Origin of the sequence: Enterococcus sp. AZ091, assembly GCF_051714805.1 — a bacterium.
Classification (GTDB): domain Bacteria; phylum Bacillota; class Bacilli; order Lactobacillales; family Enterococcaceae; genus Enterococcus_D; species Enterococcus_D gallinarum.
Map to the genome: position 1 here is coordinate 1,152,188 of NZ_JBIOSO010000001.1, position 115,343 is coordinate 1,267,530.

The 115,343-nt window shown below is 41.0% G+C and carries 108 protein-coding genes, 1 tRNA gene and 2 pseudogenes (2 of these 111 running past the window's edge); 81 read left to right on the top strand and 30 right to left on the bottom strand.

Annotated features, from left to right (window positions below; genetic code table 11):
* From hflX to IGJ28_RS05970, 9 genes are all read left to right on the top strand, one after another.
* Positions 1–1,009, top strand: partial view of a GTPase HflX gene (hflX, locus tag IGJ28_RS05930; RefSeq protein WP_081132081.1) — the 3' portion only. It extends 230 nt beyond the left edge of the window; the window shows 1,009 of its 1,239 coding nt (coding positions 231–1,239); its start codon lies off the left edge, out of view; the stop codon is at positions 1,007–1,009.
* A 258-nt stretch (positions 1,010–1,267) separates the two neighbouring features.
* Positions 1,268–1,648 (top strand): MerR family transcriptional regulator, encoded by a 381-nt coding sequence (locus tag IGJ28_RS05935; RefSeq protein ID WP_003127364.1) that lies wholly within the window; start codon positions 1,268–1,270, stop codon positions 1,646–1,648.
* Positions 1,649–1,694: 46 nt separating this feature from the next.
* The gene (glnA, locus tag IGJ28_RS05940) at positions 1,695–3,035 is read left to right on the top strand and encodes a type I glutamate--ammonia ligase (protein ID WP_005471630.1); all 1,341 of its coding nucleotides are present in this window, start codon (positions 1,695–1,697) and stop codon (positions 3,033–3,035) included.
* 558 nt (positions 3,036–3,593) lie between these two features.
* Positions 3,594–5,198, top strand: coding sequence for a CTP synthase (locus IGJ28_RS05945; RefSeq protein ID WP_003127367.1), 1,605 nt, complete (start codon positions 3,594–3,596; stop codon positions 5,196–5,198).
* A 397-nt stretch (positions 5,199–5,595) separates the two neighbouring features.
* Positions 5,596–7,473: a BglG family transcription antiterminator gene (locus IGJ28_RS05950; RefSeq protein ID WP_252712085.1), complete on the top strand. Its 1,878-nt coding sequence runs from the start codon at positions 5,596–5,598 to the stop codon at positions 7,471–7,473.
* Between the two features lie 3 nt (positions 7,474–7,476).
* Positions 7,477–8,262 (top strand): tyrosine-protein phosphatase, encoded by a 786-nt coding sequence (locus IGJ28_RS05955; RefSeq protein WP_081132079.1) that lies wholly within the window; start codon positions 7,477–7,479, stop codon positions 8,260–8,262.
* Positions 8,263–8,277: 15 nt separating this feature from the next.
* A complete protein-coding gene (locus tag IGJ28_RS05960; protein ID WP_438845289.1) occupies positions 8,278–9,528 on the top strand; it encodes a PTS sugar transporter subunit IIC in 1,251 nt (416 codons plus the stop codon).
* Between the two features lie 45 nt (positions 9,529–9,573).
* Positions 9,574–9,873 (top strand): PTS sugar transporter subunit IIB, encoded by a 300-nt coding sequence (locus tag IGJ28_RS05965; RefSeq protein WP_081132077.1) that lies wholly within the window; start codon positions 9,574–9,576, stop codon positions 9,871–9,873.
* A 1-nt stretch (position 9,874) separates the two neighbouring features.
* Positions 9,875–10,234 carry a PTS lactose/cellobiose transporter subunit IIA gene (locus tag IGJ28_RS05970; protein WP_003127372.1) on the top strand — a complete coding sequence of 120 codons (360 nt, stop codon included), beginning with the start codon at positions 9,875–9,877 and terminating at the stop codon, positions 10,232–10,234.
* Between the two features lie 368 nt (positions 10,235–10,602).
* On the opposite strand, the gene IGJ28_RS05975 is transcribed toward IGJ28_RS05970, so the two are convergent.
* Entirely contained in the window at positions 10,603–11,061 is a 459-nt protein-coding gene (locus tag IGJ28_RS05975) for a YehR family lipoprotein (RefSeq protein WP_003127373.1), read from the bottom strand.
* 388 nt (positions 11,062–11,449) lie between these two features.
* On the opposite strand from IGJ28_RS05975, the gene IGJ28_RS05980 reads away from it, so the two are divergent.
* The 4 genes from IGJ28_RS05980 (at position 11,450) to IGJ28_RS05995 (ending at position 15,370) form a co-directional block, all read left to right on the top strand.
* Positions 11,450–12,319 carry a class II fructose-bisphosphate aldolase gene (locus IGJ28_RS05980; protein WP_003127374.1) on the top strand — a complete coding sequence of 290 codons (870 nt, stop codon included), beginning with the start codon at positions 11,450–11,452 and terminating at the stop codon, positions 12,317–12,319.
* Positions 12,320–12,449: 130 nt separating this feature from the next.
* Entirely contained in the window at positions 12,450–13,709 is a 1,260-nt protein-coding gene (locus IGJ28_RS05985) for a UDP-N-acetylglucosamine 1-carboxyvinyltransferase (RefSeq protein ID WP_003127375.1), read from the top strand.
* 2 nt (positions 13,710–13,711) lie between these two features.
* Entirely contained in the window at positions 13,712–15,007 is a 1,296-nt protein-coding gene (gene rho, locus IGJ28_RS05990; protein WP_003127377.1) for a transcription termination factor Rho, read from the top strand.
* Positions 15,008–15,106: 99 nt separating this feature from the next.
* On the top strand, positions 15,107–15,370 hold the full coding sequence (locus IGJ28_RS05995) for a type B 50S ribosomal protein L31 (RefSeq protein WP_005228304.1): 264 nt from the start codon (positions 15,107–15,109) through the stop codon (positions 15,368–15,370).
* Between the two features lie 111 nt (positions 15,371–15,481).
* Here IGJ28_RS05995 and IGJ28_RS06000 read toward each other — a convergent pair whose 3' ends face one another.
* The 5 genes and pseudogenes from IGJ28_RS06000 to IGJ28_RS06020 form a co-directional block, all read right to left on the bottom strand.
* The gene (locus IGJ28_RS06000; RefSeq protein WP_252712087.1) at positions 15,482–16,633 is read right to left on the bottom strand and encodes a tyrosine-type recombinase/integrase; all 1,152 of its coding nucleotides are present in this window, start codon (positions 16,631–16,633) and stop codon (positions 15,482–15,484) included.
* 146 nt (positions 16,634–16,779) lie between these two features.
* Complete coding sequence (locus IGJ28_RS06005; protein ID WP_050762665.1) at positions 16,780–17,349, bottom strand: hypothetical protein; 570 nt, start codon at positions 17,347–17,349, stop codon at positions 16,780–16,782.
* A 588-nt stretch (positions 17,350–17,937) separates the two neighbouring features.
* Entirely contained in the window at positions 17,938–18,120 is a 183-nt protein-coding gene (locus IGJ28_RS06010) for a hypothetical protein (protein ID WP_029487242.1), read from the bottom strand.
* A gap of 438 nt (positions 18,121–18,558) precedes the next feature.
* Positions 18,559–18,929 (bottom strand): annotated as a pseudogene (locus IGJ28_RS06015) (hypothetical protein).
* A 352-nt stretch (positions 18,930–19,281) separates the two neighbouring features.
* A complete protein-coding gene (locus tag IGJ28_RS06020; protein WP_003127394.1) occupies positions 19,282–19,668 on the bottom strand; it encodes a YxeA family protein in 387 nt (128 codons plus the stop codon).
* Between the two features lie 242 nt (positions 19,669–19,910).
* On the opposite strand from IGJ28_RS06020, the gene IGJ28_RS06025 reads away from it, so the two are divergent.
* The 3 genes from IGJ28_RS06025 (at position 19,911) to IGJ28_RS06035 (ending at position 22,287) form a co-directional block, all read left to right on the top strand.
* Positions 19,911–20,525, top strand: coding sequence for a LysM peptidoglycan-binding domain-containing protein (locus IGJ28_RS06025; RefSeq protein ID WP_156248213.1), 615 nt, complete (start codon positions 19,911–19,913; stop codon positions 20,523–20,525).
* A 122-nt stretch (positions 20,526–20,647) separates the two neighbouring features.
* Positions 20,648–21,349 (top strand): glucosamine-6-phosphate deaminase, encoded by a 702-nt coding sequence (gene nagB / locus IGJ28_RS06030; protein ID WP_156248212.1) that lies wholly within the window; start codon positions 20,648–20,650, stop codon positions 21,347–21,349.
* Between the two features lie 227 nt (positions 21,350–21,576).
* Positions 21,577–22,287 (top strand): MgtC/SapB family protein, encoded by a 711-nt coding sequence (locus IGJ28_RS06035; protein WP_005471648.1) that lies wholly within the window; start codon positions 21,577–21,579, stop codon positions 22,285–22,287.
* A gap of 39 nt (positions 22,288–22,326) precedes the next feature.
* Here the strand turns inward: IGJ28_RS06035 and IGJ28_RS06040 are convergent, their stop codons facing one another.
* Positions 22,327–23,124: a DUF92 domain-containing protein gene (locus IGJ28_RS06040; RefSeq protein ID WP_242387468.1), complete on the bottom strand. Its 798-nt coding sequence runs from the start codon at positions 23,122–23,124 to the stop codon at positions 22,327–22,329.
* A gap of 129 nt (positions 23,125–23,253) precedes the next feature.
* Here IGJ28_RS06040 and IGJ28_RS06045 point away from each other — a divergent pair, with 129 nt between their 5' ends.
* The 6 genes from IGJ28_RS06045 to IGJ28_RS06070 all read left to right on the top strand — a co-directional run bounded on the left by IGJ28_RS06045 (position 23,254) and on the right by IGJ28_RS06070 (position 31,368).
* Positions 23,254–24,564, top strand: a complete 1,311-nt coding sequence (locus IGJ28_RS06045) for an FAD-dependent oxidoreductase (protein WP_438845290.1) — start codon at positions 23,254–23,256, stop codon at positions 24,562–24,564.
* Positions 24,554–25,993: a helix-turn-helix domain-containing protein gene (locus tag IGJ28_RS06050; RefSeq protein ID WP_252712088.1), complete on the top strand. Its 1,440-nt coding sequence runs from the start codon at positions 24,554–24,556 to the stop codon at positions 25,991–25,993. Before IGJ28_RS06045 ends, IGJ28_RS06050 begins: the two co-directional genes overlap by 11 nt.
* 138 nt (positions 25,994–26,131) lie before the next feature.
* A complete protein-coding gene (gene glpK, locus IGJ28_RS06055; protein ID WP_003127402.1) occupies positions 26,132–27,652 on the top strand; it encodes a glycerol kinase GlpK in 1,521 nt (506 codons plus the stop codon).
* 3 nt (positions 27,653–27,655) lie between these two features.
* Positions 27,656–29,476, top strand: a complete 1,821-nt coding sequence (gene glpO, locus IGJ28_RS06060) for a type 1 glycerol-3-phosphate oxidase (RefSeq protein WP_138371578.1) — start codon at positions 27,656–27,658, stop codon at positions 29,474–29,476.
* 1 nt (position 29,477) lies between these two features.
* A complete protein-coding gene (locus IGJ28_RS06065; protein WP_003127404.1) occupies positions 29,478–30,194 on the top strand; it encodes an MIP/aquaporin family protein in 717 nt (238 codons plus the stop codon).
* Between the two features lie 157 nt (positions 30,195–30,351).
* Positions 30,352–31,368 (top strand): alpha/beta hydrolase, encoded by a 1,017-nt coding sequence (locus tag IGJ28_RS06070; protein WP_252712089.1) that lies wholly within the window; start codon positions 30,352–30,354, stop codon positions 31,366–31,368.
* A gap of 49 nt (positions 31,369–31,417) precedes the next feature.
* On the opposite strand, the gene nrdF is transcribed toward IGJ28_RS06070, so the two are convergent.
* From nrdF to nrdH, 3 genes are all read right to left on the bottom strand, one after another.
* Positions 31,418–32,386, bottom strand: coding sequence for a class 1b ribonucleoside-diphosphate reductase subunit beta (gene nrdF / locus IGJ28_RS06075; protein ID WP_003127406.1), 969 nt, complete (start codon positions 32,384–32,386; stop codon positions 31,418–31,420).
* 190 nt (positions 32,387–32,576) lie between these two features.
* Positions 32,577–34,736: a class 1b ribonucleoside-diphosphate reductase subunit alpha gene (gene nrdE / locus IGJ28_RS06080; RefSeq protein ID WP_103300584.1), complete on the bottom strand. Its 2,160-nt coding sequence runs from the start codon at positions 34,734–34,736 to the stop codon at positions 32,577–32,579.
* A 98-nt stretch (positions 34,737–34,834) separates the two neighbouring features.
* A complete protein-coding gene (nrdH, locus tag IGJ28_RS06085) occupies positions 34,835–35,059 on the bottom strand; it encodes a glutaredoxin-like protein NrdH (RefSeq protein ID WP_003127409.1) in 225 nt (74 codons plus the stop codon).
* A 357-nt stretch (positions 35,060–35,416) separates the two neighbouring features.
* Here nrdH and IGJ28_RS06090 point away from each other — a divergent pair, with 357 nt between their 5' ends.
* The 16 genes from IGJ28_RS06090 to IGJ28_RS06165 all read left to right on the top strand — a co-directional run bounded on the left by IGJ28_RS06090 (position 35,417) and on the right by IGJ28_RS06165 (position 52,861).
* Positions 35,417–35,884, top strand: coding sequence for a ferrous iron transport protein A (locus IGJ28_RS06090; protein ID WP_138371580.1), 468 nt, complete (start codon positions 35,417–35,419; stop codon positions 35,882–35,884).
* Positions 35,881–38,028: a ferrous iron transport protein B gene (gene feoB, locus IGJ28_RS06095; RefSeq protein ID WP_171917645.1), complete on the top strand. Its 2,148-nt coding sequence runs from the start codon at positions 35,881–35,883 to the stop codon at positions 38,026–38,028. The genes IGJ28_RS06090 and feoB overlap by 4 nt, the downstream gene beginning before the upstream one ends.
* Positions 38,025–38,168 carry a FeoB-associated Cys-rich membrane protein gene (locus IGJ28_RS06100; protein ID WP_252712090.1) on the top strand — a complete coding sequence of 48 codons (144 nt, stop codon included), beginning with the start codon at positions 38,025–38,027 and terminating at the stop codon, positions 38,166–38,168. Before feoB ends, IGJ28_RS06100 begins: the two co-directional genes overlap by 4 nt.
* A 287-nt stretch (positions 38,169–38,455) precedes the next feature.
* The gene (locus IGJ28_RS06105; RefSeq protein WP_252712091.1) at positions 38,456–39,712 is read left to right on the top strand and encodes a CapA family protein; all 1,257 of its coding nucleotides are present in this window, start codon (positions 38,456–38,458) and stop codon (positions 39,710–39,712) included.
* 367 nt (positions 39,713–40,079) lie between these two features.
* The gene (locus tag IGJ28_RS06110; protein WP_060815089.1) at positions 40,080–40,544 is read left to right on the top strand and encodes a PTS sugar transporter subunit IIA; all 465 of its coding nucleotides are present in this window, start codon (positions 40,080–40,082) and stop codon (positions 40,542–40,544) included.
* Positions 40,537–40,812 (top strand): PTS sugar transporter subunit IIB, encoded by a 276-nt coding sequence (locus tag IGJ28_RS06115; RefSeq protein WP_005471675.1) that lies wholly within the window; start codon positions 40,537–40,539, stop codon positions 40,810–40,812. Before IGJ28_RS06110 ends, IGJ28_RS06115 begins: the two co-directional genes overlap by 8 nt.
* A 23-nt stretch (positions 40,813–40,835) precedes the next feature.
* Positions 40,836–42,098: a PTS ascorbate transporter subunit IIC gene (locus IGJ28_RS06120; RefSeq protein ID WP_156248206.1), complete on the top strand. Its 1,263-nt coding sequence runs from the start codon at positions 40,836–40,838 to the stop codon at positions 42,096–42,098.
* A 116-nt stretch (positions 42,099–42,214) separates the two neighbouring features.
* The gene (locus IGJ28_RS06125; RefSeq protein ID WP_003127416.1) at positions 42,215–42,829 is read left to right on the top strand and encodes an SIS domain-containing protein; all 615 of its coding nucleotides are present in this window, start codon (positions 42,215–42,217) and stop codon (positions 42,827–42,829) included.
* The gene (locus IGJ28_RS06130; protein WP_438845291.1) at positions 42,826–43,719 is read left to right on the top strand and encodes a dihydrodipicolinate synthase family protein; all 894 of its coding nucleotides are present in this window, start codon (positions 42,826–42,828) and stop codon (positions 43,717–43,719) included. Before IGJ28_RS06125 ends, IGJ28_RS06130 begins: the two co-directional genes overlap by 4 nt.
* Positions 43,712–44,344 (top strand): ketohydroxyglutarate aldolase, encoded by a 633-nt coding sequence (locus tag IGJ28_RS06135; RefSeq protein ID WP_060815092.1) that lies wholly within the window; start codon positions 43,712–43,714, stop codon positions 44,342–44,344. Before IGJ28_RS06130 ends, IGJ28_RS06135 begins: the two co-directional genes overlap by 8 nt.
* Before the next feature lie 20 nt (positions 44,345–44,364).
* On the top strand, positions 44,365–46,461 hold the full coding sequence (locus tag IGJ28_RS06140) for a BglG family transcription antiterminator (protein ID WP_103300591.1): 2,097 nt from the start codon (positions 44,365–44,367) through the stop codon (positions 46,459–46,461).
* Positions 46,462–46,979: 518 nt separating this feature from the next.
* A complete protein-coding gene (locus IGJ28_RS06145) occupies positions 46,980–48,023 on the top strand; it encodes a DUF916 and DUF3324 domain-containing protein (RefSeq protein WP_252712093.1) in 1,044 nt (347 codons plus the stop codon).
* Between the two features lie 142 nt (positions 48,024–48,165).
* Positions 48,166–48,906 (top strand): WxL domain-containing protein, encoded by a 741-nt coding sequence (locus tag IGJ28_RS06150; RefSeq protein ID WP_156248204.1) that lies wholly within the window; start codon positions 48,166–48,168, stop codon positions 48,904–48,906.
* 48 nt (positions 48,907–48,954) lie between these two features.
* Positions 48,955–50,712 carry a WxL domain-containing protein gene (locus tag IGJ28_RS06155; protein ID WP_252712094.1) on the top strand — a complete coding sequence of 586 codons (1,758 nt, stop codon included), beginning with the start codon at positions 48,955–48,957 and terminating at the stop codon, positions 50,710–50,712.
* Positions 50,709–50,984 carry an LPXTG cell wall anchor domain-containing protein gene (locus IGJ28_RS06160; protein WP_060815096.1) on the top strand — a complete coding sequence of 92 codons (276 nt, stop codon included), beginning with the start codon at positions 50,709–50,711 and terminating at the stop codon, positions 50,982–50,984. Before IGJ28_RS06155 ends, IGJ28_RS06160 begins: the two co-directional genes overlap by 4 nt.
* A gap of 761 nt (positions 50,985–51,745) precedes the next feature.
* Positions 51,746–52,861 carry an AI-2E family transporter gene (locus IGJ28_RS06165; RefSeq protein ID WP_252712095.1) on the top strand — a complete coding sequence of 372 codons (1,116 nt, stop codon included), beginning with the start codon at positions 51,746–51,748 and terminating at the stop codon, positions 52,859–52,861.
* 586 nt (positions 52,862–53,447) lie between these two features.
* Here IGJ28_RS06165 and IGJ28_RS06170 read toward each other — a convergent pair.
* Positions 53,448–53,520, bottom strand: a tRNA-Lys gene (locus IGJ28_RS06170).
* A 281-nt stretch (positions 53,521–53,801) separates the two neighbouring features.
* Between IGJ28_RS06170 and IGJ28_RS06175 the strand changes: the two genes are divergently transcribed.
* The 8 genes from IGJ28_RS06175 (at position 53,802) to IGJ28_RS06210 (ending at position 61,619) form a co-directional block, all read left to right on the top strand.
* A complete protein-coding gene (locus IGJ28_RS06175; RefSeq protein ID WP_005471696.1) occupies positions 53,802–54,368 on the top strand; it encodes a DUF1836 domain-containing protein in 567 nt (188 codons plus the stop codon).
* Positions 54,361–55,230, top strand: a complete 870-nt coding sequence (locus tag IGJ28_RS06180; RefSeq protein WP_252712096.1) for a DegV family protein — start codon at positions 54,361–54,363, stop codon at positions 55,228–55,230. The genes IGJ28_RS06175 and IGJ28_RS06180 overlap by 8 nt, the downstream gene beginning before the upstream one ends.
* A 379-nt stretch (positions 55,231–55,609) precedes the next feature.
* Positions 55,610–55,897, top strand: coding sequence for a DUF1905 domain-containing protein (locus IGJ28_RS06185; RefSeq protein ID WP_003127432.1), 288 nt, complete (start codon positions 55,610–55,612; stop codon positions 55,895–55,897).
* Positions 55,898–56,053: 156 nt separating this feature from the next.
* Complete coding sequence (gene yycF / locus IGJ28_RS06190) at positions 56,054–56,758, top strand: response regulator YycF (RefSeq protein WP_005471699.1); 705 nt, start codon at positions 56,054–56,056, stop codon at positions 56,756–56,758.
* Positions 56,759–56,761: 3 nt separating this feature from the next.
* Positions 56,762–58,603, top strand: a complete 1,842-nt coding sequence (gene walK / locus IGJ28_RS06195; RefSeq protein ID WP_003127434.1) for a cell wall metabolism sensor histidine kinase WalK — start codon at positions 56,762–56,764, stop codon at positions 58,601–58,603.
* The gene (locus IGJ28_RS06200; RefSeq protein WP_252712097.1) at positions 58,600–59,904 is read left to right on the top strand and encodes a YycH family regulatory protein; all 1,305 of its coding nucleotides are present in this window, start codon (positions 58,600–58,602) and stop codon (positions 59,902–59,904) included. The genes walK and IGJ28_RS06200 overlap by 4 nt, the downstream gene beginning before the upstream one ends.
* The gene (locus IGJ28_RS06205) at positions 59,905–60,759 is read left to right on the top strand and encodes a two-component system regulatory protein YycI (RefSeq protein ID WP_060813631.1); all 855 of its coding nucleotides are present in this window, start codon (positions 59,905–59,907) and stop codon (positions 60,757–60,759) included.
* Positions 60,760–60,812: 53 nt separating this feature from the next.
* The gene (locus tag IGJ28_RS06210) at positions 60,813–61,619 is read left to right on the top strand and encodes an MBL fold metallo-hydrolase (RefSeq protein ID WP_003127437.1); all 807 of its coding nucleotides are present in this window, start codon (positions 60,813–60,815) and stop codon (positions 61,617–61,619) included.
* A gap of 132 nt (positions 61,620–61,751) precedes the next feature.
* Here the strand turns inward: IGJ28_RS06210 and IGJ28_RS06215 are convergent, their stop codons facing one another.
* Positions 61,752–62,396, bottom strand: coding sequence for a CPBP family intramembrane glutamic endopeptidase (locus IGJ28_RS06215; RefSeq protein WP_252712125.1), 645 nt, complete (start codon positions 62,394–62,396; stop codon positions 61,752–61,754).
* A gap of 232 nt (positions 62,397–62,628) precedes the next feature.
* On the opposite strand from IGJ28_RS06215, the gene groES reads away from it, so the two are divergent.
* Positions 62,629–62,913 carry a co-chaperone GroES gene (gene groES, locus IGJ28_RS06220; RefSeq protein WP_003127440.1) on the top strand — a complete coding sequence of 95 codons (285 nt, stop codon included), beginning with the start codon at positions 62,629–62,631 and terminating at the stop codon, positions 62,911–62,913.
* A 28-nt stretch (positions 62,914–62,941) separates the two neighbouring features.
* Positions 62,942–64,570: a chaperonin GroEL gene (gene groL / locus IGJ28_RS06225; protein ID WP_060813629.1), complete on the top strand. Its 1,629-nt coding sequence runs from the start codon at positions 62,942–62,944 to the stop codon at positions 64,568–64,570.
* Between the two features lie 415 nt (positions 64,571–64,985).
* On the opposite strand, the gene IGJ28_RS06230 is transcribed toward groL, so the two are convergent.
* Positions 64,986–65,237: a helix-turn-helix domain-containing protein gene (locus IGJ28_RS06230; RefSeq protein WP_060813628.1), complete on the bottom strand. Its 252-nt coding sequence runs from the start codon at positions 65,235–65,237 to the stop codon at positions 64,986–64,988.
* Positions 65,238–65,424: 187 nt separating this feature from the next.
* On the opposite strand from IGJ28_RS06230, the gene IGJ28_RS06235 reads away from it, so the two are divergent.
* Together IGJ28_RS06235 and IGJ28_RS06240 are read left to right on the top strand one after the other, a co-directional pair.
* On the top strand, positions 65,425–65,697 hold the full coding sequence (locus tag IGJ28_RS06235; RefSeq protein WP_003127443.1) for a hypothetical protein: 273 nt from the start codon (positions 65,425–65,427) through the stop codon (positions 65,695–65,697).
* Positions 65,698–65,707: 10 nt separating this feature from the next.
* Positions 65,708–66,643 (top strand): LacI family DNA-binding transcriptional regulator, encoded by a 936-nt coding sequence (locus IGJ28_RS06240; protein ID WP_005471706.1) that lies wholly within the window; start codon positions 65,708–65,710, stop codon positions 66,641–66,643.
* Between the two features lie 27 nt (positions 66,644–66,670).
* Here the strand turns inward: IGJ28_RS06240 and IGJ28_RS06245 are convergent, their stop codons facing one another.
* Positions 66,671–67,432: a MerR family transcriptional regulator gene (locus IGJ28_RS06245; RefSeq protein WP_003127445.1), complete on the bottom strand. Its 762-nt coding sequence runs from the start codon at positions 67,430–67,432 to the stop codon at positions 66,671–66,673.
* A 112-nt stretch (positions 67,433–67,544) separates the two neighbouring features.
* Here IGJ28_RS06245 and IGJ28_RS06250 point away from each other — a divergent pair, with 112 nt between their 5' ends.
* The 5 genes from IGJ28_RS06250 (at position 67,545) to IGJ28_RS06270 (ending at position 73,411) form a co-directional block, all read left to right on the top strand.
* The gene (locus IGJ28_RS06250) at positions 67,545–68,423 is read left to right on the top strand and encodes an HAD-IIB family hydrolase (protein WP_252712098.1); all 879 of its coding nucleotides are present in this window, start codon (positions 67,545–67,547) and stop codon (positions 68,421–68,423) included.
* Positions 68,410–68,760, top strand: coding sequence for a DUF1827 family protein (locus IGJ28_RS06255; RefSeq protein WP_005471710.1), 351 nt, complete (start codon positions 68,410–68,412; stop codon positions 68,758–68,760). Before IGJ28_RS06250 ends, IGJ28_RS06255 begins: the two co-directional genes overlap by 14 nt.
* Before the next feature lie 200 nt (positions 68,761–68,960).
* Positions 68,961–70,427, top strand: a complete 1,467-nt coding sequence (locus IGJ28_RS06260) for a nicotinate phosphoribosyltransferase (protein ID WP_003127448.1) — start codon at positions 68,961–68,963, stop codon at positions 70,425–70,427.
* 51 nt (positions 70,428–70,478) lie between these two features.
* The gene (gene nadE, locus IGJ28_RS06265; protein ID WP_060813626.1) at positions 70,479–71,303 is read left to right on the top strand and encodes an ammonia-dependent NAD(+) synthetase; all 825 of its coding nucleotides are present in this window, start codon (positions 70,479–70,481) and stop codon (positions 71,301–71,303) included.
* Positions 71,304–71,581: 278 nt separating this feature from the next.
* Positions 71,582–73,411 (top strand): LTA synthase family protein, encoded by a 1,830-nt coding sequence (locus IGJ28_RS06270; RefSeq protein ID WP_252712099.1) that lies wholly within the window; start codon positions 71,582–71,584, stop codon positions 73,409–73,411.
* A gap of 191 nt (positions 73,412–73,602) precedes the next feature.
* Here IGJ28_RS06270 and IGJ28_RS06275 read toward each other — a convergent pair whose 3' ends face one another.
* Positions 73,603–75,249: a MutS-related protein gene (locus IGJ28_RS06275; protein ID WP_081131199.1), complete on the bottom strand. Its 1,647-nt coding sequence runs from the start codon at positions 75,247–75,249 to the stop codon at positions 73,603–73,605.
* A 54-nt stretch (positions 75,250–75,303) separates the two neighbouring features.
* Positions 75,304–75,741: a class Ib ribonucleoside-diphosphate reductase assembly flavoprotein NrdI gene (gene nrdI / locus IGJ28_RS06280; protein WP_005471716.1), complete on the bottom strand. Its 438-nt coding sequence runs from the start codon at positions 75,739–75,741 to the stop codon at positions 75,304–75,306.
* 112 nt (positions 75,742–75,853) lie between these two features.
* On the opposite strand from nrdI, the gene gloA2 reads away from it, so the two are divergent.
* Positions 75,854–76,231, top strand: a complete 378-nt coding sequence (gene gloA2 / locus IGJ28_RS06285) for an SMU1112c/YaeR family gloxylase I-like metalloprotein (RefSeq protein WP_060813623.1) — start codon at positions 75,854–75,856, stop codon at positions 76,229–76,231.
* A 94-nt stretch (positions 76,232–76,325) separates the two neighbouring features.
* A complete protein-coding gene (locus tag IGJ28_RS06290; RefSeq protein ID WP_005471718.1) occupies positions 76,326–76,892 on the top strand; it encodes a GNAT family N-acetyltransferase in 567 nt (188 codons plus the stop codon).
* 5 nt (positions 76,893–76,897) lie between these two features.
* Here IGJ28_RS06290 and IGJ28_RS06295 read toward each other — a convergent pair whose 3' ends face one another.
* Positions 76,898–77,419, bottom strand: coding sequence for an LURP-one-related/scramblase family protein (locus tag IGJ28_RS06295; RefSeq protein WP_003127456.1), 522 nt, complete (start codon positions 77,417–77,419; stop codon positions 76,898–76,900).
* A 38-nt stretch (positions 77,420–77,457) separates the two neighbouring features.
* A complete protein-coding gene (locus tag IGJ28_RS06300; RefSeq protein ID WP_005471720.1) occupies positions 77,458–78,327 on the bottom strand; it encodes a Cof-type HAD-IIB family hydrolase in 870 nt (289 codons plus the stop codon).
* 128 nt (positions 78,328–78,455) lie between these two features.
* On the opposite strand from IGJ28_RS06300, the gene IGJ28_RS06305 reads away from it, so the two are divergent.
* The 5 genes from IGJ28_RS06305 (at position 78,456) to IGJ28_RS06325 (ending at position 82,562) form a co-directional block, all read left to right on the top strand.
* The gene (locus IGJ28_RS06305; RefSeq protein ID WP_242387462.1) at positions 78,456–79,145 is read left to right on the top strand and encodes a uracil-DNA glycosylase; all 690 of its coding nucleotides are present in this window, start codon (positions 78,456–78,458) and stop codon (positions 79,143–79,145) included.
* A gap of 141 nt (positions 79,146–79,286) precedes the next feature.
* Complete coding sequence (gene pta / locus IGJ28_RS06310; RefSeq protein ID WP_003127459.1) at positions 79,287–80,270, top strand: phosphate acetyltransferase; 984 nt, start codon at positions 79,287–79,289, stop codon at positions 80,268–80,270.
* Positions 80,271–81,041: 771 nt separating this feature from the next.
* The gene (gene tsaE / locus IGJ28_RS06315; RefSeq protein WP_003127460.1) at positions 81,042–81,515 is read left to right on the top strand and encodes a tRNA (adenosine(37)-N6)-threonylcarbamoyltransferase complex ATPase subunit type 1 TsaE; all 474 of its coding nucleotides are present in this window, start codon (positions 81,042–81,044) and stop codon (positions 81,513–81,515) included.
* On the top strand, positions 81,508–82,035 hold the full coding sequence (locus IGJ28_RS06320) for a GNAT family N-acetyltransferase (protein WP_003127461.1): 528 nt from the start codon (positions 81,508–81,510) through the stop codon (positions 82,033–82,035). The genes tsaE and IGJ28_RS06320 overlap by 8 nt, the downstream gene beginning before the upstream one ends.
* Before the next feature lie 5 nt (positions 82,036–82,040).
* Entirely contained in the window at positions 82,041–82,562 is a 522-nt protein-coding gene (locus tag IGJ28_RS06325; RefSeq protein ID WP_103300608.1) for a GNAT family N-acetyltransferase, read from the top strand.
* A gap of 46 nt (positions 82,563–82,608) precedes the next feature.
* Here the strand turns inward: IGJ28_RS06325 and IGJ28_RS06330 are convergent, their stop codons facing one another.
* Together IGJ28_RS06330 and IGJ28_RS06335 are read right to left on the bottom strand one after the other, a co-directional pair.
* Entirely contained in the window at positions 82,609–83,142 is a 534-nt protein-coding gene (locus IGJ28_RS06330) for a 3'-5' exonuclease (protein ID WP_005471732.1), read from the bottom strand.
* Between the two features lie 106 nt (positions 83,143–83,248).
* Positions 83,249–84,001, bottom strand: a complete 753-nt coding sequence (locus tag IGJ28_RS06335) for an exodeoxyribonuclease III (RefSeq protein WP_138371595.1) — start codon at positions 83,999–84,001, stop codon at positions 83,249–83,251.
* Between the two features lie 90 nt (positions 84,002–84,091).
* Here IGJ28_RS06335 and IGJ28_RS06340 point away from each other — a divergent pair, with 90 nt between their 5' ends.
* The 3 genes from IGJ28_RS06340 (at position 84,092) to IGJ28_RS06350 (ending at position 87,384) form a co-directional block, all read left to right on the top strand.
* On the top strand, positions 84,092–85,021 hold the full coding sequence (locus tag IGJ28_RS06340; RefSeq protein ID WP_252712100.1) for a Gfo/Idh/MocA family protein: 930 nt from the start codon (positions 84,092–84,094) through the stop codon (positions 85,019–85,021).
* 75 nt (positions 85,022–85,096) lie between these two features.
* Complete coding sequence (gene murB / locus IGJ28_RS06345) at positions 85,097–85,987, top strand: UDP-N-acetylmuramate dehydrogenase (RefSeq protein ID WP_438845432.1); 891 nt, start codon at positions 85,097–85,099, stop codon at positions 85,985–85,987.
* A gap of 251 nt (positions 85,988–86,238) precedes the next feature.
* Positions 86,239–87,384: a hypothetical protein gene (locus IGJ28_RS06350; RefSeq protein WP_438845292.1), complete on the top strand. Its 1,146-nt coding sequence runs from the start codon at positions 86,239–86,241 to the stop codon at positions 87,382–87,384.
* Between the two features lie 91 nt (positions 87,385–87,475).
* On the opposite strand, the gene IGJ28_RS06355 is transcribed toward IGJ28_RS06350, so the two are convergent.
* Genes IGJ28_RS06355 through IGJ28_RS06370 form a run of 4 tightly spaced genes read right to left on the bottom strand, consistent with a single transcriptional unit; the run spans position 87,476 to position 90,421 of the window.
* Complete coding sequence (locus tag IGJ28_RS06355; RefSeq protein WP_003127470.1) at positions 87,476–88,111, bottom strand: ECF transporter S component; 636 nt, start codon at positions 88,109–88,111, stop codon at positions 87,476–87,478.
* Position 88,112: 1 nt separating this feature from the next.
* Complete coding sequence (coaC, locus tag IGJ28_RS06360) at positions 88,113–88,670, bottom strand: phosphopantothenoylcysteine decarboxylase (RefSeq protein ID WP_252712102.1); 558 nt, start codon at positions 88,668–88,670, stop codon at positions 88,113–88,115.
* 12 nt (positions 88,671–88,682) lie between these two features.
* Positions 88,683–89,435 (bottom strand): phosphopantothenate--cysteine ligase, encoded by a 753-nt coding sequence (locus IGJ28_RS06365; protein ID WP_252712103.1) that lies wholly within the window; start codon positions 89,433–89,435, stop codon positions 88,683–88,685.
* Positions 89,432–90,421 carry an acrylyl-CoA reductase family protein gene (locus tag IGJ28_RS06370; RefSeq protein ID WP_003127474.1) on the bottom strand — a complete coding sequence of 330 codons (990 nt, stop codon included), beginning with the start codon at positions 90,419–90,421 and terminating at the stop codon, positions 89,432–89,434. Before IGJ28_RS06370 ends, IGJ28_RS06365 begins: the two co-directional genes overlap by 4 nt.
* 361 nt (positions 90,422–90,782) lie before the next feature.
* On the opposite strand from IGJ28_RS06370, the gene IGJ28_RS06375 reads away from it, so the two are divergent.
* The 8 genes from IGJ28_RS06375 (at position 90,783) to IGJ28_RS06410 (ending at position 98,177) form a co-directional block, all read left to right on the top strand.
* The gene (locus IGJ28_RS06375) at positions 90,783–91,325 is read left to right on the top strand and encodes a helix-turn-helix domain-containing protein (RefSeq protein ID WP_003127476.1); all 543 of its coding nucleotides are present in this window, start codon (positions 90,783–90,785) and stop codon (positions 91,323–91,325) included.
* A 16-nt stretch (positions 91,326–91,341) separates the two neighbouring features.
* Entirely contained in the window at positions 91,342–92,430 is a 1,089-nt protein-coding gene (locus tag IGJ28_RS06380) for an ABC transporter ATP-binding protein (protein WP_003127477.1), read from the top strand.
* Between the two features lie 10 nt (positions 92,431–92,440).
* Positions 92,441–93,250, top strand: a complete 810-nt coding sequence (locus IGJ28_RS06385) for an ABC transporter permease (RefSeq protein WP_003127478.1) — start codon at positions 92,441–92,443, stop codon at positions 93,248–93,250.
* A complete protein-coding gene (locus tag IGJ28_RS06390; RefSeq protein ID WP_003127479.1) occupies positions 93,247–94,083 on the top strand; it encodes an ABC transporter permease in 837 nt (278 codons plus the stop codon). The genes IGJ28_RS06385 and IGJ28_RS06390 overlap by 4 nt, the downstream gene beginning before the upstream one ends.
* Entirely contained in the window at positions 94,080–95,153 is a 1,074-nt protein-coding gene (locus tag IGJ28_RS06395) for an ABC transporter substrate-binding protein (RefSeq protein WP_103300614.1), read from the top strand. The genes IGJ28_RS06390 and IGJ28_RS06395 overlap by 4 nt, the downstream gene beginning before the upstream one ends.
* A gap of 684 nt (positions 95,154–95,837) precedes the next feature.
* Entirely contained in the window at positions 95,838–96,131 is a 294-nt protein-coding gene (locus IGJ28_RS06400; RefSeq protein WP_176333205.1) for a hypothetical protein, read from the top strand.
* Between the two features lie 335 nt (positions 96,132–96,466).
* Positions 96,467–97,276, top strand: coding sequence for a restriction endonuclease (locus IGJ28_RS06405; RefSeq protein ID WP_029487211.1), 810 nt, complete (start codon positions 96,467–96,469; stop codon positions 97,274–97,276).
* Positions 97,277–97,346: 70 nt separating this feature from the next.
* On the top strand, positions 97,347–98,177 hold the full coding sequence (locus IGJ28_RS06410; protein ID WP_219645069.1) for a sugar phosphate isomerase/epimerase family protein: 831 nt from the start codon (positions 97,347–97,349) through the stop codon (positions 98,175–98,177).
* A 263-nt stretch (positions 98,178–98,440) separates the two neighbouring features.
* Here IGJ28_RS06410 and add read toward each other — a convergent pair whose 3' ends face one another.
* From add to IGJ28_RS06430, 4 genes are all read right to left on the bottom strand, one after another.
* Positions 98,441–99,457, bottom strand: a complete 1,017-nt coding sequence (gene add / locus IGJ28_RS06415) for an adenosine deaminase (protein WP_252712114.1) — start codon at positions 99,455–99,457, stop codon at positions 98,441–98,443.
* A gap of 251 nt (positions 99,458–99,708) precedes the next feature.
* Positions 99,709–100,818, bottom strand: coding sequence for an alanine dehydrogenase (gene ald / locus IGJ28_RS06420; RefSeq protein WP_252712115.1), 1,110 nt, complete (start codon positions 100,816–100,818; stop codon positions 99,709–99,711).
* Between the two features lie 208 nt (positions 100,819–101,026).
* On the bottom strand, positions 101,027–101,743 hold the full coding sequence (locus tag IGJ28_RS06425; RefSeq protein WP_252712116.1) for a C39 family peptidase: 717 nt from the start codon (positions 101,741–101,743) through the stop codon (positions 101,027–101,029).
* Positions 101,744–101,810: 67 nt separating this feature from the next.
* Positions 101,811–103,769: an ABC-F family ATP-binding cassette domain-containing protein gene (locus IGJ28_RS06430; protein WP_252712117.1), complete on the bottom strand. Its 1,959-nt coding sequence runs from the start codon at positions 103,767–103,769 to the stop codon at positions 101,811–101,813.
* A gap of 215 nt (positions 103,770–103,984) precedes the next feature.
* On the opposite strand from IGJ28_RS06430, the gene IGJ28_RS06435 reads away from it, so the two are divergent.
* Positions 103,985–104,662 carry a redox-sensing transcriptional repressor Rex gene (locus IGJ28_RS06435; RefSeq protein ID WP_060813607.1) on the top strand — a complete coding sequence of 226 codons (678 nt, stop codon included), beginning with the start codon at positions 103,985–103,987 and terminating at the stop codon, positions 104,660–104,662.
* A 65-nt stretch (positions 104,663–104,727) separates the two neighbouring features.
* Here the strand turns inward: IGJ28_RS06435 and IGJ28_RS06440 are convergent, their stop codons facing one another.
* Positions 104,728–105,096, bottom strand: a complete 369-nt coding sequence (locus IGJ28_RS06440; protein ID WP_086269477.1) for a thioredoxin family protein — start codon at positions 105,094–105,096, stop codon at positions 104,728–104,730.
* A gap of 195 nt (positions 105,097–105,291) precedes the next feature.
* Between IGJ28_RS06440 and IGJ28_RS06445 the strand changes: the two genes are divergently transcribed.
* The 5 genes from IGJ28_RS06445 to IGJ28_RS06465 all read left to right on the top strand — a co-directional run bounded on the left by IGJ28_RS06445 (position 105,292) and on the right by IGJ28_RS06465 (position 108,261).
* On the top strand, positions 105,292–106,218 hold the full coding sequence (locus IGJ28_RS06445; RefSeq protein WP_003127494.1) for a permease: 927 nt from the start codon (positions 105,292–105,294) through the stop codon (positions 106,216–106,218).
* A gap of 3 nt (positions 106,219–106,221) precedes the next feature.
* Complete coding sequence (locus IGJ28_RS06450) at positions 106,222–107,049, top strand: TIGR03943 family putative permease subunit (protein ID WP_208774687.1); 828 nt, start codon at positions 106,222–106,224, stop codon at positions 107,047–107,049.
* 165 nt (positions 107,050–107,214) lie between these two features.
* On the top strand, positions 107,215–107,481 hold the full coding sequence (locus IGJ28_RS06455) for an IreB family regulatory phosphoprotein (protein ID WP_003127496.1): 267 nt from the start codon (positions 107,215–107,217) through the stop codon (positions 107,479–107,481).
* A complete protein-coding gene (gene ruvX / locus IGJ28_RS06460; protein ID WP_005471772.1) occupies positions 107,481–107,912 on the top strand; it encodes a Holliday junction resolvase RuvX in 432 nt (143 codons plus the stop codon). Before IGJ28_RS06455 ends, ruvX begins: the two co-directional genes overlap by 1 nt.
* 22 nt (positions 107,913–107,934) lie before the next feature.
* Positions 107,935–108,261 carry a DUF1292 domain-containing protein gene (locus tag IGJ28_RS06465; protein ID WP_003127498.1) on the top strand — a complete coding sequence of 109 codons (327 nt, stop codon included), beginning with the start codon at positions 107,935–107,937 and terminating at the stop codon, positions 108,259–108,261.
* A gap of 128 nt (positions 108,262–108,389) precedes the next feature.
* Here IGJ28_RS06465 and IGJ28_RS06470 read toward each other — a convergent pair whose 3' ends face one another.
* Positions 108,390–109,886 carry a helix-turn-helix domain-containing protein gene (locus IGJ28_RS06470; RefSeq protein WP_438845293.1) on the bottom strand — a complete coding sequence of 499 codons (1,497 nt, stop codon included), beginning with the start codon at positions 109,884–109,886 and terminating at the stop codon, positions 108,390–108,392.
* 354 nt (positions 109,887–110,240) lie between these two features.
* On the opposite strand from IGJ28_RS06470, the gene IGJ28_RS06475 reads away from it, so the two are divergent.
* On the top strand, positions 110,241–113,693 hold the full coding sequence (locus tag IGJ28_RS06475; protein WP_438845294.1) for a SpaA isopeptide-forming pilin-related protein: 3,453 nt from the start codon (positions 110,241–110,243) through the stop codon (positions 113,691–113,693).
* A 129-nt stretch (positions 113,694–113,822) separates the two neighbouring features.
* A pseudogene (locus IGJ28_RS06480) lies at positions 113,823–115,343 on the top strand (pilin N-terminal domain-containing protein) (it continues 342 nt past the right edge of the window).

Here is a 115,343-nt window from a genome sequence, read left to right on the forward strand (position 1 = left end):
CAATCATGAATTGACACCCCGACAAAGCCAGTTGATTGGTGAAGAATTAGGGGCGCCCGTTATTGATCGTGTCCAATTGATTTTAGATATCTTTGCTATGCGCGCTCGTTCAAAAGAAGGAAAACTGCAAGTAGAGCTGGCACAATTAGATTATTTGCTGCCTCGATTGATCGGACAAGGGAAAAATATGTCCCGTCTGGGGGGCGGTATTGGAACGAGAGGACCAGGAGAAACCAAACTGGAGACGGATCGACGCCATATCCGTAATCGGATCACGATCATTAAACGAGAGTTGAAGGAAGTCGCTGCTCATCGTGATCGTACCCGTCAGAAACGCCGCGACAGTCAAGTCTTTCAGATCGGTTTGATCGGGTATACCAATGCTGGGAAATCAACGATTTTGAATTTATTGACTAGCGCGGATACCTATGAGCAAGACCAACTGTTTGCGACGTTAGATCCTTTGACAAAGCGTTGGCGGTTGCCGGAAGGATTGGAAGTGACCGTTACCGATACTGTCGGCTTTATTCAAGAACTGCCGACACAATTGATCGATGCCTTTCATTCTACATTAGAAGAGAGTCAAAATATGGATCTGCTGCTGCATGTGGTTGATGCTGGTTCTCATGATCGGCAACAGCAAGAAAAAACAGTTTTAGCATTGATGGAAGAACTATCATTGACGCAAGTCCCAGTTCTGACGATCTATAATAAAGCTGATCGCATTGATCCAGAACAATTTGTGCCGACGCTGTTCCCCAATGTTTTGATTTCTGCCAAGAGCAGTAAAGGGAAAGAACAACTGATCCAAGCAATTAAAATGGAACTCATGCAAATCATGCAGCCTTATCAAACCGTTTTAGCTGCCAATGAAGGCAAGCGATTGAACCGTTTGAAGCGGGAAACACTCTTGCTTACCAATGACTTTGACGAGGAAGATCAAACCTATCACCTAAAAGGTTTTGCATTGCCAGGTTCTGCCGGGATCTATCCAACAATTGAAGAGTAACGCTCAGGAAATGAAGTGGTCGAGCTGTGTGTAGGGAATTCTAATACCTTCACGCAGTTTTTTTTCAGTTATTCCCATTGGAAATTTTTTTCATTCAACCAGTAAAAGGATGGTTTTCTAGTGATTGTTCTGCCAAACAGAAAAAAAATAAATGTCTATGTCACTTTTTCTTACATGAAGGGTTGACAGTGGAAAAAACAATTGGTATAGTTTCAATTAAGTTATGCAGGATCATCTAAATGAGGGAGGCGCCACGTTATGCGGGAAAAAGAGTTGCGGCGTTCGATGTCTGTCTTTCCGATTGGAACAGTGATGAAACTAACGGATCTGACGGCTCGTCAAATTCGTTACTATGAAGAACAAGAACTGATCCATCCAGAACGCAGTGATGGTAATCGACGCATGTATTCATTAAATGATATCGATACGCTATTAGAAATCAAAGACTATCTGTCAGATGGTTTGAATATGGCTGGGATCAAACGTGTGTACGAGATGAAAATTGCCAAAGAACAAGAAGCAAAGAACAAACCGCCACTGACTGACGAAGATGTTCGTCGAATCTTTTATGACGAACTCCTAGCGCAAGGTGGTCTGAATCAACAACAGCCATTCCAACAAAAAGGTCCGCTAATGTAGATCAATGTTGTGGCACGAAAGAATAAAGGTCAAAGGAAGGGATATTATGCCGAAAATTGAAAGAACAGCCGAAGATATCAAACAAATCGTTAAAGACGAGAATGTACGTTTCTTGCGCTTGATGTTTACTGACATCTTGGGAACGATCAAAAATGTAGAAGTACCAGTTAGCCAATTGGAAAAAGTACTTGAGAACAAAATGATGTTCGATGGCTCCTCCATTGAAGGATTCGTACGGATTGAAGAAAGTGATATGTACCTTTACCCAGATTTATCTACTTGGATGATTTTCCCATGGGAAAGTGAGCATGGCAAAGTCGCTCGTTTGATTTGTGATATCTACAACCCTGATGGCACGCCATTTGCTGGCGATCCTCGCGGCAATTTAAAACGGGCACTATCAGATATGGAATCTCTAGGTTTTACTTCTTTCAATCTTGGGCCTGAACCGGAATTTTTCCTTTTCAAATTAGATGAAGATGGCGAAATCACAACAGACCTAAATGACAAAGGCGGCTATTTTGATTTTGCACCGACTGACTTAGGTGAGAACTGCCGCCGCGATATCGTATTAGAATTAGAAAGCCTTGGTTTTGAAGTGGAAGCCTCCCACCACGAAGTAGCACCAGGCCAGCACGAAATCGACTTTAAATATGCCGATGCGGTAGAAGCGTGCGATAACATCCAAACTTTCAAATTAGTTGTCAAAACGATTGCCCGCAAACACGGATTGCATGCGACATTTATGCCAAAACCATTATATGGCATCAATGGGTCAGGTATGCACTGCAATATGTCCTTGTTCAATGGAAAAGAAAATGTCTTCTTTGATGAAGAAGGACCAATGCAGTTGAGCCAAACGGCGTATCATTTCCTAGCCGGTTTGATTGAACATGCCCGTGCTTATACAGCAGTCTGCAACCCAACAGTCAATTCTTACAAACGTCTGGTCCCAGGTTACGAAGCACCGGTTTATGTTGCTTGGTCAGGACGCAACCGTTCACCACTGATTCGTGTTCCTGAATCTCGCGGCTTGTCCACCCGGTTAGAATTGCGCTCCGTTGATCCATCCGCTAATCCGTATTTGGCAATGGCTGTCTTGCTGCAAGCCGGTTTAGATGGTATCCGTCGTGAGTTGACACCGCCGCCTGCAGTGGACCGCAACATTTATGTGATGAATGAAGAAGAACGTGCAGAAGCACAAATCGAAGACCTGCCATCAACGATCCACAATGCGATCAAAGAATTGCGTAAAGATGACGTGATGATCGATGCATTGGGCAAACACATTTTTGCGAACTTTGTGGAAGCCAAACGTTTGGAATGGGCCGCTTTCCGTCAAACAGTTTCTGAGTGGGAACGCGAGCAGTACCTTGAATTGTACTAATCAATTACTAGTCGTTCGATCTGCAGAGGCAACAAACGAATAAGTCATTGGAAGATGGTCCTTAGAATCTATTGAAGCGTCTGTGACAACCGATACAAAAAAAGAAACCGCTAGAGAAAACCAATCTAGCGGTTTTGTTCTGTTATCTATTCAAAGTAGAAGACAGGAATCGAACCTGCACCTTGTTTTCGCAAAAATGATAAGAAAACGATTTCTGATCATTTGTAACAAAACAAGTAAAGCACCGAGCTTCCTCTACAAGAATCATTATGACAAGCAGACCCAAAGAATCCATTAAGAAAGTAAGAAAGAAGTTTAGCGATTTGTGAATGTTCATCGAAATCAGCGATTTTTCGATGTATCCGCATCCAGAAAGGATTCGAGAAAAGTTTGCTTGACTTTTGCTAGGCAAGATTGTATCATTCTGTTTGGGCACTCTTGAAAAAGAGTCAGAAAGTGATTTAGAATTTTCGCTCCCTATTCATTTATGGATAGGGAGCTTTTCTTATTTTCTAAGTGCTTTTCCTGCAAAATAGTTTAAAAGGAGTTTTTCAGTTTATGACAAAATATATTTTTGTAACCGGCGGTGTGGTTTCTTCGATCGGTAAAGGTATTGTGGCAGCATCACTAGGACGCTTATTGAAGAATCGTGGCTTAAAAGTAACGATCCAAAAGTTTGATCCTTACATCAATGTTGATCCAGGAACGATGAGCCCATACCAACATGGTGAGGTATTCGTGACCGATGATGGTGCAGAAACAGATTTGGACTTAGGCCATTATGAACGTTTCATCGACATCAACTTGAACAAATACTCAAATGTAACGACTGGAAAAATCTATTCAGAAGTTTTGCGCAAAGAACGTAAAGGGGAATACTTAGGAGCAACTGTCCAAGTAATTCCGCACATCACCAATGAAATCAAAGAAAAAATCATGCGGGCAGCAAAAATGACCGATTCAGATGTCATCATCACTGAGGTCGGCGGAACCGTTGGCGACATCGAGTCGTTGCCGTTTCTAGAAGCGTTGCGCCAAATGAAAGCTGACGTTGGTTCGGACAATGTGATGTACATTCATACAACGTTGATTCCTTACTTAAAGGCAGCGGGTGAAATGAAAACCAAACCAACGCAACACAGTGTAAAAGAGTTGCGAGGATTGGGTATCCAACCAAATATCCTAGTGGTTCGGACTGAACAACCTGTGTCCCAATCAACAAAAAACAAATTGGCCCAATTTTGTGATGTTGCACCTGAAGCGGTTATCGAATCCCGAGACGTAGAAACACTCTATTCGATCCCATTGGCTTTACAAGCACAAGGAATGGATCAAATCGTTTGTGATCACTTGAAATTGAATGCGCCAGTAGCTGATATGACAGAATGGCAAGCATTAGAGGAAAAAGTATTGAACTTGAAAAAGAAAGTCCGCATTGCATTGGTAGGGAAATATGTGGAATTGCCAGATGCGTATCTGTCTGTTGTTGAAGCATTGAAACATTCTGGTTTTGCTTATGATGCCGACATTACGATCGATTGGATCAAAGCCCATGAGTTAACGAAAGACAATGTTGCCGAATACTTACAGGATGCAGACGGTATCTTAGTTCCCGGCGGTTTTGGCGATCGTGGAATCGAAGGCAAGATCGAAGCGATTCGGTATGCTCGTGAAAATGATGTCCCATTCCTAGGGATTTGTCTGGGAATGCAAATGGCCTGCGTGGAATTTGCCCGCAATGTCGTTGGGTTAGAAAATGCGAATTCGGCAGAAACTGATCCCGATACAGCAAACAACATCATTGATTTGATGGCAGATCAAGAAAATATTGAAAACTTAGGCGGTACGCTACGTTTAGGCTTGTATCCATGTAAAGTCAAAAAAGGAACGAAAACAGCTGCAGCCTATGAAGGAGAAGAAGTCGTACAAGAACGTCATCGTCACCGTTATGAATTCAATAATAAATACCGCGAAATCTTTGAAGCAGAAGGTATGGTCTTCTCAGGTGTCTCACCAGACAATCGCTTAGTTGAAATCGTTGAGATTCCAGAAAATAAATTCTTTGTTGGTTGCCAATTCCATCCCGAATTGATTTCACGACCAACACGTCCACAACGATTGATCAAAGCATTTGTTGGTGCATCATTAGACAATCGTGGGTAACACATATAGTACCAGATTAAAAACCAGCTGTTGAGCTGGTTTCAGGCTGTAGGCAATGTCCCGGAAAAGGGAGGCCTACAGCCTTTTTTTAAGCATAAGAGTACGCTCTAAATAAATGTGGGGGAAATATAGTCAGGATCACTCGACCCATTTATAAAGGAACGTTCTCATAAAACACCCTTCAAAAGTTAGTTTTTTGGGTTAACTTTTGAAGGGCGTTTCCGTTCTAGCCAGTGCTAGTGCTTTTTTTAGTAGCATCCGAAGTGATACGCCTTTTCAGCTACTCCTAACTATTAAAGATAAAACTTCTTGTAGAAATTGACCCTAATAAAAGGGACCATATACCTATGGAGGTTGACTACAATAGACTCTAAACTAATTAATGAGGGAGAGAAAGATGGAAAAAATAAGCTTATTGTTGATCAGGGCTCTTTCAGAGCAAGACGGGTTTATGACAACCAAAGAGATCGCTGCAAAAGTAGGTGTCAGTACGAAAACAGTTCGTAGATATGTGGAGAAAATCAATCAAAGCCAATCATTTTATGGCTGTGTGATACAAGGGAAGAAAGGAAGTGGCTTGTTTTTACAAATAATCAATCATGAATTATTTCAACGTAGCTTAGAAAACACACCTCAAGAAGATTTTGTGACACAAATCATTGAGTACTTCGTCCAAGAAGACGAATACATCAAGTCAGAATTATTATGTGAACGCTTATTTATCTCACAAAGCAAGTTATCTCAAGAACTCAAAAAACTGCGACGGATTTTAAGCCATTATAATTTATCCATCCAAACAAAGCCTTACTACGGCATGAAGCTTTGCGGCAGTGAATTCGACTTACGTCGCTTTATGGCAAGCAATTATCTGCAAAAGACACACCTTAAACAACTGCACCAATTACCTTCTAGTGAAGGGACGCCATCGCAGTTGCATCGACAGATTCAAGCAATCATTTTAGCTGAGTTTTCTCAAAAAGCTTATCCGATTTCAGAAGCTATAGTGACGAACTTAGTCAATCACCTAGCAATCGCTGTAATGCGAATGCAAAGCGGCCGCTACTTGGATCGCAATCTGCCTATTGGAGGAAGAACCAATGCTGAACAATCATTATTAGGCAAGCGAATCGTCAAGCGGATCGAAGAAGAATGCGGTGTTCTTTTTACAGAATGTGAGCGAAACTATGTGCTTGGTCAGATCGTGGGGAAACGGGTCATTCCCAAAAATGAAAAAAACGTTGTCTCAGAGGAAGTTTCGGACTTAGTGAGGCAAGTTCTAAAAAGAGTCAAAAACCGAAGACAAATTGACTTCAGTCAAGATTTGGACTTACAGACGATGCTGATGCTTCACTTTGTTCCTTTGATTGATCGAATCGAATTAGGAATTGAGCTGAAAAACCCGCTGTTAGATGACGTAAAAGTCCATTGCAATGTAGGGTACGACTTAGCTATTATTGCTGGACAAGTAATCGTTGCGCATTTCAATAAGCGTATCAGCGATCATGAACTTAGCTATTTAGCCATGCACTTTGATGTCGCCCTGAATAAGAAGAGTTCACAAACGCAGCGTAAGTATATTTTAGTTGTAAACGATCTGGGGAGAGCAGCCAATGCATTTTTAAAAGAAAAGTTTGAATTCTATTTCCGAAATTACATTAAAGAAGTAACGGTTTGTAATCAATATGAATTTGCTCAGTTCCTAAAAGAACAAGACTTTGATTTTATCTTTTCATCGATCGATCTACCTTATGAAGGAACCATTCCTGTAATGAGTTTTGACTATTTTATGCGGCCTGAAATGATCAAAAAAATAGCTGATGCACTGTCGACTGTTTTTACCGTTGAAAAACTTTTGACCTTCTTTAAGGAACCGCTGTTTATTTGTGACCAAGACTTTGAAACAAAAGAAGAAGTGCTGCATTTTTTATGTCATTGCATTAACGAACAATATCAGATGCCAAATAATTTTGAAGCTTTGGTATTTGAACGAGAAGCTTTTTTTGGAACCGATTTCTTGCCGATGGTTGCTTTTCCACACCCCAATGTATTGATTGGATCGGAAACAGTGATTGCTGTTGCCCATTTGAAGAAACCAATATTTTGGTATAAACAATCGGTTCGTTTGGTCTTCTTACTAGTCATTGCTGAGCAAGACCATTTAAAGGCTAAGTCGCTAAACGATCATTTGATCAAAATATGTACATCATCTGAGAAAGTGAACGAACTGATTGCAACGAATGACTTCATCACATTTATCCATCACTTAAAGGAGTAGATTATGACAGACAAAAAAATCAAACTATCAGGAGCATACAATTTTCGCGATTTTGGCGGCTACCGTAACAAAGAAGGAAAGCGTCTCATACGTGGGCGACTCTATCGTTCTGATGAATTAAGCAAGATTACAGCTGCAGATCAAGAAAAGTTAGTACAACTTGGAATCAGTAAGATCATTGATTATCGAAATAAAAAGGAAAGACTGAATAATGAAGATCGACCGATCGGTAATGCAGAGATTCTTTATTTGACACCCATTGCGGATATTGCTGCCCTAGCTTCTTCTGAACATGATGAAGAAAGTGCACTTTCTCCCCAAAAAATGACGGCGGCTCTGGCAAAAGAATTAATGATCCGTCAGAATGAAGAATTTGTTGAAAATAAACAGTGTCAAGACGTTTATAGAGAAGTCTTAGAAATTCACTTAGCTGAAGAGGGGGCAATCGTCCAACATTGCCGTGGAGGGAAAGATCGCACTGGTTATGGCGTCGCTCTCATTCAATTACTACTTGGCGTCAGTGAAGCAGATGTGATGCATGACTATCTCTTAACCAATGTATACAAAAAAGAAAAAAATGAGAAAAGCCTGCAGCGGTTGCTTCAAGAGACCGATAATCCCGATTTTGTTCAGGCGATGCGCTATTTTAAAGAAGCTGATCGTCATTTTTTGCAGAATGCATTGGCGCGAATCGGTGCTTATGGTGGAGTTGAGGACTATGTGGTCAACAAACTTGGTTTTTCCCAACAAAAAATCCGCCTGTTAAGAGAAAAATACTTACAAAATTAAGGATAGGAGGATATTATGAATACGTTTAAGAATAAGGTGTTGGCGGGAGCAATTAAGGTGCAAAATAATGTTTATATGAAAGCGATCTCTAATGCCATGATGGGGTTAATGCCGATTATGATGATCAGTTCGATTGCTTCTTTAATCAATGCTATCGATATTGGCAATACACAACAAATAATGGATCAAATAGGTCTTAAATCATTGTTGACACAAATCAATGCGATGACCATCGATGTCATTTCCGTCTATGTTGCCTTCTTAGTTGGCTATAAACTGGCGGAACATTTGAATGCAGATCAATTAAACGCTGGCATTATGAGTTTAGTTTCATTCTTGATTTTAAGTCCCATCGCAACATTCGAAGAGACCAAAGTGATCGAGTTTTCGACGCTGGGTTCTAGCGGAATGTTCGTTGCAATGTTCGGCGGGATACTAGGTGCAAGGATTTATATTCTATGTGTGGAAAAGAATCTGACAATCAAAATGCCAGACTCAGTCCCACCAATTGTCAATAAGTCCTTTGCTGCAATCGTTCCTGGAGTGATTGTTTCCACGATCATGGGGATTATTTATGTTGCAATAGCAGCTACTCCATATGGAACGTTAACAGATATGATCTACACGTGGGTTCAAGCACCGCTAACCTTGTTGGGTGCCAATGTGTTTGCTTGCATGATTATTGTGGCATTTATTGAATTCCTATGGTTTTTCGGTATCCATGGTGTATTGGCAGTCTATCCAGTGTTGATGCTGGTCTTTTATCAACCTATGCTAGACAACTTGGCTGTCTATAGTGCTGGTCAACCATTGCCACATTTGTTTACCATTGGTTTTATACTCAACAATCGCGGCGCTCGTTCCTTTGCAGTAGCTTTATTAGCCATTTTCAGTTGCAAATCAGAACAGCTCAAAGCTGTTGGGAAAATTGGATTGATTCCTTCTATGTTTGGGATCTCAGAGCCAATCAAATTTGGGATTCCGCAGGTGATGAACATAAGGATGTTGATACCACTTATGGTAACACCAGCTGTTTCTGTTTTATCAGCTTATTTATTAACGATTGTTGGCTTTATGCCTTATCATAATGGCGTTAATATCCCAACAGGATTTCCAATCATTTTTGGCGGTTTCTTAACGAATGGCTGGCAAGGGATTATCGCTCAGCTGATCCAATTTGTGTTATGTGTGCTGATTTATATTCCTTTCATGCGCTGGCAAGATAAAGCAGCACTGGCAGAAGAAGGAAAAATTGCGCAAGCATAACAAGTACTGACAGCCTATAAATTAAAATTAAGTGGGGGATTTAAGATGAAAAAGATTGTTTTAGTTTGTGCTGGTGGAATGTCTACTGGTGTCTTAGTAAATAATATGAAACAAGCAGCTCAAAAAAAAGCTATTCCAGTATCGATTGACGCATTTTCAATCGAATCGGTAGCTAGTGTGGCTAAAGGTGCAGATTGTGTGTTATTAGGTCCACAGGTTTCTTATCGTTTAGCAGAAGTTCAAGGGTTAGTGGCTTGCCCAACAGCTTCTATTGATATGCGAACTTACGGTATGATGGACGGACAAAAAGCACTAGAACAAGCGCTGGAATTGATAGGAGAGTAAGATGGAAGAAAAAGAACAAATTTGTTTTCAAATTATTTCCGAAGCTGGGATGGCAAGAAGTTGCTTTTTCGAAAGTATTCAACAAATGCGAAAAGAGCAAACAAAAGAGGCACTATCTGCGATTGAAAGCGGCAAGAGTCATTATCACAAAGCGCATATTGCTCATCGGCAATTGGTACAGCAAGAAGCACAAGGTGATAAAGTTTGGATGTCGTTGTTATTGAGTCACGCCGAGGACTTGTTAATGAGTGCAGATATTATGAGTGAGTTGGCCAAAGAGTTCAATTTACTTTATGAAGAAGTAAATGGGCTAAAGCAGATGATTGATCAGCATATTTCTTCATTGAACACAAAAGAATAACAATCAAAGAAGAAAGACGTCTACGATGAGACGATTCGAGTGAAATCGTGGACGTCTTTTCTTGGTCTATGGCAGGTGGAACATTTTTCTAGGAAAAAAGATAAAAAAAGCTGGTCTCAAAACGGAGCAGGCAAGAAAAGTGGATTACCAAAGCAAATGGCACTATCCCTTTGAGAGTATGGGATGCATGGACTCGTTCAAAGAAATAAAAAAGCAAAAGAAACATACGAAGAACAGCTCCCCCATTTCTTCCGTTAAGAAGAAATGGGGGAAAACTGGTTTTCATTAAAAAAGCCCCTTTTTCAGGGGCCAGTAGGGATGATCTTTCTAGGACCATTCCACATTCGCTCGTTTCTCAAAGGAATAGTTTATTTTTTCAAGGTATACCCTTGGTCTAGTAACATTTTTTCCGTTCGTTCCATGCTGATGCCATTTGAAGTATCACCTTCAAATGTGACCCCTGGCAATTGCTTTGCCGCATCGTAGTCTAAATTACTGTAATCGATCGTCAATGATTCGGTTGCTGCATCTTCTCCGTAATCAAGCGAATAATCGATACCCTTGATTGCCTGATACTGTTTGGCGATCGGATCCAATAATTGTTTTGCTTCCTCTTTCGTAGATACGCCAACAGAAGAATAAGGCATGATATTGTTGGCGGTTTGCTTTTTCACTTCGTCACCTTCGTAATTGAAGACCAACTCCATTTGAACTCCGTTTTGTTCATTCGTGAATGTCTTGGTTTTTTGACTCGCTCCATTTGCTCCGCAACTTGCTAAAAAGAATATACCCAACAACGCTATAAATCCCACTACTGTTTTTTTCATTCTATCCCTCCTTTTTTTCATGATAGTATACTCCACCTGCCAGAGCTATTCATATGCTCAAAAACAAATAGTCTTTTTTTGTCCGATAGGCAATCCATATCGTCAGCGGGAAAATGATAAATTGTTGAAAAAGTTCGTGAATTTTTTCTCGAATTTTCAGAAGTATTCTTGTTATTGTATGCAAACAAATGTAAGACGAGAGGCTAGTTTCACAAAGTTTTTTCAGAAAAGAAAATGAAAAGCAAAGAATTTTTAATTTGTGCAATCTTTTATTGAAAAGAGAATTACATCTTTTAGTAGCAAATACTGCAAATGTTTGCTAAAATAGCAGTGTCGGTTAAGCATTGCTTAACAAATAAAGTTTTTTAAAACTTAGGAGGAATTTTTTATGCCAGTAGTATCAGGAGCTGAATTCTTAAAAGCTGCTCGTCAAGGTGGATATGCAGTAGGTGGATTCAATACAAATAACTTAGAATGGACTCAAGCGATTTTAGAAGCTGCTGAAGCGAAAAAAGCGCCAGTTCTTATTCAAACTTCTATGGGTGCTGCAAAATACATGGGCGGATACAAACTTGCTAAAGATCTTATCTGTGATCTAGTTGAATCAATGAACATCACTGTTCCAGTTGCGATTCACTTAGACCATGGTGACTACGATGCAGCAATGGAATGTATCGAAGTTGGCTATACTTCAGTTATGTTCGATGGTTCTCATTTACCATTCGAAGAAAACTTGAAATTGGCTAAAGAAGTTGTTGAAAAAGCACATGCTAAAGGCGTTTCTGTTGAATGTGAAGTTGGTTCAATCGGTGGTGAAGAAGATGGCATCATCGGAGCTGGTGAATTAGCAGACATCGAAGAATGTAAACAAATGGTTGCAACTGGTATTGATTACCTAGCTTGCGGAATTGGTAACATTCATGGACAATACCCAGAAAACTGGCAAGGACTTGCTTTTGACCACTTACAAGCAATCGCTGATGCTGTAGGTTCTGATGTTCCTTTAGTATTACACGGTGGTTCTGGTATTCCTCAAGAACAAATCGAAAAAGCAATTTCAATGGGTGTTTCTAAAGTAAACGTAAATACTGAATTCCAATTGTCATTCGCAAAAGCAACACGTGAATACATCGAAGCTGGTAAAGACCAAGAAGGTAAAGGTTTTGACCCTCGTAAACTATTGGCACCAGGTAAAGCTGCAATCATCAAAGATGCAGAAGAACACATTGACTGGTTCGGTTCAGCTGGTAAAGCTTAATTCTTTCAGTTCAAAAGAACGATCACAAGTGATCGTTCTTTTTTTGTGGGGAAATCCTGCTTTTTTCTTTGTCTGTTCTATGCTAAAATTGGCATGATACACACAAACTCTAAAGTATAGGTGGATATAGATGAAAAAAATTGTCATTCAAGGCAATCGTCCCTTAAAAGGAGAAGTGACGATCAGCGGGGCAAAAAATAGTGCAGTAGCGTTGATTCCTGCGGCGATTTTGGCTGATTCTCCTGTCGTATTAGAAGGGGTGCCGGATATTCAAGACGTGCACTCATTGATTGAAATTTTAGAAATTATGGGTGTTCAAACGCACTTTGAAGAAAACACACTGACGATCGATCCAACCGAGATCGTTTCGATTCCGATGCCAAGCGGCAAAATCAATAGTTTACGCGCTTCTTATTATTTCATGGGCGCATTGTTAGGCAAGTTCGGTGAAGGAGTCGTGGGCTTACCTGGCGGCTGTTTCCTAGGTCCTCGTCCGATCGATCTGCATATCAAGGGATTCGAGGCGTTAGGGGCTACGGTTACGAATGAGCATGGCGCGATGTATTTGCGTACAAGTGAAGCGGGGCTTGCCGGAGAACGGATTTTCTTGGATATGGTATCTATCGGAGCGACGATCAATGTCATGTTGGCAGCTGTCAAAGCTAAAGGCAAGACGATCATCGAAAATGCCGCTCGCGAACCTGAGATCATTGATGTGGCAACTTTGCTGAACAACATGGGAGCCAAGATCCGTGGGGCAGGCACCAACGAGATCCGCATTGAAGGCGTCCAAGAATTACACGGTTGCCGCCATTCGATCATTCCCGATCGGATTGAAGCAGGCACTTATCTTTCTTTGGCGGCAGCAGCCGGTGAAGGAATCACCATCAAAAATGTCATTTATGAGCATCTTGAAAGCTACATCGCTAAATTAGAAGAAATTGGTGTGCGCATGGATATCAGTGAAGATGAAATCTATGTTTATCCATCGAAAGATTTAAAGCCAGCCAATGTAAAAACATACCCATACCCTGGTTTTGCTACCGACTTGCAACAACCGATCACTCCCTTACTTTTGAAAGCAAATGGCACGTCAGAAATTTTGGATACAATCTATGCAAAACGTGTCAATCACATACCAGAACTTGCACGGATGGGTGCGCAAGCAACAACGGAAGGCAATTTGATCTTGCTCAACGGACCGAGCCAGCTTCATGGCGCAGAAGTCGTTGCATCAGACTTGCGAGCAGGAGCTTGTTTAGTAATTGCTGGACTGATGGCTACGGGAACCACCACAGTCTTCAATGTCGAATATATTTTACGGGGATATGATCATATAATCGATAAACTTACAGCCTTAGGGGCTGACATTCAAATGGTAGAGGAGTAACTATGAGCGACTATCTAACAATGGCAGAACTGGAGAACAAAACGCTAAAAGAAATCTACACGTTTGCCAAAGAATTTCGAATTCCTTATTACAGCCAAATGAACAAAAAAGAATTATCACTGGCTGTTATTCGGGCCCAAGCAGAAAAACAGGGTTTCTTTTATATGGAAGGTATCCTTGATATCGTTGGACAGGAAGGTTATGGCTTTTTGCGTCCAATCAATTATGGCCCCAGTGCAGAAGATATCTATATTTCTTCTTCTCAGATTCGCCGCTTCAGTTTGCGAAATGGCGACAAAGTAGCGGGGAAAGCGAGACCGCCAAAAGAGTCAGAACGTTATTATGGTTTGATGCATGTAGAATCTGTGAATGGCAAAGATCCGGAAGAAGCAAAAGAACGGCCGCACTTCCCTGCATTGACGCCGCTTTATCCGAATCGTCATTTGAAATTGGAAACTACCCCTGGTCGTCTGTCAACACGGATGATCGACATGCTGGCGCCGGTTGGCTTTGGTCAACGGGGATTGATCGTTGCCCCGCCGAAAGCCGGGAAGACCAGTATCTTGAAAGAAATCGCTAACGGGATCACTGACAATCACCCGGATGTAGAGTTGATCGTCTTATTGATTGATGAACGCCCGGAAGAAGTGACGGATTTGGAACGAAGTGTCAAAGGAGATGTTGTTTCTTCGACCTTTGATCTGCAGCCTAGCAACCATACTCGGGTCTCTGAATTGGTTTTGGAGCGTGCCATGCGTTTAGTTGAAGACAAGCGTGATGTTGTGATACTGATGGATAGTATCACGCGTTTAGCGCGTGCCTATAACTTAGTCGTGCCACCAAGCGGCCGTACATTGAGTGGCGGGATCGATCCAGCCGCATTATACAAACCGAAGAAATTTTTCGGAGCTGCTCGGAATATCGAAGAAGGTGGCAGTCTGACGATTTTAGCCACTGCGTTAGTTGATACCGGCAGCCGAATGGATGATGTCATCTACGAAGAGTTCAAAGGAACTGGAAACATGGAACTGCAGCTCTCTCGCAGTTTAGCCGAGCGTCGTATTTTCCCAGCCATCGATATCAAGAAATCCGGTACCAGAAAAGAAGAGCTCTTGATGAGCAGCGAACAATTAGAAGAGACTTGGCGCTTGCGCAATAATATGACTGGTGACTCATTAGAATTCACGGAACAATTCCTACAGTTTTTAAGAAAAACAAAAACCAATGCGGATTTCTTGTCTGCTTTTCATGACGTACATTTTGGTGATAAACGGCCAAAAAGAAATCTAAAAAGATAATTGCATCGAAAAACGAAACATGGTAAGATAGTCATGTTGTAAAATCGACAAATCAACTCTGGTACAGCAAATGGACCAGGGCAAAGGAGAGAAGAAGAAATGAAACAAGATATCCATCCAGATTATCATCCAGTTGTATTCATGGACTCAACTACTGGTTTCAAATTCTTATCAGGTTCAACAAAGAATTCACAAGAAACTGTTGAGTGGGAAGATGGCAACACGTATCCATTGATCCGTGTCGAAGTAACATCTGATTCACATCCATTCTACACTGGACGTCAAAAATTCACACAAGCAGATGGACGTGTGGACCGTTTCAACAAAAAATACGGTCTCAAAGACGCGAACGCTGCGGAATAATTCTAACAAGGTTAGAACGTTGGTTTACCAACGATTTAGAGATGTTTTCCTTAGTCGGGGGCATCTCTTTTTTTGTGCATGTTGCGTTTCTTGTTGCGATATTATTTAAACTTAATTCGTCATGAATTGTGCAAAGCGATTACCAGTCTCTTCCCGCTTTTTATCAGTTACATGAGCATACACATTCATTGTTGTTTTTATATCTGTATGACCCATTCGCTCTTGAACTTCTTTGATAGGTACACCAGATTCAAGTAGGAGACTGCAATGAGTGTGACGAAATCCATGAACTGTCATATATTCTAAGTTATTATCTTTAAGAATTTTCGTTAGTCGATGATTTAAAAAATCAAGATATAAAACTTTGTTTTCTTCTGAGGTAAAAAGTAATTGTTCTTCATTATCATGTTTTATCCCTAGTTTGAAGAAAAGCTCTTTTTGCTGTAATTTCCAACGTTTCAAAAGTTTGAGTGTCTCATCATCTAAAGATAACTCTCTGACACTTTTTCTTGTCTTAGGGGTTTGAAAAATTAATTTCCAACCATCAGCAGTAGCAACCGTCTGTTTAACAGACAAGGTTCCTCGACCAAAACTTATATCTTTCCAACGTAAGACATGTAGCTCACCTTTCCTAAGTCCGGTAAATGCTAGAATTCTAAACATCAGGAATTCAGAAAAAGGCAACTGTTCTTTTGCTTTATCTAGAAAAGTAATCAATTGTTTTTGGCTGTAGTAGGGTGCTGCATAATCCTCTTGATCAATGTCCATTTGTCTTTTGGGTCGAATTACACCATTCATTGGGTTATTAGTAAGCAAGCGTACACTAATAGCATACTGAAAGATTTGAGAAGTAATCATAATCAAATTATTGAACTTTTTGTAATAGCTGAACCAATGATTTACTTTAGCCTGACAATAAGGGATAGTTATCTTGTTGATCGGAATTTTTCCGAAATGAGGTATGATATGCTTCTTTAGAGCAACTTTTTGAGCAGTAAGTGTACTTGCTTTCACAGTATTCTTATACTGTTCTAACCACATTTCTGCTACTTTTTCAAAGTGAAGGTTACTATCAAAAATAAAATCAGCGCTTTTTGATTTTAGAAGCAATCGAGATAAAGCAAGATTTGCCGCTTGTCTTGTTTTAAAACCACTACGATTAGTTTTTATTTCTTTACCAGTTAATGGGTCTTTACCAAGGTAAACATGAAATTTATAGGCAATTTCACCATTCTTCTTTTTATATTTCTTTATTTTCGCCATAAATATATTATCGTCCTTTCTTGCCCGCCAGCATGTCGAACGAGTGGCATCACTCCTTTCAATTTGGTATAATTGGGTATAGCAAATAAGCATTAGGTTTATTTGGTTTTAGCACGCTCTCGCTTTGGTCGGTGGGGCGTGTTTTTTTATTGTGCAGAAGTCATATATGCATCAGTAATTAATTCTGCTTGCTCCATATAGACATCGGTCAATTTCGTAGCCCAATCTTCGTAATCTTCATATTTCCCAGATCCGCTAGTCAAATGAACATTTGCCATTTCCTGTATTCCTTCATTGGAAATTTCAGCCAACTCACTTATTTTGTCGTTTGACAATTCTGCTAAACCTTCTACTCCGTTTTGATTATTAGGATATTCAGCATTGTATTCATCAACTAACTTCGGTGCTGCTTCTTTAATTTTTTGAGTGTATTCGTCTAGAATAGCTTGATATTGTTCATCAGCGCTTTTGCTCTCTTCTTTTGGAGCTTGGCTTTCTGATGAAGCTTTTTCTGATGTTTTATCTGATGTCGAAGTTGCTTCTTTTGAGCTGGTAGATGTTTTCTCAGCAGAGTTTTTATCTTTAGAATTACCCCCAAGAGATCCGCCAACTGCAGCAACTAGAATTACCACTAAAATCCAGAACCATACCTTTTTGTAAAAGGGTTTTTTTACCTTATACAATTTACCATCTTCGCCTCTAACTCTTTTTGCCATTTTTATTTCCTCGATTCTTTGATATAATATATTTGTACTGTCTCAGAAATGAGGTTAGGGCTTTTAGAAGTTGGAGCTTCTAAGAGCTTTCTTTTTTTAGCAAAATATTTTCATGGGTTCAACGAAAATAGATTCGCTGTCAAAAGTAAAAATATAATTATGATGAAAGTGTTTTGTTCCGTATTTATTATTCCATACGTTCAACGCACATTCTAGAAGATATGGTATAGAGATACAAGTATCTCTATACCATATCTTCGTGCTTTCATTCTTCTTTCCACACACTAGGAACTGTAGGAATAAATAACGTCCTTACTAAAAGAAATCGCTCTTTTAGTAAGGATTATGGGCGGATCAAAGTTATTACATGTGTACAAAAAATAAAGAAAAGACCATTTTTGCAATAAAGGAACCAGCAAAAAAAGCGAGAACAATCAACATAATTTTCCAAGGTTTTAACCAAGCACTATTCTTTTTCATCTAATCACCTCTATAAAAAGAATACTATGATAAATAAATAATATCAAAAAAAATTGATACTTAATCAGTTATTCACCAAATCAGGCAACTAACGAGATGAAATCAGAATCAGTTTTGCTTTTCAGATTTTTTAAGTTTAATTGCTCGTATTAGGTGGACACAAAAGCTCGCAAAAAATAAAAGCCCTGCAATTTTTGGAATGGCACCAATTGAAGCTAAAAATAAAAAAGCTGCTATAAAGTTTACACAAGCGGCTAGCAGGTAAAGGTAGAAACTAGTTTTTCTTTTCAAAGTGCTCACTCCTTTTGAACAGCATATCATACTTTATTTTCAATGTGAAAAAATAATGCCAAAGAAAGTCGAAATAAATAATTTCACTATCCGACGAAATAAAAAAGAAATAGAAAGAACTTCTATTTCTTCGAGCGATTTTTATTCGAATACAGGGCAATGATTATAGCTACGGCTATGCAAAAGACTAATACTTTTAACATATTCACACATCCTTTTTAGATTAGTTTAAATTATAACTTTCTAAAAATATATAGGGCTTTAGGCCTATTAGTAAAAGATAATTCAGTCCCACAAGTTATCGAACTCTTTTTTTCGATTATTCCTCGGCAATCAAGAAGGCCAATTTTTTCAAACAACTGTTAAAACAAAAAAGTGAAGAAACTACTGGAACTAAAAGTTTCTTCACTACTCATCAAGTAATCAATAAACCTTTGTTTATCCAAATATGTAACATCTAAATTTTTTGAAGCAAGGAAAAACAAACATGCAGAACAATAGAAAGAGTTGAAAAAGTAAGATAATCGTTAAATTGACCGTTCCGTAACGCTGGTAAAGGTAGATATGTACGAGTAATTCACCAAGATTCATGAGAATCAAGATAAGATAACTACTCGCTTTTACTTGGCATCTTTTTAGTAGGTGATAGCTGATGTAATAATCGAGTAGGACAAAAAAAAGTAATGATAGTTTGTTTAAAGCAGTGATGGTATCATGTTGTTCGGCAAGCTGTTGAAAGAACAAAAGTGCTGTGGGAAAAGGGATATAAATGATTAATAAAGAAAGAAAAAATATACAACAAAAGGCATGTTCACACTCCTAAAAAAAATTACCAAAAGGCAGAAAATAATTTAGCAAATTTTTATTCAGAGGTCAACAGTAGGATTTGTTATTTCAATGGTTCGATCATTAGGCATGATTGTTTTTGCTTAAGAAATGAAATCTTGGTTTACAGACTGAGGAAAATTGCGGTGATTTTCTGTCACGGAGGAATGCACCTTGATAAACCCCGTCACAATAAGGTTATAAGAGGGATTGAATATTATTATTAAAACAATGTATAAATAAAAAAACTCCTGAAAGCAGAGTGGAGAAGACAGTTACTCTTGAGTTCAGAAGTTTTTGGTTTTTGAAAAAAATCAATTTTATCAATGAAAAATGTTATTTTTGTGCATTTAATTTTTTTAATACATCAGCTGGCACATCTTTTTCAGCGACCTCATTCGGTCCGGAGATGATACGTTTTTGACTGATCTCTGCTTTAACTAGTGTGTTAGGAGCATAAGGCTGGATATCTTCACCAGACAATTCATAGGTCATTTCTTGTCTTTCGCCATTTTCTTTAACAAATTCAAACGTATATTTATAAGAAGAATAGCCTTCGATTTTTTTTCCTGAACCGTCTACTGTTTGTTTCCTTTCAGGTGTTTCTTTTGGTGTGCGTGCATAGGCAGTGACTCCTTGATAGGTCTCAGAATAGTATTTATAACTAAAATAGCCTCCTACACCAAGTGCGACTACAAGAAGAGCAAGCATCATTTTTTTCATAATTAACCCTCATTTCTTTTTTGCTGAGACGACTATAACACGGACTAGCTTAAAAAATTCATTGAAAAAGATAACACTATTGTAAGTTTTTGATTATTTACATGAAAATATAGCTGTAATTTTCTGTCGAGGAATTGTGATAGAAGAAAATAGAATTGAAATCATTTTGCAATATTGTAATGTTAATCTTTTATTTGTGCCTGGGGAGAGGTACAAATACACAAAAAGAGAGGTTTTTTCATTTGAAAAAATTTGTATTCACAGCTGTTGCAGGACTAGGTTTATTTATCGGAGGCACTGTTGCATCTGCAGAGGAACAAACCCATGTGGTTGCTCCAGGAGACACACTGTCAGGATTAGCAACTGAATATGGTACGACAGTGGATGACCTTTTAGCATTGAATGAATCCATTCAAGACCCTAATTTGATTTTTGATGGCGAAACATTGCTGATTTTTAGTGATGCACAACCGATGACACGCGCGCAAGAAACGACAGAAACAGCGCAAACGCAAACTGAAACAGCGCCGGCAGCTACACAATCAAACGCTGCTAGCACTAGCGCTGCAAGTACACCAAGTACTGGTTCAGGAGTCTTGAACCCAGTGGACGGTATCAATTACTATAATGGTGTCAGAGAATCTTATTATTCACAAAAAGTATTAGCTGGTGGCGGCTTAAATATTCCTGGCCGACATGTTGCCGCTGACGGAACGATCCGTGATGCAGATGGTTATATCGTTGTAGCTAGTGACAATCAAGCCAAAGGCTCAACAGGGCAATCTTCTTTGGGTGCCTACAAAGTCTATGATACAGGCGTTGGTCACAGCGGAATCGACGTTTACACAAACTGGTAATCAGCAAAAACAGTTGCATGAAATATGCAGCTGTTTTTTTGTTATGGTCTAGACTAATTCTTGTCAAAAAAATGAGAGTGTGGTATCATTGGACTATACCAAAACGAAATGAGGAGCGTATCATGGAAATTATTCGCGTGAAAGATGCAGCTGAAGGTGGGAAAAAGGCATTTGAATTGATTCAGCAAGGCGTTGAAAACGGCGCTAAAGTTCTTGGATTGGCGACAGGCAGTACGCCAGAAACATTGTATGGAGAGATGACAGCTAGCGATGTCGATTTTTCAAACATGACTTCTGTTAATTTAGATGAATATGTCGGACTTGGCGGCGAAGATGATCAAAGTTATCGCCACTTTATGAATGCTCATTTATTTGACAAAAAACCATTCAAGGAAACCTTTGTACCGAATGGAAAAGCCGAAGATTTGCAAGCGGAATGCAAACGATACGATGAAGTGATCGCGGAACATCCAGTTGACATCCAAATCTTAGGAATTGGTCAGAACGGTCACATTGGCTTCAATGAACCTGGGGCATCTTTTGATGGCACAACATCAGTCGTTGATTTGACTGAATCAACGATCAATGCCAACAAACGCTATTTTGACAAGGTAGAAGATGTACCCACTACTGCAATCTCAATGGGCATCGGTTCAATTTTGAAAGGTAAAAAAATTATTTTGATGGCCTTTGGACCAGCTAAAGCGGACGCAATCCAAGGGATGATTGAAGGTCCGGTAACGACGGATCTGCCTGCATCTGCTTTGCAAAATCATCCAGATGTCACAGTCATCGTGGATGAAGCAGCGGCAGCCAATCTCTAACATCAATTAGTTGGCAGAGCGTCCAATCTAATCGACAAAATCCGAATGAACATCGGAAAAACCAGCTACTTCCCCATTTCATCCAGTCGGATGAAAAGTTGGTATTTTCGATGATTCTTCGGTTTTTTTATTTTTCATGGAATACAGCTTAAAGATGGGTTGCGGAATTTGGACCTTCCTTTTTTCATTTTTAAAAATAGATGGTATAGTTGAAAAGGGGTGTTTCAATGGTTGATATGGTCTTATCGATTCCAGAAATTATTCTTAGACTCGTTTTAGCAATGGTCATGGGAGGCGCTATCGGTTTTGAGCGACAGTACAAAAGTCGACCAGCGGGATTACGGACCCATATTTTAGTCTGTATGGGGGCATGTGTCATTGCATTGATCCAAGTAGAGATCGCTAGTGGGGCGATGCGTGATGCGTTGAATCATCCAGATCTCGCAGGGGTCATTCGTTCAGATGAAGCTCGATTGATCGCACAAGTGGTAAGTGGGGTTGGTTTTTTGGGTGCCGGGACGATTATCGTGACAAAACGCTCGGTAACTGGATTGACGACAGCTGCTTCATTATGGGCGATTGCTGGCTTAGGGATTGCGATCGGCATGGGATTTTATGCGATTTCGATTACTAGTTTTGCCGGGATCTTTTTTGCACTGACGGTGATCAAGCGAATTGTGCGAGTCCCGACAGCCAAAAAATTGGAGATTCAATACATTCATCGTGCGGAAACAAAGGAATTTTTGACAGAGTATTTTCTTGATCGAAAAATCGTGATCGAAGATGTCAACTTTGATGTGAAGTTCATGGAAGACTATCGGATCTATACCAATATTTATACGATCAACTTACCGTGGGGGCTGAGTTTCTCTGATGTTATCGAAGAATTATCTGTTTATAAAAATATCACTAAGCTGCGGTTGGTTGATGTTAGTTAAAAAAGTACTGCCAAAGGTCACACCTTTGGCAGTACTTTTTTAGTTAGGAAAGAAACATGCGATCCCGACAATCGCTAGATTGCTAAGAAAGTTGACTGCTTCATTTGTGATCAAAGCATAGCCATGCACTTTTTTCGTTGGCTGCTGGTGATGGTTTTTTTGTTCGGTAAATTGATGACAAACCGTGCATTGGTAACGTACTTGAATCGTTGCTCCCAATAAACTATCGATTATACTACCGCTAAATCCTAACAAGAGTACCCAAATCAATGCTGTCAAAGAGAGCGGTTGGCCGCTGAGCCAGAGACAGATCGCCAGAAGTAAAACGATACCGCCGCTGCCCGCAAAAGAAGCAATGGTACCTAGGAGGCTGACACCGCCAGAAAGACCCGCAGGTAATTTTTTTCCCGTTAAGAGATTCCGGGGTGCCTTTTTGCTCAAAACACCGATCTCTGATCCCCAAGTGTCGGCGGTACAGCTAGCGATCCCGACAATAAATGCCCAGAGATAATTCTCATTGTTGAAAGAGGCGTAACCGATCAATGCCAATAAACTAGGCGATAAATTAGCCAGCACTTGGATGGCATCGCGGCGCGCACCTTTGATCACCAGATCATCGGCTGAGTTTTTTTTCTTTAAGTGATTGATGATCCCAGAGCTGGCAAAAAAGAAACCAACTAAAAAGATACTGAACCAAGGTCCCAAAGCAATGATGATCGTCCCACTTAAGGCAGCTGCTAAAGCACCGGATAAAGACAACCACTGCAAAATAAAAGCGGATCCTGCTACAAATGCACTACAGATCAGTCCCAGTAAAAATTGATAGAAAAAGACCACAGCTTCCACCTCGCTTTTTTCATCAGTTTAGCATAAAGCAAACTTGTATGTAGCTTTTTTTCGTTGCTGACAGCATTTTACTCGTCAAATGAGAGCGTTTCATTTAAGCTTAGACTAAGAGGTGAGTGTATGAAAATCGTGATCATCGGCGGTTCATTCGGAGGGATCAGCTGCGCCATCGAAGCACGCAAAATCTATCCAGAATCTGAAATCGTATTGATTGAAAAAAAAGCCCATATCGGGTTTATTCCCAGCGGGATGCTCCTGTATTTAGAAGGCAAGATTCCTTCGTTGCAAGACGCATTCTTTTGCTCCAAGGAACAGCTTGAGCAGCTGGACATTCAAGTAGCATTGCAAGAAACAATGTTGAAACTTGATCCTAAGAACCATTTCGTTCAAACAGATCAACGCAGAATCGCTTATGATCGGTTGATCTTAGCAGCAGGATCTGCACAAGAATCAGAAATTCTCTTACCGATGAATGAAGCCGCATTGACCTATAAAGATTACGGCGCTGCCAAGCAATTTATTCAGGAATTAGATCAGGCAGAAACGATTACGATCGTTGGGGCTGGACAAGCAGGTATGGAAGCAGCCAACACATTAACGGCGCTAGGAAAACAAGTCCAACTAGTGGAATCAATGACGTATCCTTTATTCAAATATTTTGATCAATCGTTTCTGGCTCCTTTTTTAGATGAATTAGCACAAATAAAAAATCTGCAGCTTTATCTGGCAGAACCTACCATTGCCATTGAATCCACGGAAACAGGCTTCCGAGTGGAGACCGCCAATCGGACATTGCTCAGCGCGCTTGCATTGACGACCGTCAATGTCCGACCGCGGCCGCACCCAGCATTTCAGCAGCTGCGCTTGCACAGTGATCATACGATTTGGACGGATGCTTATTTGGAAACTTCCGAAAAGGGTATTTTTGCTGTCGGTGACTTGATTCAGATCTACAGTCCAATTACACGGGATACGGCTTATATGCCATTGGTAAACAATGCAGTTCGTTCCGGAATCGCTGCTGCGCATAATTTGCAAGAAAAAAAAGAACCTTTTCGCGGCGGCTTACGGACAGTGGGAACCCATCTGTTTGGCTGGTATCTGGCTAGTACAGGAATGACTGAATCAGATCGCTTCTTTTATGAACAAGAAATTACCGTCAAAAAATTTACCGCTAAAGCTTCATTAGTAGATGACACACTGATCCACGGGAAACTGATCATTGCCAAGACAAGCGGGCAAGTATTGGGCGCTCAGTTACTGTCAAAGTACAATCTCTTAGAAAAAATCAACCTGCTGGCATTTGCCATTGAAAAGGAGAGCACATTGTCAGAGTTAGCGCAAAAAGATTTCTTTTTTCATCCTCATTTTACTGATGTCTTTGAACTGTCCAATGCGATTGCTTTAGGAAGTGCTGCCAATGAAATTTGAACAATTATTAGAAAAAAAAGAAGCCAAGCAATTACAGCTACTGAAAAAGCTGCTTCTAGTTGGAGGTGAACTAGAGCTTCATGAGATGGCTGCTTACCTTAGGATCAGCAAACCATCCTTAGAAAAATATGTTGATGAGTTATTTCTATATTTAGCTCCTTATTCTGATCAATGCCATCTTTTTTATCAAGGTTCATCATTAGTTCTAGAAACGGGCCCAGAGTTCTCGTTGAATCAGATTGAATATGTGTTCTACCACTCGTCGATCAAATTTCAAGTGCTGGAACATGTATTGATCAATCAAGAAATCGCCACGATTCCGTTAGCGCAAAAATTAATGATTAGTGAATCCTCCCTGTTTCGCAAAATCAAAGAATTGAATCAAGTGTTGGCAGAATTTGGATTAGAGATTTGGCAGGGGAAACTCATGGGAGAAGAAGCTCAGATTCGCTATTTTTATTTTCAGCTGCTTTGGTACTTAAATTCTTTCAAGAGTCAGCCATTACCGATTGATACAAAATTTGTGGGACTGATCGCTCGTGGGCTCAATCTGACCTTTACCGAGGAAGCACAGCAACGGGTCAGTTTGTGGCTGAAGATCATGAAGTATCGTTTGAAAGCGCCCGGACAATCGTTTCAAAGACTACGGGAAAACATGGCGTTTTATGAGAAAGATCCATTGTATCAGCAACTGCGGGAACTTGTCTTTCGCAGTTTTGGGCATTATGCACTGGAAGTTCGTGAAGAAGAGGCGATGCTCCATTTTGTTTTCTTGCTTTCCTTTTCCGTTTTCTCTGAACAAGATTTTCGCCAGTACATGCTGCAACGCTCCCGATTTACGCCGACAGCACTTACCGATACGCTGATCTTGGAACATATCTTGCATTTGTATCGACCGGCTGTCCCGCAAGAAATCGAAGCCAATTGTTATTTTCATCTTTCTCAGATCCATAGTCGTTTGTATTTTTTTAAAGGAGATGTCGAAGTTTTTGATCGAGAAAATATTTGGCAATTAGAAGCAAAACTCTCAAGTCGTAATATTCGCCAGATCAGTGAACGTTTATTGAATACTGCTGTACAAGAAATGAAGCTGGAAGCATCAGAAGAAAATACATTGTATATGATGACCATGGTCAAATATTTGAGTGTCCTGACGATCATTGATTACCAAATCAATCGGGAATTTCGGGTAGGCATCGCGTTGAATATGGATGCACTTTTCAAAGAGGCAGTCTTTTATATGTGGCTGCTGTACTTAAAAAATTTGAATGGGGTCGTCGTTGAGCGCTATGCTAAAGAACAAGACTATGATCTGATCTTGACGAATTATCCGATTGAAACATCGATTCCTACATATCGGATCAGTGAGTTAGGGACGACTTACGATCGAGAAAAAATCAAAAAGATGATTCGCGAACGCTTCAACTAATGGCGTTTTTCCAGATTTCGTCAATTTCTTAGAAAATCTCTAAAAAGTTGACGAGATCACTACAGGTAATTCGAGTAAGATAAATGTAAGAAAACGGTATCAAAAGAATAAATCAACCATTTAAAAGGAGAGAGAAACATGGCAGAGAAAAACTATATTATGGCAATCGATCAAGGAACTACAAGCTCAAGAGCAATTATTTTTGACCGCAACGGACAAAATGTCGGTAGTTCGCAAAAGGAATTTCCCCAATATTTTCCAAAATCTGGTTGGGTAGAACACAATGCCAATGAAATCTGGAACTCTGTTCAATCGGTTATCGCGGGAGCCTTTATCGAATCTGGGATTCGACCTGAAGCAATCGCCGGAATCGGGATTACCAACCAACGGGAAACAACAGTTGTTTGGGATAAAAATACCGGTCAACCGATCGCCAATGCGATCGTTTGGCAATCGCGCCAATCTTCTCCGATTGCTGACCAATTGAAAGCCGACGGACATACAGACATGATCCATGAAAAGACAGGGTTAGTGATCGATGCTTACTTCTCTGCTACGAAAATCCGCTGGCTGCTTGATAATGTGGAAGGTGCACAAGAAAAAGCAGAGAATGGAGATCTACTATTCGGTACCATTGATTCGTGGCTTGTCTGGAAACTGACAGATGGGCAAGTCCACGTGACGGATTACTCCAATGCGAGTCGGACCATGCTTTATAACATCCATCGTTTAGAATGGGATCAAGAAATTTTGGATTTGTTAAATATTCCAGCATCCATGTTGCCGGAAGTCAAAAGCAACTCCGAAGTTTACGGCCATACTCGCAGCTATCATTTTTATGGCAGTGAAGTACCGATTGCTGGGATGGCAGGGGACCAACAGGCTGCTCTCTTTGGGCAAATGGCTTTTGAAAAAGGCATGATCAAAAATACGTACGGTACAGGGGCGTTTATCGTTATGAATACCGGAGAGGAACCACAATTATCCGACAATGATCTGTTGACCACGATCGGCTATGGAATCAATGGTAAAGTATACTACGCATTGGAAGGTAGTATTTTTGTTGCCGGCTCAGCGATCCAATGGTTGCGGGATGGCTTACGTATGATCGAGACGTCTCCGCAATCTGAAGAATTAGCGGCAAAAGCGACTGGCGACAATGAAGTCTATGTCGTACCAGCCTTTACGGGATTAGGTGCACCTTATTGGGATTCTGATGCTCGGGGAGCAGTTTTTGGCTTGACCCGCGGGACAACGAAAGAAGACTTCGTGCGGGCGACCTTGCAGGCTGTCGCTTATCAATCGAAGGATGTCATCGATACCATGAAAAAAGATTCAGGGATCGATATCCCATTGTTGAAAGTGGATGGCGGGGCTGCTAAAAATGATCTTTTGATGCAATTCCAAGCAGATATCTTAGATATTGAAGTGCAACGGGCAGCCAATCTTGAAACGACAGCACTGGGGGCGGCTTATTTAGCTGGCTTGGCCGTCGGCTTCTGGAAAGACCTCGACGAATTGAAAGCAATGGCAGAAGATGGTCAACTCTTTACACCAGAAATGCCAGCTGATGAACGTGAGAACCTTTATGAAGGATGGAAACAAGCAGTGGCAGCGACTCAGATGTTTAAATTCAAAGTGAAGAAAGAAGGCGAGTAAGCCATGACTTTTTCTTATAAAGATCGGCAACAAGCCCTAGCAGAAGCAAAAAATACGACCTATGATGTATTGATCATTGGTGGCGGAATCACTGGTGCTGGAGTCGCCGTGCAAACGGCAGCTGCCGGCATGAAAACGATTTTGGTAGAAATGCAGGATTTTGCTGAAGGAACCTCCTCTCGTTCGACGAAACTGGTTCATGGGGGCATCCGCTATTTGAAAACATTTGATGTCGAAGTTGTGGCAGATACAGTGAGGGAACGAGCGATCGTGCAACAGATCGCTCCCCATATTCCTAAACCAGATCCCATGCTTTTACCTATCTACGATGAGCCCGGTGCAACCTTCAATCTTTTTTCTGTCAAGATTGCCATGGATTTGTATGATCGTCTGGCAAATGTAACAGATAGTAAATATGCCAATTATACGTTGACGAAAGAAGAAGTATTGGAACGAGAACCGCAACTGCAACATGAGAACTTGACCGGAGGCGGAGTCTATCTGGATTTCCGCAACAACGATGCCCGTTTAGTGATCGAAAATATCAAACGGGCCCATCAAGATGGTGCTGCAATGATCAGCAAAGCCAAAGTTGTCGGTATGCTTCATGATGAACAAGGAAAAATCAATGGTGTTCAAGTAGAAGATCAATTAACGAAAGAACAATTCGCCATCCATGCGAAAGTTGTGATCAATACCACTGGACCATGGTCTGATATCGTTCGAGAATTAGATAGCAATGATAACTTACCGCCGCAAATGCGCCCAACCAAAGGTGTCCATTTAGTGGTGGATCGTGAAAAGCTGAAAGTACCTCAGCCAACTTATTTTGATACTGGCAAGAATGATGGTCGGATGGTTTTTGTGGTTCCTAGGGAGAACAAGACGTATTTTGGTACGACAGATACGGATTACACGGGCGATTTTGCCCATCCGACTGTTACGCAAGAAGACGTCGATTATCTTTTAGAGATCATCAACCATCGCTTTCCAGAAGCTGCGATCCAACTGGATGATATTGAAGCTAGCTGGGCGGGGTTACGCCCGCTGATTACGGCTAATGGCGGTTCTGATTACAACGGCGGAGCTAAGAGCAAACTTTCGGATGAAAGCTTTGATCAAATCGTGCAAACTGTAGAAGCGTATTTGGACGATCACCGCAAACGCCCGCAAGTCGAAAAGGCGATCAAACAAGCAGAGGAACGTCTAGAAGCCAGCAGTGTGGATCCTTCACAAGTTTCTCGGGGCAGCAGCTTGGAAATGTCTCAAGACGGACTGTTGACACTGGCCGGAGGCAAGATTACAGATTATCGGTTAATGGCTGAAGGCGCCGTCAAACGAATCAATGAATTACTGGCTGCAAAAGGGCAGCAGTTTGAATTAGTGGATTCCACGCGTTATCCGGTATCTGGCGGCGAAATTGATCCGACCAATGTCGAGGACGAACTGGCGCAATTGGCGAAAACCGCCGAAGCTGCCGGTTTTTCCCCAGAAGATGCGCGATACTTGGCCGATCTTTACGGTTCAAACTTACCGATAGTCCTTACCTATAAAACCACGTTTGCGGGGCTGGATGAAAAAGAAAGCACGGCATTGAATTATGCCTTGCAAGAAGAACTGGTTCTGACCCCTGTGGATTATTTATTGCGACGAACCAATCATGTTCTCTTTATGCGAGATACGTTGGATCAGATCAAAGTTGGTGTGATCGATGCAATGGCGGATTATTTTGAATGGACAGCTGCAGACAAGCAAATGTATGCCGAAGAATTGGATCAAGTAATTGCGGAATCAGATTTGAGTGCCTTAAAAGGAGGAGAATGATATGAGTGATGCAACACAAATCTTTAGTGAATTTCTGGGAACGGCAATTTTAGTTTTACTGGGGGATGGTGTTTGTGCGGCAGTCAACCTTAAAAAGAGTAAAGCAGAAGCTTCCGGCTGGATCGTGATCGCGACAGGCTGGGCAACAGCTGTGACGATTGCTGTTTATGCCTCTGGCTTCATGGGACCTGCCCATTTGAACCCTGCTGTAACGTTGGGAATGGCAATGACGGGTAATTTTTCTTGGGGATTGGCGGTACCTTTCATGTTGGCACAGTTAGCAGGCGGGATCGTCGGTGCAATTCTTGTTTGGCTCAATTACTTGCCGTTATGGGATGAAACAGAAGATCAAGGCGCTATTTTAGGGACATTTGCCACTGGACCTGCCGTTCGTAACTTAGCCGCGAATACGATGACCGAAGTGATCGGTACGTTTGTTTTAGTATTTGGCTTGTTGGCATTTGGTGCAAATACCTTTACGGATGGCTTGAACCCAATCGTAGTCGGAATCTTGATTTTGGCGATCGGTCTTTCTTTAGGCGGACCGACAGGATATGCCATCAACCCAGCTCGAGATTTAGGTCCGCGGATCGCCCATCAAATTTTGCCCATCAAAAATAAAGGAACATCTGACTGGGGATATGCGTTTGTACCAATCATTGGACCTTTTATCGGTGCAGCATTGGCAGCCGGACTATTCATGATTTTACCGCTCTAATTGACTCATTGATCTTTTAAACGATAGCGATCTGCTAGATGGCTATCGTTTCTTTTTTTTGATAAATTCCTTCGTTTGATTGAATTCTTCCAGCGTTTGATTGAATTCTTCCAGCAAAAGTGGTTAAATAAAGAAGCTGAAAAAAGAGCAAAGGAGCATGTATGTGAAAAAAATTTTGCGTGTTTGTTTATGGCTTGTCGGTATTCTAGTAATACTAGCATTAGTTGTACTGATTGCTTTTCAAGTGTCACCTCGTCCAGGGGCCTATCTGATTGGAAAAATGTTTAATGACGAGGTGAAGATCACAGATGAAACCGCGTATCAAAAAAGTTTGCTTCATGTGACGGTAAAAAATGATCTGACCTATACTTCTGACTATGATCGTAGTACATTTGACCTCTATTATCCCCAAGGTGCTTCGAAAGTACCAGTTGTTTTCTGGGTGCATGGTGGTGGTTACGTCGGTGGTGATAAGGAAGGGGCCAAAGAATTTGCGACCTACTTAGCAGATCGCGGACAAGTGGCAGTGGTTTCATTGAACTATGAGTGGGCTCCTAGTCTAGAATACCCAGGGCAAGTCAAACAAATCAATCAAGCCTATCAATCGATCAAGAAAGAGGCAGCGCAATATCCAATGTTAGACTTTAAAAAAGTCATTTTTGGTGGAGACTCTGCCGGCTCACAGATTGCTGGGCAATTCTTAGCGATCCAAACCAATTCGGATTACGCCAAAGATATGAAGATGACGCAAGTGATCCCATCAGGAGATATAAAAGGATTCATTTCTTATTGCGGACCTGTTGACTTGAAGCAAATGGCTCATCAAACTTCTGATGATCGCTTCATGAAATTCTTTGTTAAAACAGTCGCGTGGTCTTTATTAGGAACCAAAGATTGGAAAAACAGTAAAGAATTGCAGCAAGTGTCATTAGTCAATAAATTGACCAAAGAATTTCCGCCAACCTATATCACGGATGGCAATGCCTATTCTTTCCAGGATCAAGGAATCGCTTTTGATCAGAAGCTTCAAGAGCTAGATGTGCCAGTTAAATCTCTCTTTTACAAAGATGTTCCTGAGGCAGTCAATCATGAATACCAATTTGATTATTCGCTAGAAGAATCAAAGAAATGTTTGGATGAAACTCTCGACTTCCTTAAAAATGTGATGCTGTAAGGCTTCAAAACGCGAAAAAAAGTTGACCCTAATAAAAGGTCAACTTTTTTTAATCTCCTAGACCGATGAAATAGTCATCATCTTTCATTGCTTCTACCGTTCCTAATAGATAGCCATTCCCCACTTGAGAGAAGAAATCGTGATTGCTGGTTCCGGTAGAGATACCATTCATTACGATCGGATTGACATCATTGGCCGTATCTGGAAACAGGGGATCTTGGCCTAAGTTCATCAATGCTTTGTTTGCATTGTAGCGCAAGAAGGTTTTGACTTCTTCCGTCCAGCCGATCGCGTCATACAATTCTTCGGTGTACCGTTCTTCATTTTCATACAATTCATACAACAAATCGTACATCCAGTCCTTCAAACGCTGTTGTTCTTCTTCAGGAAGCTCATTGAAACCTAATTGGAATTTGTAGCCGATATACGTTCCATGTACCGATTCATCACGGATAATCAGTTTAATGATCTCTGCAACGTTAGCCAATTTATTATTGCCTAAATAATAGAGCGGTGTATAAAAACCGGAATAAAAAAGAAACGTTTCTAGAAAAACACTCGCAATTTTCTTTTCAAGGGGAGTACCGTTCTTATAGATCTCATTGATACGTTCTGCTTTTTTTTGCAGATAGGGATTCGTATTGGTCCATTCAAAGATTTCATCGATCTCGGCTTTTGTATTCAATGTGCTAAAGATAGAAGAATAACTTTTGGCATGGACGGATTCCATGAATTGAATATTGTTCAAAACAGCTTCTTCATGGGGCGTGCGTACGTCTTTACGCAGCTGATCCATTCCGCTTTCTGATTGAACCGTATCGAGCAGTGTTAGCCCGCCGAATACATAACCAACCGTTGTTTTTTCTAGATCTGAAAGTGTCCGCCAATCATCTAAATCATTGGATAATGGAATACGCGTATCTAGCCAGAATTGTTCTGTCAGCTTTTCCCAAGTTGATTTATCGATGATGTCTTCAATCGCATTCCAGTTGATTGCTTCATAATAAGTTTTGCCCATCTTAGGTTCCTCCAATAGTAGTCTTGATACCAGAGACAAGAACAAAAGGAGCCTACCTGATTGTCAGTCGCAAATGCCTTCAACCTTTCGGGAGGATCTCTAATCCATCTCGATCATGCTTTGGTGAAGACATTTGATTCAATCAGGTAGTTTTTTTGTTCTTAGTCAGTGCTTAGCTTAGCGTGCGTGATTAAATCACACAGCTTTCGCATTGATTGCTGCCGATTTCTTCTGCGTCATCCGTAAAGGTCCGTACATAATAAATCGATTTGATCCCTTTATGGAACGCATAATGACGCAGAATGTTCAAGTCACGGGTTGTCTGTTTACTGGTTTCTTTCCATTCATAGAGCCCTTCTGGAATATCTGAGCGCATGAAGAGGGTCATACTCATTCCTTGATCCACGTGTTTTTGTGCAGTTGCATAAACATCGATAACTTTACGCATATCCATATCATAGGCTGAGCGATAGTAACCAATCGTATCATTGCTCAAGTAAGGTGCAGGATAGTAAATCTTCCCAATTTTCTTTTCTTGCCGTTCTTCGATCATTCGTGTGATTGGATGGATACTCGCACTTGTATCATTGATATAAGAGATAGAACCATTTGGCGCAACGGCTAAACGGTTTTGGTGGTACAAGCCGTCTTTTTTGACTGCTTCTGCCAATGCGGCCCAATCTTCTCCAGAAGGAATAAAGACACCGTCGAATAACGCTTTGATTTTGTCTGATTTTGGTTGGTAATCCCCTGTGATATAGTCTGTGAAATAGCTGCCATCCGCATAAGCTGATTTCTCAAAGTTATGGAACACTTCGCCCCGTTCTTTGGCGATGTTATTGCTTTCTACAAGTGTCCAGTAGTTGAGCAACATAAAGTATAAGTCTGTGAATTCTAATGATTCAGGAGAACCATATTCCATTTGATTCTTCGCAAAATAGGTATGCAAGCCCATTGCACCTAAACCAATCGTATGGTTCAACGCATTTCCATTTTGAATAGAAGGAACAACGTCGATGTCAGAAGCATCTGTAACAAAAGTCAACGCGCGAGTCATGGCACGGACGGATTTTCCAAAATCAGGACTGTCCATCAAATTGACGATGTTTGTTGAACCAAGATTACAACTAATGTCGGTACCAAGTACTTCATATTCTTGCTTGCCGTTGATCACAGAAGGTTCTTGCACTTGGAGGATCTCGGAACAAAGGTTACTCATAATGATCTTGCCGTCGATTGGGTTGGAACGATTGGCCGTATCAATATTGATGATATAAGGATAGCCGGATTCTTGTTGCAATTTCGAAATTTCGTTTTCAAGATCCCGGGCTTTGATTTTGGTTTTACGAATTTTAGGATTCATGACTAAATTGTCGTATTCTTTGGTGATGTCGATATAAGAGAACGGGATACCGTATTCTTTTTCGACACTATATGGGCTGAATAAATACATATCTTCATTTTTACGGGTCAATTCATAGAATTTATCAGGAACGATCACACCAAGAGAAAGAGTCTTGACCCGGATTTTTTCATCCGCATTTTCTTTTTTGGCAGATAAGAAACTGATGATATCTGGATGGAACACGTTGAGATAGACGACACCAGCACCTTGACGCTGTCCTAGTTGATTGGAGTAGCTAAAGCTATCTTCGAACAATTTCATGACTGGCATCACACCGCTAGCAGCTCCTTCGTAACCTTTGATAGGCGCGCCAGCTTCCCGCAAGTTAGACAACGTGATCCCTACGCCGCCGCCGATCCGAGAAAGTTGCAATGCGGAATTGATCCCCCGACCGATTGCGTTCATATCGTCGGTCAACTGGATCAAGAAACAAGAGACCAATTCACCTCGGCGTTTGCGGCCAGCATTCAAGAAAGAAGGCGTTGCCGGTTGATAACGCTGATAGATCATTTCATCAGCCAAAGCCAAAGCTAATTCTTCATCGCCATCTGCAAAATAGAGAGCATTGAATGCCACACGGTCTTCATAACTTTCCAAATAGGCTGTTCCGTCATTGGTTTTCAATGCATATTGAGAATAAAATTTGTACGCTGCCATGAAGGACTTGAAGGTAAAATGCTGTTCAGATAGAAACTGATAAAGTTCTTCGATAAACGCAGGACGATACTTACGAATGAAAGCTTCTTCTAAGTAGTCATGTTCAATCAAGTAATTGATTTTGTCAGTAACTGTATCGAAAGTCATCGTATTTGGCTCAACATTTTCTTTGAAAAAAGCCGCTAGTGCTTCTTTATCTTTGTGTAGAGGGATCTGTCCATCAACGGGGCGGTTGATTTCATTATTCAATTTAAAGTAGCTTACATCCTTGATTTCTTTTAAGCTCATAAAAGGCAACCTCTTTCCTTGTTTTGATCGTATAAAAAAGGATCTGCAGGTCTTGACGACTGACAAATCCTCCAAAAACACATTGGTTAAGTTACTGCTTAGCTGGCCAATTGACGTAATTGATCCGGACGGAAGCCAATGATTGTTTGTGCATCAGAAGTGATGATCGGAACGCTTTGGAATCCTTGTTCTTTCAAAAACTCAATTGCTTCAGGCTGGTTGTCAATATTGATTTCTTCAAAAGAAATATGATTATCGCTTAAAAAGCGTTTTGCCATTTTACATTGCATACAGTTGTTTTTTGAAAATAGTTTAATATTCATAATGATTTCCTCCGAGTCAGTAGTAGTTATAAATCTAGTATAAATAAGTCTAGGAGAAAGTCAACGAAAAAACACTATATCTAGTGCTTGTGAAAATTACATACACTATTTATAGTGTTTATCTGGTTTTTATACAACCGAAAAAAGCCGATTTTTCCTAGGAAATCGCGATTTTTAGCCAAAAAGATCCGAGAATATGCAATGGATGTGAGTAAAAAAAATTCGAATTGTGAACGAACTTTCAAGTTCATCTGTGAAACAGATTGACTTTAGTCCTAAATCGCTCTATTATAATGATAATCATTCTCAATTGAACGGATAAATAATAGGAATCTTTCACAAGAGGAGGAAGAAATCATGAAAATGGCGCAAACAGAGGCTTCCAAAATATACCAAATCGAAGCGATCGCGACACCAAAGAACGTCACGGCGCATTTAAATGATTTGGGTCTTCGGGTAGGCGTTGACATTCTCATGGTTCAAAAAAACCGCAAAAGCGGCATCATCTTGCATCGGGACAACCGGATCGCATTGGATGCCAGCGTCATGGAGCAGATTGACGTGTCCGAAAGACAACAGCAGACGGTTTTGACTTCTCTGGATCAATTACATGTAGGAGAGCAGGGCAAGGTGGTAAAAATTGCAACGACTGGTGCTTTGCGGCGGCGATTGATGGATATGGGGATCACCAAGAATGTGCCGATTCATATCGTGAAACTAGCGCCACTAGGTGATCCGATCGAGATTCGCTTAAGAGGGTATGAATTGTCGCTGAGAAAACAAGAAGCAGCTTTCGTCTTTGTTGAAAAAGGAGTAGAGGAATGACCTATCAATTCGCATTAGTCGGCAATCCCAATAGCGGCAAAACTAGCACCTTCAACCAACTGACGGGGGCCAAGCAAACCGTTGGGAACTGGCCGGGAGTGACAGTCGAACGAAAATCAGGAAAGCTCCGTAAAGCCAAAGAAATCACGATCCAGGATTTGCCGGGTATCTATTCATTGTCTCCTTATACTCCTGAAGAAGTGATCTCGAGAAATTATTTGGCAGAAGCCCCCATCGATGCTGTCTTAGATATCGTTGATGGAACGAACTTGGAGCGGAATCTCTACCTCACTTTACAATTGTTGGAAATGGGTCTGCCTACAATAGTGGGAATCAATATGATCGATCTTTTAAAGCGCAAAGGGATCCAGATCAACTTTGAGAAGCTGTCCTATGGTCTAGGCGTACCTGTCGTTGGCTTCAGTGCTTTAAAACAACATGGATTGAATAAGCTGATTGATGCCGCAAAGAAAAAAGCTGGGAATGGCGACTCAGTGGTTGTCTATGATTCCCGTTTGGAGGCTGCCTTAGCAGAGATCAAGGCCCTTTTGCCCGAAGAGATTTCTGAAAGCAAACGACGTTGGATTGCCATCAAACTGTTTGAAGGCGATGAATTGATTCGTCAACAAGTCACTTTGACGCCGAGCAATGAAAAAGAATTAGCGGAAATTATCAAAATCACGGAAATGATTTTTGACGAGCACAGTGATGCGATTATAGTAAATGAACGGTATGAATTCATTCAGCAGTTGTTGGCTTTAGCAACGATCAAGGAAGAGGAATACCGCTTGTCCTTAAGTGATAAAATCGACCGTGTGTTGACCCACCGCCTACTGGCACTACCGATTTTTGCCTTTTTCATGTGGGGAATCTACTTCTTATCCATCCAAACGATTGGCACGATGGGCACAGACTGGGTCAATGATGTGTTATTTGGCAGTTGGGTTCCGGATATTCTGCAGCAGCTGATGAACCAATGGCAGGTGGCACAATGGCTGCAGGAATTGATCCAAGATGGGATCGTGGCAGGTGTCGGGGCTGTCCTTGGATTTGTCCCTCAAATTTTTGTGCTCTTTTTTTGTTTGGCTTTATTAGAAGATTGTGGCTACATGGCACGAATCGCTTTTGTGATGGATCGTTTGTTCCGGAAGTTTGGCTTATCTGGGAAATCCTTCATTCCGATGCTGATCGCTACTGGCTGTGGGGTTCCAGGAGTCATGGCGAGCCGAACCATCGAAAATGAAAAAGATCGCCGTTTGACCGTTATGGTCACGACTTTTATGCCTTGTTCTGCCAAACTGCCAATCATTGCACTGATTTCCGGGGCGTTCTTTCCCGAAAGCTCATGGGTCGCACCATCGGCTTACTTCATTGGGATGGGAGCCATTGTTTTATCAGGCATTGCATTGAAAAAGACCGCTCTCTTTGCCGGCGATCCAGCGCCTTTTATCATGGAATTGCCTGCCTATCATTTGCCGCAACTAGGAACCGTGTTGAAAAGTGCGATTGATCGAGCCGTAGCTTTCATCAAAAAAGCCGGAACAATCATCTTCGTTGCATGTATCTTTATCTGGTTTACTTCTAGCTACAACTTTACCTTTGATCGAGTGGGGGAAGAAGAAAGCATCTTAGCCTTTTTCGGCCGTTTGTTAGCACCGATTTTTGCGCCACTAGGCTGGGGCACTTGGCGAGGTGCCGTGGCGACCATTACAGGATTGGTGGCAAAAGAAAATGTCATCGGGACTTTTGGGATTTTGTACGGCCAAAGTGGGGTTTCTGAAACCGGTACAGAGATCTGGCAAGTGCTGCGAGGCGATTACACCCCAGTAGCCGCCTACTCCTTTTTGATTTTTAACTTATTGTGTGCCCCTTGTTTTGCGGCCATCGGCGCGATCCATCGTGAAATGGGGGATAGCAAGTGGACTTGGTTGGCTATTAGTTACCAGTGTGGACTGGCTTATTGTGCAAGTCTGATTGTTTACCAATTCGGGCATATCTTCTTTGAAGGAGGGCAACTGACAGTAGGAACCTTGGCAGCGTTGATTGTTCTTGGTTTGTTGCTGTTTGCTCTGATAAAGAGACCCCAACAAAAAAATTCACCACTATTACAAGTAGTCGGAGAAGTAATAGGAGGCGAAAAATGATTGCAACGATTCTTTTAAGTCTAGTGATCTTTGGCTATGCAGGAAAAGTGCTTTATCGAATGGTCAAAAAAGGCAGTTGTTCTGATTGCCACCAAAGCTGTCCGGTAAAGCATGAAGAGAAAATCTTAAATCATTCATGAATCTTACGCCAGTTTTATTAGGTAACTAGCGAGTATGAGTAAAGCAGTTAGGCAGAAATGCCTAGCTGCTCTTTTTATGAGAAAGGGCTATCAAAAGAACTGTTTCTTTAGTATGATTAATTATATATATAATATTTATTTGCTATATATAGTTCTTTTATCGAAAAGAAATTAGCGATTTTAGCCCATTCAAAGCAGAAAAGCAAGAAACCGTGCAATGCATAACGTGATAGGTAATGAGAAAATGTTGACAAAGAAGGCTAATATTGGGAAGGCGGAGAGCAGCAATGAGGCAACAACGAAGGATTGAACAACGGAAAAGACAGCTTCTATGGGCATTGGGCATAAGTTTACTGCTTGTTACGATTGCCGTTAGTTATTGGCTGATTCACACCATGCGTACTGGGACTGATTCGTCAACAAGCTCCCCAGATAACCAAGTGTCACTTTCTACTTCCAGCCAAGAAACAACAACAGCCTCTCAATCGTCGAAAATTACTCTGACAGCAAGTGGCGATATGCTCTATCACAGACCAGTTTATATGAGTGCATTTGATGGGAAACGCTATGATTTTGACAATGACTTTGAGCAGGTGCAACCGTTGATCGCTTCTGCCGATATTGCTTTTGGTGACTTTGAAGGCACCATCAATCCCAACAAAGAACTAGGCGGTTATCCTACCTTTAATGCGCCTCCGAATGTAGTAGAAAGTATCAAAGCAGCTGGTTTTGATGTGATTGATCTAGCCCATAATCATATTTTGGATACTGGAATCGAAGGGCTTAAAACGACTGCTAATGCTTTTCAGGAGATTGGATTGGAGCCGATTGGTGTCAATGTAAATGATCAAGGGATATTCGTCAAAGAAGCCAATGGCATCAAAGTAGCGATGCTGGCTTATGCTTACGGATTCAATGGCAATGAAGCTAGCTTGGCACCGGAAGAATATACGACCTATTTAAAAGATTTATCCATGGAAAAAGTAGCAGCTGAAATCAAAGAGGCAGAGAAAGTAGCCGACATCACCGTTGTTATGCCGCAACTCGGTGTAGAATATTCCTTAGAACCTACAGAAGAACAGCAGAAGATTTATCGACAAATGATCGACCTCGGAGCGGACATCATTTTTGGCGGTCATCCACATGTCGCTGAACCAACAGAAATCATCGAAAAAGACGGCGAGAAAAAATTTATTCTCTATTCAATGGGAAATTTGCTATCCAATCAACGCTACGAAACAGTCAACAACTATTGGACCGAGCGAGGGGTCATTCCAGAAGTCGAGCTCACAAAAGAAGGTGATCGTACATTTTTGAGTGATATCAAGCTGCATCCAACATGGGTCTCTAAAGAGCCGATCCCTGATCGTAGATATGACGATCCAGAGTTTGGCACTACCGAAGCCTATGATTTTCAAGTTGTACTGGCAGAAGAATATCTTCCTGGGGGGAAGTATGCGGATAAAGTACCCGAAGACAAACGCCAGCGAATCGAAACCGCGTATCATGAAATGATGGAGCTGCTAAATTTAAAATGGAAATAAGCAGCTGAATCTGTCTCACTAACCTATGACATGTATTAAGCAGACATCTTTTGAATCAAGATGTCTGCTTTTTTCTGTTTTATTCAGTGTTTAGATCAATGTGCAGCAGATCTTAAGAAGCATTTAGTCCAATTTTTCTAGTAATGGCACCTATAAGTTGAACAGAATGACAAAAACTGAGAGAGGGATAGCTGTTGTAAGTTGGTAAAACAGCAAAATTCAGCAAATTTCATTGGCTACAGTTCAGTTTTTCAAGCTTTTTTCTAGAAGAGATGAACGCAATCACTATTGCCGGTACCAGTGATATTGCTTATAGTAAACGCATACAAGAAGACTCGAGAATTCTTTGTACGAGAGGTGGTTAACTTTGTTAAGCGAATTATTAAAAGAAGACTATATCCAATTGGATATCTCAGTAGAAAATTTTGACGAAGCAATCAAAGCATCCGCACAGCCGCTATTGACTGCCGATGTCATCGAGAATGAATACATTTCATCCATCCTTTCCATTTATCATGAGATTGGGCCTTACATTGTTATTACGAAACAAATTGCGCTGCCTCATGCACCCATAGAGAAGGGTGCAAAGAAATTAGCATTAGGATTCACTCGATTAGAACGACCCGTCATTTCTGGTCATGAATCAAATGACCCCGTCAAGTTTTTGTTTCCTCTTAGCGCACCAGACAATGAATCCCATATTTCATTGTTATCCGAACTGGCTGAGTTGCTGGGCAACAAAGACTTTCTGGAATTATTAGGAAGGATGACCGAAAAAAAAGAGCTAATCGCATTTCTAAAAAAATTTGAAGGAGAGAATAACTATGCATAAAGCATTGATTGCCTGTCGAGCAGGCGTAGGCTCAAGTCTGATGTTAAAAATCAAAGTGAATGAAGTCATCCGGGAAAACGACTTTCCAATCGAGGTGGAACATGCGTCTTTAGATGCTGTCTCCGGCTTTACGGGAGATTTGATCATTACTTTGACAGATGTTGCCAATGAATTAAGAGAAAAAAATTTACAGCAAACCATTATTGGGATCAACAACATCGTTGATAAGAAAGAAATCAAAGAAAAAATCGCAGCCGCATTAGTCTAAAAATCAATGAAGGAGAAACGCTCATGGATTTAATTATCAGTTTTCTTAGTACGCCAGCCGTACTTTTAGGTTTAGTTGCAATGATTGGGTTATTGGCCCAAAAAAAATCAATGACCGAAGTGTTGACTGGAACCTTTAAAACCATCATCGGTTTCTTAGTATTCAGTTCCGGCGGTTCGATCATGACTGGCGCACTACAGAATTTCAATACCCTATTCCAAAAAGGGTTCAACATCGTAGGGGTCGTTGCATCGCCAGAGGCCGCCACTGCACTAGCCCAAACAGAATTTGCATTTGTGACCAGTTGTACATTGATTCTCGGCTTTTTGATGAACTTAGTCATTGCTCGAATCACGCCATTTAAAAATATTTTCTTTACCACAGGACATAGTTTGTTTTTCGCTTGTGTGTTGTCATTGATTCTAAAGGCTCATCAGTTTGCTGATATTCCAGCGATATTAATTGGCGGAACATTACTCGGCTTTTTCTCTGCTGCGTTACCTCAGCTGTGCCAACCATTTATGCGGCGCATTACTGGCAGTGATGAGACCGCCATTGGACACTTTAACATGGTGGGTTATGCATTGTCTGGTTACATTGGGATGCTATTTGGTAAACACAAAGATAAAACAACGGAACACATCAATTTTCCTAAATGGTTATCCTTTTTTAGAGACTTCTTGATGGGCGTTGCGGCAGTTATGCTAGTGCTATTCTATATCTCCGCATTAAAAGCGGGACGAGATGTCACTCAAGAATTAGCAGGAACGACTCATTGGCTGGTCTTTCCTTTCGTGCAGGCATTTACCTTTACTGCGGGGATGTCGATCTTGATGACTGGTGTTCGCATGTTCTTGTCCGAAATTACGGCGGCATTTGTTTCGATCTCGGAAAAATTCATTCCAAATTCTCGTCCGGCATTGGATGTGCCAACTGTTTTCCCGTTTGCACCAACAGCAGTCATTGTAGGGTTCTTATCCTCTTATGTCGCTGGCTTATTGGGGGTGCTGATTATGGTAGTCTTCAAGTTTCCAGTCGTGATCATTCCAGCAGCCCATATTTGTTTTTTCTCCGGAGGAACAGCCGGCGTTTTTGGAAACTCTACTGGCGGTTGGCGGGGAGCGATTGCAGGGTCCTTTGTCATCGGGCTGTTACTCGCCTTTTTACCAACAGTTCTTTACCCGGTGTATGGTAGCTTAGGCATCGAGGGATCGACATTCCCAAATATCGACTACAACGTCATGGGAATCTTATTAGATAAACTATTAAGTTTGTTTGGTCAGTAATCGATCGCTAAGACATTTGTCATCAGCTGAACTTCTGAATCTTTGCACACAAAAAGAACTATCTCAAAGTGTGCAAAGATTCAGTGAAAACGAATCAGTGACAGAAAGGATTTTCTATGGAAACAACGAATTTAGCTTATTTTTTGCAAACAACCAAAGATGAGCTTACAGCTTATTTGAATGAGATCAATCAACAACAGTTGATTGATGCAGCTGAACTGATCGTTGCTGCAAAAAAAAAGAAGGGGCGTGTGCATGTGACTGGCATCGGTAAGCCAAGTCATGTTGCGGAATATATAGCAGCTTTGCTTTCTTCCACAGGCACTCCTACCTATTTTTTAGATGGAACTGAAACGATCCACGGCTCTGCCGGACAAGCCGAAAAAGGGGATGTCGTGATTGCTATTTCCAATAGCGGCGAAACAGAAGAATTGAAAAAATCGCTTCTTACTCTGAAAGCTTTAGGAATAAAAGTCATCGGAGTGAGTGGAGGTATCGACTCATGGCTGCAAAAACATTCCGATGCCTTCTTATTTGCTGGCATCACGAATGAAGGAGATCCGTTGAACAAGCCCCCACGAATCTCGATATTAGCAGAAATCATCGTTTTACAAAGCTTGTCGATTTTACTGCAGCAAGAAGCTGCCATTGATATTGATGATTATTATGCCTGGCATCCTGGAGGAAGCTTAGGGAGTGCTATCATGCAAGAAAGAAGTGTAGAAGAATGAAGATCGAAGGAATCATTACAGCCATGGTCACTCCTTTAGACGAGCAGGGAATCGATCGAGCAGCTACTAGAAGGCTAGTCAATCAATTGATTGCGAAAGGGATCTATGGGTTATTTATTTTAGGGACCAATGGGGAGTTTTATGCATTGTCTCATGCTGAAAAGCTCGAATTGGCAACGATCGTTGTGGAAGAGACTGCAGGTCGGGTACCAGTATTTGCAGGAGCAGGCGGGATTTCGACAGAAGCTGTCATTGATTTAGTGAATGAATTTCAAACCATTGGAGTCACAGCGGCTTCCATTATCACTCCTTATTTGATCAAGCTTACGGATCAAGAAGTGATCCAACATTACAAAATGATTGCTGCAAAGACAAAGCTCCCATTGATTCTCTACAACATTCCTAAGAATACTGGCATTTCGATCAATGAAACCATTTTTAAAGCATTGCTGAAAATACCCACTATTATTGGTATCAAAGATAGCAGCGGGGATATTGAAAACCTCAAAAGCTATCTCAACTTGAATGGACGAGATGACTTTTCTATTTTAGTAGGTTCTGACTCTTTGATCTTGCAAGCATTGGAATGTGGAGCTGATGGGGCAGTCGCAGCGACTTCAAATGTCTTAACGACAACTGACTTATCTATTTATCACGCATTTAAAATGGGAGAGATCCAGCAGGCAAGAAACTATCAATTAAGTATTGAAGACTTTCGCCGTATCTTAAAGTTCGGTACAGTACCCAGTGTCCTCAAATACAGCGTAGGTTGGATGGGGATTCCTGTTGGTGATCCTAAGCTGCCGGTGCTGCCAGTAGGTGAACAGGACTATCCAGAGATTCATCAAGTTTTAGCGGAATATCGAAAAGTGGAGGGATTCAATGAATAAGAAGCTCGCGATCCTCAACCGGATCCATAAAGAAAAAATCATGGCCATCGTACGGGTCGAAACAGTGGAACGAGCCGTTGAAATTGTTGAAGGCTGTAAAGCCGGTGGTATAACTTGCTTGGAAATCAGTTATACGAATAACAATGCCGGAGAAATCATCAAGCAGTTAAAGGAAATCTATCAAGATGAAATCGTTGTCGGTGCTGGAACCGTATTGGATAGCGAAACCGCCCGGGATGCGATTATACATGATGCTGAATTCATTATCTCACCAGCTTTTTCCAAGGAAGTCGCACAGATAAGCAATCGCTATCAGATCAGCTATATGCCAGGCTGTAGCTCGATTTCTGAGGTTTTAGAAGCTCTTGAAGCAGGGGCGGATATGATCAAAGCATTTCCAACGTCTTCTTTACATGGGCCCGGGATCGTCTCAACGATCAAAACACCATTGCCGTTTGTCCCGATCTTATCTTCAGGTGGCGTTTCTTTGACAAATGTTACAGAGTGGTTGAATGCTGGTGTAGAATGTATGGGAGTTGGAACATTATTGACAAAAGGCTCGCAAGCAGAAATCGCGAAGAATGCGACACGTTTGCGCAAGGAGATTGACACATTTATGGATTAACAAAGAGGGGAGTGAGGATCATGATCGATCAACGCACATTACAGCTGATACAGAAAATGATTCAAAAACCATTGATGGAGCAAGAGGAGATGATGCGCTTCTTTTCTCTGTCAAAAAATCAACTGGATTATGCAATTAGAAAAATCAATGAACTATTAAAAGCCAACAAACAGCCGTTGATTCGATCAGATCCTTATTTTATTCAATTAGCACCAAAAGCAAAAGCTTTTTTTCTGAATGATTTCCTAAACAGTGCTGTTTATACCCAGTATGAGATGAATAGTGAAGAACGGAAAAAATATATTTTTCTGATGTTGTTTTATTATGAATCAGACTATCTCTCTGTGAATCACTTCTTATCTGCGCTGCGTGTCGGCAAGACCACCTTTATGGCAGATATTAAAAAATTAGAAAAAGAACTGGCTCTGTCAATGATCACCATTGGTTATACGCGAAAAAACGGCTATGGGTTGATGGGGAATGAAGAAAATCTGCGCAATTTTTTTATGAAGATGATGTTTCATGATTTTGGGGATAATCAGGAGGAGTTTGTCTATCACTATTTCTTGGTCAATGAAAAAATTGATGGCTTCTCGCAGATTGAAGCTACTGCAAGGGAAAAACTAAAAACTTTTTCGTTAGAGTTAGTAGAAAATCGCTTGAATGAGTTTTCTTATTTGTTTACGATGATGCTTCCTCGCTTAAACAAGCAGTGGTTAGTTTTTTATGAAACCTATAATTACCAAACATTTTTTCAGATGAAAGAATATTTGTTTGCAAAAGAATTATTAGCAGAATTTTCCATCACAAATAAATCAGCCCAATTGTATGTCTGTGGGTGGCTGCTGGGGATGGCGCTAGGGGATACTACCTACCCATCAGCGGATTTTTCGATTATTCATGAATTGGTCGAGCGCATCATCAAACGCTTTGAACTGTTGTCTGGTATCCGCTTTAAAGACCAGCAAAAGGTCATCAATCAATTGTATAGTCACTTTCGACCAGCCTATTATCGCTTGTTTTTTCAATTGCCGATCATCAATCCCTTACATAAAAAGATTATTAAAGAATATGAAGATTTGTATCAGATTGTTCAAGAAACATTACGTCCCATCGGAAATCTTTTTGAACGCGGAATCCCAGAAGATGAAATCTCTTTTTTGACCATTCACTTTGCTTCTTTGATTAATGACTTTGATGAATATCAAGTCAATCAAAAAATTGGTGTGATTGTTTGTCCGAATGGAATCGGCAGCTCTGCCATGATCTATAATGAATTAAAAATGATTTTTCCGGACATTATTTTTATTGGACCCATTGAGACCAAAGAACTATTGCTTGAGCGCCCTGAATGTGACCTGATCTTTACTACGGTACCCAATGTCAGTCTTTATACACTGAAAAAGCCAGTTTATGTGGTAAATCCAATAATGACCAATGAAGAAAGAAATCAATTGATTCAAGAAGTTTACCATCAGCCCAGCGAAGCTATTTCTCTGATTGGGGTGGAAGAACTTATGGCTGTTATCAAAAAGCATGCGACAATCGAAGATGATAAAAGTTTGAAGAAAGAATTGCAATTGCTCCTTACCAGAAGAGAAGTCAATCCAGCTTATTCAGCAACCCTAGGCGAGGAAAGAAAGCCCGTTGCGTTGATTGATATGCTTAACCCACAGTACATTTTGACTAATATAAAAGTACGCTCTTGGGAAGAGGCATTCTATTTGGCAGCAACGCCACTGATCAAGGATCAAGTGATCTCACGTGGTTATATTGATACGATCATCCAAAACGTTCGCAAAGAAGGCCCTTTTTTCATTATCATGGATCAAGTAGCATTGCCTCACGCACGGCCAGAAGAAGGCGCGTTAAAGCTAGGCCTAGGCATCACAGTCTTACAAGAACCAGTGATAATCAACAAAAAAGCGTCGATTAAATACATCTTCACCCTCTCAGCAATTGATCACAGCAAACATCTATCTGCCATTGCCGAGCTCGTCGCTTTGTTGGAACAGGAAAGTTTTTTCAACTTACTCGAACAAGAAGCCGATCCTCAACAAATCTTTGATTGGATCGCATCTTTTCTCTTGAAAAATAAGCATATGGTTCCGATGTAATTGGACTGAATAACTACACCAGAGTGATCAACCCCCAAAAATCTAACTTATTGGGTTGCTTCAATAATCAGTGTTGTTTGTGACTCTTTCCACTACAACTGACACACGAAGATGTAGATAAGATAATACCACTGAACAGTCAAAGAGCATTTAGGTTACTTGATGAGAGATCATGCAATAAATCGATCGTGCTTTTAATCAGACGTATACGCTTGAGGTAGGTTATTTACATCTAATAAGGACATGGGAATCCTATCCTTATTGAATGAGGCACTATTTAAGTTATTCCGCTGAATCATGCAGTAAACCCGCTTATAACATCCAGAAGGATCATTTTTAATAATTAAATTAACATTTTTCATATAAAAAGAGCGAGAGCAATCATTGCGTATTATTGATTGCACTTGCTTTTTTTTAGATTCACTCCTTTTTTTAGTCAAAATGAAGGTAGAGATGAATTTGGGACAGCCTTTACCGTCAAGTTATACTATCAAAAGATTAGACTGAGGAGGGGTGTGGTGGAAAACAACAATTTAAGAAAAAAAATTAGACGATTTGTCATGATAGCAGTTTTGGCGCTATTGACTATTGGTCTCTTCCAAAAAGAAGTTTTTGCAGAAAACGTCAATACGTTCTCAATCCAACCACTAGATGAGAATGGAAATGTGAATGAGAATGGCTATTACCATATCATTGACGAGCCAGGAAAGCAACGCACTGTTCCAATTCGAGTGTATAACCTTTCTGAAGAAGAAATCAGCGTGAATGTGACCGTAAATCCAGCTTCTACGAATCAAAATGGAATCCCCAGTTATTTAGGGGAAGAAGCGTATGATGCTTCTCTCATTCATCGAATGGATCAACTGGTCGCAATTGAAGAGAGTGAACTCCTGATTCCTGCAGGTTCTTCGGTACTCACAACACTGATTATCTCCTTACCACAAGAAGAATGGGAAGGGGATATCCTTGGAGGCATTCGTTTTACTGAAAAAAAGAATCAGCAGAGTGAACAAACTGTGACTCATGAAGTCGCCTATACGGTAGGCATTCTTTTAAATCGAGTAGGCGGGTCAGCAGTTGAAAATGAATTGTCTTTAAATGAGGTGACCGCGTGTCAGCGTAATTATCGGAATCACATTGAAGCAAATCTACAAAATAGAGCTGCTGTGATTGTTCGCAACATGTCTATTCAGTCAAGCATTTATAGAGAAGGAAGTGGAACCCCTATCTATACATATGACGCATACGAGTTGCGAATGGCACCAAATTCTAATTTCAACTTTGGCATCCCTGCTGGAAATCAGCCAATTGAAGCAGGGAATTATGTTCTAAAGATGCAAGTAACAGCTGATGAAAAAGAGTATCGCTTTGAACAATCTTTTTCCATTACGAATGCGGATGCCCGGCAATTAAATCAAAGTGCGGTCAATCTAGAGCGGACGACATCCTACATGTCATATGGGATATTTGTCGGAATTGGCGTGATCCTCGTTCTTTTGGTGATGTGGTGGACTCGAAGGCAGACTCGGAGAAAAAAGAGAAGAAAACGACCCATGATATAAAAAGGACTGGCTTATCGGAGTCATCCAGCAAATTAAAGAGCATAAAATGCTTAATCGTAATGAAATGAATGAGCAGGATCTTGTGAAACTATGAAGGAACACCCCGTAAAATGAACTTTAAAAGGATAACGGAGGAAAGAAAATGAAAAAAACGACACGAACATTATCAATTGTACTTTTAGCAGCTAGTCTTGGATTGGGTAGCAAAATGGGGGATGCGGCAACTTATGATGACGCAGCGAATATTACGACTGAAGGAAAAGTGAATATCTTGGAAAATGACTCTTCAAACCCAGTCGTTCCTGACCCGGAGAATCCAGGAAATGAGGTTACTCCCGAAGAACCAACCAATCCTTATCCGGGACTTTTACGGATCAACTATGTATCAAACTTTGATTTTGGTCAGATTCAAAATGTCTCGCGTGCGATTGAACAAAAAGCGCGGCTCGATCATGTGTGGGTAAACGGTGAAGAAGTCTCGCGTGTGCCTTTTGTCGCGACAGAAGATCGCCGAGGAAGTGAACGGCTAGGATGGGAATTACAAGTATCACAGCCGAATCAATTGGCAGATGCGAGTGGTCATGAATTGATTGGGGCAACGATTACTTTATCCGGGCTGCGTTATGTGAATGCAACGGCTGCTACACCAATAGTCAATCAAAATGAGATCGTCCTCGGAGCAGCAGCACAAACGCTAGCCACAGCAGATGCCGCGCAAGGGTCAGGTGCTTGGGCATTAGCATTAGGACAATCAAATGGAGAAGGGCATACTGACGGTGTTGTATTGCGTATACCAGCCAATACCACAGCAAACAATACTGAATATTCTACTGCGATTGTTTGGGAGCTGGTTGCGGATCCGACTACAGGAATAGGTGGATAAATCACCCTAAATTCTTCTGGATTAATTTGAAGGGAAAGGCGCGATCAAATGAAAAGAAATGTCCTTATCACCATAGCAAGTTTACTCGTTACAGGGCACTTGCTTCCCTCGACAATCCTATTTGCGGAAACCGTTGATGCGTCAGAGAGGCAAAGGGCAGAAGACCAAAGTTCCACTCTTGATTCAGATGAACATCAATTTTTTGAACCTGTAGATGCAGAAGATCATGCGGCTGATGAATCAGAGGGAAACTTAGATTTGCTTGATTCAGGGTTGGATGAAGAGAACATTGATCCTGAATTAAGCACGATTCCAGACAGAACGGAAGAGTCTAAAACGATTCAACCAAGTGAACATAGCGGTTATTCTGACGAAACTGTGCTCACAGCCGAAGCAGTCCCTCAAAAGATAGGACTAGGTGGGAAATTTGTCGAGGAACGACTGAATGAGTTAGTGACAAACGTCAGGCTGAATGGAGATGAAGTCGCAGGTGAGGACTTTAAAGTCACTCTTTTGAATCAACCGAACACCACTTTCCTGGGAAATCTGCAAGTCCCAATCACCGTCGTACATGTAGAAACACAAGCAGCGACTCAGATAAATGTACCGGTGGAAGTGATATGGGGCCACTCGATATTTTCACGAGAAGCAGCAATCAGTGCTAGCACTGGAGTAATCAGTCTTCATATCAATGATAACGGACCATCTCTTGTTGCATCAGAAGGATTTGGCAATTCTTGGCCGAATCAAGTTACATCAAGACCACGTTATACGATTTATCGCAACGATTACACCAACCAAACGCTGCTTCCTTTTTTTACAGTAAACCAATCAAGAAGCAGTGTCGTACAAGCTTGGAACAATGTGTTAAACAATAGTCCGATTGACTTTGGTGATGTGATCGGATTAAGCGTAAATAGGTTCGCAGTAGCCAATCAGAATTACAATGGAGCCAATACATGGGTCACGAGAAATGAAGAACCTGTTCGAGAGGCGATTGGCTGGCCAGAGGCTCTGTATATGATGACACCAAGCGGCTTCCAATTGTTGCGAGTGAATCAATTAACGACGAATAAATTAACTTTTGCAGCTAGTAGTTCAACAGAAGAAATCCTTCAGAGAATGACAGAATTTTTCAATTTCCATGAAGAATTTACGGAACAGGAAAAAGAAGAGCTTTCGTTTGATTTGATCCGTTCTGATGCACTATTACCAGGCAAAGAAGGCAAAGCAGTTGTACAAGTGACACAAACAAAAGAAAATGGGTACCGTTTTTCAATGACGTACGAGGTATCCTTTGCAGTTGGACTTGGACGACTGGAATTTGCGGGAATTGCTCATGGCAATTTTGATTTTGGCGACGTCCTAAAAACGAGCCGTAGACAAAATATTTCAGCGCAAGGAGAGTCTGCTCCAACGATTATGGTCAGTGATTACAGTGATACTGCCCAGTGGAGCCTTTATGCGTCGATGAGCCCTTTTATAAATGAAAGAAATCAGGAGTTAAGAGAAGCAGCCATCGCTTTGAAGGACTTGAAAGTGATCGAATCTGTTCATACAGGTATTTCCATTCCCCAAAATACTATCCTGTTGGGAACCACCCCTCAAATGATTGCGGCAAGAGATGGATCAGGAACAAGAGATGAATACGGAAGAACAATCATTCAAATTGGAGAAGTAAAAGACCAGACATTAACCGGTGTTTCACTTCATTTGCCTGCCAATACACCTGTGGACAAGGGAGAGTATCAAGCAACAATTACTTGGGAACTAGTCGGGGATCCGACGATAGGAGGCATTCGATGAGAAAGAGAGTGGTCGTGTTTTTGGTCGGTCTATGCTTTTTTATCCCCGTCTTTTCAAGGAGCACAGTGATTGGACATGCGACAACAAATGAGAATCGTGCGGTTGTGAGCTTTTACCAAGAGGAAGAACCCACCCAACCAGACCTGAATGATCCAAGAACACTCCCACAAACTGGAAGCACCTTTTCTTATATAGGAATGCTAGGCGTAGTCATTGTCTTTGTGATGTGGTACTTAAAAAACAGAGAAAAAAAGGGTAGAAGGACAAATTGAAGATTTCACAGCGTGTTTGTAAAAGAGGGACATCTTTCGAGGCAAAGAACAGCAAAAAAAATTGGTTATACCATCGGCAGGCCCTTCATCAATAAGGAATGACGTGTCGTTTTGCAAAAAATCTGGGACTGTGACATAAGTCATCATCCAACAAGTTAAACCGAATAATATACGATTGCTAGGATGGACTCTTCGGACTTTTGCGACGAGGAGCCACTGCACCGCAGGAGCAATACTATATACTGTTCGGATATTGTTACTTGTAGGAGACTTATGGCACAGCCCCAGATTTTTTATTATGAGAAAGGGCTATTTAAAGAACTGATTCTTTAGTATGATTAATTGCAGATAGAAATAATCACATAAATATTAACTATCTATAAATGAATGCGCAAAAGCGGACATCTGAGCTGGTTGAATATCGTCAAACAGATAAAGGAAACGAATACTAGGGCTGCCACCACAGCAGCCATTCTAGCTATACCTTATTACGAAATAAACCCTAGAAAGGTTGGTAAGAATAGCAAGCTGTCAGCGAATAATATTTCTCCTAGAGTTGATTGAAAAAAACAGATACTTGGTTAAAAGCACATACAATAAGAAGTGACAGGTGAAGATCATTGAAAAGAGCTGAGTCATTGAATTTGATTTATCTACCAACTATGAAATTATTTTTATCCTATCGTTCTATTGATAGGAACTCTTGAAAAAATCTCATAGGAAGATGAGACAATAGAAGAACAGAAATTTGAGGTGACTTGATGAAAAAGTTAAATGTCAATTGGAATCAGTGGGGAAGTAGATTCATTTTTTGGATGAGTATTATCATTGCAACATTAATCATTCTAAACTATCAAATAGTGCTCAATCACTTAGGAAGATTTTTGCATATTTTGGCTCCGTTTGTTATAGGATTTATTTTTGCTTACTTGCTGAGTGGATTACAAAATCGTTTTAAAATGTTATTGGAAAAAATTCCGCTTCCAGCTATCCAATCAGCTAGCCATCCCTTGAGTATTGTTGTGTTGTATCTATCGATTCTTTTTCTTTTATTTATCATGTTAAGTTACTTGATTCCATTAATCATTAAAAATATCAACGATTTGATCGCTGCCATGCCGCAAATTCAAGAATCAGTGATTAGGTATGTACAAGAACTTGAGGAAAGGGGAATATTAAGACAAATTCCGTTTGAGCGTTTTTTATCAGAGCTCACGAAGAAGTTTTCCACGGAGAATCTTTCTGCAAACTGGCTACAAGTTGTTTCGTCATTAGGCGGACTTACAATAAATTTGTCAAGCTTCATCTTGAATAGTTTTTTATCGATTGTGGTTTCTATCTATGTTTTAATTTACAAAGATTCGATAGTGAACTTTGTTTCTTTGGTATCTCAGAAATTAATGTCAAAAACAGTATTTGAAAATTCGAAAAGATGGATCCATACGACACATGTGGTTTTTTATAAATTTATCAGCTCGCAATTTTTAGATGCATGTGTCATTTGGATTTTATCCACCATCATCCTGTCTCTTTTTCAAGTAAAGTATGCCATCACGTTAGGGCTGCTTTTAGGCATTTGTAACATGATTCCATATTTTGGTGCGATTTTTGCATCGTTGGTCACTGGGGTAGTTACATTATTTACAGGAGGACTCAGTAAAGCAATCACAATTCTGCTGGCTCTATTGATTTTACAGCAAATTGATGGAAATGTGATTGGTCCAAGGATCATGGGTGGCGCATTAAATATCAATCCGATCATCATTATCGTTTCCATAACGATTGGTGGAGCTTATTTTGGTATTGTTGGAATGTTTTTAGCAGTACCTATTGCTGCCATCATCAAAATCATGGTATCTGAGTGGTTAGCTGCTTGAGAAAAGAATAGCTACTAACGCAATTTCTTAGAAATTGACTTCTAACAATGAATTGTCTTAATTTACTGGAGAGAGATAGCATTTTTTAAGTTTGCTAGCATCAGTGTATGATTCAAAAAAAATGGGTAGATGGAAGTGAAGAACGAGAAGAATTGTTCGTGATAATAAAGAAATAGAAGTGCGTTTTCTTATTTTGAGAACGTACTTTTTTTGTGGATGAATTTAAAACAGAGATTCATTGTTGAGATAATGAAAAAAGAATAGATTTAGAGAACTAGATTTAGGGAAAATGACTTCATTTTCTAGTTCTAAATGACAAGAAAATAAACAACTTGAGGAAAATAAAGGGATGTATTTTGAAGAAAGAGTCACTCAGTATATGACGCAAGTATCCAATTTTTAGCAAAACCACGACTACTGTAAGGATACCGATGTAATCATTCTGCTAGTAATAAAGAAAGAAGAAACATTCAATACCTTTTTACGCGAGTATAAAAAAAGAAACAAAAAAATGAGACTACGCACATTCTTTTCTAAACGCTCGAAAGCGCCAAGAATGTACTAGTCTCGTGGGTTTGGCACCCAATGGGCCGTGAGGGGCTCGAACCCGCGACCCGCTGATTAAGAGTCAGCTGCTCTACCAACTGAGCTAACGGCCCGTATCAAAATTACTTTATTATCTTAGCACTCCGACTTTTAAAAATCAATCGTTCTGTTAAAAAAAATCCGTTTTTTATCTCAATTTCCAACAGAAGAATACTTAGAGCGCACTTTGTTCGTGATGTTTGTGCGTTTCAAAAATCAAATTCTTTTGTTTTCCTAAATTTTGAGCAGAGGACTACAATCCAATACCAGTATATGGTAAAATTTATCTAGTTATCAAAACCAGATAAAAAGTTTTTGATAAACCAATATTCTGCTATTTAAGATGGAGAAGATTATGGAAAAATTACGTTCAGATTTATTTGATTGGAGCGAGTCGCTGAATTCCTTTCATTTGCCTCGGTGGGAAGAGCTGCCAACTTTGGAACTGTACATGGATCAAGTCATTACGTTGATCGATCAGTACTTGTCGCCGGTAATCCAGTCGGAAAAACATTCACTGCTGACATCATCAATGGTCAATAATTACGTCAAAAAAGGGATGATCCCACCCCCAGAGAAAAAAAGGTATAACCAAAAACATTTGGCATTCTTGATTGCCATTACGATGTTGAAGCAAGTGTTGACAATCCCAGAAATCAAGACGGGAATATTGTTTCAAGGAAAAGTAGTCGGGATACGAAATGCGTACAATTTATTTTGTGAAGAACAGGAAAAAGCCATTTGGACAGTCTGTCAAGAGGCAGCAGGGTCAAAAGAAGCGGTGTCTACCGATCCGATTCCAGTAGAACTGATCGCGATCAAAGGGGCGACCCGTTCGTTTGCAAATAAATTATTGGCAGAAAAAACGATTGAACTAGAAGTAAATTACTTGGAAACGCACAAAGGAGAATCCCATGAATAAAGAGAAAATTGCCCTGCTTGTCGACTCGGGAACCGATGTCCCGGCAGAAATCATGTCACAATATGGTATGTATATGTTGCCATTGCAGATCATATACAAGGATCGGACGTATACGGATAAAGTGGATATTACAGCGGAAGAGATCTATCAACGATTGCCGCAAGAAATTCCTAGTACGTCATTGCCCGATGGCGAAACCATCAACAAGATATTTGATCGAATCAAAGCCGATGGCTATGAAAAAGTTCTGGCAGTCACCATCTCTAGTGGGTTGAGCGGTACTTATAATGTTGTTCGCTTGATGGGAGAACAACGGAATGACTTGGATATTTTTGTTTTAGATACGAAAAATATCGGGATTGGTGCTGGATTACAAGCGATCAGAGCTGCTGAGTTGCTGAATGAGGGAATCACATGGCAAGAGCTCAAAGAACAGCTGCTACAAGAAGTTGTCCGAAATAAGGTCTTTTTCAATGTAGCGACATTAGAGTACTTGCAAAAAGGCGGCCGAATTGGTTTGGTTGCTTCAATTCTCGGAAATGCCTTGAAATTGAATCCAATCATTTCTTGTAATGACGAAGGGATTTATTACACAGTAGCGAAATCACGAGGACGTAAAAAGAGTTTGGACAAGACCGTTGAACTGGTGAAACAGTACATTGGAAATCACAAACAATTTCGCCTAGCCGTGGCCCAGGGGGATGCGCTGGCAGAATCTAAAGAAATGAAAACTCGTCTTGAACAAGAATTTCCTCAAGTGAAAGAAATTTTCTTTGGACAGATTTCACCGGCACTGGTTGTGCATACAGGGCCTGGATTATTAGGCGTCGGAGTGCAGCTGTTAGACGAAACGGGGATTTGATCGAGTGACTGTGATCGTTTTCTAAGAGCCGCTCACAATCATTCATTAATGAATGTTAAAAGGTATGAAAGTTGTCTTTTCAACTTTCATACCTTTTTTTGTGCCGATGAGTGAAAAGAAGCCTGTTTCTCTAGAGATGCCGCAATGGTCAGTGACCTGAAGGGTTTGGCTCTCTTTTGCTCTTCGTTGCTCTCCTTTGCGCCTACTTACTCCTATTTACACCTAAGTTATTTTCGTTGAACAAAACAAGCAGTATAATGATTTCATAGAACAAAGCAACAGTTCTTCAAGGAGACGGATGCTTACAGATGGAGCTTTATGCTATCCGGATTACTTAAGGCAGTATCTTGAGTTGTTTATAAAAAAGGAGTGAGTGACAATGAAAGAATATGTTTTTGAATCAACCATTTATTCTTCTGAGATTGGTAAAGGTGGAGCATACGTGATTTTTCCTTACGATTTGCGGGCTGAATGGAATAAAGGGCGGCTGAAAGTTCAGGCAACATTTGATGGCGTTGACTATCAAGGAAGTATCGTCAATATGGGGTTGAAAAATCAAGACGGAAGTATTTGTTATATTTTAGGAATCAAGAAAGAGATTCGCAAACAGATCAAAAAAGACATTGGCGATACTGTAAAAGTTGTTGTGAAACCTATTACGGAATGAATAAGTTAGCAATCATGTGTGTGAAAAAGAAAGAACATCGATACAAAATTTTCTTAAGAATAAGCATAGATCAAGGCTAAGATTTGAGGAAAGATGAAAACACATCCTAAATCATGTATAATAAGTAGGAAAGAATAAAAAATGAGGTGACATTTTTTGAAAAAGATCCTAGTCGTGGACGATGAAAAACCGATCTCGGACATCGTCAAATTCAATTTGACAAAAGAAGGCTACGAAGTATATACAGCTTATGATGGTGAAGAAGCATTAGAAAAAGTGGCAGAAGTTGAACCGGATCTGATTTTATTAGATTTGATGCTGCCGAAAATGGATGGATTAGAAGTGGCACGTGAAGTTCGAAAAAATCACGATATGCCGATCATTATGGTTACCGCCAAAGATTCTGAGATCGACAAAGTGTTAGGACTGGAATTGGGTGCCGATGATTACGTGACTAAGCCCTTCTCCAACCGTGAATTAGTAGCTCGTGTCAAAGCTAATTTACGTCGCGGTTCTGCTTCGGCGAAAGAAGCAGAAGAAGCACCGAATGCAGAATTGACGATCGGTGATTTGACGATCCATCCAGATGCCTACATGGTAACTAAAAATGGCGAAGCAATCGAATTGACCCATCGTGAATTTGAACTAATGCACTATCTAGCGAAACACTTAGGTCAAGTCATGACACGGGAACATTTGCTGCAAACCGTCTGGGGATATGATTATTTTGGTGATGTGCGGACCGTCGACGTTACCGTTCGCCGTTTACGGGAAAAAATCGAAGATAGCCCAAGTCATCCGAATTATTTGGTCACTCGTCGCGGAGTCGGCTATTACTTGCGGAACCCTGAACAGGAATAAGCTATGAAAAATAAGGTTCGCTTTTTTCGATCAGTGAACTTCAAAATCGCCCTGACTTTTATCTTGATCTTATTGATTTCGATCCAGATTATCGGGGCGTATTTTATTCGCGAATTAGAGAAAACAACGATCGATGCCTTTAAGCGCGACATGGAGGCAAGAGCTAGCACGTTGGTCGTTACTCTAGGTTCAGAACTTAGTCGAATGGACGCCGAAGACAGCCTCGATTGGGATGCAATGAATTCTTCTTTGAACCGGATCCTTTCCAGTACCAACTCTTCTGAGATTTTAGAGATGCGGGTCGTAGATGAACAAGGAATCATTCGGGCAACCACCAATATCAATGATCGAGGTTCAGTGGGTGAAAAAAACGATTACCGAGATTATGATACGAACCGTAGTGAAGTGTTGTATGACGAATCGACAGGACAGCGGGTCTACAACATTGTCCAATCGATCCAGTCGCCTACAGGGGATACGGTTTTAGGTACATTGTACCTGCGAAGCAATCTGGAACAGAAATACAGTGAAGTCAGTGATACTGCCGTGATTTTTGTGACGGCTTCTTTAATTGCTGCAGCGATCTCGATTGTTGTTGCCCTACTTGTTTCCCGATCCATCACTCAGCCGATTGGGGAAATGCGGGAACAAGCCATTCGGATTGCCAAAGGGGATTATAGCCGCAAAGTAGCAGTTCATGGCCAAGACGAACTGGGACAGCTGGCTGAAACATTCAATCAGCTAGGAGAACGTATCGAAGAAACACAAGAAGCAATGGAGTCGGAACGAAATCGACTAGATAGTGTCCTCTCCCACATGACCGATGGCGTCGTAGCGACTGACCGCCGTGGGAAAGTCATTACGATCAATGAGATGGCGATGTCGTTATTGAATGTTACTTCTGAAGAAGCAGTCGGTCAATCGATTCTGACTCTGCTCCAAATCGATGAAGAATACACCTTGCGTAAACTGCTAGAAAGTCCTGATGAAATGCTGATCGAACGGCCCAACAATGACATCGTTGGAACGAATTTGATTTTACGAATCGACTTTTCAATGATTCGCCGTGAGTCTGGATTTATTTCTGGTTTAGTAGCGGTGATGCATGATGTTACAGAACAAGAGAAAAATGAACAAGAGCGGCGAGAGTTTGTATCCAATGTGTCTCACGAATTGCGAACACCTTTGACCAGTATGCGCAGCTATATTGAAGCGTTGAGCGAAGGGGCTTGGCAAGATCCAGAAATCGCACCGAACTTCTTGAAAGTGACATTAGATGAAACGGATCGGATGATTCGAATGATCAATGACCTACTGAGTCTTTCACGAATGGACAGTGGCAATGCGCAACTGCAATTGGAATACATCAATTTCAATGAGTTGGTCAGCTTTGTATTGGATCGATTTGATATGATGGTGACGAATGAGAACAAAAAATATGTGATTCGTCGTGAATTCACCAAACGTGAACTTTGGGTCGAAGTCGATACGGATAAGATGATTCAAGTGATCGACAATATTATGAACAATGCTATCAAATATTCACCTGATGGCGGTGTGATCACAGTCAAATTGATGGAAACCCATAACAATATCGTTTTGAGTATCAATGATCAAGGCCTAGGCATCCCTAAAAAGGATCTTACCAAAATCTTTGACCGCTTTTACCGTGTTGACAAAGCCCGCGCCCGGCAACAAGGTGGTACTGGTTTAGGATTAGCCATTTCCCGCGAAGTGATCAAATCTCATGGAGGAGCCATTTGGGCAGAAAGCCGAGAAAACCGCGGTTCAACATTTTATATCATGTTGCCATATGAACCGTATGAGGAGGATTGGTGGGAATGAAAGTCTCAGAAAAAATGATTCGTTTAGGTCTGATCGTTATGGTTGCCCTAAGCTTTTACTTTTCCTACATGATTTGGCTGAATCCCACCGGCTACGATCGTTCAGTCGAACAGGCTACAGATACAGTCAATACGAGTATTCAGACCTACAAACAAAAAAGTGATTTATTTTTGCCATTGTATTTGACCTGGATCCACCAAGATGAAGTCAAGGAAACCAATTCTGAAACGTTGATTCGTGACGTTCAGGGACTGCTCTCGGATGCTCAAGTCAATGATCTGACGGTACAAAATTATGATTCCAAGTCTTTTTCAGAGGCAGCAACATTGGATGAGGGAGTGACGTTGGCGTATTACACGCCGTTCTTACTAAATGATTACGCGGAGACCTTTGATGTTGAATTGGCATTAGGTGACAACGAAGCCAACAAAACGGCTTTCTCCCGTATTCAAATCGATTTGAAAGAGAATAAAATCCAGTTTGTGAATTTGGAAGAATCACGGATCATTGAAGGCAAGATTGACTGGGATAAAAATGATGTGAATCGCATTTTGAAAGATAATCCAAGAGAATGGACAGCGATGCGCCAGGAAGAATCAGGAAAAAGCAATCAGTTCTATACACAGGACACGATCAAGCTGAAAAAATACAGCTATGTTTCCTCTTTGCAATCGGCGAATCTCTTTCGAGAAGCATTTTTTACTTCGCCAAAAGATGTCAAAGTCAATGATGATAGTGTGGATACTTATTATTATGAAGGTGGACAGAATATGGCGGTTTTGCATGATGATCAAGTAGTCAAATTTGAAACCACTGTTTCAGAAAGTGATGAAACGGATCTGTTTATGCAAAGTGCGGACTATATTCGTCGTTTGGGCAACAATTTCGGAACGATACGCTTTTTTGATCGGTTGAGCAATCAACTAGATTATCGTATTTTTGTAGAAGGGTATCCAGTCTTCAGCAGTGGTGCTCAGGGATTGATGAAAGTAACTTTTTCTAACAGTGGGCAATTAGGGAATCGAGAGATGGCAATCGAATCTAGTTTAAATGCGATCCAAGTGCCGATTCCTTCTGAGACCGAGGTGGAGCTGCCTTCAAGCTTAACCGTTCGCAGTGACTTGCTTTCTGCAGGGGCAGAGACGGATCAGCTACAGCAGATTATTGTTGGCTATCAATGGGGCGACATCAAAGGGGCTTCTGTCGTCGATTTGACACCAACTTGGTATGTAAAGTATGAGAATAACTGGTTCAATTATCAGGAATTAATGGCTAAATTGACAGAAACGGGGGGAGTTTGATTGGATTTCAAGCGAATCGAATGGATTTTTTTCCTAGCGTTTTTGGGGTTGAATGTCTTTTTGTTCAACATTTACAGTGAAGCCCGCAGTGAACAGCAGAACGTTTTGCAGTCAAATCAGACGATCCCGATTGAACAGCGACTAGCCTCAGAAGACATCAAATATTCAGGAGAACTTTCTGACGAGTATTTGAGCGGGTACTATTTAAGCGGTGAACAAACCGATTTGGCTGCTGCTTTGAAAGAAGCGCAAGGGGACAAGCGGTTAGTCGAGGCGACTACTGTCAAAGGGCAGCAGTTGACCCATATTTCTTCCGGAGGATTCTACATTAGTGATGACACACAGGCGGAAAAGACGGTCAATGAATACCTTCAGCGAAAAGATCAAGTCCTCTATGGAGAGGAATATCACTATATGAAGAACTTGTCGCTATTAGATCAAGAATACCCAACCATTGTTGCCAGTCAGTCCTATGAAAATATCCCGTTCAATGACAGCTCAAGCCGGATCGATATGACTTTAGAATCGTCAGATAAACTGTTGCAGATCGCTAAGTATACTCAGACCCACATTTCCAATATCACCCCGCTGCGGGAGAAAATGACTCTCTATTCAGAGAAAGAAGCCGTCAACACGCTTTATTTGAATAATAAGTTGCCTAGTCATTCTAAGATATTATGGACAGAGCTGGCTTACACAAGGATTTTGATTGTTGGTGATCGGAATGTGTACATTCCGGCTTGGTTCGTTGCTGTCAAAGCAGATGCGGATGAAAATATTCAGATCGAAACTGTCAATGCCTTTAGTAATCGAATCATTACAAACAATGCAGTACAAAAAGTAGAAAATCCATAGAAAAATAGGTATAATGGAACTCGTTGAAAGTAAGAGAGAGGAAGACAGAAACAATGATGAAGGAAAGTGCCTTTCAAGTAAGCATTTTAGCTAGCGGAAGTTCAGGAAATTCGTTATATATCGAGAGCAATAAAAAACGAATCCTGGTGGACGCAGGACTGAGCGGCAAAAAGATCACTTCATTATTGGATGAAGTTGGACGCAAGCCAGAGGATCTGGATGCTATTTTAGTCACGCATGAGCATCGTGACCATATCCATGGCGTAGGGGTCTTGGCTCGCAAATACAAGTTGGATGTCTACGCCAACACGAAAACATGGCAGGCGATGGACAATATGGTAGGCAATATTGCGGTTGAACAAAAACATGTTTTTGAGATGGGAAAAGTTTTGACGATGGGAGATATGGACATCGAAAGTTTTGGCGTTTCCCATGATGCGGCAGCACCGCAGTTCTATCGGTTCCATAAAGATGGCAAATCTTTTGTGATGTTGACTGATACTGGTTACTGCAGTGATCATGTCCGGGGGATTATCAAAGGAGCCGATGCGTATCTGGTCGAAAGCAACCATGATTTAGAAATGTTGCGGATGGGTCCATATCCATGGAGCCTCAAGCAGCGTATTCTCGGGGATCGTGGGCACCTCTCCAATGAAGATGGGGCATTAGTCATGGCAGACATATTGACGGATAATACGAAGCGCGTCTATTTAGGGCATTTGAGCAAAGAAAACAATCTAAAAGAATTGGCCCATCTAACCATGGTCAATACGATGAAAGAACACGACTTAGGTGTCGGTGAAGCCTTTGAGGTTTATGACACTGATCCAGATAAAGCGACCGAATTATTCAGTATTTGAGGATGATTGGCTAGCAAGTTTTTGTAGAAAAGCAATAGCGATTGAATGCAGACAGTTTTTACAAAGCTAGAAATTTATCTTATAAAAAAACGATGTTGAAATTTTTCAACATCGTTTTTTTGTTTTTAGTGCTTAGGGCACATTGATATAGCCGGCATGAACCAATAGTTGAATGATAATAACTAGTGTATTCATTCCCACGTGGGTAATCATGGATGTCCAGATACGCCCTGTCAACGCATAGAGTCCAGAGAAAAAGAGACCCAATAGAATATACACCAATAGATGATTGTCGCTGTGGGCAAAGGCAAAGGCAACAGCGCTGACAATGACACCAACCCAGATATTTGAATATTTCGCAATGATTCCCACAAAGGCACGGCGAAATACAAATTCTTCCATGATAGGCCCGCCGACCATAGCGGCAAGGGCAAAAATCGGATTTTGCAGAATAATAGAGATAATATTTTCTGTATTTTCCGATGCCGCTACTTCGCCAAATAGCGACTCAATAAAGACAGCGAAGTTTTGCAAAAGAATGGCAGCAATGATTCCTGTTAGACCATAAATAATAATAGCCGATACTTTTGGCTCCTTACGTTCAAAGGATAAGGGTTCATTTTGTTTGAAATAAAGAAAAATCATCAAGATTGCGCCGACGATATACGAAACAGTTGTTGCAGGGATCGTGGCACCACTAGATATAAAAGCGACAGGAATAAAAAATGCGACCCCATAAATCAAAATCGTCGATAGTGCGTATTTTTTTAGAGACATAAGTGAAATCATCACACTCCTTTTTTTCTATTATAGACTACTGACTCATTAGAAACAAAATTTTTCCCTAGGTTTTTGCAGTATGGATCGATAAAAAGAAAAAGCCAAAATAAATTTAATCAAAAGGCTTGCAAAAAAAACAGAAAATGAGTAATATTAATTTTGTGAGTTAGCACTCTATGTGTGAGAGTGCTAATAGAAAATCTATCAAATATAATTGGAGGGATTTATCGTGTTAAGACCATTAGGTGATCGCGTGATTATCGAAGTCGCAAAAGAAGAAGAAAAAACTGTGGGAGGTATCGTGCTTGCTTCAGCAGCCAAAGAAAAACCTCAAACAGGAACCGTCATTGCAGTCGGTGAAGGACGCACGCTAGAAAACGGTGAAAAAGCTCCTGTTGCTGTCAACGTGGGCGAACAAGTTATGTTCGAAAAATACGCTGGCACAGAAGTGAAATTTGAAGGTAACGAATATTTGATCGTTGCTGCAAAAGACATTATTGCAGTAGTTGAATAAAAAATAATTTAGTTGAGGTGAATGAATCATGGCAAAAGAAATCAAATTTGCAGAAGATGCACGTGCAGCAATGTTGCGCGGGGTAGATAAATTAGCAGATACAGTAAAAGTAACCTTAGGCCCTAAAGGTCGTAACGTCGTTTTAGAAAAATCTTATGGTTCACCATTGATTACAAATGATGGCGTAACGATCGCAAAAGAAATCGAATTAGAAGATCATTTTGAAAATATGGGTGCAAAACTTGTTTCTGAAGTTGCATCTAAAACAAATGACATCGCTGGTGACGGAACGACGACAGCGACATTGCTAACACAAGCGATCGTTCGTGAAGGACTAAAAAACGTGACAGCTGGTGCGAATCCATTAGGCATTCGCCGTGGGATCGAAATGGCAACTAAAGTTGCGGTTGAAGAATTACACAACATTTCTTCCATCGTTGACTCAAAAGAAGCTATTGCACAAGTTGGTGCTGTGTCTTCTGGTAGCGAACAAGTCGGAAAATACATTGCAGACGCGATGGAAAAAGTCGGCAATGACGGCGTGATCACCATTGAAGAATCAAAAGGGATCGAAACAGAATTAGATGTAGTTGAAGGCATGCAGTTCGATCGTGGCTACCTTTCACAATACATGGTCACTGACAATGATAAAATGGAAGCTGCTTTGGAAAATCCATACATCTTGATCACAGACAAAAAAATCTCTAACATTCAAGATATCTTGCCATTGTTAGAACAAATCTTACAACAATCAAAACCATTGTTGATCATCGCTGACGATGTAGACGGCGAAGCATTACCAACATTGGTCTTGAACAAAATCCGCGGAACATTCAATGTCGTAGCAGTTAAAGCTCCAGGCTTTGGTGACCGTCGTAAAGCAATGCTAGAAGACATTGCGATCTTGACTGGCGGTACAGTCATTACTGAAGACTTAGGGTTAGAATTGAAAGATGCGACGATCGACAACTTAGGACAAGCAAGTAAAGTTGTTGTGGACAAAGATAATACAACTATTGTTGAAGGTGCTGGCGACAAATCAGCGATCGATGCTCGTGTGCAATTGATCAAAAATCAAATTGCTGACACAACGTCTGATTTTGACCGCGAAAAATTACAAGAACGCCTAGCGAAATTAGCAGGCGGTGTTGCAGTCATCAAAGTGGGTGCACCAACTGAAACAGAATTAAAAGAATTGAAATTACGTATCGAAGACGCATTGAACGCTACGCGTGCAGCGGTTGAAGAAGGTATGGTGTCTGGTGGGGGAACTGCTCTTGTCAATGTCATCAACAAAGTAGCAGCCATCGAAGCAGACGGCGATGCAGCAACCGGTGTGAAAATCGTCTTGCGTGCGTTAGAAGAACCAGTACGTCAAATCGCTGAAAATGCTGGATATGAAGGATCAGTGATCATCGATAAATTGAAACACGCAGATCTTGGCGTTGGTTTCAATGCCGCAACTGGCGAATGGGTAAACATGCTTGAAGCAGGAATCGTTGACCCAACAAAAGTAACACGTTCTGCGTTACAAAATGCCGCTTCTGTAGCCGCATTACTGTTAACAACTGAAGCAGTCGTTGCTGACAAACCTGAACCTGCTGCACCAGCAGCTCCAGCAATGGATCCATCCATGGGCATGGGCGGCATGATGTAATTATACTAAAAGAACCCCTTAGCGAAGGGGTTCTTTTCTTTAGCGAAGGGGTTCTTTTCTTTATGCTTCTATTTCTATGATAGAAAGGAGCCAATACCAATGATCCATTGCTTGCTCATTGGTATATTGAATTCTTAATCATTTTGGTATTCACTGCTAACATAGCTCAAAAGAGATACTCCATATTTTTACACCAAATAGGAATTAACTTCATGTTGAATGATTCAGTGAAGAAGTTTATGATCAATCTATCAAATCTATTTCATTTTCATTCTCTTTTTGAGACACCCACTCTTCCTACAAGAGTGGGTATTTTTGCTTAAAAAGTAGTCCTTTTACTCAAAATGAACGTGCGCCTTACTAGCTTGATTTTTATTCTAACTAGCAAGGAGCAGTTTCATGTAGCACTTTTTTATCAAGACAGCGGATAGCGCTGCATAATTTCTGTTTGGCCTAAAATGTAATCTACTGAGACATCATAAAAGGCAGCAAGATGCAAAATCGTCATAACGTCTGGTAGACGATCACCAGCTTCGTAATCCAAATAGTCTTCCAACGATACATCGATTTGCTGCGATACCTCTTTTTGCGTCAATGCTTGCCCTTCTCGCAAAAATTTGAATCGGCAACGCAATGTATCCAATAAAAAAGCTTCTTCTAATGTCAATTTGCGTTCCTCCTCGAATGGAAAAATGATTGATGACTTCTTTCTCCATTTCTATTGTAACAACATTCTAGAAATAAGCGAAATGATTCACAACCTCAGAAATAAACAAGGAGAAAAAAAGAAAACAAAGTGCTTGCTCTGGTACGCGTTTCATAGATTATTCTATTCATGAAAGGGGCGTATGAAGATGCACACTTATATGGAAGTAAAGGGAAACAATGGAATACAACGCTGCTATGTTGCACTTGAATTTGATGGGATGAACTTGATTCTCACAAAGCCCAAGGGATTTTTTAGGGAAAAGGTCGCACAAATACCGCTTGCAGAAATTGGACACCTGGTACAGGATGAATATTTTGGTGCGCAACGAATCAGTTTCATTCATCAGAATGATTATTACCAATTTTATGAATGTGGGGCAAGTGTGATAGACTATATGAAAGAACAATTATTTGTCTAAGGAGAAGCGCATGGCGAACATTCGGGATATTGCTAAGTTGACCGGTTATTCGGTCTCAACGATTTCACGAGTCATCAATAATAATCCTTATGTGGATGAGCAGAAGCGTCAGGAGATTTTGCGGGTAATGGAACAAGTCAACTATATCCCGAATCATACTGCACGTGTACTAAGCTCGGGAAAAACGAAGAACATCGGAGTGATTCTCCCATTTGTCAATCATCCGTATTTTGATATCCTTCTAAGCGGGATTACTGCAAGTGCTTTTTCCCGTGGGTATAAGGTGACTTTGTTGCCTACCCGCTATGAACCAGAAATGGAAGAAAAGTACCTGCAGGAATTTGCGGCAAAAGGGTTTGATGCTCTGATTATCACATCGAGAGCAAATCCGCTCGAAAAACTATTGCCCTATCGTGCTTATGGCCGTATCGTTTTTTGTGAAAAGATCGACTCTGTCCAAGATGGTTGCACCTATATCGATCGTGAGCAATCCATTCGGGAAGTGTTTGCTTATTTGAAAGAAAATGGTATCGAGCGTATTGGAATTACACTTGGAAGAAGTCGTAAGCTGAGCAGCAATTCGAAGATCACAGTTCGTTTGTGTCAGGAATATTTCCCAGCTTTTACCGAAGAATTGATTTTTTGGGATTGTTTGACGGAAGAAGATGGGCGAGAGGCAGCCGCTTTCTTTGCTGATAAAAATGTCCAAGCGATTTTTACCAATGGGGATCAGGTAGCTGCTGGTATCAAATTGGCTTCTTCCTCCGAACGACTACTTATTGGCAGAGACAATTTATTTATTAGTGAAGTTCTTCAATTGTCAACCATCGACTATCATTTGCATGAATGTGGAGAAATGGCGTTGAAGTTAGCAATCCAGGAAGAACAAGGGTCCATCCGGATTCCTTATACGTTTATCAAACGAAGAGGACTTGAGCACACATAATGCGGCTCAAGTCCTTTTTATGGGTCATTAATCTGCGTAATGAGCGATGACTGCCTGTAAACAGCTGGCTGCGCCTTGGCCTGCTTTTTGATCGTAATAGTCAGTAAAACGTGCATCATGAATGTACATTTCACCTAAACTGCGATGATAATCGGCAGAATAAAATGGCGCTGCAAGCTGCAGCCATTTTTTGTGCAACTGGAAGGCTGTTTTTGCCAAAGAAGAAGTCACGTCAAATGGCTCTTGTACCACTTGTTTCAATGTTTGAATTAGTTCGTTTTCGGTTTGTTCCAATTCTTGGTAGGTTTCAAATGACATGTTCTGCCATTTTTGATTGCTTTGTTCAACGACTTCTTCCCCATAAGCGGCACGGATCTCTTCGCCATAGGTTTCTTCATTGGCTGCGAGTTTTTGTTGTTTAAAATAAGTGAATTTTTCTTTATCTGACATAGTCTGTTCTCCTTCATAATAATTGATTGTTTGGGCTAATGTTGTCAATAAGCGATCAAGCGCTGCTCGTTCCTGAGACAATCGGTTGTAATGAGCAACCAACAGTGTTTGAACATCTTGTTCGGGATCATCTAGCAAATGACGGATTTCTTCTAGAGGGAGGCCAAAGGATTTAAAGTACAAAATCTGTTGCAGACGATCCACTTGCTGTCCCCCATAAATACGATAGCCGGCTGAATTGATCCTTTGTGGTTTTAATAATCCGATTTGATCATAGTAGCGCAATGTACGGCTGCTGACGCCAGAAATTTTAGCCAGTGCTGTTATACTATATTCCAAATTTCTCCCTCCTTATGCTCTCATCATAAAGGTTTACGTAACGTCAATGTCAACAAAAAATTTTTTGCTTCGTCAAATTATGTTATAATTATAGCAAAGAAAGGAAGATTCGATGCAAATAGTTTTTTCCGATATAGACGGGACATTTCAGGAAATGGGTCAGCCTGTCCCTGAAATCAATAAAACAGCGATCAACTATCTGAAAGCACAAGGCGATCATTTTGTTTTTGTGACTGGTCGAGGGTATGATCTGGTAGAAACACTGATGATAGAAGAAGGAATCTCCTGTGATGTCATCTTTGGCAATGGCGCCGGCTTGAAGTTGGAAGGTCAGGCGCCTGTTTTAGCCAATTGTTTGCCGCTAGCTACCTTAGAAGCGGTGACAGCTATTTTAGAGAAAGAAAAAGTTTTTTATTTTCTGCACACCGATCAAGGAGTGATCTGCAAAGATCCTGCGGATTATCAAGAACAATTGACCGCATTGACCAATAAATTAGTTACAGATCTCGGTGAGAGAGGGGCGATGATTGCTGAATACAAGCAAGCCTATTTTGTGCATGACTGCATTCATGCACCGGATCTTTTAGCCTACATTCAGGAACGGCCGACGATCAATGTCCTAAAGATCGAACTGATGGAAGCATCGGATGAGAAGATCGAACAGTTGCGTCTATTGCTGCAGACTGAACCAGTCAGTGCGTTTCAGTCATTTGTTCAGACATTGGAAGTCGTTGATCCCTTAGCAACAAAAGGAGCCGCGATCACGAATTTTATGCAGGCTTTCCCTCATGCAAAGAGTTTTGGGATCGGGGATGGTGAGAATGACTTAGCCATGTTTGAAGTGGTAGATGTCTCTGTTGCAGTAGCCAATGCGAGTGAATCGATCCGTAACGTTTGCGATCGTATGATTCCTAGTGCAGCTGACGGCGGAGTCGGCCAATTTATCATGGATGAACTAATACGAGAGGATGTTGTATATGAAATTGATTGAAACACCAGTCAACCAAAATTTGAATTTGGAGACATTTTATCCGGTCATCTCAAAATTTATTTTTGATAAAGTCGCGATTAAATACTACAAACTTTATTCTCTTGATCGAACCCAGATCATGTATGTGGATACTTTTGACAAGATCACATTGGTTTTGATCAACAATAAAAAGAAGATCAGCCGCGGAGAAGTGGATACAGCGATTCATCGCTTACTAAAAGTTGACCGCAAGGATGTCACTGTAGATGTCAATATCCGTAAAAAGATGGAAGCAGCGGGAGTCAAGTTTGCGAAACCTCGCAAAGATATCATCCTAGTTCAATTAGCAGTTGATTAACCATTAGCAGCCTGTGTTATAAGTTGAAGCAAGACCCAATGATTCGAGTGAAACTGGTGGAATACCCCATCGTATCATGAAGTTTTTCGGTCTTTTTCTAACTTATGGCACAGACTTTTTTTGAGGAAAAAAACAAGAAATACTTTCTTTTTTTATTTTTTTGCTATAATAGGGAGAAGTAAGTATGAGGGAGCAAAACGATGCAAAAATTATTTAAAGATGATAGTTTCACTTTGCATACTGATCTCTATCAGATCAATATGATGCAAACCTATTGGGAATTAGGACGTGCGGATTTGAATGCAGTCTTCGAGTGCTATTTCCGTGACATGCCCTTTGAGAATGGCTATGCTATCTTTGCAGGGTTAGAACGCTTAGTCGATTATTTGAACAATTTGACCTTTTCAGATTCAGATATCGATTATTTAAGAGAAATCGGCGGATATCCGGAGGCTTTCTTGGATTATCTGAAAGAATTCAAATTTGCCTGCACGGTTCGTTCAGCTTTAGAAGGCGATCTCGTATTCAACAATGAGCCGATCATTCAAGTTGAAGGACCTTTGGCACAAGCTCAATTGATCGAAACAGCCTTATTGAACATGGTTAATTTCCAAACATTGATTGCAACAAAAGCTGCTCGGATCAAGTCTGTGATCGGAGATGATCCCTTATTAGAATTTGGGTCTCGTCGTGCGCAAGAACTGGACGCAGCGATTTGGGGAACTCGTGCGGCTTATATCGGAGGTGCGGGTGCCACAAGTAATGTTCGAGCAGGCAAGATCTTTGGCATCCCTGCAAGCGGGACGCATGCTCATTCTCTTGTGCAATCCTATGGCAATGATTATGATGCCTTTATGGCGTATGCCAAGACGCACAAAGACTGTGTCTTTTTAGTCGATACGTATGATACATTGCGCTTAGGTGTACCAAATGCGATTCGTGTCGCAAAAGAACTAGGGGACCAAATCAACTTTTTAGGAGTACGGATCGATAGTGGAGACATGGCTTATATCTCCAAAAAAGTCCGAGAACAACTAGATGAAGCTGGCTTTACAGAAGCTAAGATCTACGCATCAAATGATTTGGATGAAAGCACGATTCTAAGTCTAAAAATGCAAAAAGCCAAAATCGATGTTTGGGGTGTCGGTACAAAGTTGATCACCGCCTATGATCAACCGGCATTGGGAGCCGTTTATAAACTGGTTTCTATTGAAAACGAACAAGGCGAAATGATCGATACGATCAAATTATCCGGTAATGCTGAAAAAGTTTCTACACCAGGCAAGAAACAAGTCTGGCGTATCACACGTAAAAAAGACGGCAAGTCTGAAGGGGATTATGTGACTCTTTGGGACGAAAACCCCCAGGAAGAAAAAGAGTTGTTCATGTTCCATCCGGTTCACACCTTTATCAATAAAACAGTGACAGATTTTGATGCTCGGCCTTTGCTGCAAGACATTTTTGTAGAAGGACAGCAAGTCTATCAATTGCCGGATCTTGAACACATCAAAGCCTATGCTACAAATTGTTTGGATTCATTATGGGATGAGTACAAACGAGATTTGAATCCGCAAAAATACCCAGTCGATCTCTCTCAAGAGTGCTGGAATCACAAGATGCGGACCATTGAAAAAGTGCGTACGCAAACCAAAACAGAAATTATTTAATTGGTCCTAGAAAGCTAGGACCAATCTTCAAAAAAATTAGGAGGCGTTTCTATGACATTGCAACAAGAAATCATTCGCGAGTTAGGCGTAGTTCCAACAATTGATGCGAAAGCAGAGATTCGTAATAGCATTGAATTTTTAAAAGCATATCTTCAAAAAAATCCCTTTTTGAAAACTCTTGTTTTAGGGATCAGCGGTGGACAAGATTCAACACTGGCTGGTCGATTGGCTCAGTTGACAATGGAAGAAATGCGCAGTGAGACGAATGATCCCAATTATCAGTTCATTGCGATCCGCTTACCTTATGGAGAACAGGCTGACGAAGAAGATGCCAAAAAAGCCATCGAATTTATCAAACCGGACATTACATTACGAGTGAATATCAAAGCAGCCGTCGATGCGCAAGTGGCAGCCGTCGAAGAAGCTGGCTTACCTGTTTCTGATTTTAATAAAGGCAACATCAAGGCACGTCAGCGGATGATTACTCAATATGCCGTTGCAGGCGAAAAAGCTGGCGCTGTTTTAGGAACAGATCACGCGGCCGAAAACATCACCGGTTTCTTTACAAAATTTGGTGATGGCGGAGCTGACCTCTTGCCGCTATTTCGTTTGAATAAACGTCAAGGACGTCAATTGTTGCAAGAATTAGGAGCGCCGGAAGCACTGTACAAAAAGGTTCCTACTGCTGATTTGGAAGATGGCAAACCAATGATCGCTGACGAAGTAGCACTTGGTGTGACTTATGATGAGATCGATGATTACTTGGAAGGAAAGACCGTTTCACCAAATGCGCAACAAACGATTGAAAATTGGTGGCGCAAAACACAGCATAAACGGCATCTGCCAATATCAATCTTTGACGACTTCTGGAAATAAATCTTTTTTACTCTGTGATAGTTTTTGGTCCATCGCATCTAGGAGAAAATAAATATCCGAACGATTTATGAATGAACCTTCTCTGGAAAGCCTTCGCTGTATCAATCAGCAAGGGCTTCTGGAATTCATAGATTGTTCGGGATTTTTTGTTTTTTTTTGTCTTAGACATAACTCTCGTCAAGGAAGAATGGCAAGAATAAAAAAACAAAACAAGCAAACGGCTCTTTACATTCTAAATCACAAAGCATAAAATACAGGTTATGGTTAGAAAAGGAGGAATGTCCTTCGTGAAAAGAAAGATTCATCCCAATTTGAAGTTGGGAATAAAACTAATCGCTAGTTTTATTCTGATCATCTTTAGTAATCTATACCTACAATGGTGTCAAAACAACCTTTCTGTTGAGCTAGCATTAAAATTTGCTTTTTCTTGGCATACAGAAAAGTTTTTCTTAGCTTGTCTGGTGCTGCTGCTTTTCTACGGATTATTGGCAAGTCTTGCTGGCTCGCTAGGAGTCGGAGCGCTGTTCTATAGTATTGTGATCGGGATCTTGGGTTATGCAAATTACCTCAAGATGGCTTATCGTCAAGAACCAATTTATCCAGATGATTTAAAAATGATTACTCAGTTTGACTTGCTGCATACAATGATCGGAACTGGACCTTTCGTTTTGGCGATGCTTTGTGTGATACTCGCATTGGGAGCAATTATCTGGAGTATTTACCGAAGCCGTAAATTATCAAAAAAGAAACAGATCCTCAGAGGGCTGACAATGCTCGTTTGTACAGTTGGTTTAGTTTATGTTTCGCATTTTAATGACAGCAATAATCTGCTTAGAAAAGCGTATAACCGGACCGCATTATGGATTCCTTATTCACAAAAAATGAATTATTACAATACCGGTTTTATTGGTGGGTTTCTATTCAATCTACGAGTGGAGGCAATGGAGAAACCAGCAGATTATTCTGAAGCTGCGATAAAAGAGATCGCAAAAAAATATACCGCGGAAGCTGCCGAAACAAACAAAACGCGTGACCAAGAAGCGCCAAATATCGTTTATGTCATGAGTGAAAGTTTTTCTGATCCAAGTCATCTAAAAGGATTGACGATCACGGGAGATCCGTTAAAGGATTATTATGCGGTAGCCGATCAAACGATCAGTGGGAAAATGTTGTCGCAAAATTATGGCGGTGGGACTGCAAACATTGAATTTGAAGCATTGACCAGTTTTTCAATGGGGCTGTTGAATCCGCAAATGACCACGCCCTACACGATGTTAGTGCCTAAATTGACACAATTGCCTTCAGTGGTCTCATTCTTGCAAAAACAAGGATATGATGCGATTGCGATCCACCCCTATGATACATCGATGTACAAACGTAAAGATGTCTATGATGTGATGGGTTTCCAAACCTTTTTGGATCAAGACACGATGACTTACACGGACAAGATCGAGAACAATCCTTATATCTCGGATGCTTCTGCTTATAAAGAAGTTCTGTCTCTTTTGTCAGATGAGAAAAAGCCGCAATTCGTTCACTTGGTGACGATGCAGACCCATATGCCTTATGAAGGAAAGTATCAGACATTAAATTATCAAGCCGCAGGCGATGGAAATAGGACTGCTCTTGAAAATTATCTGCAAGATATTTCTTACAGTAGTACCGCACTAAAAGACTTTATTGAACAATTGAAGCAGCTGAATCGAAGAACAGTAGTCGTTTTCTGGGGGGATCACCTGCCAGGCATCTACTCGGATGCGATTAAAGATCAAAATGATACTGCTGCGCTGCATGAAACGGAATTCTTGATGGTGGATTCTGATGGAACCTTTTCAACTGACACTGTTCCGGTAACGAGTCCCTTTTACTTTGCACCTAACGTGTTGAATGAAAGTCAGCAACCAATCAATGGATTTTATGCGTTGCTGCTAGCACTGCAAGAAAAATTGCCGGCTTTTGAACACGGGCAATATTACCAAGGCGAACAGTGGCGGAGTGAGCTAAGTTTAGATGCGAAATCACGGCAGCTCTATGAAGACTATCAGATGATTCAATATGACATTTTACAAGGAAAACAATATAGTTTACAGACAGATTTATTTGGCTAAGAAAAATTGTCTAACATAAAAGGCTGTGACAAAAGAAGGATCAAGGAAGAAACACGTTGCTCTTATTCAGAGTAGGCTGGTTTCTTCGCTAAAAGTCTTTCTTTTGTCATAGCCTTTATTTATTGAGCAATCCTAGCGATGTGTTTTAAGCAGCATGTCTCTGCTAAGGATCACAGATTTCTTGTAGGTCATTATAGATCTTGCCAAGTCCGTTGCTGATTGAAGTAAGCTGCTTCATTTTCAGCCTGTTCAACGATTGATTTCGGATAACCAAGCACTCGCAGTAGGGCAATCGCATTACGGCTTGTTGAAGGACCTTGTTTGACCTTATAGTCAAAAGAGATACCGTCATCGGCTGTGACTTGTTCAGAAAAATGGATATTGCTGCAGTCATTTTTCAATATTTCAGTCAGTTCAATATCATGAGTCGCAATAAAAGCCAAACTTGGATAACGGCTCAACCAATGAATGATACTAGCAGAAGCAGCGATCCGCTCAATCGTATTGGTTCCCTTCAGTATCTCATCGACAAAGCAATAGCAGCGTTCTTTTTGCTGAACTTGTTCCAACAATCGTTTGATCGACTTGATTTCTGCAACAAAATAGCTATCGCCCTCAAACAAATCGTCTTCGACCGCCATTGAGGTCAACACATGACCAGGTTCCATCGTAAAGGATTCAGCAACAGCTGTTTGGATAGTTTGCGCCAATAGACAATTGATAGCGATGCTTTTGACATAGGTCGATTTGCCAGAAGCGTTCGACCCGGTTACCAGTGTATTGGTTTGCCAGTCGACATCATTCATGACAGCTTCAGTCAGAAGGGGATGATAGGTCCCTTTTGCGCTGACCGTTCCTTTTTTGAATTCAGGGATACAAGTGATCGGCATATAGGTACGGAAATTAAGGATCGCGCAAGCAATTTCCAACTTGCCTAACAATTCCCATAATGCGATCGCTTGTTGATTGTATCGAGCCAATAAGGTAACGACGTAATGGTACGAGATAAAAGGCAGCATAAAGATGATATTGATGTATTCAAAAAGCATATCGCCTTCACTGCCATTTTTTGAACGAAAAGAAACGCCGAATCGGGGGATTTTTTTCAGAGGCAGCAGTTCTTTTTTGATTTGCTCTTGTAATGGTGTGGCAAGTTTGGCAATCTTGTTGCCGCAGGCCACTGTCTGAACTAGATAGCGCATACTGTTGAGTTCTGTTTCTAGTGTGGCTTTTTTGATCGAATAGTAAACCGTATTAAAGAGGACGCTTATCAAAATCACTGCAATTCCTGGCAAAAAGCCAAAAGCTATCAAAATCAGCCCAACAATCGGCAAACAGCCCAATAAAATAAAGACAGGCAAGTTGCCAATACTTTCTTTCTTCCCTGATGCCAGATAGTTTTTGGAAAAGTTATTATCCAGTTTCCCAAGTTGGGCAAAGGTATATTGGGTATCTTCGCGAATTTTTGGATTGGCTGCGAAAAAATCAATTAACGCGGTCAGCTGTCGATCCGGCTTAAATTGAAAGTTGCGCAACTGCTGATAGAGAGCTTCAGAACCTACACTGGAGTAAGTACTGTTGATCATTTCAAAAACCTCGAATAAGTCTAAGTCATACCAAGTAATGTCATCGATCTCACTATCATGGGGATAAAAATCTTTCTCTACCATCCAGGCCTTTTTGAGGCTTTCTTCTTTGTCAAAGCGAGGCTGACGGGGGAATTTTCCCCATTCTTGTTTGACGCGACGTCTTAATTTTATTCGGTTCCAAGTATCTAAGCCAATAATAAGTGCACTAACGAACAAGATAATCAAGATAACCATATATTTTGCGTCCATGTTTTTCTCCGTTTCTAGGAGCAAAAGCAGGATCTAGCTCCTGCTCCTTCCAAGTTAATTGATTTTACGCAAGACATCGTAAATGCGTGCGATGTCCTGCGTTGTTCCTCGCAGTTCAAAATCAGCTAGAAATGGAATCTGGAACTGTTCAGCATATTGTTTGGCAGTCAGGCAGTATTGATAATTGAAATTTTTGTTGCCGCTGCCGATCACACCGCGACAATAGCGGGCATTATCCGCATAATCAATATACTCCCGCATGGTTTCTGTCAAAATTTCCTGATCCCCATTATCTACGCCGTTGCCGCCTTCAAGATAGGTCGGCACAAACACGACAAAAGGTTCGCTTTCTTCTTCGAAAATGGAATTGTCATCAATTTCTTTGACGGACCATTCTAGAGGATGCGCTGTTGGCTGCTGGGCGGCATAGTCCATTAGTCGTTTGACAAATGCCCGGGTATTTCCTGAGATTGAAATATAAAGTAGTTTCATGTCATCACCTTCCGTATCCAGTATAACAGAATCAAAATAAAATAGAGCAGGTCTTTTGTAGCCAAAGGAAGGAAAAATAGGTAAACTAAGTAGATAGAAAAGGAGTGAGCATATGTTTTCTGAGATGCATCATGTGGCCATTATTGCCAGTGATTACCAACGAGCAAAATCATTTTATGTCGACAAATTAGGATTTAAGGTGATCCGTGAGCACCATCGTCCCGAAAAAAACGATACCAAAATCGATTTGGCTTTTGGCTCATCTGAGATTGAGTTGTTTATCGTGGATCAACCACCTAAACGAGCAAGTTATCCGGAAGCAACCGGCTTACGACACTTGGCTTTTCGAGTAACAAACATTGAGAAAGTGGTAGCAGAACTTGAAACAAAAGGAATTACGTGTGAGCCGATTCGCTTTGACAGCTTTACGAATAAAAAAATGACATTCTTCCAAGACCCAGATGGGTTGCCACTGGAACTACACGAATAGTATCGAGGGATTCATTCGAAGCGCAACGACACTTTTTTACTTGGGATGACAAGAAAATGCTGTTATTCTGAAGAAAACACAAGGAGGAGAAATCGTGATTCGATTTGCACAAAAAGAAGATCGTTTTGCTATGGCGAAACTTGTTTTAGTCATTTTAAAAGATATGGAATTACCGTTTGTGGCAGAAATAGGAGAAGAAAAAACGCTCGAGATCTTGGCTGAAGCGATGTTAGAGCCTGATTATCGTTATGGTTATACCAGAGGATTGGTCAATGAAATCGATGGACAAGTGGCTGGGGTTGCTTTTGGTTACCCAGATAAAGATGAACCTACCATTGATGAACCGTTAACGAAGATTCTGGAGTCCTACGGTTTGGATAAAGAAATGAAACTGTTCGTTGATCAAGAAACGTTGCAGAACGAATGGTACTTAGATACCATTTGTGTCGATGAAAAATTCCGTGGAAAAGGGGTTGGCTCAGCTTTATTGGCTGCACTGCCAAAAATTGCCCAACGAGATGGCTATACCACAATTGGTTTAAGTGTCGATAAAGCCAATCCACACGCCAAACGTCTCTATGAACGTCACGGTTTTCAAGTGGTTGCTGAACGAAAGATCAGTGGTCATCTATATGATCATATGCAAAAAGAAACCAGTTGAGTATCTCAGCTGGTTTCGTTCGTTAATCGTAACTCCAAATGTTGCTGGGTCTTGCGTTTGCGATTGTAGAGCCAATAATCCATAATCGCAGCAATACAAATGCAAACTGGCGCATCCTCATCGTTGACCACATCGATCACATAATAATCGCCAGTCAATAGTGTTGCTTTATCCATTTCCATGATCTTCTTGTTGAAATGATGGATCGCATACCGATGATTGTAGATATCCCCATGGACAGCCCAATGGAGCTGTTGGATATAATAAAAATCCCCAGGCCAGTTGAAAATTTTTTGTAACGTACCTACTTTTTCAAAGTCCTTGTAGATCTCAAATCGTGTGCCAAAGGTAAAACTGATTTGCTTAATACTGGCGACCAGTGTGCCGTCCAAACGATAGAGGGAAAGTGCATCGCCTTTAGTTCCCCAGCGCCCGACCATCAAGAATAACGATTTGCCCTTTTCGTCTTTAACGATCGTTCGCGTGATACTGCTGAGTTGTCTGTCTTGAATAAAAAATTCCGACATATCTACGCCTCCTCTTGTATCCCGAAAAGCTGCGTCAATTATAAATTCTCATCGATTGCCCGAATAATTGCTTTGCCGACTCCTGATTCAATGTTAGTATCCGTCAGATACTTCGCATATTCTTTGACTTCGATTTCCCCGTTACCCATAGCAAAGCTGACACCAGCAAGCTGTATCATGCTGACATCATTCAAGTTGTCACCAATCGTCATGACATCCGACAGTTGAATCGCTCGCTCTTTAGCAACGTGTGCCACCGCGATCCCTTTTTGGGCATTGCGATGATTGATTTCAATATTGTTTTGTCCGGAAGAAGTAACCACTAAGTCGCCATAACCATCGATTTCTTGTGTGATCGGTCCTAAAACACGCGCGCCATCTTGATGGAAGCAAATGATTTTTAAGATTTCCAGATCTTCAATCGCAAACAGTTCATTGAAGTCTTTGACATAATTGATGGGAAGAAAAGCTAGTCGTGCAGCAGTCATGGCAATGGCCATTTTGTGGGTCAGATGGGGCATTGCTTCTGCTGTATGGATCGCAAAATTCTCGATTCGGCGCGTCTGGCTTTCTGAATAAATGCCATTGCTCGTGGAAATCTCAAAATAAATGTCTTTTTCTCTTAATAAGTCCATCAATGAACGGGTTTTTTCTTTAGAAATAGGAACGGTGAATAAAGAAGTTCCTGATTTGTCAAACACTTGTGCACCATTAAGTGTGATCATAGCACAATCAATACCGGCTTCTTGCAAAGGCGGCAGAGCTTCTTTCCGGTTGCGCCCAGTGGCCACCATGAATTCGACTCCTTGGGATTGGGCATATTTGATCGCTTGGATATTTTCTTCTGAAATCTGCATGTTGGCGTTTAGTAAAGTACCATCCATATCAGAAGCGATTAATTTTATCATTGTCAGCGTCCTTTCTTATGGTTTCTATAGAATAGTGTACCACAAATCAGCAATTATTTTTGAGAATGTCTTCTTGTTTCTTAGGCAGATCTTTTGTTATCCTTAACTAAAAGCAAAGGAGCGAGACGATGAGAAAGATTTTAGAAAATGATTGGCAAGAAGTTTTGCAAGCTTCATTCGATCAAACCTATTACCAACAGTTACGGGAATTTTTGAAAGTAGAATATGCAACACAGAAGATCCACCCGGCAATGGACCATATTTATGAAGCACTGAAACTGACTCCGTATCATGAAGTGAAAGTAGTGATCTTAGGACAAGATCCATATCATGGTCCGCATCAAGCCCATGGGTTATCTTTTTCAGTCCAACCCGGAGTACGGATTCCGCCTTCTTTACGCAATATCTATAAGGAATTGCAAAGTGATCTAGGCATCGCGCCAGTCTCTCACGGTTATTTGGTTCCTTGGGCGCAACAAGGAATTTTACTACTAAATACGGTGTTGACAGTTCGTGAAGGACAGGCTTATTCGCATCGAGGCAAAGGATGGGAACGATTGACAGATACTATCATCGAAAAACTGAATCAACGGGATAAACCAGTGATCTTTGTATTATGGGGAAAACCAGCCCAGCAAAAGAAAGCGTTGATCGATACGAAAAAGCATATCATCATAGAATCTCCCCATCCAAGTCCGTTATCTGCCAGTCGTGGTTTCTTTGGATCGAAACCATTTTCAAAAATCAATCAAGCATTGATTGCGTTAGGTGAATCACCTATCAATTGGCAATTACCAGAAAAAATAGTACAGGTGTGAAACTGTAGTAGTGCAGAAGAGACAGACTGTGAATTGTGTAACAAAAATTATCTTTTTCGATTAGTACAGCATTTTTATCTGTTCTTTTTTTTGCAACTATTGTACAATGTAAGGGTATAAAAAAACTGGAGGTCTTTACCCGTGGAACTATTCGAAAGTTTAAAATTTAAAATCGTGCGTCGTCATATCAAAATCGTTTTCCCAGAAGCAACGGATCCTCGTATCCTTGGTGCAGCAAGCCGTCTACGTTCAGAAGAATTGGTAGAACCAGTTTTGATCGGTAACCCTGCTGAGATTGAAAAAGCAGCGGAAGCTCGAGGAATCAACATCGCTAATTTTGAGATCCTAGATCCTGAAAACTATGACCGGTGGGATGAAATGGTCGAAGCTTTTGTTGAGCGCCGAAACGGCAAAGCAACAAAAGAGCAAGCCGAAGAAATCTTAAAAGATGTTAATTATTTTGGTACGATGTTAACTTACATGGGGATCACTGAAGGAATGGTTTCAGGTGCGATCCATTCAACGGGCGATACGGTTAGACCTGCATTGCAGATCATTAAAACAAAACCAGGCGTGAGCCGCACAAGTGGTGCCTTTTTGATGGTTCGTGGTCGTGATCAAGAAAAATACCTATTTTCTGACTGTGCCATCAATGTGAACCCTTCTGCACAAGAATTAGCAGAGATCGCTGTTGATTCAGCAAAAACAGCGGAATTATTTGATATCGATCCAAAAGTTGCCATGCTTAGCTTCTCGACAAAAGGTTCAGCTAAAGCACCAGAAGTCGATAAAGTGGTTGAAGCAACAAAAATTGCCCAAGAATTGGCGCCTGAGTACGAAATCGATGGTGAATTGCAATTCGATGCTGCTTACATTTCAGCTGTCGCTCAATTAAAAGCACCAGAATCAGAAGTAGCTGGTAAAGCAACGGTCTTTGTCTTCCCAGATTTACAATCTGGAAACATTGGCTACAAAATCGCACAACGCTTCGGTAACTTCGAAGCAATTGGACCAATCCTGCAAGGATTGAACAAACCAATCTCAGACCTTTCTCGCGGATCAAACGAAGAAGACGTCTACAAACTATCCATCATTACAGCAGCACAAACATTGATGGATAAATAAGATAACTAATCAAACAACCAAGCCGTTCCTTTTGTCAAGGAACGGCTTTTTGCTGCGAATCACAACGATTGGCTTGCATAGCAAGACAGAGCAGATGATGAGCAGCGGGGACCAAAGAAAGCGTAGTAACCTTCAGCCTGAATCACTGCGATTGGCATGCGAAGCAGAGAGCAGATGATGAGCAGCGGGGACCAAAGGGAGCGTAGTAACCTTCAGCCTGAATCACAACGATTGGCATGCGAAGCAGAGAGCAGATGATGAGCAGCGGGGATCAAAGAAAGCGTGATAACCTTCAGCCTGAATCACTGCGATTGGCATGCGAAGCAGAGAGCAGATGATGAGCAGCGGGGACCAAAGAAAGCGTAGTAACCTTCAGCCTGAATCACTGCGATTGGCTCGCGAAGCAGAGAGCAGATGATGAGCAGCGAGGATCAAAGAAAGCGTGATAACCTTCAGCCTGAATCACAACGATTGACTTGCGAAGCAGAGAGCAGATGATGAGCAGCGGGGACAAAAGAAAGCGTAGTAACCTCAGTATGAATCACAACGATTACCCTTAGAGTGGCATGGAAGTCTAGTTAGCGCAACAAGCTTAGAAACAATTGCAGGCAAAGCAAGATGAGGGGCGTCGCTGCCAAAAATACTGCCCACAGCAGGATAAAAATGGCTTTTCTTTCAAACTCCTTGCGACGGTACGCTCTTTACTTTTGTTTCTAAAACAAGCTATACTAACTACTAACAGCAAGTGAAAAGATAAAGGACGGATCAAACATGATAACGATCGCTGATTTAGATGCAACAGAAAAATTTGCCGAAGTGATTGGCAGAGTGGCCCTGCCTGGAGACAATTTGGTGTTAACTGGGGAACTGGGAGCCGGTAAAACGACGTTGACCAAAGGGATCGCTCGAGGTCTGGGGATCAGTCAACTGATCAAAAGCCCAACCTATACGATTATTCGTGAATATACTGAAGGTCGGTTGCCACTCTATCATATGGATATTTACCGGGTAGAATTTGGCGCATCAGACTTGGGATTAGATGATTATTTTGAAGGTGATGGTCTTTCTGTGATCGAGTGGGGAAATCTTCTAGAAGAGTCTTTACCGGAAGATTATTTGGAACTGATTTTGGAAAAAGATAATACAGAAGAGCAAAAACGCTTTGTGAAATTGCTTACATTTGGTCCGAAAGCTGAGGCTTTCCAACAGCGTATTTTGGCGCAATGGGAGGCAGATAATGAGTGACATTCACTTGACGTTGCGTGAGGCTCGGGGCGAAGATGCGGCAGAACTCTTGGCAGTCAGTCAAAAGATTGGTCAAGAAACTGACTTTTTGGTCATGGATGAAACAGGCCTCGCCCTGCCTGAAGCAATGTTGGCACAGCAACTAGAAAGCTTGTATGAACAAGACAATCACCTCCTATTGTTAGCTCTTGATGGAGAACGAATTATTGGTATGGCTTCTATCAAAGGTTATTCGGAATGGCGCATGGCACATGTAGGAGAAATAGGTCTATCGATTTTAAAAGACTATTGGGGAATGGGACTAGGGTCACTTCTTTTAGAAGAATTGCTTGAATGGGTCAGTGAAGTAGGGTTGTTGACACGCTTGGAGTTGACGGTCCAAGCGCGCAATGAACGAGCTATCCATTTATATCAGAAGTACGGATTTGAAATTGAAGGTTGTATGAAACAAGCCGCCCAAACAAAAGATGGGCAACGAATTGATGTTCTAATGATGGCAAAATTAGTTGATGAGGAGTGAGAAGGATGATCCTGCTTGTTGAACCGGCCCTAGCAGACAAAGAACAGTTAACAGCTTATCGCGCATCATTTTTAGAAGACAATGAAACTATCCACGGAGGTTCTGGGCTAGAAACAGCGGAGACAATCGAAAAATGGCTTGAACTGCAAGAAGCCTACAAATCACCGGCAACTGTTCCTGCTGGTCATGTCATTAGTCGGGTTTATCTTGCAAAACAAGCAGATACAGTCATCGGAATCTTGAATCTGCGGCTAGAGCTCAACGACTATTTGCTGCAGCAAGGCGGTCATATCGGTTATTCTGTGAAAAAAACGTATCGCCAAAAAGGATATGGGACAGCAATGCTTGCTCAATCCTTGTCGATTGCCAAAAGCTTTGGAATAGAAAAAGTACTGGTGACATGCGATGCTCACAATCAAGCGTCTGCTAAGGTCATTGAAAAAAATGGTGGTCAATTAGAAGATATATGGATCGATCCGGTAAATGGGAATAGTACTCGTCGTTATTGGCTTTCAACAAATAACTGAAAGACAAAAGAGTAAGAAAGTAAGAAGAAAAGTAAAAAACTGATACTCATTTTACGAGTACCAGTTTTTTTAATGGGTCGATCCCAAAATCGTTTTCTTGACGTAATAAGATCTGAGCACAGGCACGACTATCTTCAAGGGCATCGTGGTGATTCAGCAAAGGAATCTGCAGCTGTTGGCAGACAGTATTCAGCTTGTGATTCTCGAATTCAGGATAGAGTTTGCGGCTTGTACGTACTGTACAGAGTGAAAGATAATTTGGCTGTTCTATCCCATAGTAATCAAGACATCCAGCTAAAACGCCAGTATCGAAACCAGCATTGTGGGCAACGATCAGACTGTTGAGATTATAATATTGCTGGATTTGTTTCCAAATGTCAGGAAATTTAGGAGCATTGACGACGTCTTCCGGATGAATGCCATGGATTTGGATATTTTTCCAAAAGAAATCTGTCTCCGGCTGGATCAACGTGTAGTATTCTCCAACAATTTTACTGTCCCGAACCATGACTAATGCCAATGAACAAGCACTGTGCTTTTGATAATTGGCTGTTTCAAAGTCCATTGCGATAAAATTCATTGCCTTCACCTCAAAGCTATTCTAGCACAAATCTTTGAAATGAAAAGATACAAGATTTTTTTGGCAGGATGGCCGATAGGACACAGCGAAAGAATAAGGTAAGCAATTAGTTTAACTGCAATTCGACGGGGCAATGATCACTGCCTAAGATTTCTGTATGGATTTTTGCATCAACCAGGCGGTCATTTAAATCGTCTGAAACAACGAAGTAATCGATGCGCCATCCAGCATTATTTTTGCGCGCATTAAACCGGTAACTCCACCAAGAATAAATCCCTTCAGCATCGGGATAAAAGTAGCGGAAAGTATCCGTAAAGCCTGCTGAAAGTAAGGTTGAAAATTTTTCCCGTTCTTCAGGAGTGAAGCCGGCGTTTTTTTGGTTGGTTTTCCAGTTTTTAAGATCAATGTTTTGATGAGCGACGTTCAAGTCACCGCATAGGATAACTGGTTTTTGCTGTTTCAGATCGGTCAGATAGGCACGAAAAGCATCTTCCCATGTCATGCGATAATCGAGACGACGCAATTCATTTTGGGCGTTTGGTGTATAGCAAGTGACTAAAAAGAATTCGGGGTATTCCAGTGTGATCACCCGGCCTTCGGCATCATGTTCCTCGATACCAATCCCATAATGGGCAGTAAGTGCCGGTTCTTTAGCAAAGATCGCTGTACCAGAGTATCCTTTCTTTTCTGCATAATTCCAGTATTGCGTGTATCCTGGCAGATCCAACTCGATCTGCCCTGCTTGCAGCTTCGTTTCTTGCAAACAAAAGAAGTCTGCATCGAAGGTCTCAAAGGCTTCTAAAAAGTTCTTTTTGACGATTGCTCGTAAGCCATTCACGTTCCAAGAAATAAATTTCATATTTGTCCTCCTCGGTTCAACTATATTTTCCATTCTACCGAAAAAAAGTGTAAGATTAAAGCAAGACGTAACGTTTAGGAGGAATCAGTCATGAAGATCGGTGTTATCGGGTTAGGAAATATTGCACAAAAAGCATACTTGCCAAGTTATATTGCATTGCAGGATCAAGCGGATTTTTATTTTGCCACTCGGCGTGAATCCGTTCAGAAAGAATTGCAGCAACGTTATCGGTTGGCGCATATGTACACCAATTTAGACGAGCTGATCGATCAGGGAATCGAGGCTTGTTTCATTCATACAGCTACTGGCAGCCACTATGAGTTGATCAAAAAATGTCTGACAGAAGGAATCCATGTCTTTGTCGATAAACCGGTCAGCGAGAATTTTGCTGAAGTAGAAGAATTGTTTACTCTAGCTAAAGCAAAACAAAAGTTGTTGATGGTCGGCTTCAATCGCCGCTTTGCCCCGATGGTCGATCAATTAAAACAAATTCCGGATAAGCGGATGATTTATCTGTCAAAACACCGGCAAGCTGCTAGTCATGATACCAAGTATGTGATCTATGATCTCTTCTTACATTTGGTGGATACTGGTGTCTATTTATTGGATGAACCGATCATCGCGCATACTAGTCAGATCAAAGAATCAGCGGATGGATTGGAGACGGCCACACTGATCTTGGAAACAGCACATACAACGGCGATTTTGACGATGGATCTCAAGAGTGGTGCCAATACGGAAGATTACCGGATCACCGCCAAAAGCGGAACCTATGATGTGAGGAATTTGACTGCTCTTACGGAGTATGTGGAGGGGAAAACGGTGGAACATGAGTTTGGCGATTGGGAAACAACGTTGAACAAACGAGGGTTCTATCCATTAGTTTCGGCATTTATTGCAGCAGTCGCCGATCCAACAGCTATCGATCTGCGACAAGCGCAAGTGATAGACAGTCACCAGCTTTGCCAAGAAATGATCGCTGCCAATCATCGGGCAAAAAGTGATTCTTTAGAGAAGTAGCAACTTTTCAATGAACATGCTAAAATAAGGAAGATGTTTAATGTGAAAGGACTCTTTCTTGTGAATAAAGAATTAATGATCAAGCAATTTCCAGAAATTGCGTTACTAAAAGATGAAGCTTTATTGAATTATACGTATACGAAAACAGGAGGGCCTGCAGATATCCTGGCTTTTCCCAAATCAGCAAAAGAAGTAGAACAAATTGTCGCCTATTGTCGAGAAACTGATACTCCTTGGTTGGTCTTAGGCAATGCTAGCAACTTGATCGTTCGTGATGGTGGGATTCGCGGTGTTGTGATCATGCTATCAGAAATGAATCAGATAACGGTAGAAGATACCACTTTGATCGTCGAAGCAGGCGCGAAGCTGATCGATACAACGTATGTGGCACTCCATGAATCGTTGACAGGATTTGAGTTTGCTTGCGGGATTCCAGGAAGCGTCGGGGGAGCGGTATTTATGAATGCCGGTGCTTATGATGGTGAGATTCAAGATGTTTTTGCGTCCTGTGATGTCTTGCTCGCAGATGGCCGCGTCGTGACTATGATGAAAGAAGAGATGGCGTTTTCTTATCGCCACAGTACGCTTCAAGACCAACATGCGATCATTCTGTCGGCTCGTTTTGATTTGGCGCAAGGGGATCAAGATCAAATCAAGAAACGAATGGATGAGTTGACGGAACTCCGTCAGCTGAAACAACCATTAGAATATCCTTCTTGCGGCAGTGTCTTCAAGCGGCCTGTTGGTCATTTCACTGGCAAGTTGATTCAAGACGCCGGTTTACAAGGATTGAAATGGGGCGGCGCGCAAATTTCTGAAAAGCATGCTGGCTTCATCGTCAATGTCGATCATGCTACAGCGACGGACTATGTGGAACTGATCGCTCATATCCAACAAGTGATCAAGGAGCGATTTGATGTCCAGTTAGAGACAGAAGTGCGTATTATCGGAGAAGAAGCAAAATAATTCAACATGTTCGTAATTGTGACAACGTCTGATGACAAATCGATATCTGAAGAATGAATGTATTGCAAGGCTTCGTAAGGCATCGTTGCGATGTATCGAGAACCTATAGCATTACTTGAATCTTTCAGAACGGTTGTTTATTTGGGCAGTTGTCACATTTTTTATTAAAAAGGGCAATGGGAAGGCTGTACTATTTGTCTACCCATTCCGTCTTGGCTACAATAAAGAAAAGGGGAAAATGGAGGGATAGTATGAAAAAGTGGTTGGGTATTGGCTTGTTGGTTGGGCTATTCTTTTTAACCGGTTGTACGAAATTACCGCAGGATCAGTTTGCTGATGGGTTAACAGTACAAAAAGATATGAATGCTGGTGACTTTAGCGTGACGATCGATACATTTGAATTTGCTGGCGAGGACAGCCAAAATTCACAAGAAAGCATGATCGCAGGGATGATTTTCTCCCAGTTGGCGGGAACCAAGATCACAGGAAATTTTGTTGAAGATCCAAAAAGCAAAAATATTCGTTTGGATGCCGCACTGTCTTCTGGAGAAATCGATGTTCCACTGAATCTTTTGATCGATGGGAAGAGCCATGACACCTACCTTTCTGCAGAAATCGTTGAGGCAATGAGCAATCTGTTTGCATTTGATACATTCGGTACATCGGATACATTTGATAGTAGCGAAACGCCAGATACGACGGGGAAAGATAAATATATTCGTCTGTCACCAGATGAGATGTCAGATCTTGACACGGACCAGCTATTGGACAATAGCTTATTTTCTTCTGAGACATTGGCAGAGTATGTCAAAACGTTGGATCGTGAATCTTTTAAAAGAGATGGTGACACCATCACGCATACATTCACAAAACAAGAGCTGTTGGACTTTGTTGACTATGCCAAAAAACAAAAGGCAGACACTAGTGAGATTACGCAATGGGAAGATCTGCTGAAAGACAGTGAACGTATTGATTTGACTGTATCTATCAATGCAAAGAAACAAAACCAAAAAGTTGTGATGAACATGACCCAATCTGGCGAGCTGCCTTTGGCTATTGGGATCACGTTTACTATCAGCGGCAAACAAAGTGATGAAAAAGTCCAGTTACCTGCTTCAGAAAATGTCGTTGATCAGCAAGAGTTTTTTGATTCCTATCAAGAAGACTCTTTTTGGGATGACAGTTATTACGGCGATGATCCCCTCTCTGATGAAGATTGGACAAATTATACGCTAACAGACGAGGAGTTTGACCAATTATTAGAGATGGTTGCCACTGATCTACAGGGCATGACGGATGAAGAAATCGCTGATTTTTTGTTGATTTATGAAGACTTACTGACCGAAGAACAGTACCAGCGTTTGGCTGAGGCATTGCAAGTAAGCCAAAATTTATGAGCAGCATAAAGGAACACTAAAAAAGAGCCATTGAAGCAAGCTTATCAAGCTGCTTCAATGGCTCTTTTTGTTTGAAGTTCTTTCAAATGAATCAAAAACGTGGCTTTTTCGTCAATCTCAGTAATACAGAAGCAACAGCCATGGTCGCAATTCCTGCAACGATCGCCTCTGGGATACCTTGTGTCAAAATAACGCCAAGGATGGCAGTATAGACGGCAGTTCCAGCATTACCGATCGCAGCGGCATATTCTTGTTGGAATAAAAAGTAGATGAGGTTCATCACGAGAATCGTATTCGTCAATCCTCCAGCGATTCCAGCAATCAGCAACGAAGTGCTTTGCCGCTTGTTTTGCCACATTTTCTGGCAGGCTTTAAAGACAAAATAAGGGACGATTCCGATCAGAATGCGAGGAATCAGAGCAACCAAAATCGCTTTCCAACTTCCATGATCCATGCCATAGACTGGGACAAATGGCGAGAACACAAAAGAAAGCGGCGAGATGATCCACGTTGAACGGACCATACTAATGATGCCAAAAGCCCCTCCCAGAAAGCCGCCGATCCGTGGTCCTAAAATGATGGAAGCAATGATCACGGGAATGTGCATCGTAGTAGCATTGATCGGACCTAAAGGAATGAACCCTAGAAAAGGAACGGATGCTAAAAGAATCAAGATCCCCAGGAAAAATGCAGTTAAAACTAAATCAAAAGTGGCTATTTTTTTCATGTTAGACTCCTCGTACTTCCAATGCTGCAACAGCTTGTTCAACGATCGCTTCCACGGTCGCCAGCGCGCCGCGGCCGAAATCCCCGCAAGCCAACAAGGCTTCGCGAGGAGCGATCTCTTGATAACCGACCTCTTTCAAAATGGCTAGATTTCGTTGCACGATTGGATTTTGATACATATTGGTATTCATCGCTGGTGCAATCAGTTTTGGTACCTCCGCAGTCAATGCCAAAGCGACCGTTGAGATCAGATCATCTGCTAAACCATGAGCCAATTTACCAATCAAGTTGGCACTGGCTGGCGCGATCAAGAAAAGGTCCGCTTGCTTCGCTAATTCGATATGGTTGATCCGGTCAGGTTGGCGTTCTTGCATCACATCCATATGGATTGGTCGCTTAGATAATGACTGGAGAGTTAATGGTGTGATGAATTGCGTACTATTAGCAGTCATCATCACGTCGACAGCATACCCTCGTTTTGTCAACTCATTCGCGATATCCGCTGCTTTATAAGCGGAGATACTTCCGCTAATACCTAATAATACATGTTTTTGTTTCATTTTAATTCCTCCTTATCCAAGGGGCTCTTCATTTTTCAATAATGTATCTACGATCAATGCGGCAATTTCTGGCTTAGTATGGCCGGTACCGATTTTTTTATCGGCAGTTAGTAAGTGACCAATATGCTGATCTTCTTTGATCGTAGTCAAGTCATTGGCCAAGACATAATCTGCTTGATTTTTAGCTAGACTATCACGGGCTACTTGAAAAAGTGTTTCTTCCGAAACATCGACTAATAATTTGAAACCCACCAACTTTGTCTGGGGTTGTTTTGCTTTGATTCGCTGGATCACTTTAGGTGTTTTCTTTAAGACCATCACTAGATGATCAGTATTCGAAGAGAGTTTGCCTGACTGTTCCATTGATTGTGCTACTAATGTCTCTAACAACTCAGGAGATACTTGGTTGTCAAATTGTGGAAGCAGCTGATTGATCGCTGTCAAGAATGCTTCTTGTGACCAACTGTTAGCAGGTGTGAAATCACTGACCGCCATGCTGTGGATCACTGCAAAGTAAGTATGTGCCGATAATAAGGACTCAAGACAATTCAATAATCCAAGAGTGCCTTCGATATAGTGGACCGTCAATCGTGAATCGTTAGCTGGCTGTTTTGCTTGACGAGTTGTGACATAATCAATTTCAATCCTTTTTTCTAATAACGCTTCAGCGATGGCTTTGCCTAATGAACCTGTTGAATGATTCGTGATCGACCGTACTGAATCAATTTTTTCGGAAGTTCCGCCGGCAGTGATCAATATTCTCATGCTTCTGATGCCACCTTGACGATCGTCCGACCTTGATGGGTACCGGCTAATAAGGATGCGAGTGTTTCCGGCAATGTTTCAAAGGTAATCTCATGACTATGCAGCTGATCTGCGACATACCAGCCTGTTGCTAGACGTTGCCAAAGTTCGTTACGAGTGGCAGTGTCAACATTGACCGAGTCAATACCGATCACACGGATGCCGCGAAGAATAAAGGGTAAAACCGTCGTTTCGATGTTGATCCCCCCAGCGTTTCCGCATAAAAAGGCACCGCCGCCGTAACGGATTTGCGGCAATAATGCGGAAAGAAGGGAACCGCCGACGGTATCAATAACTGCCGCTACTGTCTGCTTCGCCAACGGTTTGATTTTTTCTGGTTGCCAATCAGCTGGATCAGTGATTTTGGTTGCTCCTAGTGCCAATAACCAGTCTGCCTCTTTTTTACGAGAAAGTGCGACGATGTTTGTATAGCCTAACTTATGCAGCAATGCGATGCTGATACTTCCGACACCTCCGGAAGCTCCGGTAATGACGATCGGCGCTTCTTTTTCAAGGGCAAGTTTTTCAAGTTCGGTGACAGCCAGTGCCGCAGTAAAGCCAGCAGTACCATAACACATACTATCTTTAGCCGATAAAGTTTCTGGTCGTTTGATCAGCCAATCAGCCGGTACCCGTTGGTATTGGCTGAAGCCACCGGGATGAGAAACACCTAGGCCGTAACCTGTCAGCAGTACTTGGTCGCCGGTTGAAAAATCCGGACTTTGACTTTCAATGACTTCACCAGCCAAGTCGATGCCTGGTGTCATCGGATAAGTACGGATAACACCGCCATTTTCTTTAGCTGCTAAAGCATCTTTATAATTGACATCGGAATAAGCGACTTTGACAAGAACGTCTCCCTCAGGTAAATCTGTCAGTTTGCAGGTCTTTAAAGTGGCAGTAAATGTTGGTTCATTTGTTACGATATAAGACGAAAATTCTGTCATTCAAGGCAACTCCTTTAATGGTTTGAACTCATGATACCATAATCTGGTTGATTTTTAATCATTGTTGCGAAACAGATGATTATTCATGAGCCAATTTCTTCGTTAGAATGAGAGAAGGGTATTGAGAGCTACTGAATGAAAATGGCTAAATAAAGGCATTATGTGACAGCTGCCCATTGGCTGCAGCTCATTTAGTCAATAAGAAAGCTTCGAAAAATTCTCTTCAAAAAAGGTAAAAAAAGACTTGTTTTTTTTAGAAAAGTTTGTATACTGGAAAAAGTGAAATTAAACTTGAAGTTTACTATTAGCAAACTTTTTTGTAGGATTTTTTTACTATATTTATGATCGAGGGGGAATGTAGATGGAGATTGGCGAGAAGCTCCGCAATTTGCGGGTCCAAAAAAATCTGACACAAGAAGAATTAGGGGAACGAACCGATTTATCCAAAGGGTACATCTCCCAATTAGAAAGGGATTTAAGTTCACCTTCAATGGAAACTTTTTTTACGATTTTAGAAGTCCTTGGAGTGACCCCGGAAGAATTTTTCCGTCAAGAAAATGCAGACCATCAAGTGGTCTATCGAGAAGAAGACAGTACGAGTTATTATGATGAAGAAAATGGCTATGAACTGCGGTGGCTGATTCCAGACTCGAATGAAAAAGAGATGGAGCCAGTCGTGTTGACTTTTGAGAAAGCCGGCGAGTATAAGACATTTGAACCTTCTTTAGCGGAAACTTTTATTTATGTTTTGGAAGGAACGATTGCACTGAGCCTCGGGGAATCAGAATACAAAGCACGTAAGGGACAGTCCATTTATTACCAAGCAACAGAACCGCATCAATTGAGAAATATCGGCCGGCAAAAAAGCCGCGCCTTGATCGTTGTAACTGATTCTTATTTATGATTTAGGGGGAAAAAGTGTGGGAAAAACAATTATTTCGTTCAATAACGTGGTCAAGCGATTTGATGACGATGAAACCGTCTTGAAAAATGTTAGTTTTGATATTGAAGAAGGGCGTTTTTATACGCTTTTAGGTCCTTCAGGATGTGGGAAAACCACGATCTTACGGATCATTGCCGGATTTTCCGAAGCAACAGAAGGCGATGTTTACTTTGATGGCCAGCGTATCAACGATGTTCCGGCAAATCAGCGACAAGTTAATACTGTCTTTCAGGACTATGCGTTGTTTCCACATATGAACGTGTTCGAGAATGTGGCTTTTGGCTTACGGATCAAGAAGCTTCCGAAAGACGAAGTCACAAAGAAAGTCAAAGAAGCATTGCGATTGGTCCAACTTCCAGGTTACGAAAATCGTGAGATCAGTGAAATGTCCGGTGGACAGCGTCAACGGGTGGCGATTGCGCGAGCGATCGTCAATGAGCCGAAAGTTTTACTCTTAGATGAACCTTTGTCAGCTTTAGACTTGAAATTACGAACAGACATGCAGTACGAATTGCGGGAACTGCAGCAGCGATTAGGAATTACCTTTATCTTTGTGACCCACGATCAAGAAGAAGCATTAGCGATGAGTGATGAGATCTTCGTCATGAATAAAGGAAAGATCATTCAAAGTGGAACACCGGTAGACATTTATGACGAGCCGATCAATCATTTTGTGGCGGACTTTGTCGGCGAAAGTAATATCGTGAATGGCACGATGATCGATGATAATTTAGTCGAGTTTGTCGGCAAACGCTTCGAGTGCGTGGATGGCGGTATGCGGGCGAATGAACCCGTTGAAATCGTGATCCGCCCAGAAGATCTAAGTTTGACCACCGCTGAGAAAGGGAAATTGATCGTTGAGGTAGACACGCAATTGTTCCGCGGCGTACATTATGAAATCATTTGTTACGATGAACAAGGCAATGAATGGATGGTCCATTCGACTAGAAAAGCCAAAGAAGGCAGCAAGATCGGTTTGTTTTTTGAGCCTGAAGACATTCATGTCATGCGTTTCAATGAATCAGAAGAAGATTTTGATGCTCGTTTAGAGAGCTACGAAGATTAGGAGGGAGCACATGACGAAAATGCGTCGTTTCTATGCAATACCCTATGTCTTTTGGTTATTGCTATTTGTTATCGCACCAGTATTATTGATCGTCTATCAGTCCTTTTTCGATATGGATGGGAATTTTTCACTGGTCAATTATCAAAGTTATTTAGGTTCCGGCAAGTATTTGATCATGACATTGAACTCCGTGTGGTATGCCTTTTTGATCACATTGATCACGCTGGTCATCAGTTATCCTACGGCTTACTTTTTGACAAAACTACGTCATAAAGACTTATGGTTACTGCTGATTATTTTACCTACATGGGTCAATTTGCTGTTAAAAGCCTATGCCTTTATTGGTATTTTTGGAATTCATGGCAGCGTCAATCATTTTTTGGAAATCATGGGTGTCGGACCAAAACAGATTTTGTTCACCGATTTTAGCTTTTTAACGGTAGCGGTCTATATTGAGCTGCCCTTTATGATCATGCCGATTTTCAATGCACTAGAGGAGATGAATCCTTCATTGATTAGTGCGAGCCGTGACTTAGGAGCGAACAGCTATGAGACTTTTCGCCGGGTCATTCTGCCTTTGTCATTGAACGGTGTCAAAAGCGGCGTACAAGCAGTTTTCATTCCTTCTCTTTCACTCTTCATGCTGACACGTTTGATTGGAGGAAACCGTGTAATCACGTTAGGAACTGCGATTGAGCAGCATTTCCTTGTGACACAAAACTGGGGCATGGGTTCGACGATCGGTGTAATTTTGATTATTGCTATGTTCTTAGTGATGCTCCTGACAGGTGAGAAGAAAAAAGGAGGACAACGAAAATGAAAAAATTCCGCTGGTCAAATCTTTATCTTGTCGTTGTCTTTATCCTATTGTACGTCCCAATTTTTTATTTGATTTTTTATTCCTTCAATGATGGCGGTACAATGAATGACTTTACTGGGTTTACCTTTGAACATTACCAGTCCGTCTTTCAAGATACACGTCTGATGATCATTGTATTGAATACCTTTATGCTGGCATTTTTATCCGCCCTTTTAGCAACAGTGATCGGCACGTTCGGTGCGATGGGGATCTACTATACGAAAAAACGGCGAACACGAACAGCGTTGTTAAGTTTGAACAATGTCTTACTGGTTTCTCCAGATGTCATCATTGGAGCCAGTTTTCTGATTTTCTTCACGATGATCGGAAATTTGTTCCGCGGCTTTAGCCTAGGTTTCTTTAGTGTGTTACTGTCTCATGTGGCCTTTAGTATTCCCATCGTTGTTTTGATGGTTTTACCAAAGCTACAAGAAATGAATGATTCCATGATTGATGCCGCTCGTGACTTAGGTGCCAATAATCTGCAAGTCATCAAGAACATTATTTTGCCGTTTCTGACACCGGGGGTCATTGCCGGCTATTTCATGGCTTTCACTTATTCACTGGATGATTTTGCTGTGACGTTCTTTGTAACAGGGAATGGCTTTAGCACACTTTCTGTAGAAATCTATTCTCGTGCCCGTCAGGGGATCAGCCTAGAAATCAATGCCTTGAGCACATTGGTCTTTTTATTCTCAATGATTCTAGTCGTAGGGTACTACTTTATCAGCAAAGAAAATGTGTCGAAAAAACTACGTAAAAATCGGCGAGCGGAGGTGGCAAATCTGCGATGAAAAGATTACAATCTTTGGTCATAGGAATTGTCGCCATCATTTTGGTACTGCTGTTTGGTGTACGGGAGTTGGAACATTCTTCAGGAATGGCGGGCGCCAAAGTTTTGAATATCTATAACTGGGGTGATTATATCGATCCAGATCTTTTGAAGAAGTTTGAGAAAGAGACCGGCTATAAGGTCAATTATGAAACCTTCGATTCCAATGAAGCGATGTTTACGAAAATTCAGCAAGGAGGAACGTCCTATGACATTGCCATCCCAAGTGAATATATGATCCAAAAAATGATGGAAGAACACTTGCTGAAACCTCTTGATCACAGCAAGATCAAAGGGTTAGACAATATTGATCCCCGCTTCTTGGATTTAAGTTTTGATCCTGACAACCGCTATTCGATCCCATATTTTTGGGGGACTCTTGGTATCGTCTATAATGATAAATTTTTTGCTGAAGGTGAAATCAAGGAATGGGATGATCTGTGGAAACCAGAACTAAAAGACAGTATCATGCTGATCGATGGCGCGCGGGAAGTCATCGGTCTAGGGTTAAACAGTTTGGGGTATTCATTGAACAGTAAAGACGACAAACAGCTTGCAGCAGCCTTCAACAAATTGCGCAAAATGACGCCAAACATCAAAGCAATCGTAGCAGACGAAATCAAAATGTATATGGCAAACGAAGAAGCCTCTGTCGCTGTGACTTTCTCGGGAGAAGCAGCCGATATGATGTATGAGAATGAACATATCCATTATGTGATCCCATCCGAAGGATCCAATCTTTGGTTTGATAATATGGTTATTCCCAAAACGTCAAAAAATGAAGAAGGGGCCTATGCATTTTTGAACTTTATGCTTGAACCAGAAAATGCTGCCCAAAATGCTGAGTATATCGGTTATTCCACACCAAACAAAAAAGCACTCGCGTTATTGCCAGATGAAATCACGCAAGACAAACAGTTCTATCCTTCAGATGAGCTGATGAAGCATTTGGAAGTCTATGAAAATCTAGGCGCCCAATATTTAGGCATTTATAATGACCTATTTTTGGAGTTGAAGATGTATCGAAAGTAAGTATGCAGCTGATTGACTGATACAAGGGAAGGAAGCAAGTTTCAAAAATATCTTTTCCCATTGTGTTTTAAAATAGTTACAGCTTCCTAGCGACCTGTAGAGAGACAGCAAAAGTCTTTGTCTACAGGTTTTTTTGTCTTAGAAAAGAGTCGCTGAGACAATTGGAAGCAGCTGTCCTGCAGAAGAAATACTAAGCAGTACTAGGTCGAAACAAGGAATAGTCCCAAACAAAGCGCTATCCTATAAAAACTAAAAATACAACGCGTCAGTTACAGTAACTTTTTTTGAAAAGGGCCAAGGGTTTATAGCCGTAGTTTTTAGAATGAATCAGCTAATTCGAAGATAATGATATGGAATTTTTCTAGAAATTATCGCATGAAATGACCCTTGATTGAGAACGCCATGAAAGGTGGAAGAAATGCAGTTGTGTATGTAAGCGAAAGCTGTCTCTTCTTTCCCAAGAAGACTGGATGATTTTGGAATCTGTTTTTCTTTGGCTTAAAGGGCAAAATGGTTTGTTTTTTTGGGAGATTAAATTTATACTAATTTTTATAGCTAATTTAGTGACTTGTTAAGTAGATACGAAACAACTCCTGAATTAGATAACAAATGAATGGGAAAGCGAATGTTTGATGACAGCTATCATTCGCTTTGCTGAACCGTTTGCCTAAGGAGTGGAATGTCGTGTCAGATCTAGTAAAGTTTGTATTGGTTATTTTAGTTATTTGGGTTATTTATCAATTGGTTACTTCTGTTTTATTTAGCTTATCGCAAAAAGCCGTTAAAAAACGACTGAAGAGTAATAAGATGACAGATCAACAACTTGTAAACTTGTATCATTCTGTTGCAAAGTCAAATCAATATAATACGATGCAAGCCATATTTTCTTATGGAATTTTTTACAAAAGTCATGAAAAACAAAGTAATGAAGTGTACAAGTTGTATCGAGATGAAATGGAAAAAAGAAACTTGCTATAAAAGAAATTTTAAGGTCACTTATTTTTCTGATAAGTGACATCAAACATAGATATGGCTAAAAAATAGATCCTTCTTTGCAATTTTGTGAGGAGGGCTCTATTTTTTTGAGCAAACAAAATAAATAGGTGAATAGAAAGGGACTCTTTTTTTGATGGAACATCGTCTCTGCGCTTCTACTGGTAATAGTAGTGTAACAGTAGAATTTTTAAAGAGTCTAGCTAGATATGCAATGCTGCTTATCAAAGACAGGATTTCATAAAAATCTATGAATCTAGTTTGTTTAGGGGTATTATAAATATAGCAACAAAGTGGATAAACAATCTGGAGGAGGAAGCATGATTCAACAATTTTTGCAAAAATTTACACGAAAAACTGGGAAAGTAGAACAATCATTCGAAGTAGTATCTAAAGAACACAGAGAAATAAAAGGGCTTTCTTTTGAACAAAACGAAGATGAATCGATCGTTATGGACTTTTTGAATCATATGGACAGAGAGTATGACACAACGCCTGCAGGACGGAAACAGCAAGGGGATGCCTTTGAGCAATTTTTGGCAGCGGTCTTTCGGCTAGCAAACTACGATGTTGAGATCACCAGAAAAAGCTATCTGCAAGGCAAACAGGTCTACACTGGTGATGACAATGTAGACTTGATTTTAAGCAAAGATGCGGAACGGATTGCTGTTCAAGCCAAACATTACCGCTTGAACACGAAAGCACCCAACTTGATCACGAAAGAGTTTGTCAATAAATATTCAGGAATCTCAGATAAAAATTGGACAAATAAACTTTTTATCACAACATCTTTATTTAATCCCCATGTTTATTTAGAGATCGAGAAGAATGAAAAAGCACAAAACATTGAATGGTATGACAGGTACGGGTTATTGCAGTTGTTGAACACATTGATCCCAGAAACAATGGAAAAGCACATGTTTTTAAATAGTTTGCCAGAACAAGTAGTCAAATGTCCGGAATGTGAATCAGGGTTTATTGTCCAAAAATGGAATAAGCAAAAACATAGCTATTTCAAAGGATGTACGATGTTTCCAGAGTGTGCCCATACGGAAAGTGTTTCATTCAGGCACACACGTAAAAGTTTTACTACGTCCTCAAAAGAACTAGATAATAGCATTTCTTCTTAGGATAACTGGTACTCTAAAATGCTCATTTGTTGAACGAATCAGACACTTAGTAGAAGAAAGGAATGAAAAGATGTTTAATCTCGCTGTTCGTGGCCACGACTTAACCAAGGTTTGTGATCCACAAGATCTCGCTTGTCAAATCGCTGAAAAAGGCATCAAAAATGTTCAATTTGCACTAAATGCTTCATTTCCGGAACTTAGTGCTGCTGCCCAGATCAATCCGGGAATGGGGACTTTTTTTAAAAATGAATTTGGGCAACAGAATGTTCAAGTGGCATTGTTGAGCTGCTATAGTAATTTGATTCATCCAGATCCTCATGAACGAGAAAAGATTCTGCAGAAATTTGAACGCTATCTTTTTCATGCACGCTATTTTGGGGCGTCAATGGTTGCTTCGGAAACGGGTTCCGTTATTCCCACACTTGGTTACAGTGAAGAAAATTTCACAGATGAAGTTTTTGATGAGCTTGTAACTGTTGTCCAGCGGTTGGTAAAAACCGGGGAACGTTATCAAACAATGGTTGGGATCGAAGCGGGATTAAATCACCCCCTATTTTCCAATGACCGAATTCAGGAATTGATCGCAAGCGTTCCTTCTGATTTTCTGGGCATCGTCTATGACCCTACCAATCTCATCACTCCAGAAACGGCAAGTAAACAAGTAGAAATCGTTGCAGAGGCCTTTGAGAAGTTTGGTGAACGAATTGTCTGTCTCCACTTGAAAGACTACGTGATTGAAGAGGACCGCATTGTTTCTGTCCCTTTAGGAGAAGGAATCATTCCTTATCAAGCCATTTTACAAATCGTTGACCAATACAAACCTTATTGCTATGTCGTATTGGAGGGAACAAAAGATGAAGGAATCAAACGGGCAGTTGCTATGATAGAGGGGCTAAGCTGAGTCGAATGAACCTATTGGCAAAAAAATCATTTGACGTCAAAGAAGTGATTGCCTCTAATCGCGAACACATTTAGAGAGCACGTTTATTTAAAAGAAGCGACAGCATAAGTTAGAATGGGACAAACAGACACTAGCGCATAATCCTGCCAATATTCTGAATTAACGCTCAAAATATGCGATGAGGATGTTTGTGTTCTGTCCCGTTAAACGTTAATCTGTCGCTTCTTTTTTGTTGGGAATGATACGTTCTAATTGAGGCTGTTTTATTCGTTGATCTGCCAATGACGAATCCTATGGATCAGCTGTTCTTTCTCTTTTTCACTGGCAAAGGAATGGCGGGCGGCGGTCTCATTCAATAAGCGCAGCTCACTTTCCGACATTTGCCAGTGACGGGTCATGTGTATGTATTCATCAGTCAATGTTGTTTTAGAAACGGTGCGGTTATCTGTGTTTAAGCAAAAAGGGACCCCAGCTGTCAGCCATTCCCTGAAAGGATATTGGTGATAATCCGTGATGGCTTTGGTATGCACATTACTAGTAGGACAACCTTCAATACAGATTTGATTGCGGGAGACAAATTCTTGGGCTTTCTTATCCCCTTTCAAAATGATACCGTGACCAATGCGTTTTGCACCACTTTCGATTGCTTGATAGACATTACGGATACAGCCGCATTCACCGGCATGCAATGTCAATTGCACGTTTTGACCGTCTATGAAAAGTTGGTAAGTTTGCGCTAATTTGGGAACATAGTCATCTTCTTCAGGACCAGCTAAATCGATGCCCACGACTTTCTCTTCAGAAACAGACTCCGAAAAAATCTGGGAGATTGCAGCAGCAGACTCTTGCCGCATCCCGATGATCAAGATATTCCCTTTTACCGGATAGATGGACTCCGCACGAGCGATCCCTCTAGCTACTGCTTGAATCGTTTGTGGGCAGGAAAGACCCTGTTCCATTGACTGACTAGGAGCAAAGCGGATTTCGATATACGCGACACCATCTTCAAACGCTTGTTCCATGACATCAAACGCTGCGGCTTCTAATGCAAATTCACTTTGGAGATAAGGAAGAACGAAATCAAAGCGTTCCAAGTACTCATTAAGATCAGAACAGTCTTGGGGGGCTTGCATCCGTTCTTCAAGGATCGACAGTTCTTGTGGGATAGGCAGATTTTGTTGATTGGCGATCTTAAGTAATGTTTCTGGGCGAATCGATCCATCCAAATGGCAGTGCAATTCTACTTTAGGGAAGGCTTGGATTTGGCTTTTCGTTAACACGTCATTCCTCCTCGCATACGCAGGGTACGCTGAATTTTTTTATGTATGAATATAGCATAGATACGGGTTATGTGCTAGTGAAAAAAGGAAATTCTCATGATAAACACTCTCCCTCTCAAAAAAGCTTCTATAAAAAGCCTCTATAAAAAAGCTCCGGTCAAAAAAACCGTATCAAAAAAGCCGCTGCCATGGGAGGATTGTCCCATGGCAGCGTACGATTTTGTTGAGCTGGCACTTTTTTGCTGAGAAAACTAAATCAGCTCTGAGAGATCGACGGCATCGATCGCCAGATCTTGTGCGGCTTCCTTCAACGTGAAGTGACCGTCAAATGCGATGACACCACGCGCCAGTGCAGCGTTTGTTCTTAATGCCTTTTCAGGATCGGCAGCCAATTGTTTAGCGTAGGGTAATGTGGCGATACTCAATGCCAATGTAGCAGTCTGTGGAACTGCGCCAGGCATATTGGCAACAGCATAATGGATCACATTTTCTTGGATGTAGGTAGGATCGTCATGAGTAGTGACACGATCTTCTGTCTCAAAAATGCCTCCTTGATCAATCGCAATATCTACAATCACTGATTTTTCTGCCATGGTTTTCACCATCTCACGAGTTACTAGATTTGGCGCTTTTTTGCCTGGCAGCAAGACGGCGCCAATCACCAAGTCTGCTTGTTGAATAGCGGCTTCAATGTTGAAACGATTAGAGAAGAGTGTCTGAACTTGTCCGTCAAATAGCTGGTCTAATTCTTGTAAGCGTGGGATGGATACATCGAGAATTGTGACTTGCGCACCAAGCCCTAACGCCATTTTCGCGGCATTGGTTCCGGCAACGCCACCGCCAATAATCGTGACCTGACCTTTTCGAACACCCGGGACACCGGACAGGAGGACTCCTTTGCCGCCATAGATTTTTTCTAAGAATTGTGCGCCGATCTGAACTGCCATTCGACCAGCAATTTCACTCATTGGAGAGAGGAGAGGCAGCGCCCCATTAGCCAGTTGGACATTCTCATAGCCAATCGCTCGAACCTTGGAGGACATGAGCGCTTTTGCTAATTCTGGATTGGCAGCAACATGTAGGTAAGTAAATAACAGCAATCCCGCTCTTAAGTAGGAATACTCTTCTGGCAGCGGTTCTTTGACTTTCATCACCATGTCAGCCGCCCAGACGTCTGCAGCGTTAGCAACGATCGTTGCGCCGACTGCTCGATAGGCTTCGTCTGAAAAAGTTGATCCGATGCCTGCATTTGCTTCAACCAAGACCTCGTGCCCTTCTTGAACCAATTCATAGACGCCAGCTGGCGGCAAAGCTACACGATTTTCATTGTTCTTGATTTCTTTAGGAATTCCGATTTTCATATGCGTCACACCTTTCTTTCTTCTATTATAAAGGAAAGCGGATCCATTGTAAGGAGAAAGCGAAGATTTCTCAAGGTAGCTGTCAAGAGGCGCGGTCATTATCAACATGCATTGATGAGGACTATTTATAAAAAAAACTACCTATAGAGTGTCAAGAAAGAGGTAATCGTGCTTGATCCTTCCTGACAACTTATAGGTAGTTTCTTTTTTATAAATTGGTACTTTTGTCCTCTGTAAATGTCCAAAAATGTAAACTTTGAGCAGCGATTTCTTCCAATGAATAGGACGTTAAATAATGTTTTTTTTCCGGCGTATCGTTTGGATCTAAAACAACCACATTTTCGTCTTGCATAGCAGCCAGCACCATGATATGACCAGTATCTGTGAAATCTCCACTGGTCACAGAGACGATCACTGGCTGTCCAACTGCCAGATAATTGGCTACTTGCGCGGTGTCTATGCCCAAATCGTGATACGAATAACCAAAGGAATCCGCAAAATCAGAGAAAATCCGCCAATCGGTTCCTTGCCCATCGACATAGTAGCTATCTTGTGCCCAATCCAAAACTTCAAGCGGCGAAACGTTATCCTCTCGCAAATAAGCGAGTACCATTGAAAGAGAGAGCAGGGCACAGCCGTTATCGCTTAAAGTTTGCGTACCATCTGAACCATAGGAATAATCAGCCCATTCTTCATTTGTTTGTAGGTAAAGAGGCGTAGTCACTCCATTTTCTTGTAAATACTCGTTCGCTTGTTCATTGTAAGCTGCTTGATCAAAATCCATGTCATCCATCATGGGATATTCTTCATAATCTTGGCTGGAATAGCTCACATGAGAAAGTCGGATAAATGCAGCAAAAATCAATAATAAACCCAACAAAACAAGAAAGACATAACGCTTTCTTTGTTTCCCTTTTTTCTTCATAGCTTCCCTCCTGAAGTATCGTGCCTTTTTTGCCTTACTTCAAGTAAAGCAGAGGGAATGAAGGTTGTCATCCGCCTGTGGACTGATTCGTGTCAGTTGTTTCTAGTTCTTCCAATTCCAGACTCGTGTTTTCCCAAGCTTCCATCAGCTGTTCTTGCGTGGCTTGGACAGTCTCCATTGCTTGATTCAGCGAAGACAAACGGACGTGGTCGTTCAATGCGTCAGGACGAGTCATCGCTTGTTCGATTTCTTCAAGCTCTGCTTCGGTTTTGGCTAGGTCTGCTTCAATTTGAGTGACTTTACGCTGCAATGAGCGAATGGCTTTTTGTTGTTCTTTGCTCTGGAAGAAAGATTGTTTGCCTTGTGAGATGGCTTTCTCTTGAACATCAGATTGCTGCATCGCAGCTAGTTCTGTTTCTTCCATTTTTTTCTCCACGTAATAATCATAGTCCCCTAAATACAATTTGCTGCCAGTTTCAGATAATTCAATGACTTTGGTCGCGATTCGATTGATAAAGTAGCGGTCATGAGAAACAAAAAGCAATGTGCCTTCATAATCAATCAAGGCATTTTCGAGTACTTCTTTGCTGTCGATGTCCAAATGGTTAGTCGGTTCATCTAAGATCAGGAAGTTGTCATGATCCATCGCAAGTTTTGCTAAAGCGACCCGTGCCTTTTCGCCGCCACTGAGCAATGTGATTGGTTTTTCAACATCTTCACCAGAAAAAAGGAAACTTCCTAAAATTGTGCGGATCTCTACTTCTGGCGTAGTGGGGTGCTCATCCCATAATTCTTTCAAGATTGTTTTTGTTGAATGGAGATCTGATTGGGTTTGATCATAATACCCAATTGAGACATTGGCACCTAGATGAACGTCACCGCGAATCAAAGGAATCTTGTGGATCAGTGATTTTAATAATGTCGATTTGCCAATTCCATTAGGGCCGACTAATGCAATGGCATCTTTCCGGCGAACATCCAAATCGATCGGCTCGGATAGAACAGTCTCTTGATAACCGATGGCTGCGTTGGCTACTTGCATTACCACATTGCCAGAAGGTTTACTGATTGAAAAAAGGAAATTTGCGGATTTTTCATCTCCTTGAGGCCGATCGAGCCGCTCCATTTTTTCTAATTGTTTGCGCCGGCTTTGCGCCCGTTTAGTTGTGGAGGCACGAACTAAATTACGCGCTACAAAGTCTTCTAATTTATTGATTTCTTCTTGTTGTTTTTCGAAAGCTTTCCATTCACTTTGCAGCTGCTCGGCTTTCAAAACCAGATAACGACTGTAATTCCCTTTGTAATGGTGCATTTTCCGTCGGCTAAGCTCATAGACCTCATTGACGACTTTATCTAAGAAATAACGGTCATGAGATACAATCAAAAGAGCACCGGCATACCCTTGAAGATAGTTTTCAAGCCAAGACAATGTCTCAATATCCAGGTGGTTAGTCGGTTCATCCAAAATCAAAATATCTGGCTTTTGCAACAGCATCTTTGCTAGTGCTAGACGAGTTTTTTGACCACCAGACAATGTTTCAATGAATTGCTCATAAAAAGTGCCGTCGAACTTAAAGCCGTGTAGAACAGAACGGATCTCATTTTCATATCCGTAGCCGTTTTTTTCGGCAAATTCATGTTGTAGCTGGTCATATTCTTTTAATAGACCATCATAATTGACTGCTGTCGGGTCTGTTTCTGAAATGGCGACTTCTAATGAGCGCATCCGCTGTTCCATCTGTCGAATGCCGGCAAAAGCCGTCAACATTTCTTCCCAGACTGTAGCAGTACTGTTTAAACCAGTGTCTTGGGCAAGATAACCTAGTGTCGCAGTTTTATTTTTGGCGATCGTTCCTTTATCGGGGCTTTCGATCCCGGCAATGATTTTTAACAGGGTCGATTTTCCGGCGCCATTTCTTCCCACAAGCGCGATCCGGGAATGGCTGGCAATCTCTAGGTTGATATTCTCAAATAAAACTTCAGCGCCAAATAGTCTGGCGATTTGATTTGCTTGTAATAGTATCATATGTATTCATTCCTATTCTTGAAGTCACTTGTCTCCTTGGTTGCAATACTATCAGTCTATCACATTTTGTGATAAACAGCGATTATGAAAAAAGAATGATTGTATCATTAAATAAAAAAAATTTCAAATTGTGAGCAATCAAATTGATTTTTGAGCAAACTATTTGATATGATAGCTACATCACACGTGAATTTTTCACAATGGGGGAGTATTTCTTGAAAGATCATCAAATTCCAAAGGCAACAGCGAAACGTTTGCCTTTGTATTACCGCTATTTACGCATCTTGCACAATGCTGGAAAGTTGAAGGTTTCATCTACTGAATTAAGCGAAGCTGTCCAAGTGGATAGCGCAACGATTCGTCGCGACTTCTCTTATTTTGGGGAATTGGGAAAACGCGGCTATGGCTATGACGTGGAAAGCCTGATGCAGTTTTTTGCTAAAACGTTGAATGAAGACCATATGACAAATGTCGCGCTAGTAGGTGTTGGTAATCTAGGTAGCGCACTGTTAAAATATAAATTCCATCAGAGCAATAGCATTCGGATCAGTGCTGCATTTGATGTGAATGAAGATATCGTAGGACGAATCGTGGATGGCGTTCCTGTCTATCCAATGAGCGATATGAAAGAACAAGTGAAGATCCAACAGATCGATGTCGCGATCTTGACGGTTCCCGCACAACATTCGCAAGACTTAGTCAATGAGCTTGTGAAAGCAGGGATCAAAGGAATCTTGAACTTTACGCCTGCGCGCATCACTGCACCAAAAGGTGTGCTGATCCAAAATGTTGATTTGACCAATGAATTACAAACACTGATTTATTTCTTGCATTCTGGCAACGTCTTAACGACAGATGAACCGGAAAACCACGAAACAACTGAATCAGAATAAAACCCAAAAACACTGTCTTTCCATCAACCATCGCGTCTAGTAGGTGATGGAAAGACAGTGTTTTTTTATTCCATCAGTTGATCAAAAAGATCGTCATAAGAGATGGTCTCGGTTTTGGTCAAGGCAGTCCTATAGCGATCAATAATAGCAGCCAGCCTATTAAAATCAATGATTCGTGCTTCTCTGTGGCGTTCATCTCCTTGAAAATAAAGAAGGACGACAGGAGCAGTCAATGCTGAAAATTGGCCAGCCGCCTCTGGGACTTCCGCTACATTGACAGCATAAAGTGGAACATGCTTTTCTAAAGCTAATTTATTAAGACGAGGTTTGTCTGCTAAGCAGACACTGCAAGCCGGCTGTGAGAGATAAATAAGTGCCAATGGGGTTTCTTTTATCTTCGTCAGCAGTTCATCTAATGTATTCATTTGTATCATGCAAATTCCTCCAAGCAGATTCTCTGTCTAATGTACGTTTTGAGGGACAACTTGTCAAAGAAACTGCTGGAAAAGAATAAAAACTAAAGCAAGCTTTAAGGTGCCAGCAAAGACTGTAAAAAACATTGTGCATTGAGGCAAAAAAACGTATAGTAGTTCCAGCGCAATTATTTTTTTATAAAGAAGGTTGAATATATGTTACAAAGCTTACCTAATTCTGTTTTGCAGATGAGCGTGATCTTTCTCTCCATCGTCATTGAAGCCTTGCCTTTTGTCTTATTAGGCTGCTTGATTTCAGGGGCGCTGCAAGTTTTTCTGACGCCAGAACGAGTGACAAAAATCCTGCCAAAGAATAAATTGGCCTCCATTGCAATGGGGTGTGGTTTAGGCGTTTTCTTCCCGTCTTGTGAATGTGGAATCGTTCCGATCGTCAATCAATTCGTCAAAAAAGACGTACCAGTCTACACGGCTTTTGCTTTTATGCTGACAGCCCCTATTGTGAATCCCATTGTGATTTTTTCGACATTCATCGCATTTGGCAATTCAGCGAAGTTTGCCTTTTTGCGAGTACTTGGCAGCTTGTTGGTGGCAATGGTGGTAGGTGTTTGGCTGGCTTATTTCAGTAAGCGAGAGATTTTGAAAACCCAATTGATCACAGCTTCAGAGGATACCCATCAAGGACATCACCATGGGCATGCTCATGATACAGGTTCTGAGAAACGAAAATGGTCCCATCAAATACGGCATTTGTTGCAACACAGTATTGATGAATTCTTCGATACTGGTCGGTATTTGATCATTGGCGGATTGATTGCAGCAGCGATGCAGACGTATTTGCCAACGGGAATGATGTTGACTTTGGGTTCTACGAAATTCTTGGCGGTATTGGTCATGCTTGTTTTGGCATTGACGATGTCGCTGTGCTCTGAAGCAGATGCGTTTATCGGTTCTTCGCTGCTTAGTCTGTTCGGCGCCGGTCCAGTCGTGGGTTTTCTGGTCTTTGGTCCTATGGTGGACATCAAGAATCTTCTGATGATGAAACGATATTTTACCGGTCGTTTTATTGCAACAATGGTGGGATTAATTGCTGTTGTGGTCTCAATTTATGCATGGGTGGTGTAAACAATGATCCGTTTTTTGATTTTATCTGGATATTTTGAGTTGATGATGTACTTGCAGGTATCAGGAAAACTGAATCAGTTCATCAATGTCCACTATCGTTATCTAGCGATACTTTCGATGATTGTCGCTTTATTTTTGGCATTAGTCCAGTTGTATTTTTGGGTCAAACAAACGCCTGATGAACATGAAGATGAGCATCACCATGGACTCGAAAAAAAATCTCAGCGCATCATTGCGTATTTCTTATTAGCATTGCCAATCATTGTTGGTTTGTTTTTCCCAACAGTCAGTCTGGATACGACCATTGTTGAAGCAAAAGGGTTTAATTTCCCGCTGAGTGAAGAGTCTGTCGGCGATCCCGAAATGAATACCCAATACCTTAAACCAGATACTAGTCTTTATTACAATAAAGATGATTATGACGAGCAAATGACGACTTCGTTAGCGAAGTATGCCGATAAACAAACGATTGCTGTCACCGACGAGAATTATTTGGAACTCATGGAATTGATCTATACGTATCCAAGTGAATTTATCGGGAAAAAAATCAGCTACGACGGTTTTGTTTATCATGCAGCGCAAGATGATCGTAATGAAATCTTTCTGTTTCGTTTTGGGATCATTCACTGTGTAGCGGATTCAGGTGTTTTTGGATTACGTGTTGAGTTACCTGAACAAACGGTTACCGAGAATGACCAATGGCTGCACATTGAAGGAACCATCCAGTCGCAATACTATCAACCCTTTAAACGAGATTTGCCAATGGTAATCGTTGACCAAGAACAAACCATCGAGGCACCGGCTAACCAATATGTTTATCGATCATTCTAGCGAAATGAGAGAAATATCGGTTTTTTTGAAAAAGTTCACAAAAATATCATAAAGCTTTGTTATAATAAAGATAAACTAGTGCAGATGTTTGTAGTTTTACAAAACGTCGAGTACAATAGAAACGTACAATGTGCTAAAAAACAATATAAAGAGAGGTGTCGTGAAATGGGTTTTACAGATGAAACAGTACGGTTTGATTTTGATGATAGCCGCAAGAAAGAAATCAGTGAAACACTGGCTATCGTGTATCGTGCATTAGAAGAAAAAGGTTATAATCCAATCAATCAAATCGTCGGTTATCTCCTTTCTGGCGACCCGGCTTACATTCCTCGTTATCGGGATGCCCGGAACTTGATTCGTCGTCATGAACGCGATGAGATTTTGGAAGTTTTGATTCGTTATTACTTAGGAAATCACGGGATCAACCTATAATGAGAGTCATGGGTTTAGATGTCGGTTCACGAACAGTTGGTGTAGCTGTTAGTGATCCTATGGGATGGACTGCGCAAGGGATCGAGATCATTCGAATCAACGAAGATGAAAATGACTTTGGCTATGATCGTCTTGGAGAATTAGTCAAAGAGTATGAAGTGACTCGTTTTGTGGTGGGACTGCCCAAGAATATGAATAACACCATTGGTCCAAGAGCAGAGGCTTCACTAGCTTACGGCAAGGCCATCGAAGAACGTTTTGATTTGCCTGTTGACTACCAAGACGAACGCTTGACGACTGTTCAAGCAGAACGAATGCTAGTTGAACAAGCCAACACATCTCGTGCCAAACGTAAGAAAGTCATTGACAAATTAGCAGCAGTAATGATTTTGCAGAATTATTTAGATGGTGCTGGAAAACAACTGTTTTAGTTTACAGAAAAGAGGAAAAAATATGTCAGAACATACGCATGATCACAATCATGATCACAACCACGACCATGAAGGTCACGAACACATTACATTGGTCGATGATCAAGGCAATGAAACATTATACGAAATTCTTTTGACAGTAGATGGACAAGAAGAATTTGGACGCAACTACGTGTTGCTTTATCCAGCTGGAGTACCAGAAGAAGAAGATGTCGAATTACAAGCCTATGCCTACGTTGAAAACGAAGATGGTACAGAAGGCGAATTAGAACAAATTGAAACAGAAGCTGAATGGGACATGATCGAAGAAGTCTTTAACACATTCATGGCTGAAGAAGAATCTGAATAAAGAATTGATGGCTGAACCTTTGATAGTCAAGGGTTCAGCTTTTTTATCTAAAAAACCGTCAGAAATGAAATAGCTCATTTCTGACGATTTTTTTTGAATTTTACCACAGCCAGTTTTACATAAATCAGTTAACTAGAAAACAAAGTTTGTAGTTTTCGATGATGGACTTCTAGAAGGCGTTGATATAAATCAGTTTCGAAATCACTGTAATGGCAATAATCAAGGACCGTATATTTAAAAGGATCTAGGCCCTTCGGAATCAGCAAAGGTGACCCTAAGATGATAAAGTCATATTCTTCAGTGATTGGAAGTGTCAGCTGTTCGATAGCGACAAATGGGATCTTTTTGCCTAGGTTTAAGATCTCAGCGGAAATCAGATGCTCAGAAACATTGACAAAACCAACTTTCAACTTATAGCTTTCGTCGATTTCTGAATAATACGGATAAAGCAAACAAGCTTGGATGAAAGCTAATTCACTTACACAAGATTTCAGCCACGTATAATTTTTCCGTTGGGAAAATTTTTTCCAGAAGCCTTCGATTTTGATTGTCAAGATATGTAAGAGTGGGTACTTTTCTTGGATATACGAAGAAATAAACAATGTGGTCAAAGGGATTTTTTGTTTGAACAAGCTAAAGTTACCAATCGATAGGTAGATGTTCAAATATAGAGCTGGCTCATTTTCAAAATGAAACGTACCGATAAACGTCTGACAATGGTCTTGGAATTCGTCCAAAATCTCCTTGGGGTCATTACTTGGTTGCTGATAAGAATGTTGGATGATCGGCAGACGAATGTCTTGGTTGGAAGTCAGAAACGGCCAATAATAAAACAAATAGAACAAAGAGTTTACCTCCAAGAGGTCTAAACGCAGATTGGCGATCTTGAAGAAATCGTAAAAGAAGTTGAGGTCTGTACCACTTGGAATGAAAGAATCCCTTGATAAGTGATAGATATCAGTAAAGTGGCTGTTTTTGATCCTCAGCAAACAAATCAGACAATGGAGACTGGCTTGTTTTTTTCCTAAGTCAAACTTGTTCTTATGCTGTGCTTCTTCATGTTTATAAATCAATGCTCTCACTTCTTGGCTATAAGGAACTATGTCCAAACTTTCACCTAATGATACAAACCAAAAGAAATTAAAAAAGAGGATACGAATCAACATTTCGGAACCTGACAAGGTCAGATTCGATAAATTCAAGTTGATATTGTATTCCTTCAAATATTCAACCAGCTTTTTTGTTTGACGAAAACAGGTCGAGCGACTGATATAGTGCCGGTTACAAAAAGCAGCGAGATCGTCGTCCTCTTCTATTAGCATACTGAGCAACAATTTATAAGGAACACTTTCAGTTGAAAGGTAATGTTGGTATTGGGTGTATTGAACAAGTTGTTCATTGACGGTTAACTTATTTTTACTATGTAATAGCTCGATGGTAGTAAATTTTTCTAAATCATCTTGGATTGCACTCAAGATTTTTTTGAAGCGTGCAGGGCCGTAATAAAAATCCAAGTTTTCCCGCACCTGATCTATGCTGTATTCCCCGGGTGAGAGTGTCATCAACTTGCCGTAGACACTCAATTTCGTTCTGGCATGATCATCTAACAAAATTTTTTCAATCAATTGATCACCTTCCTTTTTTTGTAATTATTATTATTAGCGTATTTAACTTCTCTTGTAAATACGTGTCTCAGATTTCTAACAAGTCTATACAAGGTTTAGAAATATTTCTATTTCACTTGTCTCAAAAATAGCGTTCAGCGAGTATGTTTTTTGAGAGAAAAGAAATAACCCATGATTTTAAATAACGATATCCATTTTGTTTTTGCTTCCTTGTTAGTGTGTTGAATGGATATAAATAACTATAATTGAATATTTAGAAGCTGAAGTGGAAAGAATTAGAAATATTAGTGAATCTTTTCTTTTTTTTTTATTATCTATTTGAATTTTAAAAAAATTTCGAAGGAGGCACTAAAAATGAAAAAGGGAAAGCATCTTGTCCTTCTTAGTTTGTTGGCCATCTTTTTCATCGCTTACTTATATTCTCAACACATAAACAAGGTAGTAGCAAATGATGAAGATGTTGTTGATGTAGTAGAGGTGCTGAAAAATGATTATGGAGAAGTGAGTATCAAGCAAACAGATGATCATTTGATCCTCTTTTACCGCTTAAATGAGTCAACACAAGAAAGACGATTTTTATTTCAGCTGCATCCCAAGGATGCAGCTGAAAACAATTTGCTTACTTCTTACACTTCTCAGGAATACCAAGAATATACAGATGAGAAGCAACAGAAATGGATAGGCAGTGATTTTTCGCAGGGAGGTGTCGAAAAAGAATGGAATGTCGCATTGCCAAATACTAATAAAGAGTTTCAACTCAATATTCAGATTGAAGAAAAAGCAGGAAAGTTACTTTTATCAGAAGCCGCTTCTTATCCATTCTCTATCGCTAATGAGAAGAAAGAGCCGTCAGCTACAAGTGAAGATATAGCGGAAACAACAGCATCCTCTGAAGTATATGATACATCAGAGGATTCCTCGGTCATCTCGGACGAGTATCATCCGTTTGATCAGCCGCAATTGTTCAACGGACAGGTGAGTTCCGATGGATTAACTACGATCGAACCAGAGTATGTAACGGATGGGCAAGGTACTTATCCGAAAGCGATGTGGCAACCAAATAATAATCAGTATGTACGAAATCACCAAGGCAATCGTCAGGGAAAACAACAATGGGATGGAGTGACTAATTGGGATGGTGATCCAACCAATCAAAATAATTCTTATATTGAATATGGTGGGGAGAAAGAAGCAGCCGATTATGCGATCCGAAAATTTGCTAAAGAGACAGCAACTCCAGGTTTGTTTGATCTGTATGTAAATGTCCGAGGTAACACGCAAAAGGACATTCTTCCACTTGATATCGTATTCGTTGCAGACTGGTCTGGGAGTATGAATGAAGAAAATCGGATCATTGAGGTGAAAAATGGCATTGACCGATTTATTGATACATTATCAGATAGTGGCGTGACGGAAAAAATCAACTTAGGGTATGTCGGATTCTCAAGTGAAGGATATAGCAACCGTACGATTCCGCTAAAAGCCTTTGATAGTGTAAAAGAAGAAATCAAAGCAGCAACCCCTCTTTCAACAAGTGGCGGAACATTTACTCAAAATGGGTTACGACAGGCAGGAGAATTATTATCAGAACAAAATGGACACAAAAAAGTGATCGTTCTCTTAACCGATGGCGTTCCGACTTGCTCGTATCAAGTATCTAGTGTAATGGACGATGAAGATGGTAGTTATTATGGTACAGCCTTTAGCGGACGTATTGATCATCCAGACTATACTTCGAAAATCTTCCCCCCTTATCTTGCTTCAGTAAGCAACCAATCTTCGCAACGGCGTTGGATCAATTCGACATTTATTGCTACGATCGGTGAAGCAATGGCATTGAAGCAACGAGGAATCGAAATCCATGGGTTAGGAATCCAACTACAGGGGGATGAAACCGCAGGACTCACGAAAGAAGAAGTCGAGAGTCGAATGCGGAAAATGGTCTCGAATGGGGAGGATGGGACACTGTATTACGAGTCTGCAAATGATTCCTCAGATATTGCTGATTATTTAGCCAGAAAAGCTGTGCAATTGTCTGGGACCGTCGTTGATGGGAAAATCACTGATCCGATCATTGAGCCATTCGTTTATGAAACAGAAAGTGTTTCTGTTAAAAGTGTCGGAACGAGTCCTTTATCTGTTGAACCGATTCTAGCCATTGAGGATTCTATCATTCGAGTCGAGCAAATCTATTTAGAAAAAGGCCAAGAGATCCAACTGCATTATCAAGTTAGAATCCAAACAGAAAGTAAAACATTCGAACCAGATAGGTGGTATCAGATGAATGGTTCGACCACCTTTCAGCCAACGTCCAACCCAGATGTAGTTGCTAAATTTGGTATTCCATCAGCGAAAGCGCCCAGTGTTTCTCTTGATTTCTTCAAAGAATGGGAAGAATTTGATGAAGATCTGACAACGCGACCAGAAAAAGTGATCTACGAAATCAAGCGAAGGGGGATCACTCAATCATCAAGTTGGGAAAATGGCTATATACAATTAAATAAGCCAGCAAAGGACGAAACAAATCGTTGGGAGCGAACAAAAGTCACCAAAGTTTTAGAATCTAGTGAAGAAATCAGAGAAATCCTTGGGCTACCGAAATACAACAATCTAGGGCAAGATTTCCACTATGAGGCGGTCAATGAAGAAGCGGTTCCCGGCTATCAATCAGAAAAAGTCAATGCAACGACTTGGAAAAATACAAAACAATTTGTCCCTTTAGACTTAAAAGTAACCAAGAAATCTTCTGCAAATGATCATCTCCTAAAAGGCGCGGTATTCCAACTAACGATTGAGGAGCGGGAGATTCAGCTGATCGATCATCAAGATGGTACGTATTCGTTGCCAGAAGGAACACTTCTTGAAAAAGGAAAAAACTATACATTGACAGAAATCAGTCCACCCACTGGACACGAACGCTCAGAAAAGCACATGTGGGATATCGCGATTTCTAATAATGGCGCAGTAACAGTGGACGGTCAAAAAACAGCAGTTGACGACCAAGTCATCCAGTTGACAATCGAGAACACTTTTTTAGACCTTCCGATCGCTATAAGAAAGTATACAGAAAAAGGCAAAGAAAAAGTAAATTTGGCAGACGCGACCTTTGCATTACAAATAAAAGCGGATAAAGGAAGCTATCAAACACTGAAAGAAGCCACCACAGCGGCATCAGGATTGGCGCAATTTACCATCCAAAAATCTGGCAAATACCGAATAGTGGAAACCGCAGGACCGCTTGGCTATGATACGATTCCAGGAAATTATGAGTTTGAAGTGGATCCTTATGGAACGATTGAATATGACGGGAAAAATGTAGAACATGCAGCAGTTTGGACGCTGACACATAGCAATCAAATCAAACCATTTGATTTAACTGTCTTAAAGCAAACAGACACAGGTCAATCGTTAAAAGGCGCGGCATTCCGACTATCTGGTTCAGCTGAACAAATCGAATTACCAAGTGATGAAACAGCAATCGACACCTTTGTTTTTGAAGATCTCAAACCCGGGAATTACACGCTGGAGGAGATCAAAACACCAGAAGGCCATGTCGGGCTAAAGGAACCAGTGCAAATTGTTATCCAAGAGGATGGCGAAGTGACAATAGCTGGAGAACCAACAGAAGTGCACTTACAAAGTGGGAACAAAAACAACCAATTGCAATTAGTGGTTACCAATCAGGCGTTGCTCTCTCTGCCGGAGACCGGCGGCATGGGAGGACTTGGCATCATTGCTAGTCTCAGCGGCATTGTTTCATTTGCCATCTATTCGTTTTTGCGAAGAAAAAGGGAAATCAATGAGTAAGCACTATTGATTAGAGGATTCCTTTTTTGTTCATTGTTGGTTCTGAAATGGAGTGAAAAAATGGTTTTCTTGATGGCAAATTGATCGTAGGAAAATTCATTGTTTATTAAAAGAATAGGAGTAAAGAAAATGAAGAAGAGAAAGTATATCAAACGATTGGTACTATGTTTTATTTCACTAGTAACATTGGCAGCATTGATTTCTATCCAGCACGTGTATGCGGATGGAACTGAGGTGCAACTGGTGATCCACAAGAAGAAAATGTTGGATTTTCCAAGTCAAGGGATCCAAAACACAGGGAAGGAAATGGCAGAGTTTGATGACTATCAAGGACTAGCTGACGTCACCTTCCATGTCTACGATGCGACCGCAGCATTTACTAAAGCAAGAGAAAACGGCGCAACGATTGAAGAAGCGAAAGCACAGGTGCAATCACAAACTTTCAGCACAGCTCTTTTTTCAGGCAGTACGGATACCCATGGGGATCTTTCTTTATCATTGCCCAAAAAACAAGCAGGAAAAGATGCCGTCTATGTGATCAAAGAAGCGGCAAAACCAGGGGTGACTGCTGCTGCAAATATGGTCGTGGCGTTTCCTGTGTATGAATTGATCAAACAAGCAGACGGTACGTATCAATATGGAACAGAAGAACTATCGATGATTCATTTGTATCCTAAAAACATTGTTGAAAATGATGGCACACTGCAAGTCACGAAAATTGGTTCCGCTGAGGGTGAAGCACTGAACGGTGCGGAATTCGTCATTGTCAAACAAGAATCAGAGGTAACAAAATATATACAAGGCGTTGCACAAGGTATGTATACATGGACGTCAGACAAATCAAAGGCGAAACACTTTGTCAGCGGCAATCGTTATGAAATAGGAGAAGAGGACTTTGTCGAGAGTGCTGCGGCTAAAGGACAAATGATCGTCGCTGGTTTAGAGGTCGGAGAGTATGTATTGGAGGAAGTCAAAGCGCCTGAAAATGCTGAGATGATTGCCGACCAAACAACTACGCTATTTACCATCATTTCAGGAAGTCAAACGCCTGTAGCAAAGACGGTAAAAAATGATACGACTAAAGTAGAAAAAGACACGCCCCAATTAGAAGGACAAGATGTAGCCATCGGTGAAGCAATCAACTATGAGATCACCGTCAATATACCTGATGGGATTGCCGATAAAGAGGAGGAGAGCAACAAGTATACCTCATTCAAATTGATCGATAGCCACGATCCTGCATTGACATTTATGAATCAGTCCAAGGGAGAAACAAGCTATGCACTCTATGATGGTGAACGTCTCATTGATACTAATAATTATCAGATCACTGAACATGCCAATGGTTTTACAGTAGCAATTGCGCCCACATATATCCCTTCCCTGACTCCAGGTGGAACGTTGCGATTCGTTTATTACATGTATTTGAATCAACTAGCAGATCCGACGAAAGGTTATAAAAACGAAGCAAATGTCGATAATGGTCACACGACAGATCAAACACCACCGACTGTTGAGGTTCTGACAGGGGGAAAAAGATTCATAAAAGTAGATGGGGCAGTGATTGAGCTACGGCCATTGGCAGGTACATCGTTTGTCGTACGCGACGAAAATTCGGCGACCGCGAACTATTTGATCATTGATCCAGTC

Coding starts and splice junctions, on each gene's coding strand:
- IGJ28_RS05950 (WP_252712085.1), top strand. CDS start 5,596: ATGGAAAAAATAAGCTTATTGTTGATCAGGGCTCTTTCAGAGCAAGAC.
- IGJ28_RS06260 (WP_003127448.1), top strand. CDS start 68,961: ATGCAAAAATTATTTAAAGATGATAGTTTCACTTTGCATACTGATCTC.
- gloA2 (WP_060813623.1), top strand. CDS start 75,854: ATGTTTTCTGAGATGCATCATGTGGCCATTATTGCCAGTGATTACCAA.
- IGJ28_RS06235 (WP_003127443.1), top strand. CDS start 65,425: ATGCACACTTATATGGAAGTAAAGGGAAACAATGGAATACAACGCTGC.
- IGJ28_RS05995 (WP_005228304.1), top strand. CDS start 15,107: ATGAAACAAGATATCCATCCAGATTATCATCCAGTTGTATTCATGGAC.
- IGJ28_RS05945 (WP_003127367.1), top strand. CDS start 3,594: ATGACAAAATATATTTTTGTAACCGGCGGTGTGGTTTCTTCGATCGGT.
- nagB (WP_156248212.1), top strand. CDS start 20,648: ATGGAAATTATTCGCGTGAAAGATGCAGCTGAAGGTGGGAAAAAGGCA.
- IGJ28_RS06140 (WP_103300591.1), top strand. CDS start 44,365: ATGATCGATCAACGCACATTACAGCTGATACAGAAAATGATTCAAAAA.
- IGJ28_RS06050 (WP_252712088.1), top strand. CDS start 24,554: ATGAAATTTGAACAATTATTAGAAAAAAAAGAAGCCAAGCAATTACAG.
- IGJ28_RS06455 (WP_003127496.1), top strand. CDS start 107,215: ATGGGTTTTACAGATGAAACAGTACGGTTTGATTTTGATGATAGCCGC.
- IGJ28_RS06000 (WP_252712087.1), bottom strand. CDS start 16,633: ATGGCGAAAATAAAGAAATATAAAAAGAAGAATGGTGAAATTGCCTAT.
- IGJ28_RS06445 (WP_003127494.1), top strand. CDS start 105,292: ATGTTACAAAGCTTACCTAATTCTGTTTTGCAGATGAGCGTGATCTTT.
- rho (WP_003127377.1), top strand. CDS start 13,712: ATGAGCGACTATCTAACAATGGCAGAACTGGAGAACAAAACGCTAAAA.
- IGJ28_RS06365 (WP_252712103.1), bottom strand. CDS start 89,435: ATGAGAATATTGATCACTGCCGGCGGAACTTCCGAAAAAATTGATTCA.
- IGJ28_RS06330 (WP_005471732.1), bottom strand. CDS start 83,142: ATGAATTTTATCGCAATGGACTTTGAAACAGCCAATTATCAAAAGCAC.
- IGJ28_RS06430 (WP_252712117.1), bottom strand. CDS start 103,769: ATGATACTATTACAAGCAAATCAAATCGCCAGACTATTTGGCGCTGAA.
- nrdI (WP_005471716.1), bottom strand. CDS start 75,741: ATGAAACTACTTTATATTTCAATCTCAGGAAATACCCGGGCATTTGTC.
- IGJ28_RS06255 (WP_005471710.1), top strand. CDS start 68,410: ATGAAATTGATTGAAACACCAGTCAACCAAAATTTGAATTTGGAGACA.
- IGJ28_RS05960 (WP_438845289.1), top strand. CDS start 8,278: ATGAATACGTTTAAGAATAAGGTGTTGGCGGGAGCAATTAAGGTGCAA.
- IGJ28_RS05985 (WP_003127375.1), top strand. CDS start 12,450: ATGAAAAAAATTGTCATTCAAGGCAATCGTCCCTTAAAAGGAGAAGTG.
- IGJ28_RS05975 (WP_003127373.1), bottom strand. CDS start 11,061: ATGAAAAAAACAGTAGTGGGATTTATAGCGTTGTTGGGTATATTCTTT.
- tsaE (WP_003127460.1), top strand. CDS start 81,042: ATGATAACGATCGCTGATTTAGATGCAACAGAAAAATTTGCCGAAGTG.
- glpK (WP_003127402.1), top strand. CDS start 26,132: ATGGCAGAGAAAAACTATATTATGGCAATCGATCAAGGAACTACAAGC.
- IGJ28_RS06020 (WP_003127394.1), bottom strand. CDS start 19,668: ATGAAAAAAATGATGCTTGCTCTTCTTGTAGTCGCACTTGGTGTAGGA.
- nrdH (WP_003127409.1), bottom strand. CDS start 35,059: ATGAATATTAAACTATTTTCAAAAAACAACTGTATGCAATGTAAAATG.
- nrdE (WP_103300584.1), bottom strand. CDS start 34,736: ATGAGCTTAAAAGAAATCAAGGATGTAAGCTACTTTAAATTGAATAAT.
- IGJ28_RS06300 (WP_005471720.1), bottom strand. CDS start 78,327: ATGATAAAATTAATCGCTTCTGATATGGATGGTACTTTACTAAACGCC.
- IGJ28_RS06305 (WP_242387462.1), top strand. CDS start 78,456: ATGAGAAAGATTTTAGAAAATGATTGGCAAGAAGTTTTGCAAGCTTCA.
- IGJ28_RS06295 (WP_003127456.1), bottom strand. CDS start 77,419: ATGTCGGAATTTTTTATTCAAGACAGACAACTCAGCAGTATCACGCGA.
- IGJ28_RS06275 (WP_081131199.1), bottom strand. CDS start 75,249: ATGGACGCAAAATATATGGTTATCTTGATTATCTTGTTCGTTAGTGCA.
- glnA (WP_005471630.1), top strand. CDS start 1,695: ATGCCGAAAATTGAAAGAACAGCCGAAGATATCAAACAAATCGTTAAA.
- IGJ28_RS06350 (WP_438845292.1), top strand. CDS start 86,239: ATGAAAAAGTGGTTGGGTATTGGCTTGTTGGTTGGGCTATTCTTTTTA.
- IGJ28_RS06340 (WP_252712100.1), top strand. CDS start 84,092: ATGAAGATCGGTGTTATCGGGTTAGGAAATATTGCACAAAAAGCATAC.
- feoB (WP_171917645.1), top strand. CDS start 35,881: ATGACCTATCAATTCGCATTAGTCGGCAATCCCAATAGCGGCAAAACT.
- IGJ28_RS06355 (WP_003127470.1), bottom strand. CDS start 88,111: ATGAAAAAAATAGCCACTTTTGATTTAGTTTTAACTGCATTTTTCCTG.
- IGJ28_RS06115 (WP_005471675.1), top strand. CDS start 40,537: ATGCATAAAGCATTGATTGCCTGTCGAGCAGGCGTAGGCTCAAGTCTG.
- IGJ28_RS06440 (WP_086269477.1), bottom strand. CDS start 105,096: ATGATACAAATGAATACATTAGATGAACTGCTGACGAAGATAAAAGAA.
- IGJ28_RS06410 (WP_219645069.1), top strand. CDS start 97,347: ATGTTTAATCTCGCTGTTCGTGGCCACGACTTAACCAAGGTTTGTGAT.
- IGJ28_RS06210 (WP_003127437.1), top strand. CDS start 60,813: ATGATGAAGGAAAGTGCCTTTCAAGTAAGCATTTTAGCTAGCGGAAGT.
- murB (WP_438845432.1), top strand. CDS start 85,097: ATGATCAAGCAATTTCCAGAAATTGCGTTACTAAAAGATGAAGCTTTA.
- coaC (WP_252712102.1), bottom strand. CDS start 88,670: ATGAAACAAAAACATGTATTATTAGGTATTAGCGGAAGTATCTCCGCT.
- IGJ28_RS06065 (WP_003127404.1), top strand. CDS start 29,478: ATGAGTGATGCAACACAAATCTTTAGTGAATTTCTGGGAACGGCAATT.
- IGJ28_RS06425 (WP_252712116.1), bottom strand. CDS start 101,743: ATGAAGAAAAAAGGGAAACAAAGAAAGCGTTATGTCTTTCTTGTTTTG.
- IGJ28_RS06465 (WP_003127498.1), top strand. CDS start 107,935: ATGTCAGAACATACGCATGATCACAATCATGATCACAACCACGACCAT.
- IGJ28_RS06125 (WP_003127416.1), top strand. CDS start 42,215: ATGGAAACAACGAATTTAGCTTATTTTTTGCAAACAACCAAAGATGAG.
- IGJ28_RS06180 (WP_252712096.1), top strand. CDS start 54,361: ATGAATAAAGAGAAAATTGCCCTGCTTGTCGACTCGGGAACCGATGTC.
- IGJ28_RS06090 (WP_138371580.1), top strand. CDS start 35,417: ATGAAAATGGCGCAAACAGAGGCTTCCAAAATATACCAAATCGAAGCG.
- IGJ28_RS06335 (WP_138371595.1), bottom strand. CDS start 84,001: ATGAAATTTATTTCTTGGAACGTGAATGGCTTACGAGCAATCGTCAAA.
- IGJ28_RS06105 (WP_252712091.1), top strand. CDS start 38,456: ATGAGGCAACAACGAAGGATTGAACAACGGAAAAGACAGCTTCTATGG.
- ruvX (WP_005471772.1), top strand. CDS start 107,481: ATGAGAGTCATGGGTTTAGATGTCGGTTCACGAACAGTTGGTGTAGCT.
- IGJ28_RS06240 (WP_005471706.1), top strand. CDS start 65,708: ATGGCGAACATTCGGGATATTGCTAAGTTGACCGGTTATTCGGTCTCA.
- IGJ28_RS06200 (WP_252712097.1), top strand. CDS start 58,600: ATGAAAGTCTCAGAAAAAATGATTCGTTTAGGTCTGATCGTTATGGTT.
- IGJ28_RS06150 (WP_156248204.1), top strand. CDS start 48,166: ATGAAAAAAACGACACGAACATTATCAATTGTACTTTTAGCAGCTAGT.
- nrdF (WP_003127406.1), bottom strand. CDS start 32,386: ATGGGCAAAACTTATTATGAAGCAATCAACTGGAATGCGATTGAAGAC.
- IGJ28_RS06395 (WP_103300614.1), top strand. CDS start 94,080: ATGAAAAGATTACAATCTTTGGTCATAGGAATTGTCGCCATCATTTTG.
- IGJ28_RS06390 (WP_003127479.1), top strand. CDS start 93,247: ATGAAAAAATTCCGCTGGTCAAATCTTTATCTTGTCGTTGTCTTTATC.
- IGJ28_RS06165 (WP_252712095.1), top strand. CDS start 51,746: ATGAAAAAGTTAAATGTCAATTGGAATCAGTGGGGAAGTAGATTCATT.
- IGJ28_RS06450 (WP_208774687.1), top strand. CDS start 106,222: ATGATCCGTTTTTTGATTTTATCTGGATATTTTGAGTTGATGATGTAC.
- IGJ28_RS06005 (WP_050762665.1), bottom strand. CDS start 17,349: ATGGCAAAAAGAGTTAGAGGCGAAGATGGTAAATTGTATAAGGTAAAA.
- groL (WP_060813629.1), top strand. CDS start 62,942: ATGGCAAAAGAAATCAAATTTGCAGAAGATGCACGTGCAGCAATGTTG.
- glpO (WP_138371578.1), top strand. CDS start 27,656: ATGACTTTTTCTTATAAAGATCGGCAACAAGCCCTAGCAGAAGCAAAA.
- IGJ28_RS06185 (WP_003127432.1), top strand. CDS start 55,610: ATGAAAGAATATGTTTTTGAATCAACCATTTATTCTTCTGAGATTGGT.
- IGJ28_RS06045 (WP_438845290.1), top strand. CDS start 23,254: ATGAAAATCGTGATCATCGGCGGTTCATTCGGAGGGATCAGCTGCGCC.
- IGJ28_RS06250 (WP_252712098.1), top strand. CDS start 67,545: ATGCAAATAGTTTTTTCCGATATAGACGGGACATTTCAGGAAATGGGT.
- IGJ28_RS06120 (WP_156248206.1), top strand. CDS start 40,836: ATGGATTTAATTATCAGTTTTCTTAGTACGCCAGCCGTACTTTTAGGT.
- IGJ28_RS06375 (WP_003127476.1), top strand. CDS start 90,783: ATGGAGATTGGCGAGAAGCTCCGCAATTTGCGGGTCCAAAAAAATCTG.
- IGJ28_RS06035 (WP_005471648.1), top strand. CDS start 21,577: ATGGTTGATATGGTCTTATCGATTCCAGAAATTATTCTTAGACTCGTT.
- IGJ28_RS05935 (WP_003127364.1), top strand. CDS start 1,268: ATGCGGGAAAAAGAGTTGCGGCGTTCGATGTCTGTCTTTCCGATTGGA.
- IGJ28_RS05970 (WP_003127372.1), top strand. CDS start 9,875: ATGGAAGAAAAAGAACAAATTTGTTTTCAAATTATTTCCGAAGCTGGG.
- IGJ28_RS06175 (WP_005471696.1), top strand. CDS start 53,802: ATGGAAAAATTACGTTCAGATTTATTTGATTGGAGCGAGTCGCTGAAT.
- walK (WP_003127434.1), top strand. CDS start 56,762: ATGAAAAATAAGGTTCGCTTTTTTCGATCAGTGAACTTCAAAATCGCC.
- IGJ28_RS06475 (WP_438845294.1), top strand. CDS start 110,241: ATGAAAAAGGGAAAGCATCTTGTCCTTCTTAGTTTGTTGGCCATCTTT.
- IGJ28_RS06155 (WP_252712094.1), top strand. CDS start 48,955: ATGAAAAGAAATGTCCTTATCACCATAGCAAGTTTACTCGTTACAGGG.
- IGJ28_RS06135 (WP_060815092.1), top strand. CDS start 43,712: ATGAATAAGAAGCTCGCGATCCTCAACCGGATCCATAAAGAAAAAATC.
- IGJ28_RS06100 (WP_252712090.1), top strand. CDS start 38,025: ATGATTGCAACGATTCTTTTAAGTCTAGTGATCTTTGGCTATGCAGGA.
- IGJ28_RS06270 (WP_252712099.1), top strand. CDS start 71,582: ATGTCCTTCGTGAAAAGAAAGATTCATCCCAATTTGAAGTTGGGAATA.
- ald (WP_252712115.1), bottom strand. CDS start 100,818: ATGAAAATCGGAATTCCTAAAGAAATCAAGAACAATGAAAATCGTGTA.
- IGJ28_RS06385 (WP_003127478.1), top strand. CDS start 92,441: ATGACGAAAATGCGTCGTTTCTATGCAATACCCTATGTCTTTTGGTTA.
- IGJ28_RS05955 (WP_081132079.1), top strand. CDS start 7,477: ATGACAGACAAAAAAATCAAACTATCAGGAGCATACAATTTTCGCGAT.
- IGJ28_RS06160 (WP_060815096.1), top strand. CDS start 50,709: ATGAGAAAGAGAGTGGTCGTGTTTTTGGTCGGTCTATGCTTTTTTATC.
- IGJ28_RS05980 (WP_003127374.1), top strand. CDS start 11,450: ATGCCAGTAGTATCAGGAGCTGAATTCTTAAAAGCTGCTCGTCAAGGT.
- IGJ28_RS06130 (WP_438845291.1), top strand. CDS start 42,826: ATGAAGATCGAAGGAATCATTACAGCCATGGTCACTCCTTTAGACGAG.
- IGJ28_RS06370 (WP_003127474.1), bottom strand. CDS start 90,421: ATGACAGAATTTTCGTCTTATATCGTAACAAATGAACCAACATTTACT.
- IGJ28_RS06320 (WP_003127461.1), top strand. CDS start 81,508: ATGAGTGACATTCACTTGACGTTGCGTGAGGCTCGGGGCGAAGATGCG.
- IGJ28_RS06325 (WP_103300608.1), top strand. CDS start 82,041: ATGATCCTGCTTGTTGAACCGGCCCTAGCAGACAAAGAACAGTTAACA.
- IGJ28_RS06070 (WP_252712089.1), top strand. CDS start 30,352: ATGTATGTGAAAAAAATTTTGCGTGTTTGTTTATGGCTTGTCGGTATT.
- nadE (WP_060813626.1), top strand. CDS start 70,479: ATGACATTGCAACAAGAAATCATTCGCGAGTTAGGCGTAGTTCCAACA.
- IGJ28_RS06215 (WP_252712125.1), bottom strand. CDS start 62,396: ATGTCTCTAAAAAAATACGCACTATCGACGATTTTGATTTATGGGGTC.
- IGJ28_RS06405 (WP_029487211.1), top strand. CDS start 96,467: ATGATTCAACAATTTTTGCAAAAATTTACACGAAAAACTGGGAAAGTA.
- IGJ28_RS05965 (WP_081132077.1), top strand. CDS start 9,574: ATGAAAAAGATTGTTTTAGTTTGTGCTGGTGGAATGTCTACTGGTGTC.